Annotated in this window: 112 protein-coding genes, 1 tRNA gene and 1 pseudogene (2 of these 114 cut by a window edge); 61 read left to right on the top strand and 53 right to left on the bottom strand. The window is 33.8% G+C overall.

The window, feature by feature from the left end; all coding sequences use genetic code 11:
• Together porZ and VB798_RS16295 are read right to left on the bottom strand one after the other, a co-directional pair.
• Window positions 1-1,476, bottom strand: partial view of a type IX secretion system anionic LPS delivery protein PorZ gene (gene porZ, locus VB798_RS16300; RefSeq protein WP_323260215.1) — the 5' portion only. 408 nt of this gene lie to the left of the window's left edge; the window shows 1,476 of its 1,884 coding nt (coding positions 1-1,476); it begins with the start codon at window positions 1,474-1,476; the stop codon falls past the left edge of the window.
• Window positions 1,477-1,487: 11 nt separating this feature from the next.
• Window positions 1,488-2,066 (bottom strand): thymidine kinase, encoded by a 579-nt coding sequence (locus VB798_RS16295; protein WP_323260213.1) that lies wholly within the window; start codon window positions 2,064-2,066, stop codon window positions 1,488-1,490.
• Window positions 2,067-2,271: 205 nt separating this feature from the next.
• Between VB798_RS16295 and VB798_RS16290 the strand changes: the two genes are divergently transcribed.
• Both VB798_RS16290 and VB798_RS16285 read left to right on the top strand, forming a co-directional pair.
• Window positions 2,272-2,739 (top strand): Mpo1 family 2-hydroxy fatty acid dioxygenase, encoded by a 468-nt coding sequence (locus VB798_RS16290; protein WP_323260211.1) that lies wholly within the window; start codon window positions 2,272-2,274, stop codon window positions 2,737-2,739.
• Between the two features lie 174 nt (window positions 2,740-2,913).
• Window positions 2,914-3,819, top strand: a complete 906-nt coding sequence (locus tag VB798_RS16285; protein WP_323260209.1) for a prohibitin family protein — start codon at window positions 2,914-2,916, stop codon at window positions 3,817-3,819.
• Window positions 3,820-3,915: 96 nt separating this feature from the next.
• On the opposite strand, the gene VB798_RS16280 is transcribed toward VB798_RS16285, so the two are convergent.
• Window positions 3,916-4,815, bottom strand: a complete 900-nt coding sequence (locus VB798_RS16280) for an OmpA/MotB family protein (protein WP_323260207.1) — start codon at window positions 4,813-4,815, stop codon at window positions 3,916-3,918.
• 386 nt (window positions 4,816-5,201) lie between these two features.
• Here VB798_RS16280 and VB798_RS16275 point away from each other — a divergent pair, with 386 nt between their 5' ends.
• Window positions 5,202-6,479: a M20/M25/M40 family metallo-hydrolase gene (locus tag VB798_RS16275; protein WP_323260205.1), complete on the top strand. Its 1,278-nt coding sequence runs from the start codon at window positions 5,202-5,204 to the stop codon at window positions 6,477-6,479.
• Window positions 6,480-6,540: 61 nt separating this feature from the next.
• Here VB798_RS16275 and VB798_RS16270 read toward each other — a convergent pair whose 3' ends face one another.
• Window positions 6,541-7,635, bottom strand: coding sequence for a chorismate mutase (locus VB798_RS16270; protein ID WP_323260203.1), 1,095 nt, complete (start codon window positions 7,633-7,635; stop codon window positions 6,541-6,543).
• A 409-nt stretch (window positions 7,636-8,044) separates the two neighbouring features.
• Here VB798_RS16270 and VB798_RS16265 point away from each other — a divergent pair, with 409 nt between their 5' ends.
• From VB798_RS16265 to VB798_RS16255, 3 genes are all read left to right on the top strand, one after another.
• Entirely contained in the window at window positions 8,045-9,259 is a 1,215-nt protein-coding gene (locus VB798_RS16265; protein ID WP_323260202.1) for a proline dehydrogenase family protein, read from the top strand.
• Between the two features lie 167 nt (window positions 9,260-9,426).
• A complete protein-coding gene (locus VB798_RS16260) occupies window positions 9,427-10,146 on the top strand; it encodes a lipoprotein signal peptidase (RefSeq protein WP_323260199.1) in 720 nt (239 codons plus the stop codon).
• 26 nt (window positions 10,147-10,172) lie between these two features.
• Window positions 10,173-10,775 (top strand): methyltransferase family protein, encoded by a 603-nt coding sequence (locus tag VB798_RS16255; protein ID WP_323260197.1) that lies wholly within the window; start codon window positions 10,173-10,175, stop codon window positions 10,773-10,775.
• Between the two features lie 8 nt (window positions 10,776-10,783).
• Here the strand turns inward: VB798_RS16255 and gldA are convergent, their stop codons facing one another.
• The 3 genes from gldA to VB798_RS16240 all read right to left on the bottom strand — a co-directional run bounded on the left by gldA (window position 10,784) and on the right by VB798_RS16240 (window position 14,235).
• Window positions 10,784-11,494 carry a gliding motility-associated ABC transporter ATP-binding subunit GldA gene (gldA, locus tag VB798_RS16250; RefSeq protein WP_323260195.1) on the bottom strand — a complete coding sequence of 237 codons (711 nt, stop codon included), beginning with the start codon at window positions 11,492-11,494 and terminating at the stop codon, window positions 10,784-10,786.
• A gap of 75 nt (window positions 11,495-11,569) precedes the next feature.
• Window positions 11,570-11,908, bottom strand: coding sequence for a YbaB/EbfC family nucleoid-associated protein (locus VB798_RS16245; protein ID WP_323260193.1), 339 nt, complete (start codon window positions 11,906-11,908; stop codon window positions 11,570-11,572).
• Window positions 11,909-12,021: 113 nt separating this feature from the next.
• A complete protein-coding gene (locus VB798_RS16240; RefSeq protein ID WP_323260191.1) occupies window positions 12,022-14,235 on the bottom strand; it encodes a T9SS type B sorting domain-containing protein in 2,214 nt (737 codons plus the stop codon).
• A 364-nt stretch (window positions 14,236-14,599) separates the two neighbouring features.
• On the opposite strand from VB798_RS16240, the gene VB798_RS16235 reads away from it, so the two are divergent.
• The gene (locus tag VB798_RS16235; protein ID WP_323260188.1) at window positions 14,600-15,817 is read left to right on the top strand and encodes a bifunctional 3,4-dihydroxy-2-butanone-4-phosphate synthase/GTP cyclohydrolase II; all 1,218 of its coding nucleotides are present in this window, start codon (window positions 14,600-14,602) and stop codon (window positions 15,815-15,817) included.
• A 124-nt stretch (window positions 15,818-15,941) separates the two neighbouring features.
• Here VB798_RS16235 and VB798_RS16230 read toward each other — a convergent pair whose 3' ends face one another.
• The 5 genes from VB798_RS16230 to VB798_RS16210 form a co-directional block, all read right to left on the bottom strand.
• Complete coding sequence (locus VB798_RS16230) at window positions 15,942-16,778, bottom strand: hypothetical protein (protein WP_323260186.1); 837 nt, start codon at window positions 16,776-16,778, stop codon at window positions 15,942-15,944.
• Complete coding sequence (locus tag VB798_RS16225) at window positions 16,753-17,292, bottom strand: hypothetical protein (RefSeq protein WP_323260184.1); 540 nt, start codon at window positions 17,290-17,292, stop codon at window positions 16,753-16,755. Before VB798_RS16225 ends, VB798_RS16230 begins: the two co-directional genes overlap by 26 nt.
• 12 nt (window positions 17,293-17,304) lie before the next feature.
• Window positions 17,305-18,078 carry a hypothetical protein gene (locus VB798_RS16220; protein WP_323260182.1) on the bottom strand — a complete coding sequence of 258 codons (774 nt, stop codon included), beginning with the start codon at window positions 18,076-18,078 and terminating at the stop codon, window positions 17,305-17,307.
• A gap of 565 nt (window positions 18,079-18,643) precedes the next feature.
• Window positions 18,644-19,873, bottom strand: a complete 1,230-nt coding sequence (locus VB798_RS16215; protein ID WP_323260180.1) for a multidrug effflux MFS transporter — start codon at window positions 19,871-19,873, stop codon at window positions 18,644-18,646.
• 175 nt (window positions 19,874-20,048) lie between these two features.
• Window positions 20,049-21,461, bottom strand: coding sequence for an APC family permease (locus VB798_RS16210; RefSeq protein ID WP_323260178.1), 1,413 nt, complete (start codon window positions 21,459-21,461; stop codon window positions 20,049-20,051).
• Between the two features lie 235 nt (window positions 21,462-21,696).
• Between VB798_RS16210 and VB798_RS16205 the strand changes: the two genes are divergently transcribed.
• Both VB798_RS16205 and VB798_RS16200 read left to right on the top strand, forming a co-directional pair.
• Window positions 21,697-23,898 (top strand): DUF5916 domain-containing protein, encoded by a 2,202-nt coding sequence (locus VB798_RS16205; protein ID WP_323260176.1) that lies wholly within the window; start codon window positions 21,697-21,699, stop codon window positions 23,896-23,898.
• A 192-nt stretch (window positions 23,899-24,090) separates the two neighbouring features.
• Window positions 24,091-24,375 (top strand): SelT/SelW/SelH family protein, encoded by a 285-nt coding sequence (locus tag VB798_RS16200; RefSeq protein ID WP_323260174.1) that lies wholly within the window; start codon window positions 24,091-24,093, stop codon window positions 24,373-24,375.
• On the opposite strand, the gene VB798_RS16195 is transcribed toward VB798_RS16200, so the two are convergent.
• Entirely contained in the window at window positions 24,368-25,582 is a 1,215-nt protein-coding gene (locus VB798_RS16195; protein ID WP_323260172.1) for a Pycsar system effector family protein, read from the bottom strand. The two genes, VB798_RS16200 and VB798_RS16195, sit on opposite strands and share 8 nt — an antisense overlap.
• A gap of 31 nt (window positions 25,583-25,613) precedes the next feature.
• On the opposite strand from VB798_RS16195, the gene VB798_RS16190 reads away from it, so the two are divergent.
• Both VB798_RS16190 and VB798_RS16185 read left to right on the top strand, forming a co-directional pair.
• Window positions 25,614-26,465, top strand: coding sequence for an SdiA-regulated domain-containing protein (locus VB798_RS16190; protein ID WP_323260170.1), 852 nt, complete (start codon window positions 25,614-25,616; stop codon window positions 26,463-26,465).
• A 126-nt stretch (window positions 26,466-26,591) separates the two neighbouring features.
• Entirely contained in the window at window positions 26,592-30,227 is a 3,636-nt protein-coding gene (locus tag VB798_RS16185) for a BamA/TamA family outer membrane protein (RefSeq protein WP_323260168.1), read from the top strand.
• A 38-nt stretch (window positions 30,228-30,265) separates the two neighbouring features.
• Here the strand turns inward: VB798_RS16185 and VB798_RS16180 are convergent, their stop codons facing one another.
• A complete protein-coding gene (locus VB798_RS16180; protein WP_323260166.1) occupies window positions 30,266-31,582 on the bottom strand; it encodes an adenylate/guanylate cyclase domain-containing protein in 1,317 nt (438 codons plus the stop codon).
• 142 nt (window positions 31,583-31,724) lie between these two features.
• Between VB798_RS16180 and VB798_RS16175 the strand changes: the two genes are divergently transcribed.
• The 3 genes from VB798_RS16175 to VB798_RS16165 all read left to right on the top strand — a co-directional run bounded on the left by VB798_RS16175 (window position 31,725) and on the right by VB798_RS16165 (window position 33,747).
• A complete protein-coding gene (locus tag VB798_RS16175) occupies window positions 31,725-32,246 on the top strand; it encodes a DUF2911 domain-containing protein (RefSeq protein ID WP_323260164.1) in 522 nt (173 codons plus the stop codon).
• Between the two features lie 289 nt (window positions 32,247-32,535).
• A complete protein-coding gene (locus tag VB798_RS16170; protein WP_323260162.1) occupies window positions 32,536-32,904 on the top strand; it encodes a response regulator in 369 nt (122 codons plus the stop codon).
• An 81-nt stretch (window positions 32,905-32,985) separates the two neighbouring features.
• Entirely contained in the window at window positions 32,986-33,747 is a 762-nt protein-coding gene (locus tag VB798_RS16165; protein WP_323260160.1) for an MBL fold metallo-hydrolase, read from the top strand.
• A 1-nt stretch (window position 33,748) separates the two neighbouring features.
• Here VB798_RS16165 and VB798_RS16160 read toward each other — a convergent pair whose 3' ends face one another.
• Complete coding sequence (locus VB798_RS16160) at window positions 33,749-34,891, bottom strand: putative sensor domain DACNV-containing protein (protein WP_323260158.1); 1,143 nt, start codon at window positions 34,889-34,891, stop codon at window positions 33,749-33,751.
• Window positions 34,892-35,196: 305 nt separating this feature from the next.
• Between VB798_RS16160 and VB798_RS16155 the strand changes: the two genes are divergently transcribed.
• Window positions 35,197-35,703, top strand: a complete 507-nt coding sequence (locus VB798_RS16155; RefSeq protein WP_323260156.1) for an Lrp/AsnC family transcriptional regulator — start codon at window positions 35,197-35,199, stop codon at window positions 35,701-35,703.
• 56 nt (window positions 35,704-35,759) lie between these two features.
• Here VB798_RS16155 and VB798_RS16150 read toward each other — a convergent pair whose 3' ends face one another.
• The 5 genes from VB798_RS16150 to VB798_RS16130 all read right to left on the bottom strand — a co-directional run bounded on the left by VB798_RS16150 (window position 35,760) and on the right by VB798_RS16130 (window position 40,361).
• Window positions 35,760-37,085 (bottom strand): ABC transporter permease, encoded by a 1,326-nt coding sequence (locus tag VB798_RS16150; RefSeq protein WP_323260154.1) that lies wholly within the window; start codon window positions 37,083-37,085, stop codon window positions 35,760-35,762.
• 46 nt (window positions 37,086-37,131) lie between these two features.
• A complete protein-coding gene (locus tag VB798_RS16145) occupies window positions 37,132-38,055 on the bottom strand; it encodes an ABC transporter ATP-binding protein (RefSeq protein ID WP_323260152.1) in 924 nt (307 codons plus the stop codon).
• Between the two features lie 148 nt (window positions 38,056-38,203).
• Window positions 38,204-38,599, bottom strand: coding sequence for a hypothetical protein (locus VB798_RS16140; RefSeq protein ID WP_323260150.1), 396 nt, complete (start codon window positions 38,597-38,599; stop codon window positions 38,204-38,206).
• A gap of 107 nt (window positions 38,600-38,706) precedes the next feature.
• Window positions 38,707-39,249 carry an RNA methyltransferase gene (locus VB798_RS16135; protein WP_323260148.1) on the bottom strand — a complete coding sequence of 181 codons (543 nt, stop codon included), beginning with the start codon at window positions 39,247-39,249 and terminating at the stop codon, window positions 38,707-38,709.
• Between the two features lie 20 nt (window positions 39,250-39,269).
• Window positions 39,270-40,361, bottom strand: coding sequence for a hypothetical protein (locus VB798_RS16130; RefSeq protein WP_323260146.1), 1,092 nt, complete (start codon window positions 40,359-40,361; stop codon window positions 39,270-39,272).
• Window positions 40,362-40,400: 39 nt separating this feature from the next.
• Between VB798_RS16130 and VB798_RS16125 the strand changes: the two genes are divergently transcribed.
• Window positions 40,401-40,589, top strand: a complete 189-nt coding sequence (locus tag VB798_RS16125) for a hypothetical protein (RefSeq protein WP_323260144.1) — start codon at window positions 40,401-40,403, stop codon at window positions 40,587-40,589.
• Between the two features lie 81 nt (window positions 40,590-40,670).
• On the opposite strand, the gene VB798_RS16120 is transcribed toward VB798_RS16125, so the two are convergent.
• The 4 genes from VB798_RS16120 to VB798_RS16105 form a co-directional block, all read right to left on the bottom strand.
• Window positions 40,671-41,354 (bottom strand): AIR synthase-related protein, encoded by a 684-nt coding sequence (locus VB798_RS16120; protein WP_323260142.1) that lies wholly within the window; start codon window positions 41,352-41,354, stop codon window positions 40,671-40,673.
• Between the two features lie 153 nt (window positions 41,355-41,507).
• A complete protein-coding gene (locus tag VB798_RS16115; protein WP_323260140.1) occupies window positions 41,508-42,311 on the bottom strand; it encodes a response regulator transcription factor in 804 nt (267 codons plus the stop codon).
• A 367-nt stretch (window positions 42,312-42,678) separates the two neighbouring features.
• The gene (locus tag VB798_RS16110; protein ID WP_323260138.1) at window positions 42,679-43,272 is read right to left on the bottom strand and encodes a nucleotidyltransferase family protein; all 594 of its coding nucleotides are present in this window, start codon (window positions 43,270-43,272) and stop codon (window positions 42,679-42,681) included.
• 5 nt (window positions 43,273-43,277) lie between these two features.
• Entirely contained in the window at window positions 43,278-44,372 is a 1,095-nt protein-coding gene (locus tag VB798_RS16105) for a glycoside hydrolase family 130 protein (RefSeq protein ID WP_323260137.1), read from the bottom strand.
• 180 nt (window positions 44,373-44,552) lie between these two features.
• Here VB798_RS16105 and VB798_RS16100 point away from each other — a divergent pair, with 180 nt between their 5' ends.
• The 3 genes from VB798_RS16100 to VB798_RS16090 all read left to right on the top strand — a co-directional run bounded on the left by VB798_RS16100 (window position 44,553) and on the right by VB798_RS16090 (window position 46,938).
• Entirely contained in the window at window positions 44,553-45,230 is a 678-nt protein-coding gene (locus VB798_RS16100; RefSeq protein ID WP_323260135.1) for a hypothetical protein, read from the top strand.
• A 235-nt stretch (window positions 45,231-45,465) separates the two neighbouring features.
• A complete protein-coding gene (locus VB798_RS16095; protein ID WP_323260133.1) occupies window positions 45,466-45,900 on the top strand; it encodes a PspC domain-containing protein in 435 nt (144 codons plus the stop codon).
• Between the two features lie 75 nt (window positions 45,901-45,975).
• The gene (locus VB798_RS16090) at window positions 45,976-46,938 is read left to right on the top strand and encodes a LiaI-LiaF-like domain-containing protein (RefSeq protein WP_323260131.1); all 963 of its coding nucleotides are present in this window, start codon (window positions 45,976-45,978) and stop codon (window positions 46,936-46,938) included.
• Window positions 46,939-46,969: 31 nt separating this feature from the next.
• Here the strand turns inward: VB798_RS16090 and mce are convergent, their stop codons facing one another.
• From mce to VB798_RS16075, 3 genes are all read right to left on the bottom strand, one after another.
• Complete coding sequence (gene mce, locus VB798_RS16085; RefSeq protein WP_323260129.1) at window positions 46,970-47,380, bottom strand: methylmalonyl-CoA epimerase; 411 nt, start codon at window positions 47,378-47,380, stop codon at window positions 46,970-46,972.
• 93 nt (window positions 47,381-47,473) lie between these two features.
• Complete coding sequence (locus tag VB798_RS16080) at window positions 47,474-47,668, bottom strand: cold-shock protein (RefSeq protein WP_184132988.1); 195 nt, start codon at window positions 47,666-47,668, stop codon at window positions 47,474-47,476.
• Between the two features lie 349 nt (window positions 47,669-48,017).
• Entirely contained in the window at window positions 48,018-48,212 is a 195-nt protein-coding gene (locus VB798_RS16075; RefSeq protein ID WP_184132985.1) for a cold-shock protein, read from the bottom strand.
• Between the two features lie 448 nt (window positions 48,213-48,660).
• On the opposite strand from VB798_RS16075, the gene VB798_RS16070 reads away from it, so the two are divergent.
• Window positions 48,661-48,891 carry a PspC domain-containing protein gene (locus VB798_RS16070; protein WP_184132982.1) on the top strand — a complete coding sequence of 77 codons (231 nt, stop codon included), beginning with the start codon at window positions 48,661-48,663 and terminating at the stop codon, window positions 48,889-48,891.
• Between the two features lie 2 nt (window positions 48,892-48,893).
• On the opposite strand, the gene VB798_RS16065 is transcribed toward VB798_RS16070, so the two are convergent.
• Window positions 48,894-49,901: a glycosyltransferase family 2 protein gene (locus VB798_RS16065; protein WP_323260126.1), complete on the bottom strand. Its 1,008-nt coding sequence runs from the start codon at window positions 49,899-49,901 to the stop codon at window positions 48,894-48,896.
• Between the two features lie 257 nt (window positions 49,902-50,158).
• Here VB798_RS16065 and VB798_RS16060 point away from each other — a divergent pair, with 257 nt between their 5' ends.
• Complete coding sequence (locus VB798_RS16060; RefSeq protein ID WP_323260124.1) at window positions 50,159-51,811, top strand: APC family permease; 1,653 nt, start codon at window positions 50,159-50,161, stop codon at window positions 51,809-51,811.
• Between the two features lie 77 nt (window positions 51,812-51,888).
• Here the strand turns inward: VB798_RS16060 and VB798_RS16055 are convergent, their stop codons facing one another.
• From VB798_RS16055 to panC, 5 genes are all read right to left on the bottom strand, one after another.
• Entirely contained in the window at window positions 51,889-52,581 is a 693-nt protein-coding gene (locus VB798_RS16055) for a zinc metallopeptidase (protein ID WP_323260122.1), read from the bottom strand.
• Between the two features lie 5 nt (window positions 52,582-52,586).
• Window positions 52,587-53,063, bottom strand: a complete 477-nt coding sequence (rfaE2, locus tag VB798_RS16050) for a D-glycero-beta-D-manno-heptose 1-phosphate adenylyltransferase (protein ID WP_323260120.1) — start codon at window positions 53,061-53,063, stop codon at window positions 52,587-52,589.
• A complete protein-coding gene (locus VB798_RS16045) occupies window positions 53,056-54,027 on the bottom strand; it encodes a lysylphosphatidylglycerol synthase transmembrane domain-containing protein (RefSeq protein ID WP_323260118.1) in 972 nt (323 codons plus the stop codon). The genes rfaE2 and VB798_RS16045 overlap by 8 nt, the downstream gene beginning before the upstream one ends.
• Window positions 54,028-54,119: 92 nt before the next feature.
• Window positions 54,120-54,470, bottom strand: coding sequence for an aspartate 1-decarboxylase (gene panD / locus VB798_RS16040; RefSeq protein ID WP_323260116.1), 351 nt, complete (start codon window positions 54,468-54,470; stop codon window positions 54,120-54,122).
• Between the two features lie 104 nt (window positions 54,471-54,574).
• Window positions 54,575-55,411, bottom strand: a complete 837-nt coding sequence (gene panC, locus VB798_RS16035) for a pantoate--beta-alanine ligase (protein WP_323260114.1) — start codon at window positions 55,409-55,411, stop codon at window positions 54,575-54,577.
• Window positions 55,412-55,645: 234 nt separating this feature from the next.
• On the opposite strand from panC, the gene VB798_RS16030 reads away from it, so the two are divergent.
• The 3 genes from VB798_RS16030 (at window position 55,646) to glmS (ending at window position 59,926) form a co-directional block, all read left to right on the top strand.
• Window positions 55,646-56,455, top strand: coding sequence for a glycogen/starch synthase (locus VB798_RS16030; RefSeq protein ID WP_309919185.1), 810 nt, complete (start codon window positions 55,646-55,648; stop codon window positions 56,453-56,455).
• Window positions 56,448-57,929, top strand: coding sequence for a DUF4270 family protein (locus VB798_RS16025; RefSeq protein WP_323260111.1), 1,482 nt, complete (start codon window positions 56,448-56,450; stop codon window positions 57,927-57,929). Before VB798_RS16030 ends, VB798_RS16025 begins: the two co-directional genes overlap by 8 nt.
• A 161-nt stretch (window positions 57,930-58,090) precedes the next feature.
• Complete coding sequence (gene glmS, locus VB798_RS16020; RefSeq protein ID WP_323260109.1) at window positions 58,091-59,926, top strand: glutamine--fructose-6-phosphate transaminase (isomerizing); 1,836 nt, start codon at window positions 58,091-58,093, stop codon at window positions 59,924-59,926.
• A 159-nt stretch (window positions 59,927-60,085) separates the two neighbouring features.
• Here glmS and VB798_RS16015 read toward each other — a convergent pair whose 3' ends face one another.
• Entirely contained in the window at window positions 60,086-60,280 is a 195-nt protein-coding gene (locus VB798_RS16015) for a hypothetical protein (RefSeq protein ID WP_323260107.1), read from the bottom strand.
• Between the two features lie 299 nt (window positions 60,281-60,579).
• Between VB798_RS16015 and VB798_RS16010 the strand changes: the two genes are divergently transcribed.
• The 4 genes from VB798_RS16010 to VB798_RS15995 all read left to right on the top strand — a co-directional run bounded on the left by VB798_RS16010 (window position 60,580) and on the right by VB798_RS15995 (window position 63,319).
• On the top strand, window positions 60,580-61,413 hold the full coding sequence (locus tag VB798_RS16010; RefSeq protein WP_323260105.1) for an ABC transporter ATP-binding protein: 834 nt from the start codon (window positions 60,580-60,582) through the stop codon (window positions 61,411-61,413).
• 65 nt (window positions 61,414-61,478) lie between these two features.
• On the top strand, window positions 61,479-62,252 hold the full coding sequence (locus VB798_RS16005) for a hypothetical protein (RefSeq protein WP_323260103.1): 774 nt from the start codon (window positions 61,479-61,481) through the stop codon (window positions 62,250-62,252).
• Window position 62,253: 1 nt separating this feature from the next.
• Complete coding sequence (locus tag VB798_RS16000) at window positions 62,254-62,622, top strand: GntR family transcriptional regulator (RefSeq protein ID WP_323260101.1); 369 nt, start codon at window positions 62,254-62,256, stop codon at window positions 62,620-62,622.
• A gap of 13 nt (window positions 62,623-62,635) precedes the next feature.
• Window positions 62,636-63,319: a hypothetical protein gene (locus VB798_RS15995; protein WP_323260099.1), complete on the top strand. Its 684-nt coding sequence runs from the start codon at window positions 62,636-62,638 to the stop codon at window positions 63,317-63,319.
• Here the strand turns inward: VB798_RS15995 and VB798_RS15990 are convergent.
• The 6 genes from VB798_RS15990 to VB798_RS15965 all read right to left on the bottom strand — a co-directional run bounded on the left by VB798_RS15990 (window position 63,294) and on the right by VB798_RS15965 (window position 67,345).
• Window positions 63,294-64,376 carry a hypothetical protein gene (locus VB798_RS15990; protein WP_323260097.1) on the bottom strand — a complete coding sequence of 361 codons (1,083 nt, stop codon included), beginning with the start codon at window positions 64,374-64,376 and terminating at the stop codon, window positions 63,294-63,296. The genes VB798_RS15995 and VB798_RS15990 overlap by 26 nt on opposite strands.
• A 77-nt stretch (window positions 64,377-64,453) precedes the next feature.
• The gene (locus tag VB798_RS15985; RefSeq protein ID WP_323260095.1) at window positions 64,454-64,948 is read right to left on the bottom strand and encodes a GNAT family N-acetyltransferase; all 495 of its coding nucleotides are present in this window, start codon (window positions 64,946-64,948) and stop codon (window positions 64,454-64,456) included.
• A 1-nt stretch (window position 64,949) separates the two neighbouring features.
• Window positions 64,950-65,411: a GNAT family N-acetyltransferase gene (locus VB798_RS15980; RefSeq protein ID WP_323260093.1), complete on the bottom strand. Its 462-nt coding sequence runs from the start codon at window positions 65,409-65,411 to the stop codon at window positions 64,950-64,952.
• A 6-nt stretch (window positions 65,412-65,417) separates the two neighbouring features.
• A complete protein-coding gene (locus VB798_RS15975; RefSeq protein ID WP_323260091.1) occupies window positions 65,418-65,912 on the bottom strand; it encodes a GNAT family N-acetyltransferase in 495 nt (164 codons plus the stop codon).
• Between the two features lie 15 nt (window positions 65,913-65,927).
• Window positions 65,928-66,710, bottom strand: coding sequence for a PhzF family phenazine biosynthesis protein (locus VB798_RS15970; RefSeq protein WP_323260089.1), 783 nt, complete (start codon window positions 66,708-66,710; stop codon window positions 65,928-65,930).
• 152 nt (window positions 66,711-66,862) lie between these two features.
• Window positions 66,863-67,345 carry a MarR family winged helix-turn-helix transcriptional regulator gene (locus VB798_RS15965; protein ID WP_323260087.1) on the bottom strand — a complete coding sequence of 161 codons (483 nt, stop codon included), beginning with the start codon at window positions 67,343-67,345 and terminating at the stop codon, window positions 66,863-66,865.
• A gap of 151 nt (window positions 67,346-67,496) precedes the next feature.
• Between VB798_RS15965 and VB798_RS15960 the strand changes: the two genes are divergently transcribed.
• The 6 genes from VB798_RS15960 to VB798_RS15935 all read left to right on the top strand — a co-directional run bounded on the left by VB798_RS15960 (window position 67,497) and on the right by VB798_RS15935 (window position 72,733).
• Window positions 67,497-68,111 carry a TetR/AcrR family transcriptional regulator gene (locus tag VB798_RS15960; protein ID WP_323260086.1) on the top strand — a complete coding sequence of 205 codons (615 nt, stop codon included), beginning with the start codon at window positions 67,497-67,499 and terminating at the stop codon, window positions 68,109-68,111.
• 84 nt (window positions 68,112-68,195) lie between these two features.
• A complete protein-coding gene (locus tag VB798_RS15955) occupies window positions 68,196-69,032 on the top strand; it encodes an alpha/beta hydrolase (protein WP_323260084.1) in 837 nt (278 codons plus the stop codon).
• Between the two features lie 22 nt (window positions 69,033-69,054).
• Window positions 69,055-69,336 (top strand): antibiotic biosynthesis monooxygenase, encoded by a 282-nt coding sequence (locus VB798_RS15950; protein ID WP_323260082.1) that lies wholly within the window; start codon window positions 69,055-69,057, stop codon window positions 69,334-69,336.
• Between the two features lie 11 nt (window positions 69,337-69,347).
• Window positions 69,348-69,905, top strand: a complete 558-nt coding sequence (locus VB798_RS15945) for a DUF1572 family protein (protein WP_323260080.1) — start codon at window positions 69,348-69,350, stop codon at window positions 69,903-69,905.
• Between the two features lie 10 nt (window positions 69,906-69,915).
• Window positions 69,916-71,817 (top strand): CocE/NonD family hydrolase, encoded by a 1,902-nt coding sequence (locus tag VB798_RS15940; protein ID WP_323260078.1) that lies wholly within the window; start codon window positions 69,916-69,918, stop codon window positions 71,815-71,817.
• On the top strand, window positions 71,807-72,733 hold the full coding sequence (locus tag VB798_RS15935) for a ketopantoate reductase family protein (RefSeq protein ID WP_323260076.1): 927 nt from the start codon (window positions 71,807-71,809) through the stop codon (window positions 72,731-72,733). The genes VB798_RS15940 and VB798_RS15935 overlap by 11 nt, the downstream gene beginning before the upstream one ends.
• Before the next feature lie 167 nt (window positions 72,734-72,900).
• Here the strand turns inward: VB798_RS15935 and VB798_RS15930 are convergent, their stop codons facing one another.
• Window positions 72,901-73,791 (bottom strand): NADAR family protein, encoded by an 891-nt coding sequence (locus VB798_RS15930; protein WP_323260075.1) that lies wholly within the window; start codon window positions 73,789-73,791, stop codon window positions 72,901-72,903.
• Between the two features lie 171 nt (window positions 73,792-73,962).
• Window positions 73,963-74,985, bottom strand: a complete 1,023-nt coding sequence (locus VB798_RS15925) for an SPASM domain-containing protein (protein ID WP_323260073.1) — start codon at window positions 74,983-74,985, stop codon at window positions 73,963-73,965.
• 181 nt (window positions 74,986-75,166) lie between these two features.
• Here VB798_RS15925 and VB798_RS15920 point away from each other — a divergent pair, with 181 nt between their 5' ends.
• Entirely contained in the window at window positions 75,167-76,546 is a 1,380-nt protein-coding gene (locus VB798_RS15920; protein ID WP_323260071.1) for a Gfo/Idh/MocA family protein, read from the top strand.
• A gap of 409 nt (window positions 76,547-76,955) precedes the next feature.
• Here VB798_RS15920 and VB798_RS15915 read toward each other — a convergent pair whose 3' ends face one another.
• The 3 genes from VB798_RS15915 to rpoN form a co-directional block, all read right to left on the bottom strand.
• Window positions 76,956-77,735: an enoyl-CoA hydratase/isomerase family protein gene (locus tag VB798_RS15915; RefSeq protein WP_323260069.1), complete on the bottom strand. Its 780-nt coding sequence runs from the start codon at window positions 77,733-77,735 to the stop codon at window positions 76,956-76,958.
• A gap of 68 nt (window positions 77,736-77,803) precedes the next feature.
• On the bottom strand, window positions 77,804-78,454 hold the full coding sequence (locus tag VB798_RS15910) for a hypothetical protein (RefSeq protein WP_323260067.1): 651 nt from the start codon (window positions 78,452-78,454) through the stop codon (window positions 77,804-77,806).
• Between the two features lie 101 nt (window positions 78,455-78,555).
• Window positions 78,556-80,013 (bottom strand): RNA polymerase factor sigma-54, encoded by a 1,458-nt coding sequence (gene rpoN / locus VB798_RS15905; RefSeq protein ID WP_323260065.1) that lies wholly within the window; start codon window positions 80,011-80,013, stop codon window positions 78,556-78,558.
• Window positions 80,014-80,436: 423 nt separating this feature from the next.
• Here rpoN and asnS point away from each other — a divergent pair, with 423 nt between their 5' ends.
• The 10 genes and pseudogenes from asnS (at window position 80,437) to VB798_RS15855 (ending at window position 89,655) form a co-directional block, all read left to right on the top strand.
• Window positions 80,437-81,867, top strand: a complete 1,431-nt coding sequence (asnS, locus tag VB798_RS15900; RefSeq protein WP_323260063.1) for an asparagine--tRNA ligase — start codon at window positions 80,437-80,439, stop codon at window positions 81,865-81,867.
• 95 nt (window positions 81,868-81,962) lie between these two features.
• Window positions 81,963-82,427 carry a nuclear transport factor 2 family protein gene (locus tag VB798_RS15895; RefSeq protein WP_323260060.1) on the top strand — a complete coding sequence of 155 codons (465 nt, stop codon included), beginning with the start codon at window positions 81,963-81,965 and terminating at the stop codon, window positions 82,425-82,427.
• Between the two features lie 93 nt (window positions 82,428-82,520).
• Window positions 82,521-83,132, top strand: coding sequence for a hypothetical protein (locus VB798_RS15890; RefSeq protein ID WP_323260059.1), 612 nt, complete (start codon window positions 82,521-82,523; stop codon window positions 83,130-83,132).
• Window positions 83,133-83,182: 50 nt separating this feature from the next.
• A complete protein-coding gene (locus tag VB798_RS15885) occupies window positions 83,183-83,482 on the top strand; it encodes a winged helix-turn-helix domain-containing protein (RefSeq protein ID WP_323260057.1) in 300 nt (99 codons plus the stop codon).
• Between the two features lie 82 nt (window positions 83,483-83,564).
• On the top strand, window positions 83,565-85,055 hold the full coding sequence (locus tag VB798_RS15880; protein ID WP_323260055.1) for a DUF4153 domain-containing protein: 1,491 nt from the start codon (window positions 83,565-83,567) through the stop codon (window positions 85,053-85,055).
• A 381-nt stretch (window positions 85,056-85,436) separates the two neighbouring features.
• Entirely contained in the window at window positions 85,437-86,093 is a 657-nt protein-coding gene (locus tag VB798_RS15875; protein WP_323260053.1) for a DUF1361 domain-containing protein, read from the top strand.
• Window positions 86,094-86,114: 21 nt separating this feature from the next.
• On the top strand, window positions 86,115-86,474 hold the full coding sequence (locus tag VB798_RS15870) for a diacylglycerol kinase family protein (protein WP_323260051.1): 360 nt from the start codon (window positions 86,115-86,117) through the stop codon (window positions 86,472-86,474).
• Window positions 86,475-86,585: 111 nt separating this feature from the next.
• Window positions 86,586-87,350: pseudogene (locus VB798_RS15865) on the top strand (DUF4290 domain-containing protein); the annotation flags it as partial.
• 65 nt (window positions 87,351-87,415) lie between these two features.
• On the top strand, window positions 87,416-88,723 hold the full coding sequence (gene murA / locus VB798_RS15860) for a UDP-N-acetylglucosamine 1-carboxyvinyltransferase (RefSeq protein WP_323260049.1): 1,308 nt from the start codon (window positions 87,416-87,418) through the stop codon (window positions 88,721-88,723).
• A 140-nt stretch (window positions 88,724-88,863) separates the two neighbouring features.
• The gene (locus tag VB798_RS15855) at window positions 88,864-89,655 is read left to right on the top strand and encodes a sterol desaturase family protein (RefSeq protein WP_323260047.1); all 792 of its coding nucleotides are present in this window, start codon (window positions 88,864-88,866) and stop codon (window positions 89,653-89,655) included.
• Between the two features lie 129 nt (window positions 89,656-89,784).
• Here VB798_RS15855 and VB798_RS15850 read toward each other — a convergent pair whose 3' ends face one another.
• Window positions 89,785-90,420 (bottom strand): LolA family protein, encoded by a 636-nt coding sequence (locus VB798_RS15850; RefSeq protein ID WP_323260045.1) that lies wholly within the window; start codon window positions 90,418-90,420, stop codon window positions 89,785-89,787.
• Window positions 90,421-90,675: 255 nt separating this feature from the next.
• Between VB798_RS15850 and VB798_RS15845 the strand changes: the two genes are divergently transcribed.
• From VB798_RS15845 to VB798_RS15835, 3 genes are read left to right on the top strand one after another with little or no spacing between them, the layout of a single operon-like run.
• Window positions 90,676-93,120: a hypothetical protein gene (locus VB798_RS15845; protein ID WP_323260043.1), complete on the top strand. Its 2,445-nt coding sequence runs from the start codon at window positions 90,676-90,678 to the stop codon at window positions 93,118-93,120.
• 56 nt (window positions 93,121-93,176) lie between these two features.
• Window positions 93,177-93,980, top strand: a complete 804-nt coding sequence (locus tag VB798_RS15840; protein WP_323260041.1) for an inositol monophosphatase family protein — start codon at window positions 93,177-93,179, stop codon at window positions 93,978-93,980.
• Between the two features lie 18 nt (window positions 93,981-93,998).
• Window positions 93,999-94,169 carry a FeoB-associated Cys-rich membrane protein gene (locus tag VB798_RS15835; RefSeq protein ID WP_323260039.1) on the top strand — a complete coding sequence of 57 codons (171 nt, stop codon included), beginning with the start codon at window positions 93,999-94,001 and terminating at the stop codon, window positions 94,167-94,169.
• 71 nt (window positions 94,170-94,240) lie between these two features.
• On the opposite strand, the gene VB798_RS15830 is transcribed toward VB798_RS15835, so the two are convergent.
• Window positions 94,241-94,672 (bottom strand): FKBP-type peptidyl-prolyl cis-trans isomerase, encoded by a 432-nt coding sequence (locus tag VB798_RS15830; protein ID WP_323260037.1) that lies wholly within the window; start codon window positions 94,670-94,672, stop codon window positions 94,241-94,243.
• A 218-nt stretch (window positions 94,673-94,890) separates the two neighbouring features.
• Between VB798_RS15830 and VB798_RS15825 the strand changes: the two genes are divergently transcribed.
• Genes VB798_RS15825 through VB798_RS15810 form a run of 4 tightly spaced genes read left to right on the top strand, consistent with a single transcriptional unit; the run spans window position 94,891 to window position 97,547 of the window.
• Window positions 94,891-95,133 (top strand): CBU_0592 family membrane protein, encoded by a 243-nt coding sequence (locus VB798_RS15825; protein ID WP_323260034.1) that lies wholly within the window; start codon window positions 94,891-94,893, stop codon window positions 95,131-95,133.
• Entirely contained in the window at window positions 95,130-95,795 is a 666-nt protein-coding gene (locus VB798_RS15820) for a cyclase family protein (protein ID WP_323260032.1), read from the top strand. Before VB798_RS15825 ends, VB798_RS15820 begins: the two co-directional genes overlap by 4 nt.
• 6 nt (window positions 95,796-95,801) lie before the next feature.
• Window positions 95,802-96,980 (top strand): MFS transporter, encoded by a 1,179-nt coding sequence (locus VB798_RS15815; protein ID WP_323260030.1) that lies wholly within the window; start codon window positions 95,802-95,804, stop codon window positions 96,978-96,980.
• A 3-nt stretch (window positions 96,981-96,983) separates the two neighbouring features.
• Entirely contained in the window at window positions 96,984-97,547 is a 564-nt protein-coding gene (locus VB798_RS15810) for a DNA-3-methyladenine glycosylase (protein ID WP_323260027.1), read from the top strand.
• An 11-nt stretch (window positions 97,548-97,558) separates the two neighbouring features.
• Here the strand turns inward: VB798_RS15810 and VB798_RS15805 are convergent, their stop codons facing one another.
• The 5 genes from VB798_RS15805 to VB798_RS15785 form a co-directional block, all read right to left on the bottom strand.
• Window positions 97,559-98,365: an RpnC/YadD family protein gene (locus tag VB798_RS15805; protein WP_323260025.1), complete on the bottom strand. Its 807-nt coding sequence runs from the start codon at window positions 98,363-98,365 to the stop codon at window positions 97,559-97,561.
• Between the two features lie 33 nt (window positions 98,366-98,398).
• Window positions 98,399-99,292 carry an EamA/RhaT family transporter gene (locus tag VB798_RS15800; RefSeq protein ID WP_323260023.1) on the bottom strand — a complete coding sequence of 298 codons (894 nt, stop codon included), beginning with the start codon at window positions 99,290-99,292 and terminating at the stop codon, window positions 98,399-98,401.
• 161 nt (window positions 99,293-99,453) lie between these two features.
• Window positions 99,454-100,518, bottom strand: a complete 1,065-nt coding sequence (gene hemH, locus VB798_RS15795) for a ferrochelatase (RefSeq protein WP_323260021.1) — start codon at window positions 100,516-100,518, stop codon at window positions 99,454-99,456.
• A gap of 138 nt (window positions 100,519-100,656) precedes the next feature.
• Entirely contained in the window at window positions 100,657-101,793 is a 1,137-nt protein-coding gene (locus VB798_RS15790) for a DUF4249 domain-containing protein (protein ID WP_323260018.1), read from the bottom strand.
• 48 nt (window positions 101,794-101,841) lie between these two features.
• Window positions 101,842-104,205, bottom strand: a complete 2,364-nt coding sequence (locus VB798_RS15785) for a TonB-dependent receptor (RefSeq protein WP_323260016.1) — start codon at window positions 104,203-104,205, stop codon at window positions 101,842-101,844.
• Between the two features lie 735 nt (window positions 104,206-104,940).
• Here VB798_RS15785 and atpA point away from each other — a divergent pair.
• The 7 genes from atpA to VB798_RS15750 all read left to right on the top strand — a co-directional run bounded on the left by atpA (window position 104,941) and on the right by VB798_RS15750 (window position 112,683).
• Window positions 104,941-106,518, top strand: coding sequence for a F0F1 ATP synthase subunit alpha (gene atpA / locus VB798_RS15780; RefSeq protein WP_323260014.1), 1,578 nt, complete (start codon window positions 104,941-104,943; stop codon window positions 106,516-106,518).
• A gap of 102 nt (window positions 106,519-106,620) precedes the next feature.
• Window positions 106,621-107,505, top strand: a complete 885-nt coding sequence (gene atpG / locus VB798_RS15775) for an ATP synthase F1 subunit gamma (RefSeq protein WP_323260013.1) — start codon at window positions 106,621-106,623, stop codon at window positions 107,503-107,505.
• A 197-nt stretch (window positions 107,506-107,702) separates the two neighbouring features.
• On the top strand, window positions 107,703-108,539 hold the full coding sequence (locus tag VB798_RS15770; protein WP_323260011.1) for a DUF2911 domain-containing protein: 837 nt from the start codon (window positions 107,703-107,705) through the stop codon (window positions 108,537-108,539).
• Between the two features lie 537 nt (window positions 108,540-109,076).
• Entirely contained in the window at window positions 109,077-110,339 is a 1,263-nt protein-coding gene (gene hflX / locus VB798_RS15765; protein ID WP_323260009.1) for a GTPase HflX, read from the top strand.
• A 97-nt stretch (window positions 110,340-110,436) separates the two neighbouring features.
• Window positions 110,437-110,508 (top strand) — tRNA-Arg (locus tag VB798_RS15760).
• A 169-nt stretch (window positions 110,509-110,677) separates the two neighbouring features.
• Window positions 110,678-111,694: a glycosyltransferase family 2 protein gene (locus VB798_RS15755; protein ID WP_323260007.1), complete on the top strand. Its 1,017-nt coding sequence runs from the start codon at window positions 110,678-110,680 to the stop codon at window positions 111,692-111,694.
• A 14-nt stretch (window positions 111,695-111,708) separates the two neighbouring features.
• Window positions 111,709-112,683: a hypothetical protein gene (locus VB798_RS15750; RefSeq protein ID WP_323260005.1), complete on the top strand. Its 975-nt coding sequence runs from the start codon at window positions 111,709-111,711 to the stop codon at window positions 112,681-112,683.
• Window positions 112,684-113,113: 430 nt separating this feature from the next.
• On the opposite strand, the gene VB798_RS15745 is transcribed toward VB798_RS15750, so the two are convergent.
• The gene (locus tag VB798_RS15745; RefSeq protein WP_323260003.1) at window positions 113,114-113,578 is read right to left on the bottom strand and encodes a hypothetical protein; all 465 of its coding nucleotides are present in this window, start codon (window positions 113,576-113,578) and stop codon (window positions 113,114-113,116) included.
• Window positions 113,579-114,364: 786 nt separating this feature from the next.
• On the opposite strand from VB798_RS15745, the gene VB798_RS15740 reads away from it, so the two are divergent.
• Both VB798_RS15740 and VB798_RS15735 read left to right on the top strand, forming a co-directional pair.
• On the top strand, window positions 114,365-114,832 hold the full coding sequence (locus VB798_RS15740; protein ID WP_323260001.1) for a hypothetical protein: 468 nt from the start codon (window positions 114,365-114,367) through the stop codon (window positions 114,830-114,832).
• A 161-nt stretch (window positions 114,833-114,993) separates the two neighbouring features.
• Window positions 114,994-115,343: the 5' portion of a hypothetical protein gene (locus tag VB798_RS15735; RefSeq protein WP_323259999.1), read on the top strand. 106 nt of this gene lie beyond the right edge of the window; 350 of the gene's 456 nt are visible here — the first part of the coding sequence; it begins with the start codon at window positions 114,994-114,996; its stop codon lies beyond the right edge, outside the window.

Raw genomic sequence — 115,343 nt, 5'->3', positions numbered from 1 at the left:
GAAATTTGTGACTAATTCCGTTCCGTCGGCATTGAATAAAAAGATGCCGTTTAACGTTCCCATCCATTTTCTATTTCCTCCGTCTATGCCTATTGCTGTTACTGTTTCGTTTCCTAACAATCTTCTTCTTTCAAAAACGGGTGTATAAGCATCAAAATTTCTACCAGTAAAAACATTTGCAGGATTATCAAAAACAACTACACCTCTATCAGTACCAACCCACATTTGTCCGTCTTTATCCAATGCCAAAGTTTTCACAGTAGTACTTGGCAAATTGCCAAAACCTACGCCAGTGGTGATGTATTTTTGTTGATTACTGGTGTTTTTTACCATTATACCACCAAAATTATTACTCCTAATCCATGTATTTCCTTCTAAATCTACTACGACAGAATCTTTTCTTTTACTGAATAAAGTATCTAAACTATTCGGACTGTAGGTTTTATAATTTCCTTCGACGTTACTTAAAAGTCCATTTTTATGATCAGCAATCCAATATTTCCCTTGTGAATCTGTCCTTAAAAATTGTGGTGATTGAATTTTGGCATCTGATACTTTTGTAAAAGTCAGCAAATCCATATCCAAAATATTTAGCTGACCATTGGCAATAAGGAAGTATTTGTTGCCTGTAATATGGTTGATGGAGGTTATTTTATCAGAAAGTAATAATACACCAGATAATTTACCATTTTGATAAGAAGATACTCTTCCAGATTCTGCTGCGATAATAAGTCCATTCTGCCAATTTACCAAAGTACTTTGTTCTGCTGTCAGAGTACGCCAATTACCAAAAAATTGTAGATTGATATTACTGGCAAATTTAGCTTTGCGAATGCCGACAGAAGTAGCTAAAAAGATAGAATCACTTGCAAATTCTGTTTTATAAATCTTGATAGCATTACCATTTTCCCCTAAATTTTGATAGGTTTCTTTAATTTCCTCTTTTTCAAGGTCAAGAATTACTAAACCAAAATCATAAGCTAAATAAGCAAGGTTATCTTTGACTGAAATATGATTGACTACTTTACTGCCAAGAATTGAACTAGATTCTTTCAACAAAGAAATATTAGTAATTTTTGAAGGTTCTGCTTTTTCATCAAGTTGCATCAAATCAATATTTCCAGTTTGGTAAGTAAGAATTAGCGTATTTTGATTGACAGCATAAGCAATTTTCACAATGCCAATTTCTGATAAACCATCAATTTTAGAAAGTTTAACTGATTCATTTGCTTTTTTATCATAATAGAAAAAGCCATTTTCTGTTACGCAGTAAATCTTATCTTGAACAATGGCAATATCTTTTGCGCTAGTATAATTGAAGTAAGTTTGCCAAGTACCAATTGGGACTTGTGCTAAAATTTGAGAAGAAATACTGACATTCAATAAGCAAGAAAAAACGAGCAGATTTAAGATAAACCAATGAGAGTTTTTAGGTTTAAAAACTGTTTTGCTTCTTTTTGACACTTCAACAAGCATAAATTTTTATGTTATAAATGAAAACATTTTCTACATCTTGCTTCATAGCTATCGGTTTCGCCTAGCATTACTTGTTCTTTTCCAGCAGCTTTTCTGTATGAATAATTGGCAACGTCTCCACAAACCATACACACTGCATGAACTTTTGTAATGTATTCTGCAATAGCCATAAGCGCTGGCATTGGACCAAAAGGATTGCCTTGAAAATCCATATCCAAACCCGCAATAATTACTCTTTTTCCATTAAATGCCAAAGAGTTTGCTATTTCAACGATTCCTTCATCAAAAAATTGGGTCTCGTCGATACCAACAACATCACAATCACCAGAAAGTAAGAGGATTTCATGCGAAGATTGTATTGGTGTTGAACGAATTGAGGAAGAATTATGCGAAACAATATCTTCATGATGATATCGAACATCAATGGCAGGCTTAAAGATTTCTACTTTTTGTTTGGCTATTTTTGCTCTATTCAATCTACGAATTAACTCCTCTGTTTTACCAGAAAACATTGAGCCACAGACTACTTCTATCCAGCCTGTTTTTTTTCCATTTTGTTGATGTTGGTTATGATACGGTTCAATAAACACTTCGCTAATTATTTTTGGTTCTAAAAAATCTATCTTTTTACGAAGATAAAGAATTTAAAATGGATGATATGAAATTATCTTTTAAAGACAAAAAATTGTAAATTGATTAATAACAAAATAATACAAAAAAGGAGCAAATAAATTGTCTTATTTGAAGATTATTTAGTATTATTGTACTTACTTAACCATAAATCACTAATACAACATGAAAACGATTAATCAATGGCTCGACGAATACGGAGAAAGCCATCAAAACCCCACGAACAAAACTGTTCATTGGATTTGCGTTCCACTCATTTTTTTTAGTCTTTTAGGGCTACTCTATAGCATCAAACTCTCATTCTTTAGTCTCGGTAATATTCAAGGCAACGTTGCATTAATCGTGCTGACACTAACGCTTATTTATTACTTTAATTTATCTAAACCTTTATCCGCTGGAATGTTCCTATTCTCAGCACTTTGTTTATTCATTTGTTATTTAATTGAACATTCCGCTTTTGTGCCACTTTGGCAAGCATGCGTTACCATTTTTGTACTGGCTTGGATTGGGCAATTCTGGGGGCATAAAATTGAAGGAAAAAAACCTTCCTTCTTCAAAGATTTACTCTTTTTAATGATAGGCCCAGCTTGGTTGATGAGCTTTATTTACCAACGTCTGGGTATAAATTATTAAAAATAACAATTGGATAAATTAGACACATTCTAACAGCACTCCTTGTCCTTAAAACTTACCATCCATACTATTTCAGGATAAAACAGTATCAAGTAGTTAATATTTGATACTGTTTTCGTTTTCAGCCATTTAACTGAAAGCATCTCAAATTTCAAACTTAAATCAACCAAAACCATGTTTGTAATTATTTTAGGTATCATCGTTTTAGTAGTAGGCTTTGCTATTAATACTCCTTCTTTATCAATTGCACGTTTTTCTCGCCCAGTTAAAGTTGTTGGAAGTATTATTGTTGGAATCGGTTTTCTCAATGCTGGTGTTAAACAAATTGATGCAGGCGAAGTAGGCGTACAATCATTATTCGGAAATGTAAATCCTAATACTTTATCAAGTGGACTAAACTTTGTAAATCCTTTAGCTGAAGTACAAACCTTTGATACCAAAACGCAAAACTACACGATGTCGGCAATACACGATGAAGGAAGTAAGAACGGCGACGATGCAATCAGGGTACTAACCGCCGATGGTTTAGAAGTAATTATCGACCTAACAGTTTTGTACAGAATTGTTCCTGCCGATGCTCCAAAAATTCTAAAAGAAATTGGCTTAGATTATAACGACAAAGTTGTTCGACCAATCACAAGAACAAAAATCAGAGATAATGCCGTTTATTATGATGCAGTAGCACTTTATTCTACCAAAAGAGATGAATTTCAAACGAGAATCTTCAAATCTATTGAAAAAGATTTATCAAAAAGAGGTTTGTTGCTTGAACAATTATTAATCCGAAATATCAATTTACCAACTTCTGTAAAACAAACGATTGAATCCAAAATTAATGCAGAACAGGAAGCTCAAAAAATGCAATTTATACTCCAGAAAGAAAAACAAGAAGCCGAACGTAAACGAGTTGAAGCACAAGGTATAGCCGATTATCAGAAAATCCTTTCTACTGGTTTAAGTGATAAACAATTGCAATACGAAATGATAAAAGCGCAAAAAGAATTAGCGCTTTCACCCAATGCTAAAGTTATTGTTTTAGGTGGCAAAGGAAATACACCAATAATTCTAGGAGATAAATAAAACAAAAAGCCTGTTTCCGGATTGGAAACAGGCTTTTATTTGAATAGATTTGAAAAATTTCGTTTGATAATTCAAACAATTATTTTCTATCAAATCTTATTTTCCTTGACCATTCGCCAATAATTGGAAGAATTGATCCAATTTAGGAGTTACGATAATTTCAGTTCTACGGTTCAATTTACGTCCAGCAGAATTTTCGTTTGAATCTTTAGGAGCAAATTCAGAACGTCCACCAGCAGTCATACGCTCAGGAGCTACACTAAATTTAGTTTGTAACAAACGAACAACTGAAGTAGCACGCTTAGTACTTAAATCCCAGTTATCTTTCAAACAGTCAGTAGCGATAGGTACACTATCAGTATGACCTTCAACTAAAATATCTAACTCTTTGTGGTCATTCACAACTTTAGCCACTTTTTCTAAAACTGTTTCAGCTTTTGAATTGATAACTGCGCTACCCGATTGGAAAAGCATTTTATCAGAAATTGAGATATACACAACTCCTTTTTTCACTTCTACCGTTACATCATCATCATTTACATCAGCTAATGAACGTTTCAATGTCATTACTAAAGCTAAATTCAAAGAATCTTTACGTTGAACAGAAGAGTTCAAGTCTTTGATGTATTTACTTTGGTCGTTCAAAGTTTCCAAAGATTTTTTGATACTTTCAGCACCAGCTTTGCTCACGATAGAAAGATCCGACATTCTGTCTAACAAATTAGTGTTAGTTTTTTTCAAATAGTCGATTTGATCTTCTAAGCTTTTCAACTGTTTAATCTTAGCTTGCAAATCTCCATCTTTCGATTTCAAATCAGCTTCTAAACTTGCTCTTGTTTTATCACAGTCGTTTAAGTCCGCTTTAGCTTTGGCAAGAGAGCTTTCAGTGCTTGCTTTGAAGTTAGCATATTCCGCTTGAGCAGCTGTTAGTTTTTTCTTACTCACGCACGAAGACATGATTACTATTGATGAGGCAAACAAAATTAATTTTTTCATACTTTTTTAGTTTTAATGCTAATTGCTCTATTAAAATTTGAAACGAAAATACTATAAAAAAATTACATAATTGTCATGATTTGTCTTTAGTATAAGCATAAAAAAGGTCAAATCATGTCAATTTTCATGGATTAGTACGTATATCCCAAAATAAGTCAAAACAAGATTTGATAAGTTCAAAATATTTCCTCTATAAATCTTCAAAGAGTATTTATCCTGAAATTAGACAATCAGGAGAATCTAAAAGTACTAAGTAAAATTCTACGAAATAGGAAATTCTTGCTCAATTTCCCTGACAATTATTCCCTTTTGAGCCTTCTAAGTAACATTCATATTTTCGATTTTGTCAAAAAATTAATACTTTAGGATAAACAAAAATATTAATCATGAAAAAAATTGTACTAACAGCTAGTTTTCTAGCCCTGTTTGGAAACTTCACAAAAGCTCAAAAACTAAATGCAACTGAAAAGAAAATTGTTGACTACATCAATCAACAAATGCCACAAACTGAACAACTCCTCAAAAAGATTGTAAATATCAACAGTGGAACGATGAATACCGAAGGCGTTCGTGAAGTAGGCGGTATTCTCAGAAAAGAATTCGATGAAATTGGCTTTAAAACTGAATGGATTTCACTTCCAGATTCGCTCAACCGTGCGGGGCATTTAGTGGCAGAACGCAAAGGGAATCAAGGTAAAAGAGTATTTTTAATCGGTCATTTAGATACTGTTTTTGAAAAAGCAATGTCTTTCACTCCTTACACTTATCTAAATGATTCTACCGTTACAGGACAAGGAGTAAATGATATGAAAGGTGGCGACATTGTTTTATTAGCTGCCTTGAAAGCACTTCATCAAAATGGTTTACTTGAAAATACTTCACTTACTGCCTATTTCACTGGAGATGAAGAAAGTGCAGGCCGACCAACCAGTATTAGTAGAAAAGATTTTATAGAAAGAGCTCAGAAAAATGAAATTGCTTTAGCTTTTGAAACTGCCGTTAATTTGAATACCGTTGCAACAGCTAGAAGAGGCGCAAGTGGATGGAAATTAAATGTAAAAGGCGTGATGGGGCATTCTTCAACCATTTTTAGTCAACAAGCTGGTTATGGTGCAATTTATGAAGCAGCTAGAATTTTGAATGAATTCAGAGAAAAACTCAGTACTGAGAAATACTTGACTTTCAATCCGGGATTAATTATGGGCGGTTCTGAGATTAACAATAACAATGAGACGATTGGGAAAGATAATATTATTTCTCCAAGAGTAATGGTTTCAGGAGATTTGAGATTTCTTACTGAAACTCAGAAAGAAAATGCTAGAATAAAAATGAAAGAAATTGTTGCTCAAAGCTTGAATAAAACAAAAGCGGAAATTGTTTTCTCAGACGGTATTCCAGCGATGGAACCAACTCCTCAAAACGAACAATTACTGGCTGTTGTCAATAAAGTAAGTTTGGATTTAGGTTTTGGTGAAGTAAAAGCTGGTGACCCTGGTTCAAGAGGCGCAGGTGATATTTCGTACATTGCCAAATATGTTGCTTGTTTGGATGGTTTGGGTGCTTCTGGCAAAGGGGCTCATGCTCCCGGAGAAACTATGAACATTAAAGAATTTCCAAAATTAGTACAAAGAACAGCTTTGCTCATTTATAGATTAACCCGATAAAACAAAAGCGGTTGTTTCAGATTAGAAACAACCACTTTTTTATGATAAACTTTCAGAAAAATTAAGCTACTGTAGAGCTCATTACTTCTGTTTGTTTACGAATTGATTCTAAGTGAACCAATTTGAACAATTCTTCAACGAATTCTGGATACAAGCCTAAACCACTTGCTTGTTTAGCACGGTCAGCATGAACTTGTTTCCAACGATCTAATTGTAATACTGCAACGTTGTTATCACGTTTGTATTCACCTAATTTCTCAACGATAGCCATACGAGCTGCTAATACTTCCATTAATTCACGGTCGATATTATCAATTTTAGCACGCATTGCCGCTAATTCGTCAGTAAATTCAGCACCATAATTTGCTTGACGCACTTCTAATTCACGTAACATTGTTCCTAAAGCTTCAGGAGTCAATTGTTGTGAAGCATCAGACCAAGCAGCATCTGGATCACGGTGAGTTTCGATAATCATCCCGTCATAATTCAAATCAAGAATTCTTTGAGACAATTCCATCAACAACGAACGCTTTCCAGCCATGTGAGATGGGTCACCGATGATAGGTAATTGAGGAAACAAACGTTTCATCTCAACAGCCATTTGCCACATTGGTGAGTTACGATACTTTACTTCTTGAGCATTAGAAAAACCACGGTGAATAGCACCTAATTTTTTAATGCCTGATCCTTGCAAACGTTCAAAAGCACCAACCCAAAGTGCTAAGTCTGGATTTACAGGGTTTTTAACTAATACAGGAATATCAACACCTTTAAGAGCGTCAGCTAAATCTTGTACGTTAAAAGGGTTCACTGTAGTTCTAGCACCAATCCATAATACATCTACTCCATATTTAAGAGCAAGTTCTATGTGTTCAGGAGTTGCTACTTCGATAGCTAATGGTAATCCAGTTTGTTTTTTTGCTTCAACAAGCCATTTTAAAGCTGGTTCTCCCATTCCTTCAAAACTTCCTGGACGTGTGCGTGGTTTCCACACACCTGCACGCATGATATGGGCATATCCTTCTGCTTTAATTCTATTAGCAGTTTCCAACACTTGTTCTTCCGTCTCGGCTGAACATGGACCTGCGATAATCAAGGGTTTGCCGTCAGTTTTTATCCATTCCTGCATCGGCACTACATCTAAATTTGCGTTCATTTGGCAAACAGTATTAAGTAAAATCAACTGCTATTATCTATACTCTATCAATTTCTCATTCTCTAAGATTCTAAAATCTTCAAAAAAATTAATTTTTTTTCAAACAACAGTTAACAAATTTTCAAAACATTATTTTGTAACAAACAGTATCAACCTCCATAATATTTCATTTAATATTGTAAAAGCTTTATTTAAATTTGATTAAGCTCTCCCTCTAAAATCTGAGTAAATACTAAACTAAAAAATTTAATCCGATAAAATTTGTTTTTGTATTATTCTAATATGCTATATTTGCACGTTTTAGTAAAACAACTGACGACGCTCTAAATCATATTAAACTGATTATCAATCAATAAATTATCATTCAGTTTTAATTTATATACGATTATTCGTCTGTAACATGACCAAAATGCCAGCCACATCAACCCTTAAGGAGTCCACAAAAGTTAGTTTTGAAGATACTTCAATCGCTTTTTCTTCAAAATCTAACTTACAATTGAAGAAGATTTATTTAATCTTCGCAAGTATGAACCAGAATTGGCTCGTAAAGTTAGGGACTTTTTTTATCAAACTCTTTATTTTTCTTCATTTTCCCATAAAAAAACTCATAAAAGTTACTGTGTTTGAACAGTTTTGTGGTGGAGAAACTTTGCACGAATGTAATAAGACAATAGAAAATTTGGACAAATCTCATATTGGCACAATATTAGACTATTCAGTAGAGGGCGAAGACAATGAAAAAAGTTTTGACAAAACTACTCAAGAAGTATTGTTAACGATTGAAAAAGCCAACGAGAACATTTCTATTCCTTTCGCAGTATTCAAAGTAACAGGTATTGCAAGTATGGATTTACTTGAAAAAATCCAGAATGAGGAAGAATTAGATAATGATGACAAAGCCGCTTTCGAAAGAGTAAGAGAAAGAATGAACATCCTTTGCGGAAGAGCTCATGCTTTGAAAGTAAGAATCTTTGTTGATGCTGAAGAATCTTGGATTCAAGATACTATCGACACCCTTACTTATGGAATGATGGAAAAATACAACCAAGAGGTTTGTATTGTTTATAATACTTTCCAGATGTATCGTAAAGATATGTTGCAAAATTTGAAAGATGCTACTCAACATGCTCGTGAAAGTAATTTCCTTTTAGGTGTAAAATTGGTAAGAGGCGCTTACATGGAAAAAGAACGTCAGCGTTCACACGAAGAAAATTATTGTGAACCTGTTCATGAAACAAAAGCTGCAACCGACCACGACTATAATTTAGGTGTTGATTTTTGCGTAGAAAACAGAAATATCATTTCGCTTTGTGTAGGTACTCATAACGAATTTAGTTGTAAACATTTGGTTGATTTGATGCAAAAAAATCAAATAGCTCCTGCCGACAAACACTTCTATTTCGCTCAACTTTTGGGGATGTCGGATAATATTTCGTACAACCTTTCAAAAGCTGGCTATAATGTAGCAAAATATGTTCCTTATGGTCCAGTAGAAGCTGTAATGCCATATTTGTTCCGTCGTGCAGATGAAAACACTTCTGTTTCTGGACAAGCAAGTAGAGAATTTACTTTAATTAAACGTGAAATTGTGAGAAGAAAAAGACTAGCTTTTCACAAAAAATAATATTATTTGAAGCTATTATACTTTTAGATTAAATATTTCGTCACAAAGACAGTTAACATAAGTGTTTCTGACTTTGTGACTTTTATTTTGTAACTTGCGAAGATTATCATTTTCATTAAAATCCAACAATTCATATCAGTTTTTCCAACCAATCGCTCAAATTCAATATGTTTCGTTCCCCATATAAATACTTTTGGCTTACCTTTTTGCTTATTGTTATTGACCAAATTATTAAAGTAGCTGTTCATAAATATTTGCAATATGAAGGTAATGAAGTACCAATTATTGGTAATTTATTCAAGTTGCATTATGTATTAAACAAAGGGATGGCATTTGGGATGACCCTCGAATTTATTCCTAAGCCATACGGCAAAATAGTTTTAAGTTTGTTTAGAATAGTGGCGATGTTTGGAATTGGCGCTTACTTGGTATCATTGGCACGTAAAAAAGCTCATGTAGGTTTGTTGTGGAGTATTGCTGCCATTTTAGGTGGAGCCATTGGGAATGTGGTTGATAGTACTTTTTATGGAATCATCTTCCATAATGCCCCTTTAGATTCTCCTACCCCTTGGTTTCATGGACAAGTAATTGATATGTTCTTTTTTGATATTTATCAAGGTTGGTTACCTGACTGGTTACCTATTTGGGGAGGAACTTGGTATTCAACACCAATTTTCAATTTTGCAGATGCTTCTATTTTTTGTGGTGTTGTAACTATTTTGATTTTCCAGAATAAATTCTTTGAAGAACCAAAAGTTAAAAACGAAACTGTAACATCTGAAAATGAAGTTAATGCAGATGATAATGAAGTAAGTACATTTGAAAATATTGACACTGATTTACAGGAAGAAACAACAGAAGAATCAGAAAGTAAACCTCAAGAATAACAAATAAAATTTTGTTTGAGTATAAAATGAAATCAGAAATTATATTATCAATACTTTGGATAGTTTATGGTGTTTTCCATAGTTTAACTGCCACTGAAAGTTTTAAAAATCTTCTTAAATCAATTTTGGGAAGATTTTCTATTTATTATCGACTGATTTATAACATCTTAGCAGTTATATTAATATTACCTATTATTAAATTTCAGCTTGATTCTCCAACAGAATTATTGTTAGAAAAATCAATCATGAATCAAATTTTGGGAGGTTTAATGATGGGCTCAGGAATATTTCTTGGCTTTTCAGCTTTAAAACAATATGATTTATCTGAGTTTTTAGGAACAGATGTTCTCAAAGATTCAAATAAAAAGAAACAGCCATTATTAATTAAAGATGAACTATCATCCATCGTTCGTCATCCACTTTATTTGGGGATATTGATTTTTTTGTGGGGAGCTTTTGGCTTTTTCGGAACATCCTTGCATTTAGTTACGGCAATCAGCTTAACTTTTTATATCAGGATTGGGATTCATTTTGAAGAAAAAAGATTAGTAAAGGAATTTGGGAAGCAATATGAAAAATATCAAAAAGAAGTACCGATGTTGATTCCTAAAATAAGTGATGGAAAATAAACCATCACTTAATGATTGGTAAGGTTTCTGAAAACTTCTTCCATTGTTTTTCCAGAAGTTTTCAAGACCGAAAGCGAACTATCATTTACGATTTTTCCGTGATTAATGATGACTACTCTATCACAAATCGCTTCTACTTCCTGCATGATATGCGTTGAAAAAACAACTGTTTTTTCTTTTCCAATATTTCTAATAACGCCTCTAATTTCAGCTAATTGATTTGGGTCAAGTCCAGTAGTAGGTTCATCTAAAATCAGCACTTTAGGGTCATGAATAAGTGCTTGCGCTAAGCCAACACGTTGACGATAGCCTTTTGATAATTGCCCGATTTTCTTTTTCTGCTCTAGTGTAAGTCCTACTAAATCAATTACTTCAGCAATTCTATTTTGCAGTTTTTGTCCTTTTATCTGATAAAGTCCGCCCACAAATTCCAGAAATTCCTTCACATACATTTCTAAATATAAAGGATTGTGTTCTGGTAAATAACCGATATTTTTTCGTACTTCCATCGCATCTTGCTTTACATCGTAGCCACAAACTTCAACTTTTCCTGAAGTAGCAGTAAGATAACAAGTAGCGATTTTCATCGTTGTGGATTTTCCAGCACCATTTGGGCCTAAAAAGCCAACGATTTCACCCTGATTTGCTTCGAAAGAAATATCATTTACGGCACTTTGCGTACCATAAATCTTCACTAAATTCTGAATTTTTAAAGACATAAATTGAAAGGTAAGAATATGATAAAATTCAGGAATGAATGAAAGTTTTATTCCTGAATTCTTTGTTTGCAACAATTATTGTCCAAACATACTTCCTAAATCCATTCCAGGAATATTTGGCATCAAACCTTGGGTAGCTTTTTGAAGATGGTCTTTGATTTTATCTTCAATATTTTCCATTGCATTATTGGTAGCGGCTACAATTAGATCTTGTAAAACTTCACGGTCAGAAGGTTTAAGTAAGTCTTCATCAATTTCAATTTTCAAGATTTGTTTTTTCCCATTTACCGTAGCAATTACCATCCCTGCTCCTGCTTCACCAGTTTCAACAATTGTAACTAATGATTCTTGAGCCTCTTTCATTTTCGCTTGGAGGTCTTTCACTTTTCCAAGCATTCCCATCATATCAAACATAATCTTCGTATTTTTTGGTAATAAATTTTCTTTGCAAGTTACAACACTATTCATTTAACACAAAAAAGAAAACTCATGTTGCGCATGAGTTTTCTTTTGAAAAAATTTAATTTCTAGTAAGTCAAAAATAATGTTCCTTCCTTAGTAATCATTTGTCCTGTAGCATCTTCTACTTCTAATTTATACACATACATTCCTTGCAATGCTTTTTCACCATTCTTCAAAGTACCATCCCAACCTAACTGAGAATTATTTGGATAATTATCGGTTTCTCCATAAAAAACAGGATTTCCCCAACGATCATAAATACTCATTTTTAGTTTTTGGACAAATCTACCATAAACAATAAATTGATCATTCACGCCATCATTATTAGGTGTAAAGGCATCAGGACTCAATAAAAGTGATGGTCGATAAATTCTTACAATGTTAGAATGAGTATTTTGACTAATACTTCCTGTAGTAGGTTTAGCTTCGATTTGAAGATAAATTACTTGCCCTTCGCTATCTGGCAAACCCTGTGCATTAAAAGCATAAGTATTTTTCAGGTTATTTGCCAAAGGTTTTATTACTAGTCGAGTGGCAGGGTCAATTTTATTAACCCGATAAAAATCAGTTGCAATCGAAAATGATGATTCTGGCGTCCAGTTAATAACAGAAACTGATGAGGATAAGAAAATACTACAAACTTTTTCAGATGGCACCGACTCTCTGTCACACAAATCTTTCCAAGTCATATAATAACAGAAAGATTGTTTATTTATATCAGCTGTGGCATCACCAATTGTATTGGTTGTCGGTACTGTTGCTTGCAAAAATTGATAAGAACCGTTATAAGAATCTGCCCGATAAAAACGGTATTCTAGCATTTCAGTTGGAGTGGGTTCATCAGTACCCGATTCAAAAAAACCCTTGACGTTGATTAAATTATTTGTTGCTTGAACATCAGCGAAAACATTGGCAATTTTAGCAAGCGGTTTTGTTGAAGTAGCTTTAATTCTCAAGAGTTGAGATGTAGATTTTTGTCCATAATTAGTAATAACTCTGTAGATATAATCTTTCCCACAAACAACATCATCGTCGGTAAGCGTAAGCGTTGAAATATTATTAATTGCTGGAAAAAATTTATCAATTGTTACTCCGTCAGTTAATAATCTTTCAACACGGTAGTCGTTATAGACTCCTCCAGTGACATTTGTTAAAGCTCTTAACCAAGAAACCTGAACCGCACTGTTGACCATCGCTAAATTTGCTGGTGTAGTACAAACCTCTTCACTGCTTAAATTAGCAAGGTTAACATTTGTTGTTATAGGACAATTGGCGTCAACAGCCTCAGTTCTAAAGCAATATTGTCTGTTAGCATTTGGTACAATTACTCTAACTTTATCAAATGTAGTCGTTGAAGTAGAAGTATAATTTGATACAGGATTTGTATAATCATAATTAACCGTTGTGAGTGGGTCTCTCATAAATACTTTTCGCTGAATATTATTTTGGGCAAAAACAGCCATTTCAAATTCACGCTGAGTAGCAGTACCAGTAATTGAAGAAATTAAAGGACGTGCAATCGTATTTCCAGTCATTGAAATTGAGGGAGAAGTATAAGTTGGAGCTGGGCAAGTTCCCGTTTTAGATTGTCCTACGATTGTAATTATTCTGTCAAAATTACCCGGAATTGGTCCACTAGATACAGTCTGTGGATACGATGTAGGTTTTACATTAAAAGTAGGGTTAAATAAACTTCCAACAGCCGAAAATGTCACATCATATTCATCGTAATTATTGTTTGGGTCAGCCTCCAATTTCAACCTAATTAAATTGCCTGCACAAACACTATAAGTAGCTACTGGAGTACTTGGCTTAATAATTTCAATAACTTGGCAAGCATGATGATAATCATTTATCGTTCCACTTCCAGAATTATCTCCTTGAGTAATTACATAAATTCCCGGGCCGGTGTACCAAGACGATGACGCATTTATTGTAACAGAAGCATCTCCACCAACGGTGCTATAACTAGCACTTGCAGTACTTGGCGTTGAAGGCGGAACAGACAGGGAATTGTACTGAGCTACTGGCATCAACCAGTAATTAACACCATTTGTACTGGTAGCATTAATTGTATTTTTTAAAGTTACAGTCTCTCCTTCACAAATTTTAACTGGGATATTATTAGAGGCTGTACTATTACCATCGCCATCACCTGTCACTTGTACTTTAATGCCGTTAATACTGAACTCTCCTTGTGCAGTTCCGGGTGGCTCAGCTTTATTTTTACATTGCGCATAAACATTAACAGACATCAGTATTATAACAAGCTGAGTCATCAATGTTTTTACAATTTTATTCAAAATCATATTCATTTATACAAAGTAAATTTCTTCAATACTATACGCAAAAATTGTGCTATAAACTTTTCAAGACTTTTGATTCAGGAATATTTTCTAGTTTATTCCAACAAATTACGACACAAAATCTATTAGAACTGTCAATAACAGATAGAAAGATGATGGATTAAGCTGTTGAAAATTGCCTTAACAAACAAATTTATTACATATTTTTGACTATCCGAGGCTTTAATCTTTAACGCAACGGAACAAAAAATCGTACCTTTGAGGTTATAAAAATACAAGTGAATTGTAATGATGCAGCAACCTCTGAGCCTAGATTCAAGATTTTACCAAGAAAACAATGTCAAAGATAAAATTAGATAGTATCGAAGAGGCGATTGAAGCAATTCGCCAAGGACAAATTATCATCGTTGCCGACGATGAAGATCGTGAAAACGAAGGAGATATGATTTGCGCTTCTGAAGCAATGACTCCTGAATTAGCCAATTTTATGATTCGTGAAGGACGTGGCTTGATGTGTGTTACACTCACCGAAGACCGTTGCAAAGAATTGGATTTAACCATGATGGTTGGTTCAAATACAGCTACTCACGAAACACCATTTACTGTTTCTGTAGATTTATTGGGAAATGGCTGTACAACAGGTATTTCAGCACATGATCGCTCTAAAACGATTCAGGCTTTGGTAGATGAAAAAACTAGACCTGAAGATTTAGGCAGACCAGGGCATATATTCCCCTTGAAAGCAAGAACAGAAGGTGTTCTTCGCAGAACTGGGCATACGGAAGCTGCCATGGATTTTGCTAAATTGGCAGGTTTCAAACCTTCTGGAGTATTGATTGAAGTATTGAACGAAGATGGAACGATGGCTCGTTTACCAGATTTAAGAGCGATTGCCGATAAATTTGATTTGAAATTAGTAACCATCAAAGATTTAGTAGAGTATCGTTTAAAGCATGAAAGTCTAATCAAACGTGAAATTGGCGTTGATTTACCAACTGAGTTTGGTCATTTTGATTTAATTGCTTTCAAACAAATTAACACTGGTGAAACACATTTAGCTTTAGTAAAAGGTACTTGGGAAAAAGATGAACCTGTTTTAGTACGTGTTCATAGTTCATGTATTACAGGTGATATTTTTGGTTCTTGTCGTTGTGACTGTGGAGAGCAATTACACCATGCGATGGAAATTGTAGAAAAAGAAGGCAAAGGAGTAATTTTATACATGTTCCAAGAAGGTAGAGGAATTGGTTTAATCAACAAACTAAAAGCCTACAAACTACAAGAAATGGGACGTGATACAGTGGAGGCTAATCTTGAATTAGGCTTTAAAATGGACCAAAGAGATTACGGAGTAGGTGCTTCTATTTTAAGAGATTTAGGTTTAAGTAAAATCCGTTTGATTTCGAATAATCCAAAGAAAAGAGCTGCTTTATTAGGTTATGGTTTAGAAATTGTGGAAACAGTACCTATTGAAATTGACTCAAATCCTCATAATGAAAGCTATCTTAAAACAAAAAGAGATAAAATGGGTCACACCATTATGGGACATAAGTAAAAAATTAGGGCTTAGTTTGATTCTCTAGAAAATTGAATTTGTCACTTTTATAATAAAATCCACTCAGATGATGAGTGGATTTTTCATTTTATTTGAACTAATTCATTTAAAACAACCCAACACCTCACTTAATAAGAATCTGTAAATCAAATACTTGAAGAGTAAATACAGCATGACCATGCAATAATAAGTAACTATGTATCAAAGGGAAGTAGCAACTAATAAAAGCGAGAAAAAAAGTATTTAATCCCATAATTATAGCATTTGTCAAATGAAACAATACCCCAATTACAATAAAACTAATAAATACCTCCTGATTACAAAAAATACTAACAAAGAAAAAAGCCTCCCAACAAAAAACAATCCATGATAGCAATCGAGATATTCTAATGTTTTTGGATAATAAATTGTACCCATAAGTATTCCCATAAATATCATTTCCCATAATTCCAAATAATGCCTCTCCATTCCTCCATACTTTGGCAGTCAGTTTGGCATAGCCTGAAATAAAATAACTAAACAATAATTGTAATGAAATAAATGAAAATACAATATCTCTTGTAATAATAGTATTATGGATATAAACCAATAATAAACAAGTAGCTATAATGAAAATTACTTGATCAGAGCCATCCATTCCATAAGCACTTCTTGCAGAAAAAATCAGTAAACTTAAGGCTATGCTAAAATAGCAAGGAATTATAATAAACGTAAGGTCAGTAATAATTGAAATTAAGGAGGCAATAAGGAAAATAACTGTTATTATTTTTATCCCATTGTCAGAACATAGCTTATCAAATATTGGGATTTTTATAAAAATAGGATGTCTTAATTGTAAAACATCCCAACTTAATAAATCATGCATCGGCTTTTTATAAAGCAATTTTTCAAGTGCATAAACAATACAACAAATGCCACAAATTAATTTTGTTGAGCTAAGTATTTCTAGTTGAATGTTCATCTTTGATTAAATGTACTTTAGATAAAAGTAATAATTCAGTGTTTTCACTTTTATTGATAGAACAGCTTGCCATTAAAGCGAACTGAATAAATGAGCATTCATTACTATTGATTTGGGAAATGTAATTAAGTACTGTTAAATACGAAACTGAGCCTATTATTACATTTTCATTATCCTTGTTCGTGGATGCTACGTTGGCTAATTCAATAGTTATATCTAAAAATGATTTTCGGGATTTTCGTCCTGGATTCCATATCGCATCAAGTAAACTTCTTGGAGGTAAAAGTTGTATTTCACGCCAAGGAGAAGTATCGCCGTTTTGCAAAAACTCACGATGTAAAATATGATAATTATGCTTAATTGGAGTTGGGCAAAAGAAACGCCAATCAGGAATAATACCAAAGGGGTCTTTTACTCTTAGCTTATAATTACCAGTCAAAGGAAAATGAAACACAACAGTTAATATAAGCCAAGATGAAAAGAACACAAGTATCGCATATTCGTATATATCCATTAAACAAATTTATTAATATTTATGAATTAGAAAGTTTCTACGAATTTTCAATATTTCAGAGGCAGCAGCAGACACACTGATTTGCTTTAAAACAGCATCAGGTAAATGAATATCATAAGGATCAAAAGCATAATTTGGAATCACAAAATCTTCATTCCGTTGAGGGCAGCATATACCAGTAGCAAGACTTACAGCAACAGCAATAGCAATTAAACCTGTAGCATAACCGAGTGGATTTGTACCAATGTTCAATTCAAATTGATTAACTGGTAGTTGTTTGAGAATATCGGCTTCAGCTTTCGTTAAATTAGGTTCGTGTAAAACAATAAACCCTTGAAGTTCTTCTTTTAAATTTTCTTTCTTGTAATGCTGGGTTAATTTAAAATCTTCTTCGGATATTCTCCCACCATTATAAGGAAAAGATGCACCAACTACTTTTATTTTTTCTGGAACAAAAAAACCTTCTAAAAGTGTTTTTCCTCCATATCGTACTGAAGCAAGTAAATTCTGTTTTTTTTGAAGCAACACAGCATCTTCTAATGCTATTTCTTTAATGCCGCTAAATTGCTTCATAAACTTTTCTATAATTATTTGCTCTGTTCCATTCCCCTCCTTTAGGTATTTGTACATTTCATCTAAGAGAGGTTCTCCTTTTTTGGCAATAAACAATGTAGCTGTTCCTTGTTGGGTTAATAGCATTTTACTTTTTTTAAGATCAGGTTGGTACTTTAAAACTTCTAAACCAGAAGACTTAAAAGACCTTGATTCTGTTTCAATCGTAGCCAATTTCAATAGTTCTAATGTTTCCATTTTTTTATGATTTAATTGTTAAAAGAATTATTCAATTCTAGCATGGAGTAATGCGCATTCTTGATGAATGATGCTAATATCCATTATTATAACTCATAATATAAATTGAAAAAAAGACGAGTTTGTATATAATGAAATCATTCAAACTCATTCAGGAAGTGGTTATGCTATTGAAGTGGTCGTTGAAACTTTATAAGGCATGATAATCTCAAGTAAATATATACTCATTCATCCTCATTTACCTGCGAACGTCAACTACTTGAGTCTATGAATAGACGTTACAAACATAAAAAAATAATATATTAATGTGCAAGAAATCAGTTAGAAAGTGAGTCAATTTTTATTAAGCGGTAGTTTATCTAAGATTTTTATTCTTAATGCAAGAATAACATGGATACAAAAGCTAGACTATCGTTAAAAAGGTGGTTAAAATTTCACAGAAAGTGCAACAATTAAAATAGGTGCTCAAAAAAAACAAGGATATAAACTCTAATAAATATTAAAGTTTATATCCTTTAATCTCAGTTAAGTCTTTTAAATATCAATGCACTAATCCAGCTTCTGCACTGTCTCCAATTTCAACTGTTTCAGTAATTGTTCTTTTCCCTAATAAATAAACTAGGTTAGCAATTAATGCCGAAACTGCCATTGCGGCAACCATTGGTAAAGTAGATGGTTCATCGAACATACTGATTACGACCGAAATCAAAGAACCCATTCCCATTTGTATTGCTCCCATCAAGGCTGAGGCTGTTCCTGCATTTTTTGAAAAAGGTGCTAAAGAAAGTGCTGCCATGTTTGGATTGGCAAAACCAATACAAGAAAGAAAAAGGAAAAGTAAGAAAAGCGTAATGCCAAGATTAAGCCAATCATTATAAGAAGCAATTAAGAAAATAAACCCAACCAATACTTGTGTTCTGAGTGCTATTTGAATAATTTGTTCACTCTTAAATCTACGAAGTACAATATTATTTAACTGACTTGCACCAATAAATCCAATTGATAAAAAGGCAAATATCCACCCATAAACTTGTTCGCTTACTTTAAAAACATTCATAAAAATCATTGGTGAACCTGAAACGTAAGCAAACAAACCTGCAAAAGAAATTGCTCCAGTTAGTGCATAAGTGTAAAATTGTGGTTCAACAATTACAGAAATAAAATCACGAATGATAGGTTCTGGCTTTAAAGAATGTGATGGGTCTGGTTTATAGCTATTTGGAAGCCAAAGTATTACCGATAAAAGTAATAAAGCACCAATTACAGTTAAAATGATAAAAACGGCTTGCCAACCAAAAGTAGCTGTAACAATTCCGCCAACTGTTGGGGCAATCATTGGAGAAACGCCCAAAACTAACATCAATAATGAAAATACTTTAGCACTGTCTTGTACAGGAAAAAGGTCACGTACCATCGCTACTGAGGCAACCGTAGCTGCACAAGCACCGATGGCTTCGATGAATCTGAGTACAATTAAGCTATCAATATTTTTCACCCAAATACAAGCAATTGAGGCTAATATATACAAGGAAAGACCGAAGTATAAAGGTTTTTTTCTGCCAAAATGGTCAAATAATGGACCATAAAGTAATTGTCCTGCTGAAATTCCAATAAAAAATCCAGATAATGTAAGCGATACTTTGGCAGCGCTTGTATTCAAATCTTCTGCAATGGCTGGAAAACCAGGCAAATACATATCAATTGAAAAAGGCGCTAAAGCCGTTAAGCTACCAAGTATTAGAATAAGGGAATAGTAAGTTTTTTTTGACATCTTAAATAAATTGGAATAATAAAATCGCTGTTTTTCAGGCTAATAGTTAATCGCTGTCCAGCCAATTAAGTTCCAAAATTACTAAGAAGATTTGGTTTGATAGGAATGTAATCTTATTGATGAGGGAATAAACTTGTTACCATCTCATTAATTAGATGGTAACAAGAACATATTTCTATTTCTTTTTCGTCCAATAATAATAAAAAGGTAAGCCTGTTGCCATCAAACCTAAACCGCTAAGTGCTTCTACTGGTTTTTCTATTAAAGTATTCACAATTAAAATAACACAGAAAAGTACAAAAATAGCTGGAACGATAGGATAACCAATTACTTTATAAGGGCGATGAGCTTCTGGCATTTTTTTACGTAAAACAAACACGCCAAAAGCTGTTGCGCCATAAAATATAAAGGCAGCGAAAATTAACATATCGGTCAATTGGTCGAATGTTCCAGACAACACCAATAATGAAGTCCAAATTGCTTGAATAAACAAAGCTCTGGATGGCGTATTATAATCTGGATGAATATAATCTACACTTTTGAAGAACATTTTATCATTCGCCATCGCATAAAAAAGTCTTGACGCCAACAAAATCGTTGTACTTGCACAGTTGAAAGTAGCCACTAAAATCAATCCTGAAATCAAAATTCCACCCCAAGAACCTAAGAAATGACTCACTACAGCCACTGCGGCTATCCCATTTTTTGATTCATAAATTTGAATAAAATCATCAATTGGTAAAATATAGAGATAAACAAAGTTCATCGACATGTACAAAGCCATGATGATTAATGTGCCGATAATTAAAGCCAAAGGTAAATTTCTCTGTGGATTTTTCATTTCTCCGCCAATAAAACCAACACTTGCCCAACCTTCATAACCCCAAAAAGCACTCAAACAAGCCAAAGCCAACGCTTTAAAAAGCGTAGCGCCCGACATTTCATCTGCATTGTAACGAACACTGTTGGTCGTAATATTTTCTAAACTTCCGTAGTTTGACAGTAAAGCTAAAATAACAATCAACAACATTACGGTAATCATCAAAGCCGTTAATACTCTACTGAGGTTTTCCCCTAATTTTAATCCTTTGTAATTGAAATAAGTTAAAAATATAATTAAAGCGATGGCTACTAATTTTACGCTGAGGTTATCTAAAGGATGTAATCCTATAAAATTTATTTCAGCCAATGAAGGAGCAGTAGTCGGAAATGGGAAAACACTGTTTAAAGATTGTGAAAATACATAAGCAATCGAAGCAATGGATGCTGTACGAATGACAGCGAAGTTGGTCCAACCAAAAAGAAATGCAAAAAAACGATTATAGATTTTACGGAAATATACAAATTCGCCTCCTGAATCTGCCAACATACTGGCTACTTCGGCATTCGAAAGTGTGCCTGCTAAACTAATCAATCCCGCCACAAGCCATGCAATTAATACTAAGGAAGGAGATTCTAATGCGGCTGACATCGGAGCTACTTTCTTGAATACTCCTGTACCAATAACAGAACTGATGATGAGTACTACGGCTGAGGTAAGTCCAATAGAGCGAACTAATTTTCCTTGATTAGGAGGGGTTGACTTCATTTGATGTGGTTTTAAAGGATTGACAATTCTATACAAATTAGTCAATGATTGCAAGAATTACAAAAAAGTAGACATTCGTCATTAAAAGATGCTGATAATGTACACAAAAAGTAATGAACCACAAGGTTTGTTTATCTGGTGAATCAGGACAGAAAAACCTACTCTTTCATTATTCAATGAATCGAAAAGATTATGGGTATCTTCGCACAAGAATCAATATGTTGAATCATTTGCTATGAAAAAACTTTTACTTTTATTATCCATAATCCTTATTTCTATTTCATCTTTTTCGCAAAAGATTAACGAATCCTTTCAGTTTAATATCAAAAAAACCGACACAAAAATCAAAATTGATGGTGTTCTTGATGATGAAGCTTGGAGTAAAACAGATATTGCTAAAGATTTCTGGATGATGACGCCAATGGATACTTCACAAAGTTTAACACCCACCGAAGTACGCCTTACTTATGATGATAACTTTTTATATATCAGTGCCATTTGTCACGAAAAAATTAAAAATAAAGGATTTGTCGTAGAATCTTTGAAGAGAGATTTCAACTTTGGAAATAATGATAATTTTTGGTTTATCCTTGAACCTTTCAATGATTTAACTAACGGTTTTGTCTTCGGTGTAAATGCTGCGGGTGCACAATTCGACGGCATCATTTCTGAAGGAACTAATTTGAATGCCAATTGGGACAATAAATGGTTTTCGGAAACCAAATACTTAGGCGACCGCTGGATTTTTGAAGCAGCCATTCCGTTTAAAACACTTCGATACAAAGCTGGCGTAACCAAATGGGGAATGAATTTTAGCAGATTAGATTTAAAATCTGGCGAGAAATCTACTTGGGCTAGAATTCCAAGACAGTATTTCAGTATCACGCTTGCTTATACGGGAACGATGAATTGGGAAACCCCTCCTCCTACTCCTAAAAGTAATATCTCAATCATTCCTTACGCTTTGGGTGGAACAAGTAAAAATTTTCAAGATGGCTCAGCCACAAGTATCAGAAGAGATGTTGGTTTAGATGCTAAAATCGCTGTTTCATCAGCCTTAAATTTAGATTTAACGGTTAATCCAGATTTTTCTCAAGTAGATGTCGATAAACAAGTAACCAATTTAAGTCGATTTGAATTATTCTTTCCTGAACGAAGACAGTTCTTTTTAGAAAATGCCGACCTCTTCAATAATTTTGGTTTGAGCAGTATTCGTCCTTTCTTTTCAAGAAGAATTGGCTTAGGAGTACCCATTAATTATGGCGCTAGATTGAGCGGAAAAATCAATAATAACCTCAGAATCGGTGTGATGAATATCCAAACTGGAACAAGTGATTTGGATAATCGTCCGGGACAAAATTTTTCGGCATTGGTACTTCAACAAAAAGTATTTAGTCGTTCGAATATCAGTATGATGCTTTTAAATAAGCAGTCGCTTAATTATGACGAAATTATCAATAAAGGCTATAATCAGTACAACAGAAACTTTGGTTTTGAATACAATTTAGCTTCAGCAAGTAATTTGTGGACGGGCAAAGCCATGTACTTAAAATCATACAGCCCAAACACAAAAGGCGATGATTTTGTAAGTGCTTTTAATGTGTATCATAATGGTTTGAATTTCTTTGGAAGTATTCAATACGAATATGTTGGAAGCAATTATAATCCTGAAATTGGCTATGTTCCTCGTGTTGGTTATCATAAAATTGCAATGCCATTACAATATAATTTTTATCCGAAACAGAAAGAAAGTATTGTTCAATATCATGCTCCCGCCTTTACTTCAAATACATATTGGAATACAGAAAAAGTGCTGACCGACTTTCAACGCCAATATTATTACTTGGTTACTATGAAAGATAGAAGTAGTTTGACTGCTTATTATGAAACCAATTATATCAAGCTTCCACGCCCTTTCGACCCAACTAATAAAGGAAGTGATGATAAATTAGCAGTAGGTAGCGAACATCGTTTTAGTTCTTTTAATCTTAATTATTTATCTACCCCAAGAAAAAGATATACTTTTGGTTTTACAGGAAGTTATGGAAGTTATTTTGGCGATGGAAAATTACTCAGTATTTCAAGTGATTTTGGTTATCGTTTCCAGCCTTATGTTAGTTTATCAGCCAATATCAATTATGTTGATATTAGTGATGTAAAAATTCCTGTGAAAGACCAAGCTGATAAAATTGTGAAATCAAATTTTTGGTTAGTTAGTCCAAAAATTGATATTACTTTTACCAATAAATTATTCTGGACAACCTTTATTCAGTACAACGAACAAGTACAAAATGTAAATATTAACAGTCGTGTGCAATGGCGTTACAAACCAGCCTCAGATATATTTTTGGTTTATACCGATAATTATATTCCCGGAAGTTTGAATATTAAAAACAGAGCAATCGTCTTGAAATTTACTTATTGGTGGAATTTGTGATAAGCTATCAGCTTTCGGTCATCGGCTATCAGATAAGTGAATCAAGAAATAAATTCACTCCTTTAACATATTTAAAAATGATTAGTGAAAGTTGATTTTACCCGCAGATTTTCGCAGATTAGTACGTAGATTTTAAAAATCCAAGTCCGTAAGCCTGAAAGCCGATGACTGAAAGCTGAAAGCCATAAAATCATGAAACCCAAAATCACCATAGAATACTGCCCGAAATGTAATTGGCTGATGCGTTCGGCTTGGATGGCACAAGAATTACTGACAACTTTTGTTGAAGAATTAGGCGAAGTAGGTTTACGCCCAAGTGAAGTGTCTGGGCGTTTTCAAGTTTTTTTAGAAAATGAAGTGATTTTTGATAGAAAAAGAGAAGGACATTTTCCAGAAGCAAAGGAACTCAAACAAATTGTTCGAGACCTTGTTTGTCCAGAAAAAAGCTTGGGACATTCCGATAAAAAATCTACTTAAAAAAATACATTGCAATGGCAAATGATAAAACCGATGCTGCAAAACCAAACATAAAAACAGTATAAGATACCCTCAAGTATTTATATTTTATGCCCAATACTTTGCCCAAATAATAAATATCACGAGTCATACTGGCATAAAGGAAATCTGAATCATTCATCATTTCACGCATTCCCCATTCATAATCGGTCAATTCCATTTGGTGAAAATTTCCAAAAAAGAGTAAGTTTGCCTTTTTCTCTTCAATATCTTCACGGGTAAATCTACCAGAAGTAACATTTGGACGAACAGCCAAAATCGCAAAAATAGTAGCGACTAAGCAAACAATTGTCAATAAAGCTGTTGGTAAAATCAAGTTTGGCCAATCCTCCAATTTTCTTGCCAATACACTGAGAACCAACGAAATAATAATTGAATTAACCGAAATCATTATGTTGGCTTTGTTATCAGCCATAGCAGAAAGTTGAAAGTGGTTTGTTGATGTTGTTCTAAACATCGTTTCTATTCCACGGTCTGGTTTTTTCAGTTTTTCGGTTTCTTTTCTGAGTTTCTTATCAAACTTACTTTCGTGAATTTCTGAAATAGCTGGAATGGGAATTTCAAAATTACCTTCTCCTTGAAATTCAGCCAATTTCAATATACCTTTTTTCAAATTTTCTTGTTTTGAGGCTTCAAAATGTTCACGAGCGTATTCTGTAAAATAATGATGATTTTGAATTAATTCTACTGTCGATTCCCACCATTTCTTTTCTCCGATACTTTGCAAAATCGCACAAAACTCCACCCGCAAAGCTTCAGAATAATTCATAAAATCAGGTGAACCCAAATGTGATAAATCGGCATCACAAAGAATCATTTCCTTTTCATTCTGTGGATTTTGAGGCATTTTTGTTGCTTCAATACAGCCCAAAACTTTGTTTATACGCTTTTCAGGAACTTCTAAGCCTTCCAAAAACGTTTTCGCCATAAGTTTACTTCTATCCTCATGTTTGATACATCCTTCTTGGTAACCGACATCATGTAGCCAAGCAGCAATCAGAATCGTTTCCAACGCTTTATCTGAAAGGTCAGAAGCTTTACCAATTTCCTCCGAAACTTTTACCACATGTTGGGTATGTCCCAAATTATGATAAATCAATTCCGAAGGTAATTTCTTTAAAATTCCTTCAGCATATTCTTGTACCTTTATGAGCAATTCCGTTTGCATAATATACTTAAAACATTAAAATAAAAGCATAATGATCTCTTCCAAAACTTTAATTCTACTAACTTTCGTTCCATTGTCGTTCTTTTCTTGTGAAAGTAAAAACAAACACCAAGAAAAAGACATCAAACAAGAAGATTCTGAGGCATTTAAGCTTCAGTATGATTTTGAAAATCCTACTGAAAAAATCGTTCTACCGAATAGTCTTCAAGAAATTTCTGGACTGTCATTTTATAAAAATAATCAATTGGCTTGCATTAATGACGAAGAAGGCAAAGTTTTTATTTTCGACTTTGTAAAAAAAGAAATTTCACAGACAATTCCCTTTGGCAAAAAAGGTGACTATGAAGGCGTTGAAGTAATTGGAAATGAAGTATTTATACTGAAAAGCAATGGCATGATTAAGAGCTTTAAAATTGGTGAAGCTTTTGAAAGAGAAATTGATTGTAGCGACCCAGACGTAATTGAATATGAAGGACTTGGCTATGACTCCAAAACTGGAAATTTACTATTAGCTGCCAAGCAAAGAGTAAAAGATGTTGATAACAAAAAGATGATTTATGCTTATGATTTCAACAGAAAAGTATTGTTTAAATCTATTGCCATTCCAGAGGAAAAATTAGTAGGAAAAGATGGAAAAAAAATGTTCAGACCTTCAGGAATTGCAGTGCATCCAATCACTCAGCAAGTTTTTATTATTGCTTCGCAAGGGAAAAAACTCTTGATTTTATCAAAAGACGGAGCCAAAGAAGCTTTAGTAGATTTGAGTCCTTCACTTTATAAACAACCAGAAGGCATTTGTTTTACTCCTGATGGAAATCTATTTATTTCATCAGAAGGCGATGGTGGAGATGGCTATATCTTGAAATTTGATTATAAAAAATAAATCGTAACAGTAAAACAAACGAGCCAATACAATCAAATCGCTGGACAACTCATAATTTATAATTCACAATTCATAACTATTAACAAGTCCATTACTAAGCCTCCATCTTTATCAACCAAAACATATATGAAGACAGCTTTCAAACAGAACATTGTTACAGGCTTTAGTCTATTACTTTCTATCTTGGGGAATGCAACATTGGGCTACAGTCAAACTACTCCCAATTACTCTATCTTTTTAATTGGTGACGCTGGTGAACCACCCAAAAATGGTGCAAACCAAGTACTAACGCCATTAAAAAGACAAATGCAGAAGGCTGGGAAAAATTCTTCTATTGTTTTTTTGGGAGATAATGTTTACCCAAAAGGTTTAAGTAATCTTGATGAACCCAATCGAAAAAATGATTCTACTCGTTTAGCAGAACAATTAGCGATTTTAAAAGATTACGAAGGAAAACCATTTATCATTCCGGGAAATCACGATTGGCAACAAGGTGGAAAAAAAGGTTGGGAATATATTAAAAATCAAGAAAAATTTGTTTCTGATTTTTTGAAAAGAGAAGATGTATTTTTTCCGAAAGGAGGCTGTCCGACACCACACGAAGTAGCTCTGAATGATCAAGTAACGGCTGTTATTTTAGATACACAATGGTGGCTTCATCCTTGGAAAAAACCAGAAGCAGAATCTGACTGTGAAGTAAAATCACTACAGGAAATGCTAGTGAGTGTGAATGATATTTTAGACAGAAATCGCCATAAAAAAGTGATTGTGATGGGGCATCATCCCATGTATTCGCACGGTTCTCATGGTGGATATTTCACTTTAGAAGACCATCTTTTGCCTTTTCATGAATTAAACGTACACATTCCATTACCTGTTCTGGGTTCAATTTATCCATTGTATAGAACATTAATTGGTGATATTCAGGATATTCCACACCCGAAATACAAGCAAATGCGTGATGGATTGGTCGGAATTTTTAAGCAGTACAAAAATGTAATTTATGCCAACGGTCACGAACATAATTTGCAATTGATTCAAAGAGATTCTATCAATTATATTACTTCTGGGGCTGGTTCAAAAAATACGCCTGTGAAAATGGGCAAAGATTCAAAATTTGCGAGTTCACAAATTGGTTTTGCTCGTTTAGATTTCTTCGATAATAAAACAATACTTACTTTTTTAGGAGGGGATGGAGAAAATGGCAAAGAACTTTACAGCACAGAAATATTACTCAATACCAATGCTGTTGACCCAAAAGATTTACAAACTGCCAAAATACAATCAGAAGGAATCGTCCCTAATCCAAGTTATAAAGCGGGAAAATTAAAAGCTTTTTTATTGGGTAAAAATTATCGTGACATTTGGACGACCGCCATCAAACCCAAAACGATAGATTTTGAGCAAGAGCAAGGTGGATTGAAAGTAGTTCAAAGAGGTGGCGGTTTTCAAACGCTTTCATTGCGTTACCAAAATCCAAAAGGGGAACAATTCGTTACTCGTTCCGTAGAAAAATATCCAGAAAGAGCCGTTCCAGAAGCTATTCGCAGTCAGTTTACGACCGATATTGTTTCAGACCAAATTTCTGCTTCCCATCCATTTGCGGCGTTGGTGGCATCGCATTTAGCTGAAGCGGCTGGTGTTTTACATACCAATCCTTCTTTGGTAATTATTCCTGAAAGTAATGTTTTAGGAAATTATAAACGACTTTTCACCAATCAATTAGCACTTTTTGAAGAAAGACCAGAAGGTAGTTTTGCTGGTTATAAAAAAATTCAGAGTACACAAAAAGTTGTTGAGAAACTCGCAGAGGATAATCATAACAATATTGACGAAAAAGAAGTAATCAGAGCCAGATTGTTAGACATGCTTATTGGCGACTGGGACCGCCACGAAGACCAATGGCGTTGGGCAGGTTTTGAAAACAAAAACGACAAAGGACTTACTTATAGACCGATTCCACGTGACCGTGACCAAGCTTTTTTTGTCAATCAAGGGCTTTTACCAACTATTATTTCCAGAAAATGGATTTTGCCTAAAATTCAAGGTTTCGATTATAAAATTCGTGATGTAGCGGGTTTGGCATTTAATGCTCGTTACTTCGACCGCTCGTTTTTGACACAATCTTCAGAAAAAGATTGGCTTTCGATGGCAACAGAATTACAACAAAAAATTAGTGATTCAGTCATTGATTCAGCAGTGGGTCATTTTCCAAATTTTCCAGAACATTCTGCCATTATTGCTAAAAAACTAAAACAACGTCGTGATGATTTAGCTACTTATTCGAAAGAGCTTTATGAATTTTTAAGTAAAGAAGTTGATATTTTAGGAAGTGATAAAGACGAGTATTTCTTTGTAAATCGTTTAGAAAATGGCGAAACCAAAGTAACCGTTTACGACCAAAAGAAAAATGGAGAAATTGGCAGAATACTGTATGAAAGGACATTTGAACCCAAAATCACTAAAGAAATCAGAATTTGGGGATTAGATGGTGAAGACAATTTCCAAGTGCTAGGCAAAGCCAACAAAGGCATCAAAGTACGCTTGATTGGAGGAAAAGGAAAAGATATTTTCAGTGATTCTTCGGCTGTGGCTGGCTTAGGAAAGAAAACTTTTATTTACGACAAAAAAGAAAATACAAGTTTATATTTAGGTTCAGAAGCCAAAGATTTAACAAGTAAGAAAAAAGCTGTAAATGATTATAACCGTGAAGCTTTTAAATACGACAGAATAGCTCCGCTTGGTTCTTTTGCCTTCAATGTTGACGATGGGATTTTTATCGGAACTGGTTTACAATGGACTCGTCAAGGTTTTAGAAAAGACCCATTCGCTTCACAGCACATTATTTCTGGAAATTATGCTTTCGGGACAAATTCATACAATATTTTCTATCAAGGAGAATTTATGGATGTAATCGGGAAAACAGATTTTGAACTAAAAGCCAATATTCAGCAAGGTGGTTTGGTTGATAACTTTTTTGGCTTGAGTAACGAATCTGAATTCAAACAAGAAAAAGGTATTGATTATTACAGAATTCAATATGAAAATGAAGAGATTACAGCACTTTTCAAAAGTCGATTTAATAAATTGACTTTATATTATGGAGCTATCAAAAACGAATGGCATATCAAAGAAAATCCAAAACGTTTTATTCATGAATTTGCACCAACAGGAAATGAAATATATCAAGACAAGTTTTTTATTGGTTTAAAAACAGGATTTGTACTTGATAATAGAGATAATATCATTTTTCCAACAAGAGGTATTTTATGGAATTTTGATGCTACTTTACAAAGAGGTGCAAACGACGTTACAGAAAATAAATATGCTAATTTAAAAACGGATTTATCGTTTTATTATACTTTTAAATTACCAGCAGTTGTTAGTTTGGCTACACGTTTCGGTGGTGGGATGAACCTTGCAGATTATGAATTGTATCAAGCTAATTCTTTAGGCGGTTTAAGTAATATCAGAGGTTACAGACGTACACGTTTTTCAGGAAAATCATCTTTTTACAACAATACAGAAATTCGTTTGAAAGTTATCAATATTAAATCATACTTATTTCCAGCTTATGCGGGCGTACTTGCATTCAATGATGTAGGTAGAGTATGGAATCCCAACGAAAATTCAGAGAAATGGCATCATGGCTACGGAGGAGGTATTTGGGTTGCTCCGTTCAACATGGTTGTGATTACGGGCATGTACGGAATAACTGAAGAAAGTAATTTATTTTCTGTAAAAGCTGGATTATTTTTCTAAAAACAAAAAGGAGGGAAATTCAAATCCCTCCTTTTTATTTATGCTAATTTCCATAAAAACATTTCATTTTCCATTCCTTTCAATTTTACAGAACCTACTTGAACAGTATCAATTGGAATCGCTGAAATTTCATCCATTACTTCTTGGCTAATCAATAATTGAGATTGGTATTTTTTATTCAATTGTTCAATTCTTGAAGCTTGTATTACCACATTTCCAGTAATATTATATTGTTGACGAGTATCTGTTCCGATATTTCCAACAACAGCATCTCCTGTATGAATTCCAATGCCTACACCAGTATTAGGAATCGTTCCCATTTCATTCATTTTACTGATTTTCTCAATGATGCTCAAACCAGCTTTGACGGCATTTTCAGAAGGATTTTCTAAAGGAATGGGCGCTCCAAAAGTAACCATACAGCCATCGCCTAAAAATTGGTTAACAATTCCATTATATTCATTGACGGTATTCGCCACAACTTCAAAAAAAACATTCTGATAATTCATTACTTCATCGGCAGTGTGCTTATCGGCATACACAGTGAAGTTTCGAATATCCAAAAACATAATACTTACTTTTTGATGTTTGGCTTTTAAAATACCGTTTTGTTCTAACATTACTTGCACGACTTCGGGCGAAACTTGCTGACCAAACATTTCTACAATATGCTCTTGCGTTTCCATTCTTTCTATCGAAAGTTGAATACTTTTACGGATTTGCATCGCCACATAACCAGCAGATAATCCTCCAAAAACCAACGAAAACGTTTTGAGCAAATACGAAAACATCTGTTTCGTGTAAATATCATGTTCGGAAACAATCGTCCCTGATTCTATCAAATGACTACTCAGAAAAAAGTATTCAACTCCCGCTAAAAGTCCAGTCCATAATGACACAGCAAAGCTTAAACGTAAAGTGGAAAGAATGATAAAAATAAAATAGATATACACCAATGGAGAAAGGACTATCAGAATTGGATGATTATACTCTTGACTCGCAAAATACATCACCAAAGTAAGCAAAGTAATTTCTAATGAAGCATTACCAAATTTTGCTACCAAAGGCATTTGGCTCATAACTTTCAAAAGATACTTCATTGATATCCAAACCGTAAGTTCGTAGAAGGTCATGAATGCCAAGTACAAAAATATAATTTGAGGAACATTTTCATGCCCATTCAAGTAATTTAATTGATAAACTGTTTTGGCAAACAAAGCATAAGAAAGAAAACTAATTGAAAAAAAAATCAATAAAACGCCCGCCCTTTGTCGTTCTCTACGAATATTTTCTTGCTCGAATTGTTTATCAAAATAGGTTAATACGGGGTTCTCTGAAAATAAAAATTTCTTCATCTACTAAATTATAATAATCGTTTAATAGAAATATAACAAATTTGCAGTAAAATAACTCCATTAAAATAAAACTTTATAAAATCTTTTGCGTTTGGTTAGATGGAGAACTCCTTTCAAAAATAACTTAAACTGATTTATCAAAATGAAAAAATTACTTTTATTAGCCTTTTTTACTGTTACAGCTTTTATCAGCAATGTTCAACATGAGGCAATGGCTGAAACCAAATCAAAACCGTCTCCACCAGCTTCCACTTCTGCGACAATCGGAGAAACTACTTTAACAATCAATTACAGTCAACCTGCGGTAAAAGGACGTAATGTTTGGGATGGAAACTTAGCGCCTTTTGGTAAAGTTTGGCGTACAGGAGCAAATGAGGCTACAACTTTTGAAGTAAGTAAAGATGTTACAGTACAAGGACAAACATTGAAAGCTGGGAAATATGGTTTATTTACAATTCCTGGAGAAAAAGAATGGACAATCATTTTCAATAAAGTTGCTAAACAATGGGGAGCTTTCAAATATAACGAAGCCGAAGATGTTTTAAGAGTAAAAGCAACGCCAAAAGCTAACGACATGATGGAACGTTTTACCATCAAAGCAGAAAACAACGGCGACGTAACGTTGATGTGGGATAAAGTTGCTGTTGCTTTCAAAGTGAAGTAATTATCTCTGTTAAAATTTACTCTGCTTGTTTGCCGTAGAACGCAAACAAGCTTTTTTTATGTAGAAACTTATCATTTTATTCACTCATAATAGCACATTATCGAATTTGATGATAATTTCATAAGCGATTTTTAATATTTTTGATTAGCTTTACAATGCTTATAGATGTAAATACTTACCTTTAAAAGTGAAGATTTAATTACAAAAAAAACGCTTAATTATTAATTGGTAATTGTTAATTGTTTCCTGTTACTTATCTTTACCACATTAATCAATCATTAACCTTAATATGAAGAAAGTCCTGATTGCCGAAGATAGCTCAGTTATCCAGAACCTTGCTAAGAAGATTTTAGAATTTCAAAATTTCGAAATTCACTCTGTTAAAAACGGGCAACAAGTGTTAGATGCTCTTGAAAAAGAAGATTTTGACATCATTTTGCTAGATATTAATATGCCCGTAATGGACGGCATGGAATGTGCTAAAGCAGTACGTAGTTTGAAAGATGAAGCAAAAGCAAAAATACCAATGATTGCTATTACTGGTAATGCTAGAAACTATTCAATGGAAGATTTCAAAGAAGCTGGTTTTGATGATATGCTTGCTAAGCCTCTTAATTTTGATGCTTTAGTAGCACAAGTAAAATCACTTACTGAATAGTTATGAAAATGAATTATGAGTTATGAAGCTGTAATTTCTATCATTATATTTCATAACTCATAATTGATACTTCATCATTTTATGAGAATTACCTTCCTAGGCACTGGAACATCGCAAGGAGTACCTGTCATTGCTTGTGGTTGTGAAGTTTGCCAATCTCTCGACTTCCGTGATAAACGTCTTAGGGTTTCTATTCACCTAGAAATAGCCGACAAAAGTTTTGTTATTGATACTGGTCCAGACTTTAGGCAACAAATGCTTCGTGAACGCATTCACAAGCTTGATGCCGTAATTTTCACCCACGAACACAAAGACCATACAGCAGGATTAGACGACGTTAGAGCCTACAATTTCTCTCAAAAAAGAGATATGCCTATTTATGCTCGCCCGTCAGTTTTAGAGCAAATCCAACAAGAATTTGCTTATGCTTTTACAGCAATAAAATATCCTGGCACTCCGCAAATTACACTCAACGAAATTCATAATACGCCATTTGAGGTAGAAGGGATTACCTTCACTCCTATTGAAGTATTGCATTTCAAGCTTCCAGTCTATGGATTCAGAATTGGCGATTTTACATACATCACAGATGTAAACTACATTTCTGACGAAGCTATCGAAAAAGTAAAAGGCTCTAAAATTGTAGTAATTGGGGCTTTGCGAAAAGAAAAACACTTATCACATTTTACTTTGTCGGAAGCGATTGAAGTACTTGATAAAATTCAACCAGAACAAGCTTACATTACTCATATCAGCCATCAAATGGGTTTACACCGTGATGTTGATGAAGAACTTCCTGCTTATATTAAATTAGCTTATGACGGGCTAAGTGTTACTTGTTAACTTATAATAACAAAGTATCTACACGATGCGCATGCACCATTCTTTCACAAGGCGACCATGAAAAAATTGTAAATCTTCCATCTTGCGAAGCCACCAAAGCAATAGCATCACGTTGGTCATATACAAATTGAGCGGCTGAAAGATGTCTCGTTCCTCCATTCTGTACTGGATGTACCACCTGAGGTTCATTTCCTAAAATTGGCTCAGTTACTAAAATTGCTTCAAGCGCTTTGCCAGAGGGTGAACGTCCTATTTTTGCTCCAAAAGCCAATACTTCAAATTTATCGTTAATAATTGTAGCTCCATCAACGGCAGTAAGCCCTGCAACTCCATTAATCGCTTGATTGAGTTTACTTTGAAAAGCATAATTTTGCAAATCAATTCCTTTGTGATTCAGCAACGAAAGCCCTGCAAAAACAGGTTGTACAGAATAAGTAATTGGATATATTATCGAAGAACGCCAATTATCATGCTGTGAAGGCACAATCAGTAATGCTCCTCCTCTTTGGTGCGCTCGCATCGCAACAGCCAATTGTACTAATACGTTCAGAGAGTCATTCCAAGAAGAAGGTGAAGCTACTCCTATCATCGAACCAATTAAAGCAGGACAATCAGGCAATGCGCTACTATTTTCATCAATGATTTTAATCTGATCGCCCTTCAAAACCGCCACATTGATAAATTTCCCAAAACCATCTGTTCTTCTATGTTTTACCACTAACAAACCCGGCTCAACTACTTCTAAAACAAAACATAAACCCGGAATACTGGTGGTTGTTCCCCAAATATATAATTCATCGTTTTCAATCCAAACACCAAGATGAATACCAGCATGTTCAACAGAAGGCGCTAATTTGGTTAACACATTAGGATTAAACGACAAGCTATTTTCAAAAATAAGTGGTTGTTCAGCTAAATGTGGTGGTAAAAAAGCGATGGAAATTTTAGGGAAACGTCCTTCTTCACGACGAAGACTTGCCCAAAAAGTAGTATCAATAATTGATTCTATTACCTGATTACTAGGAATGGGTGCAAGTACTTTCCCATCATGATTAATCGCTTTTTGATGATGAAATATAAAATGGCTTTCAACAGTTTCAGAAACCATTTGAGCTGCTTGGTAAGTAGTGGTGGTCGAAATCATAATTAATTTTTTGGCTCTCTGAAAATAGTTCTATACACAAATTGACACTTATCTCTTCAACTATTAATTTTTGGCTTAGGTTCAATGCTTTAAAATAATGTGATGAAATATCATTTTGTATCAAAAAAAAGCAAAATTATCGTCTAAGTAGATTCTATTATTTTTCTCTAAAATTCGTCTATTTTTCTAATTTTTAACCAAAAAACGCCTATTTTTTGATGAATTTTCAAAAACGAGCTAAAATTTAGTTTTTATTTTTCCCTAAAATTTCGGAAATTAATAATGAACTTACTTTTTTCTACTTTATGAGCCTTACACAACCAACCAATACAAACGAAAATGCTGTTGTTCTTGACGAATTAGATTTCGCTATTTTAGGTCAATTACAAGAAGACGGACGCCGTTCATTTACGGACATGGCCGAAAACTTAAAAACCTCTGCCAGTACCATCCGAAGCAGAGCAAGTAAACTCATTGAAGATAAAACCATCCAAATTGTTGGACGTGTAAATACTGCAAGAGTAGGATTTCATGCTTATGTGCATATTAAAATTTCTGTTCGTCCAGCCAACCTTATTGAGTCGGTGGCTGCTCAGCTTCAAGAATTTAGGGAAGTAAGTTTTTTAGCAGTTACCTCTGGAGATTTCGATATTCAGGTAGATGTGATGTGTAGAGACAATAATCACTTATTGGAAGTAATTAATCAACGTATTCCGAATATTGAAGGAGTGTATCAAACTAAAACGGATATGTATATCAAAATCCTAAAGTATTCACAGCCGGATTTAGGTTTATTGAACAAACCCAAATAAAAAACTCATGACAATAAAAATGCTTTCCAGTATTCTGAAAAGCATTTTTATTGATTTTATCCTTTGTAAAAAACCCATTTACTAATTTCTTTCCAAGAAGGCTTTTTCCCATACATCAAAATTCCTACTCGATATACTTTTCCTGCAAACCAAGTTGTTCCTAAAAAGCCAAAGACCAATAGTACAAAAGATAAGGCGATTTCCCAGTTTGGTACTCCAAAAGGTAATCTTACCATCATATCAATTGGTGAAGTCAGAGGAAAAATTGATGCCCAAAAAGCAATCGGACTATCGGGTTTTTGAATAATTACTTGTGCTAAAATAAACGATAAGATAATCGGAATCGTGACGGGAAACATGAATTGTTGTGCTTCCGATGAATTTTCAACAGCTGAGCCTATCGCCGCAAAAAGTGAACTGTACAATAAGTATCCTCCGATATAAAATAAAAAGAAACAGATAATGATTTTTGCAAGCGAAATATTTTCAATTGTTTGAGAAATACTAGAAAGCGGATTTGTATCTTTTACTGAGTCTTGATACTTCTTGATTTCGTCTGAGCCTGCTCCAGATTTTTTTAAGGTTTCCACTTTTTCCTGAATTTTACCCGACATAATCGCAGTTGTGGCTGTTGAAGCACCAAAAGTAAGTACGCCCCACAATAAAAACTGAGTAAGACCAACCAAACCAACTCCTACAATTTTGCCCATCATTAATTGAAAAGGACGCACCGAAGAAATCATTACTTCAATAATTCTATTACTTTTTTCTTCAATTACGCCATTCATTACTTGTGAACCATACAAGAATGCTGAAATGTACAATATCATTCCAAAAATACCTGCCAAAATCATTGCACCAGTCGAACTGCTGCTTTGTTCGCCACCATCTTCATCCAAAGTATAGGTTTTTGCATTTACATTTACCTTGTTTTCTTCCAGTACTTTTAAATCAATATTGGCTCTTTGTAATTTTATGTTACGTAATTCATTCTGGATTTTTCCTTGAATACTAAATTGAACTGATAAGCCAATGCTCTTTTTACCAACCATTTTTACACCATTAGGATTATCAAGAATATCTTTGGGAATATTCACAACAATGTCGGCATTGCTTTTATATAAGTTTTTCTTGGCTTGGTCAAAGGTAGTTTCAATGAATTTAAAAGTAATATCTTCTTCAGATTGCAATTTGCCTTTGAATAATTTACTTTCATCGACAACCTCAATCGTTTTGGTATCGTTTGAATTTAAAAATAAGTAAAGTGGAATAGCATAAACTGCGGCAATAAGAATTGGCACTAAAAGCGAAGCAATCCAAAAAGATTTTTTTCTTACTCTGGTGGTATATTCTCGCTGTATAATCAGTAAAATCTTATTCATCGTTTTGGGGATTTAAAAGGGAGTATAAAATTGGTTTAGGATTATTTCAAAGAATATCGTTAGCTTCGCCACCAACCACTTTGATAAAAATTTCATTAAATGAAGGAATATTTTCATTGAAAGAAATTAGTGTTACTTGTTCAAGCAAAACAGTAATCATTTGATTTACAGATACTCCTTCAACAAGTTTGATATGAGATTGGGTAATGCCATCATCCAAAGGCTTACTATCTAACACTTCAAAAAACAAAGGATTTTCATTGAGCGTACCAATAAATTCAATGGTATAAGAATTATCTCTGAAACGATTTTTCACTTCTTTTTTAGCTCCGTGAAGTACCACTTTCGATTTATTAATCAATGCAATGTGGTCGCATAATTCTTCAACGGACTCCATTCTGTGTGTAGAAAAAATAATGGTTGTTCCTCTTTCTTTTAATTCTAGGATTTCATCTTTCAATAAATTGGCATTGATGGGGTCGAAACCAGAGAAAGGTTCATCAAGAATAATCAATTTAGGTTCATGAACGATGGTTGCGATAAATTGTGTTTTTTGTTGCATTCCTTTTGAAAGGTCTTCAACATTTTTATTCCACCAATCTTTTATATCGAATTTTATAAACCAATGTTTTAGTTTTTCAGTGGCTTCGGCTTTACTCATTCCTTTTAATTGAGCAAGATAAAGTAGCTGTTCGCCCACTTTCATTTTTTTGTACAAACCACGTTCTTCGGGTAAATAACCGATTACCTCAATATGTTTGGGTTGTAATTTTTCGCCAAGAAGAATGATTTCACCTTCGTCGGGAGCAGTAATTTGATTAATAATTCGAATCAAAGAGGTTTTACCTGCTCCGTTTGGTCCTAGCAAACCAAAAATTGAACCTGCGGGTACTTCAATACTTACTTCGTCTAAGGCAGTGTGTCCTGCATAGCGTTTTACCACATGGTGGGCTTCTAAAATATTCGACATCAACGGTGTGGGTTTAGTTTGTTTTTAGTTTTGGAATGAGTCGCAGAAAGTCTAACAGAATTACAACGACGGTACAAAACAAAAAGAGTTTATCAAAAACTAATATCATTTTTGATAAACTCTCTCATTTGTTTGATAGTCGGCAATATTAAGCTCCTGCTTCTTCGCTAGCCTCAGTACTTGTTACTTCATCTGAAGCTTCAGCTGCTTTTTTCTTTGAAGACTTTTCTTTCTTTTCAACAACTACTTCATCTTCAGTAACAATAGCGATTTTAGCTGCTAATTCTGCTTTCGCTGCTGCTTTTGCTTTTTCTTTTTCAACTTTCTCTGCTTTTTCTTTCGCTTTCTTTGCTTCTTTTTTAGCTTCTTTCTCTTTTTCCTCAGTCTCTTCTTTCTGAAGTTTAGCGTACTTCTTTACAATTTCTTTAGCAGTTTCATCAACAGCCTTCACTAATTTTTTAGCACTTTTTGCATTTAACCCGTGGAGTTTTCCTAAAATAAGGGCTGAGATTTCGTTGGTAAGAGTCTTATTGTTTGATTTCATGATCAATATTAATTTAATATTAAATTATTATTATTTAATTGAAACGAAGGTATCAATAAGCTTGAAAGCAAAAAAGTTTTTTGTGTTAAGTTTTCGAATAACTGATATTAATTATTTTTTGCCGTTAAATATTTGCTTACAAAATCCCAGCAAATTACTCCTGTAGTTACCGAAATGTTCAAAGAATGCTTTGTGCCAAACTGTGGTACTTCTAAACAAAAATCTGCTTGTTCAACCACTTGCTGGCTCACACCAAAAACTTCGTTGCCAAATACAAAAGCATATTTTTTATCAAGTTCAGGTTCAAAACCTAATAAAGATACACTATTTTCAACTTGTTCTACTGCTGCTACAGTATAACCTTCAGCTTGTAATGTTTTGACTAATGCCAAAACATCTTCAACGTGTTCCCAAGTTACAGTTTCATCGGCTCCTAAAGCTGTTTTTTGAATTTCTCTGTGCGGAGGGGTTGCCGTAATTCCACCCAGAAATACTTTATCTACTTTAAAAGCATCTGCGGTTCTGAATACAGAACCAACATTATTCATACTTCTAATATCATCCAAAATTAAAACATAAGGAAATTTTTCTACCTGTTGAAACTCCTCCGCTGAAAGGCGGTTAAGATCATCCATTGACAATTTGCGCATTTTTAATTATAATTTTATGGTTATCGGATTACTCTCAATTCATCCGAAATGAGTGATTGCCATTTTTGTTGTCCTACAAAATTAATACTATGATTACTTTCTGCATCATATTCTTTTTGTAAACGATTCAATTCTCGATACATTTCAATAAATAAAAGTTGTAATTCGCTATCGTAATCATCAATAGTCAACATTTTTGAAGCTTTCTTTTTGTATCGTTCTGCAATCACTTTGGTAATATCAAAATGTAATTGTTCATGAGCAAGATGTTCTTCTGAAAGTGATAGCGAAGTCCAAGATGCACTTTTGAGCATATAAGCTTTTAATTGTAAATCAATATTTAAAACACCGTTTTTAAGATTCGTCAGTGCATTATATTCAAAATTGGTAAAAACTTGTGCAGCATATTTAGTACTCAAAGGTTTACTACCTTCAAAATCTTTCCATGAAAGTTTATACTTGTTTGACCAAAAAACGGTATCGCCACTTATGGGTTTGTCAATCCCGTAATCAGGTTTAATATTCAATTGAACAGCTTTTATTAACAATGGATTTTTATCAAAATTGACAGTCATCCATTGGTCAAAATAAAGAATTGATTTATCTAATAATCTTCCAATCAAATACTGATAACGGTCAGTTACATTAAAACTACGGGTAAAAGTAATTTTTGTTTGAAAGGGTGTTAAATCTATTAATGTGGAATCTCGCATGAAACCAAACTCTACTTTAATTTCGCTAGAACCATTCACAATTTTTGAGTTAACTATTTTTTCAACAACTTTCAGCTCTTTTATTTTAAGTACAATTGGGTAAGAAGCGTTATCTTTCTTAGAAAATCTCGTCAAAAATTCATTACTAGCTTTTACTGTTCCATTTAATAATTTCAAATAAACATCTTCTTTTTCTTCATTGTAAACAGTTCCAATTCTACGTTTATCAGGTCGCTCGTCGATAATTTTCAATAAGTAAAAATTATTGTTATTTAATTTAATAGCCGTATTTCCTAAATAAATGATTTTCTCTTGCGCATAAGTAGAAGTTTGCAACATTAACAGAAAAAAAATACAATTTAACACAAGAATTGGCTTGATTTTTTTATACTTTTTCATATCTTAGTAATAAATTATCTAAATTACAAAATGTTAACTATGTCAAATTCAACACAACATTCAGAAGAAAATGAACTTTCAACTGCTCAATTGATTGTTCTGTTTATTGTTTTTGCTACTTTACTTATTTGGCTTGGAGATACCTTCACGGCGACTGTAGGTATTATTGGCGAAGTAATCGTTTTTATTGTAGAATATAATAAAAAGCATAAACTCATTGACCCTTAATCATTTTTTTAACAAAAAAGAGGTTGTTGAAAACACAGAATAATAATTTGTTTTGCAACAACCTCTACTTTAAAAACTAAGTCATAAAATTGACAACGCTTTTGCCTCTGCTGTTGAAATAATTATTTCAGAATCAACCACGAAATTCTCTTTCTTTACTTTTCCTAAAAAGCTTGATTTCACATCAGTCTCTGTAATAATTGCTTCAAAAATATTATGTTTTTCAGGAGCGATTGATACTAAAAAACGGCTTTGTGTTTCCCCAAACAAAAAAGCATCCTTACGAAAAGCAGAATTTGTTTTAATACTAAAACCTAAACCACGTGGCATTGCCGACTCCGCCAATGCAACAAACAAACCACCCTTTGATAAACGATGAGCAGATTGAATCGCTTTATTTGAAACCAATTTAGTTATTACATCCAGAACTTCTTTTTCTTCGTCTAAATCAAAAGCTGATGATGGTGATGATTCTATTCCTCTGTAAGAATATAAGTATGCTGAAGAAGCAATGTCATTTGTAGAATTGCCTACCAAGTAAATCAAATCGCCATCATTTTTGAAATCAATCGTCATTATGCTGTCTTCACTTTCTATTTGATTTGAAGCTTGTTTATTGAAACACGTTCTTAAAAGATGTTTTACTACTAATATAAGTTCATCATCATTTACATCTTCCACAGCATCAATACTGAAATACTTTGTTTCTTTCATTTCCTCAACTGATTGGCTTACCAGTGTTTGACGAGACTCTTGTTGTTCCACTTTTAGTGTCTTTTAATGTTTATAAAAATATCTTATTGTACCTCGGAAAGCGTAATGGTTTATTTTGTTAAAGGTAAATATATTTCTGACAACGAATAAACAAAAATCGCTTCCTTTTCAGAAAGCGATTGCAATATTTTTATTTTGTGTTTTTTACTTCAAAATACCTAAAAGTTTTGCGAGTTGTACTAGAGCGGTGGTATCTCGTGCATCTAGTTTTCGAATCATATTTTTACGATGGTTATCAACCGTGTTCGAGCTAATAAATAGTTTTTCAGCAATTTGTTTAGAATCGTAACCTTTCAAAAGCATTTTAAGTACATCAATTTCTCTGTCTGAAAAAATATCTTGTTTCTTCATTTGCATTTCGCTCGAAGAAAACGTGGTTACAAAATCGCTATTTCTAAAACTTGTTCTTCCCAAATAATTATCCAACTTCTTTACTAAATGTTCAATATCTTGATTAATCAAAAAACATAAAGTTGGCAATCCTTCTTCATCAAATTCTAGTCCGATTAATTGCACCATCGAATGAAATGATTTTTTACTCGGTCTTAAATACTGAATACCATATCCATAAGCTACAAAATTCTCACGAACTTCACGAGGAGCTTCTTTAATAGAATTGTACATAAATTTCAGTAATTCAGGAATAGCCGAAACATTTTCCATTTTAGGAACCATCATACTCAGCACCATCGGTACTCCCTTCTCCAAAAAAGCATCTGGATGGATTCCCAACGCTAATTCAGTATTTGCTACAAATTTGTAGGTAAGCGTTCGCATATCCAGAATTTGATATACTGCATTGGGCAAAGTAGAGCTAAGACTAAAATATCCTAGTTCTTGTAAATATTTTTCAACCGTTTTTTCTGAAGCACTTCCTGCTACAAGACTCACTGCATCTAAACATTTACGAAACAATTGTTCAATAGAATTATTTGATAACGATTCCATAGTATTTGTAGAATTTACAAGGTTTTAGCAAATACATTTAAAATGAGTATTTTATACTAAAAAAAATCAAAGAAATGTGTAAAATAGACACTTTGGCTATTTAATGAAACTTTAAGATTGCATAACTTTGCATAAAAAATAGGTCTTGAAGTAATTTAATAAATAAAAACTGTCATTAGTCAATGTCAGCTACTTTTATTTACTGTAAAGAATCGTTTCAAAAATGCTTGACCACAACTTTAACTTGATCCATTAGTAAAAATAATCTGACTGCGCAGTACTTCCGCCAGTGTATTTGTTGTCATTAAGTAGATTATTTTTCAAAAAGTCGAAGCTAACCCTTCGGCTTTTTTGTTTTAAAAAGCTTCTAATTGAGCAATATTTTCACTAAATCTTCCTGTGTATCAATATCATAAATACCTTCTGGAAAATCAATACTCATAATTTCATCTCCGTGCTTTTTTAATAGAACTTTTGCCCCAACATCACCATTTAATTTCATTAGTTCTGAAAAATATTTTTTATCAAATAAAATAGGTACGCCTAGTTGATTCGCATACTTGCAGGCAATTATCGAATATTTTGCTTCTGCAAAAGCTTGCACCATTTCTTGCAAAAGTAAGTAGTTGACAAAAGGTTGGTCGCATAATAGTATCAAAGTAGCATCCGAAGTATCAAAAAGCTGTTTTACTCCAAAACTGATGGAGCTTCCAATTCCTTCATTCCAGTCAGTATGGACCATTATTTTTAATTTTTGCTGATTTTCTTGGACTAACTCTGTCAACTTTGGTTGTATGATATTTTCATTAGCACCCAAAACAACCAGTACATTATCAGTAATTGATAATGCTAATTGAGCAATTTTACTTACAAGTATTTCCCCTCTGTATTCAACAAGTTGTTTAGGACTTCCCAAGCGACTAGAACTGCCCGCAGCAAGGATTAAGGATGATATTTTCATACATTTTATAAAGAATTTTTAACAGCTACACCCACCATGCTATCGGCTGTACCATAATATAAAAACCATTTTTTCTTGAAATAGACCAAACCTTCTATAAAAGTTGTACCAGCTTTGTATTGTCCACGCATTTCGTGAGGTAAATCTGGCTTAATAAAACATTCATCCAATCTATTAATAATTTTTGTTGGGTCGTTTACATCAAAAAGCACCTGTCCACCAGAGTAAGTTTCAGCAGGAAGATGTTGGTCTCTAGTTTCTTCTTTAGCATTTTTACCATTGTACAATAACAAAACTCCTTTTGATGTCAATAAAGCTGGCGGACCCGGTTCCGTTAAATCACTATCAAATTTTCCAGTTCTAATGTTCATTACATATTTTAGTTCACCGTTTTCTTCAACTAATGGATTCCAATTAATTAAATCATCCGAAGTAGCAATATTTACTCCTTTTTCACCCCAATACATCCAGTACTTTCCTTTGATTTTGGCAGCTACAATTTTACCATTCACCATTTTAGTAATTATTGAACCTGATTTAGACCAAATATTCAAGAATTTTCCAGAATGTGCTTTGGCAAAAGCTGGTCCATGTTTTTTCCAATGAATCAAATCTTTTGAACTGGCAATACACAATCTAGCTACATCACGATTCCAAGCCGTGTAAGCTACTACATAAGTACCGTCGGCACGTTCAACAATTCGTGGGTCTTCACAACCACCAGGATTATCAAATTTAGCAAACTCATCTTTTGAAGGGTACAAAACAGGATTTTTTCTTCTTGTGAAATGTATGCCATCATTACTCACAGCCAAACCAATTCTGGAAGTACGAAAACCAATATTTGTTCCAGGAGTATCTTCTGCCCGAAATAAAACATAAACTTTCCCGTTTCTAACGATAGCCGCAGGATTAAAAACATCGGCTTTCTGCCATTTTACTGGAATATCTTTCATCGGGCAAGCAAATTCATAACTAGAATCTGCACTTAGAATAGGATTTTCCTTAGGTTTTGAAAAATCAGTTAAAGCCCAATTTGTATTTTGAGCTATAGTTATATTTCCGAGTAAACAGAAAAGGACGAGTAATTTTAATTTCATAATTATATTGTGATGATTGTTTTTGATAAAGCTATCTAAAATTAAACAATTTAACTACTGGCTAATCCGTATTAACGTTAATAATAATTTCTCATTAAACTTTGTCTTATTTTGCTGAAACAAATCAAGCAGTTTATCTTGCAAAGCATTTCCCAAAATCATTTAACATTATCTTTCTTTATGAAAAAGCTATTCATTATTTATATTCTATTGCTAAGTATTCAGAGTATTCGTGCACAGGTTTTTACAGGAACTCAGGAAATTGAAAGGGCTACAAAAGAAGGATTATATACAACAGTAGCAATTGAAGATAAGTACATCAAACCTATTTTGCAAAATGAACTAGCCAAATATGGTAGTGTAGAAGTAGGCAGAAGTAATGTTTTCAGAATTACAGGTGCAAGAATTTCAAGTATTTCATCAGACCCATTGATGGTTGTAAGTAAGATTAGTTCAGACAAAGGGAAAAATAAAATATTTCTTTCAATTGGTTTTGGTGATGAAGTTTATGTCAATAGCTCACATCCAAAATATTTGGCAGCAGAAAGAATACTTAATGATATTGTTGACCAGCTTAAACGACAAGGAGAAGTTAGGATGGAAGAAAAAAATTTGGATGACATTAAAACCAAACAAATCAAAGCTGTCACTGTAGCTGACCGCCTGACAAGAGCACTGGAAAATAATAAAAGAGAAAAAGACAGGCTTTTACTAAAAATAGAAGAAAATAGAATCGAACTTGAGCGCCTGCAAATGGAAGTAGAACAAAATAAAAAAGACCAACTACTAATGAACGAAGGATTGATTAATCAGCAAAAAAAAGTAGAAGAAGCAAAAATCAGGTCTAAGAAACAATAATCATTTAAACTAAGGTGAATCCTTTGGGTAAAAGCTCAAAGGATTTTTTTGTTTTAAAACTCGCCATCAAAAATATCCATTCATAAAGTCAAAAGTACCGTCTATTCATTTTCAGGTTGATAATCTTGAAGCTCGTGATAAATTTCACCCATCAAACGAAAAGAATTATTTAAAAGTATCATTTAAACCTATTTTTTTCAAAACTCTAAACAAGAAAACTAAACAAGCAACAACCATGAACGATTCACTTTATCGCATACCTTCAAAAGGACAATTAGGAGGTGTAGCAGCTGGATTATCAGAACGCTTCGGCATTGATGTTTCCATTATTCGAGTACTTTTATTTTTAGGTTTAGTGTTTACTCATGGTATTTTTTTCTGGATGTATATTATCTTGTGGATAGCATTGCCGGTAAAACATCAATGGGAAACAACGGCCACGCCAGATAACGCAACTTTCAACTCAACATTTACTAACATGAAAAAAGATTCAAGCAAAGTTTGGGGAATTATTTTAATAGTTTTAGGTACAATCTTCTTATTAGATGAATGGATTCCTGATTTCGACTTTGGTAAATTCTGGCCTCTTATTTTAATCGGTGTGGGTGGTTATATCATCTTTAAAGAAAAAGATAAGATTGACTTCAATAACGACAAAAATAACTTCTAAATCGACACGTTGAAATCCGTTATCAAATACAATACTAATTTTGATAGCGGATTTTAACCTTAAAGCTTTTTAACAATGAATTCTAAAAATATATTTACTGGAGGTTTTTTAATCTTAATTGGTTTTCTATTTCTTGGAAAAGAATTTGGCTGGTTTAATATCGATTGGCATGAAATTTCAAGGCTTTGGCCACTTTTATTAATCTATTTGGGGCTAGTTGCTTTTATTGGTAAAAGTAGTCGCTCGGCAACAGTTATAACAATCATTCTACTTTGTGTTGCTATTCCGATTGTCATTGTAAGAAGTTGTAAAGAAAAAGTAGAAACAGCATTCAATGACCATGACATTCATATTGATATGGATGACGATGACAATGATAATAACCATGATGATGAAGATTATCATTTCAAAGGAACCAAACAAAAGCTTGTAGAGTCCATGAATCCACTCGTGAAGAATGCTAAATTTGAGTTTTCAGGCGGTGCGGCTGAATTCATCATCAATGGCACTTCAAATGATTTAGTTGAAGCGGATGCTGATTTAGATTTCGGCAATATTTCACTTAAAAAAACAGGAGATTCAAGCAACCCTAATATTCATTTTGCCTTAAAAGGAAAGAAGAATAATATTCACTTTGGTGACGATAATCACAATAAAATCAATTTGAAACTTAATCCTAATGTAATTTGGGATATGAATTTTGAATTTGGTGCCGGTAAAGCAGATTTTGATTTAAGTGAGTACAAAATCAATAAACTATCAATTAAGACAGGCGTAACCGAAACAGACGTTAAATTAGGCGATAAAGTAGATAACCTAGATGTTCAAGTTGAATCAGGCTTAACTTCAATCGAATTTAATATTCCAGAATCAGTAGGCTGTAGAATTGATGTTGATGGCGGACTAAACTCCAAAGATTTTGATGGTTTTATTCAAAAAAATGGACATTGGGAAACTCCAAATTTTGAAAAATCTACCAAGAAAATTAACATCAGTTTTGATGGAGGTTTACAAGAATTAAAAGTAAAAAGATATTAAAATTATAGCTCAGTTTGATAAGTAGTTTTCGTCAAACTGGGCTATTTTTACTTTGGCAAAGCTCAATCAACACAGCATTAGTTTCTTTAGGATGTAAAAAGCAAACCAACTTATTATCTGCACCATCTTTTGGCACTTCATTTAAAAGGGTAAAACCCTCATTCTTTAGTCTATCCATTTCTTCATAAATATTGCCTACTTCAAAAGCAATATGATGAATCCCCTCTCCTTTCTTCTCGATAAACTTTGCAATCGGGCTATCAGCATGAGTACCCTCTAGCAATTCTATTTTCGTTAGTCCAACTTGAAAGAAAGAAGTAATAACACCTTCTGAAAGTACTTCTTCTTGCTTAAAAGGCACTACACCCAAAAGTTTCGTAAATAAATCATTAGAAATATTCAAATCTTTTACGGCAATACCAATGTGCTCAACTTGTTTCATCTTTATATTTAATTTTTAAAACCTAAATTAGCTAAAAAAGAAAAACCCCAACCTATAGGCCGGGGTTTTAAATGACTATCTATCTAAAAAAAATTAGATTCTCTTCACATTCACAGCATTTAAGCCACGCTTTCCTTCTTGTACGTCGAAAGAAACAGAGTCATTTTCACGAATCGTTGTTCCAGATAATCCTGTTACGTGTACAAAGATTTCTTCATTAGACTCGTCATCAACGATAAATCCAAAACCTTTAGATTCGTTGAAAAATTTAACTTTACCAGTTTGCATAAAAATTGATATAAAAAAATTAAAAAAAAAATAAAAATACTATCGGTTTGTTCTGATTATACTGCTATCAATATATGCAAAACTTATATGTTTAAATCTCGTAAAAGAATAAGATTTGTCAAGCTAACTCGGCTTTCGCCTTTTACTTCTTAACTTAAATGGTTTAAAAGTAATTAATAACCTTAAATAGAATTAGAATTTAATTCCAAACAACATAGCAATCAGGTCTAAAATAAGTTCTGCTACATTTGTAATGAAACCAAAACTTTAAATAATTCACAAAATACTTGTACTGAATTTCACTTTAGATTCATATTACTGAACCCCATTAAAACAATACTTACACTAACTACAATTTCTTAACATTTGCGGCGTTAAGACCTCTTTTACCTTCAACAATATCGAATGATACTTTGTCATCTTGGCGTAAATGTGTTCCGCCTAATGCTGTAACGTGAACGAAGATTTCTTGTCCACTTTCACTGTCAACGATAAAGCCAAAGCCTTTGCTTTCATTAAAAAATTTAACTGTTCCTGTTTGCATGACGTAAAAAAGAATGGTTGATAATGAGACAAAAGTTACCAAAAAACATTAATGTTTTTGATAAATTAATAGCCCTAAAAGTCTAAGATTGATATTCGAAGCATGTGATAATCAAGGAGAATGTGAATCTAAGGGAACCAACGGACTCTTGAAAACTAATTACTTTGTACTAAAAACTTGTCACTCTTTTTACTATTAATATCCAAATGTAAGTATAATTTTGTGTATTCCTATTTTTATATGAATATTTTTTAAAAAAAATAAACAAAAATATAACTATATTTATAAACACTTACACCATTTCAATACAAATTAGTATTAATATAATACATGCTCTGAAAATACGTTTTAGATTACTCTCTTTTTTTGATAAACCAGCAAAACAATGTAACTTTAATACAGTTTTTATACTGTAACCAATTAAAATTCAGAATTTTGCCCTAAAGCCATGCCAAACACATTAAGATTAAAATACTTTGTTGAACACCACGTTTTTGGTGTTTGTACAAAAATTGGTGAGAAATTAGGAATTTCTACCAGTAGTATTCGTCTGTATTTTGTTTATGTTTCATTTATTACTGTTGGCTCTCCTATTATCATTTATTTAGTATTGGCATTTTGGATGAATATCCGCCGTTATTTACGCCAATACAAAAGTCCCTCAGTTTGGGAATTATAAAATTACTTCTGTAATTTATTGTAAGTTTGTACATCATCTACGAAATGTTGCCAAACAACATTTCTTCTGTAAACAGTTGATATAACGTCTTTTCGTTGAATTTGTTTCCTTTTTTTATACCAGCTTAGGAAATGAGCATAAAAATCAAAATGTGCTCTGGCTACTGCCCAACAATCCTCCCAACTATCAAATAGAAGGAATTTAATTCCAGCCACTCCATCCAAAATTAATCTTGTAAAAATTGCTAGGGAAAAACCTTTGTCAGGATGATTTTTATACAACATGGCTAATCCATTTCTGAAATTCAAAAAAGTCTTATAAGGATTTGATTTATGCAAGGTTCCACCACCTACATGATATACTTCAGAACTTCCACAAGCATAAACTTTATAGCCAGCATGGTGGATTCGCCAACAAAGGTCAATCTCTTCCATGTGTGCAAAGAAATCGCCATCAAAACCTCCTACTTGATGAAATACTTCTGCTCTAACAAACATACAAGCACCAGTTGCCCAAAAAACTTCATGGTTATCGTCATACTGTTTTAAATCTTGTTCAATTTCTTGAAAGATTCTTCCACGACAAAAAGGATAACCGAGATGGTCGATAAATCCACCAGCCGCACCAGCATATTCAAAATGGCTTTTCTGATGAAATGCTTTTATTTTAGGTTGGCAGGCAGCAATTGTTTTATCATTATTCATCAATTCAATCACTGGCTCAATCCAATTAGGAGTTACCTCCACATCAGAATTCAGCAACACGTAATATTCAGCTTCGACGAATTCAAGTGCTTCGTTATATCCTTGGGCAAAACCGTGATTTTCTTTGAGCTCAATAATCTTAACGGAAGGGAATCCTGTTTTTAATAATTCCAGAGAACAATCGGTAGAAGCATTATCAGCAACATAAATAGTTGCATCAGAAGAGTATTGTATAACAGAGGGTAAAAAATCAGCTAAATGTTTTTGACCATTATAATTTAAAATGACTACTGCGATTTGATTCATAAAGGAATTTTAGCTATTTTAGGAAAAAGTGTATCATTAAATTGATGGTAATACTACTTCTTTCTTCAAGCTGATAACAGACTGGATTCATGAGATTTGAACATATTTCAATAATTATCGAAATATTAAAATGACTTATTGACAAAGATAATTTGATTTTTTGAAATACTAATCTATCTTAATTATTTATGGCTTTATCAATTTACTTGTTTAGATTTAAGGATATTTTCAATGACAAATACTTAACTTCAAACTAAATGTCAGACAATTCTATTTTCAGACGCAAATCAATTAATAACGTTTTACAACAAAGTGAAGACTCCCACGGTGGGGGTTTAGTGAAGATTCTTGGTGTTCGAGACCTTACTTCATTTGGGATTGCAGCCATTATTGGCGCAGGGATTTTTAGTACAATTGGTAGAGCAAGTTTTGAGGGCGGTCCAGCCGTTTCATTACTTTTCGTATTCGTTTCTATTGCTTGTATTTTCACAGCACTTTGTTATGCTCAATTTGCTTCAATGGTTCCAGTTTCTGGAAGTGCTTATACTTATGCTTATGTGTCTTTTGGTGAAATTTTCGCTTGGATTATTGGCTGGGCACTGATTCTTGAATATGCCGTTTCCAATATGGTAGTGGCTATTTCTTGGTCGGAGTACTTCGTTGGAATGTTACATGGTTTTGGCATTAACTTTCCCGATTATTTAACTATTGATTATGGGACAGCACATAAAGCATTTTTAGAAACCCAAGCTGGCGCTTCTAAATTTACTGACAGCACTTTATTCGCTGCCAAAGCTTATGAACACGCTCCTGTGTTAGGAAGCGTAAAATTACTTATTGACCTTCCTGCTGGAGTAATTACGATGCTTGTCACTTCTTTGGTATATGTTGGAATGAAAGAATCGAGAAGTGCGAGTAATTTCCTGGTTGTGCTAAAATTAGTGGTAATATTGATGGTAATTTCTGTGGGAGCTTTTTATGTTAAACCAGAAAATTGGTCACCATTTGCACCCAACGGAGCGCAAGGAGTGTTAGGAGGAGTTGCTTCAGTTTTCTTTGCTTTTATTGGTTTTGACTCTATCTCAACAACTGCGGAAGAATGTAAAAACCCACAAAGAGATTTACCAAGAGCGATGATTTATTGCTTAGTAATTTGTGCGGTACTTTATGTTTGTATCACTTTGGTATTGACAGGAATGGTAAACTATACTGAACTAAAAGTAGATGACCCATTGGCTTATGTTTTTCAGAAAATCAATTTCGATTTCATGGCTGGAATTATCTCGGTTTCTGCAGTAGTAGCCATTACAAGTGCTTTGTTAGTCTATCAGATGGGACAACCAAGAATCTGGATGGCAATGAGTAGAGATGGTTTACTTTGGAAACGTTTTTCAAAAATTCACCCAAAATTCAAAACCCCTAGTTTTGCAACGATTGTTACGGGTTTTGTAGTAGCAGTTCCTTCTCTTTTCTTAGATATGGGATTTTTCGTTGACTTAACAAGTGTTGGAACATTCTTTGCCTTTATTTTGGTTTGTGGTGGTGTTTTGTATTTAGATTATCAAGGTTTATCGAAAGATGCTAAATTTAAAATTCCTTATTTAAATGGGCAGTTTATTGTGGGTCCATTATTACTTGTTGCAATTAGTTTCGTCATTTATAACAATACTTTTTTCTCGGAACTTGAAGCCAAACCTCTTTTAGCAGTTTTCTGGTTAGTTTGGGGAATTTTATCAGTACTGGCTTATCAACATAAGTTTTCAATTCTTCCAGTTTTAGGTATTTTGACTAATCTTTACTTAATGACAGAATTGGGTGTAACTAACTGGACAATATTCTTAATTTGGCTCGCTATCGGTTTGGTAATCTATTTTATGTACGGTTACAAAAACAGTAAACTTGCTAAGTAATTTCGATAACCATAAATATAACAAAAGGCTTTCAGAACATTCTGAAAGCCTTTTGTTATGATACTCAATTTCAAAAATTAATCATTACTTCGTCTTCCTGAAAGTAAAGACATGTAATATAACAATTGTGCTAACATACCTAAAGCTGCGGCTACATAAGTCATCGCTGCCCACCATAAAGCGTCTTTTGCCATTTCATGTTCTGGTGGCGTTACTACATTACGCTGGCTCATCCAAGCCAATGCTCTTCTTGAAGCATCAAATTCTACTGGTAAAGTAATAAAACTGAAAAGTGTCGCCAAGGCAAACATTGCCACACCAATTGTCAATACCAATTTATTGCCTGTAGAATACAAAAGCATCATACCAATCATTAAAGCAATTGGCATAAAATTATTAGCAATACTTAATACTGGCACCATTGCACTACGAAATTGTAACATCGAATAAGCAGTAGCATGTTGCACAGCATGTCCGCATTCGTGTGCTGCTACAGCAGCAGCAGAGGCACTTCTTCCATAATATACATCTGGGCTTAAATTAACTGTTTTATCAGCTGGATTATAATGGTCTGTTAATTGTCCTTCAACAGAAATGATTCTCACATCAAAAATTCCATTATCTCTCAACATTTTGTCTGCAATTTCTCTTCCAGAAAGCCCATTCGCCAAACCAATTTCTGAATACTCTTGAAATTTACTTTTCAATCTCCATTGCACGAACATCCCGATTCCTGCAAAAACTAAAGTAATTAAATATATGCCTATCATAGCTATTAAATTTGTTTAATTTTCTCAATTAACGAAGTGGTTGAATAACCTTTTACCAAAGGAATTGTTTTTACTTCTCCACCTTTACCCATAACAAAATCAGCCCCAACAATAGTTTCAACTACGTAATCATCTCCTTTTACCAAAATATCTGGTTGAATTTCCTGAATTACTTCAAGCGGAGTTGGCTCGTCAAAAAGAATTACTGCATCTATAAATTCAAAAGCTGCCATCATTCTTGAACGAGCGTACTCATTCACAACTGGGCGAGTCTCTCCTTTCAATCTTTTTACGGAAGCATCGGTATTCAATCCTAAAATCAATTTGTCTCCTAAATTTCTAGCTTTTTCTAAATAATCAATGTGTCCTAGATGAACGATGTCAAAACAACCATTGGTAAAAACTATTTTCTTGCCTTCTTTTTGCCAGTCCTCAGCTCGCTTAATGGCTTCTTCAAGACTAACAATTTTATTTTCAGTCATTTGTTTTCGGTTTAATAAATAAAGTAATCAAAAAACTTACCGCTCCTAAAGCCAACAACGTAATCATCTGAGAACCGTGTATAAATGTTGCTAAGATAATTCCGTCCTTTTGTGGTAAACCATAAAGTACCAAGGCATTTCCTACCAAAAAATGGAAAGGACCGATTCCGCCTTGCGTTGGAGCCGCCATGCCAAAAGAACCCATTGTTAATACAGTAAGCCCTGCCAATAAACCTAAATGAGCAGTTTCTGGAATCGCAAAGAAAAGTACATAAGCCGAAAGCCAGTACATCACCCAAATTAGGATTGAAAAGAAGATAAAGGCAAATGGTTTTTCAAGATGTTTTACACTCATCAAACCATCCAACAATCCATTCAGAAAGCCTACTATTTTGCTCAAAATGGGTACTTCTGATAATTTTTCTTGGTACTTCCTGAAAAGATAAATACTTAAAACCCCAGCAATCGAAAGGAAAATCAAAAGACCAACAATCAGATATACTTTAGAAGCAAACTGTTCCATAAAGAAATGTTGAAGCTTATCATATTCTAAAATTAAGTTCAGCATTAATACAATCAATAAGGATACTACATCAAAAATTCTTTCCGTTAGTACTGTTCCAAATGATTTTTCGAAAGGAATATTATCTGTCTTTTTCAAGCTTCCGCAGCGAGAAACCTCTCCCATTCTTGGAATGATATAATTGGCAAAATATCCAATAAAAATTGCTAAAGTAGTATTGAAAGTAGAAGGTTGGTAGCCAAGTGGTTTCATCAAAATCCGCCATCTTGCCGCTCGACTAACGTGCGCTGTAATTGATAAAATTGCTGAAAGCATTAACCATTTATAATCCGCTTTCTTGAATTCATCAAGCATTTCAGACAAACTAATGTCTTTAAAAACAAACCAAAGTAAGCCTCCCGCTAAAACAAGCGATATGGTGTATTGAAGGATTTTTTTCATAATAGATTCAAAAAAAGGAATTGAGTATTGCTAAGAATCGTATTTTCTATCATCCTAACAATACTCAATTTGAACTACAAAGACACAATGTACTAATTTACCAATCTGTTATTATCGTCTGGAAAAACCAAACTTGGTTTGTAAGTACGAGCCTCCTCTTCAGTCATCATTGCATAAGCAATAATGATAACAATATCGCCTATTTGAGCTCTTCGTGCAGCTGCACCATTTAAACAAACCATTCCAGAACCACGCTCACCTTTTATAACATAAGTTTCAAAACGCTCGCCATTGTTATTGTTTACAATCTGTACTTTTTCATTTTCAATCAAATTGGCGGCATCCATTAAATCCTCGTCAATCGTGACACTTCCGACATAATTCAACTCCGCTTGAGTAATTTTTACCCTGTGGAGTTTTGATTTCATTATATGAAGAAACATAATAATTTTTTAATAAACGTGAATATCAAACAGTTTTACAACACCATTTGAAAATTATGTTGCAAAGATAGATTATTTTTAAGCTTATATAATAACTGGGCTTTTCAAATAATTATGTTATCAATCAAACGGGTTTTGCCCATGAAAGCTGCAATACACAAAGCAGTTTTACCAACTGAAAGTTCCTCAATTGGTAATAATGTATCAAAATCAGAAATTTCAAAATACTCTAATTCAATATCTTCAATCACCTCAAAATACTCCTTGACAAATTGTTTTACTGCCGTTGATGATTGATGTTTAAGTAATTCGGAGGCGGCAGTTAATGATTTATAGATTTCTGGAGCAATTACTCTTTGTTCTTCACTGAGGTTTCTATTTCTTGAAGACATCGCCAATCCATCTTTTTCTCGTTGAGTTGGACAAATCACTAAATCCAAAGAAAAACTTAAATCTTTCACCAAACAATTAATGACTGCGCATTGCTGTAAATCTTTTTGTCCGAAATAAGCTTTATTGGGTTGAACAATGTTAAATAATTTTGATACCACGATTCCTACACCATTAAAATGTCCCGGTCTAAATTTCCCTTCCATAACATTTTCTAATGTACCGAAATCAAACTTTAAAGTTGGTAAACTTGGGTACATTTCAGCGGCACTTGGTGCGAATACAATATCGCAATTAGCTTCTTCAAGCATTTGGCAGTCGGCTTCTAAAGTACGAGGATAAACCGCTAAATCGTGTGGATTATTAAACTGAGTAGGATTTACAAAAATGCTACAAACAACAATATCATTCTGATTTTTAGCGGTTTCAATCAAAGATAAATGTCCTTGGTGGAGTGCTCCCATGGTGGGTACAAAACCTACTGATTTACCTAATTTACGTTGATTTTGTAAATATTTCTGTAAAGTCTTTATCTCAAAAAATACTTGCATGATGTTCTATTCTTTAATTTCTTGAAGGTTGAATGAGTAAAATATGAATGGTATTTATATAACTCTGCAAGTGTTATTATTCGTTCCAAACAGATTCACGTTCAATTTTTTGTGGAATTTCCGTATTTTTTTTATATTTTTGCATAATTTTTATGTGAATCCTTCTTGCTTTGATTGTCTGTTTTAGTTGTTTAACACTTTTTAACAGCATCAAGGCTCCTAACAACGACAACAATGTCTAAATTGCGTATCCTTTACGTTGCCAGTGAAGTTGACCCTTTTCTCTCTACGACTCAAGTAGCTAATTTTGTTAGAAAACTCCCTGCTGCTATGCAGGAAAAAGGGTTTGAAATAAGAATCTTAGTACCTCGTTTTGGGTTAATCAATGAACGTAAAAACCGACTTCATGAAGTAGTAAGGTTATCTGGGTTTACGGTACCAGTTGGTGACGACGATAAGCCAGTAACAATTAAAGTAGCCTCTTTGCCATCAGCAAAATTACAGGTATATTTTATTGATAACGAAGACTATTTTCAAAGAAAGTACGTTTTTACAGACAAAGAAGATAGATTTTATGCCGATAACGACGAGCGTGCAATATTTTTCTGTAAAGGTGCGCTGGAAACTGTAAAGAAATTGGGATGGTCTCCTGATATTGTACATTGTAACGACTGGATGACAGCTTTAATACCTTTGTATTTAAAGACGACTTACAGAAACGATCCAATGTTTAAAGATTCTAAAACAGTATTTTCTGTTTTCAACAATGACTTTGCTCACAAATTTGCCTTTGAAGGACTGTACGACAAAGTAAAAATGTTAAATGTTGAAGATGATATGCTTGGTAGCTTAGAATCAGCAGATTATCAAGGTTTTGTTAAGATTGGCGTAGAATATGCCGACGTCGTAATTACGATGGAAGAAGAAGTATCTGAGAAATTTAACACTATTTTTAATGAATTACCCGCAAAAAAATTGGAATACGTTCCAGAAGAGAGTATTGACAGTTACTACAATATTTACACGGAGTTGGCAAGTGCGTAAAGCATTCATTTTTGGTGTTTTCTTTTCTTTTTTCGCAATTTTATCGGCTTGTGAAGACCCTAAAGAAATAGGTTCTGACGTGTTTGTACAAGACATTGGCTTACTCTATACTGATACGCTAAGTGTTGATGCTTCTACCGTTTTATTAGACTCTATCGCAACATATACTACTAGCAATCTTTTGGTGGGTCGTTTTACTGATCCAGTTTTTGGAGATGTAAACGCTGTAAGTTACTTTCAAATTTCAAACCTTACTGCAGATACTATCCGTTCGAATGTTGATACTGCTGGTAGAAGTAATGTAAAATGGATAACTTACCCAAGTAAAAATGACTCTATCCGTTTGATTTTACCTTATAGCTTTGTTCAAGGCGATACGCTTCAAAATCAATCGTTCAAATTATATCAATTAGCATCCACTGCAAGTCTTGACCCCACAGTTGTTTATTATAACAATAGCGCTGCTCCTGCTTTGAATCCTACTCCGATTGGACAATTGAACAATGTAAAAATTCGCCCAATCCGTGATAAAAGAGTAATTTCTGGAACAGCTGGTAAATTTGATTCATTAAGAATTCCAATTACGGAACCATCTTTTGTGAAGTTTTTAGAAAGTCAAAGAGACATTGCTAAAAGTGAAGCACTTGTTGGAACGGGTTTCAAAGGAGTAGTAAAAGGTTTAGCATTAGTTTCTGAAAGTAATAAAAATGCAGCTGTTGTCGGTTTTTCTGCTGGTGGTATTCAAATGCAATTATATTATCATTATAAATATACTTATACTGTTAGAAATACTGCTAATACGGCTGATAGTTTAATTACAGTAGATACTACAAAATCTAACAATTTCTATGTAGCTATTACCAATGCAGATGGTACAAACTTTAATGCTAGATTTAATAAAATTACAGCAGCACGTACTGGAGCATTAAGTAAATTGACTAAACCTGCTGATGTTTTAACAAGTAGCGAAGCGAATAACCAAGTTTTTCTTCAGTCTGGTACAGGTATTGCGATGAAAGTTAAATTCCCTAATTTGTTGAAATTAAAAGAACGTAACGACATTGCCATTAATAAAGCTGAATTAGTACTTGAACCAAAATCAAATACTGCTGGCTATACACTACCTAGCGATTTAATCTTAGTTGAAGCTACTCCAGCGAATCAACCATTAAGAACGACAACGACTGGTGAAGGTAATTTTGTTTTTGTAACAGGTGAAGGAACTACTTCTTCTTATGCAAGTCGAACTAATTTATTTACTTTTAACATAACAAGTTCTTTACAAAATATCATTGCAGGTAGAGGCAAAAATAATGGTTGGATTATTACACCAACGTTATTTACGACTAACTCTACAACTGGTACAAGAGGACCAGCACTTGGAAAAAGTGTACTAAATCCTGATATTACTCGTGCAATTTTCGACCATAGTAATATTAAACTTAAAGTCTATTATACTTACGTTGCAAGATAATATGTAATTTCTCGAAATAATTCTGGAGCGGAGAACCATAATATGGATTCTCCGCTCTATTTTTGTGGCAATATATTACTGACTATTTCTTCTATGATTTGATTATTAATTTAAATCATCTATTTAAAAGAAATAGTGCTAACCAAATAAACTATAAATATATGTGTGGCATTGTGGCTTATATTGGGCATCGTGAAGCCTATCCTTTAATTATCAAAGGATTAAAACGTTTAGAATACCGTGGATATGATAGTTCAGGTATTGCTTTGTTGAACGATGGACTAAACATTTATAAAAAGAAAGGAAAGGTTGTTGACCTAGAAGCGACTCTTATAAACGAAAATCTAACAAGTACTATAGGCATTGGTCACACTCGTTGGGCTACGCATGGCGAACCCAATGATGTAAATGCTCATCCACATTATTCAGCTTCTCAAAATTTAGCCATCATCCATAATGGTATCATAGAAAACTATTCTTCTATCAAGAAAAACCTACTAAAAAAAGGGCATGTTTTTTATTCTGATACAGATTCCGAAGTATTCATTCATTTCATTGAAGATATACAAGTAAATACTGGTTGTTTACTGGAAGAAGCCGTTCGTTTGGCGATGAAAGAAGTAGTGGGTGCTTATGCCATTGTTATTATGGATGCCACTAATCCTTCACAATTAATTGCAGCTCGTAAAGGTTCTCCATTAGTAATTGGTGTTGGCGATAATGAATTCTTTTTTGCTTCTGATGCTACGCCAATCATAGAATATACAAATGAAGTAATCTATTTAAATGATTATGAATTAGCGGTAGTTCGTGATGGAGCATTAACGGTAAAAAACGTTGACAATATTCTTCAATCGCCTTATATACAAACGGTAGAATTAGAACTTGAAGCGATAGAAAAAGGAGGCTACGAACACTTTATGCTTAAAGAAATCTATGAGCAACCTCGTTCTGTAGCAGATTGTATGCGTGGCCGTGTAAATGCTGATAGCGGACTTTTAGTATTAGGTGGCTTACGTGATTATGTTGATAAATTAGCAAAAACAAAACGTATCGTCATTGTAGCTTGTGGTACTTCATGGCATGCTGGTTTGGTGGCTGAATATATTTTTGAAGAACTTGCCCGAATTAACGTAGAAGTAGAATACGCTTCTGAATTCCGTTATCGTAATCCTATCATCAAAGAAGGCGATTTTGTAATTGCCATTTCGCAATCTGGTGAAACGGCAGATACTTTAGCGGCTATCGAATTGGCAAAATCAAAAGGAGCAACAATTATTGGAGTTTGTAATGTTGTTGGTTCATCAATTCCTAGAGCTACTCACGCAGGAGCTTACACACATGCTGGTCCAGAAATTGGTGTGGCTTCAACCAAAGCATTTACTGCACAAGTAACAGTATTGGCAATGATGGCAATTGCAGTTGCTCGCAAAAAAGGAACTTTGCATGAAGATACTTTCAGAAGATTGTTATTTGAATTAGAAAGAATTCCTTCTAAAATTGAAACTGTTCTGAAAACTGACGAAAAGATTAAAGAGATTGCAGCAAAATTCAAAGACTCAAGAAACTTCATTTATTTAGGTCGTGGATACAATTTCCCTGTAGCTTTAGAAGGTGCGCTTAAATTGAAAGAAATTTCATACATCCATGCAGAAGGCTATCCAGCGGCAGAAATGAAACACGGACCAATCGCCTTAATCGACGAAGAAATGCCTGTAGTTTTTATTGCTACCAAAGATAGTTCTTATGAAAAAGTAGTGTCAAATATTCAGGAAGTAAAAGCTAGAAAAGGAAAAGTAATTGCTATCGTAACCGAAGGCGATAAATTGATTCCAACAATGGCTGATTATACGATTGAAATTCCTGCAATGCACGAGGCTCTGATTCCATTAGTAGCAACGATTCCATTGCAATTACTTTCATATCATATTGCCGTATTGAGAGGTTGCAATGTTGACCAACCTAGAAACCTGGCTAAGTCAGTTACTGTAGAGTAATTTTAGGAGACTTTAAGATATAAGAAGCAAGAATTTTATATATTTTTTAAAGGTCGTCAGGAGATGTTTTTCCTGACGACCTTTTTTCAATGTCATTAAAAATTCATCTAATTACAACTCTTAATTTTCATTGCTAAAAAAGAGCTGATTTTTCTTTCCTTAATTATCATTATAAGCATCATAAACATTCCAAGCCCAAATGGCGAATGGGATAATCCATGTCCACCAAAAGAAGAAGGATGCCACCCCTCCAATTATCCAAATAAGGATTGCCTTGATGATTTGTCCTTTGATTAATTGTCCTAAACCCGGAATAAAGGCCGACAGTAATGCTGGTACTCCATGCTTTTGCATATTTTTCTAGTTTATGTTGGTAAGTAAAATGTTTTTAACCGAGTATTAACCGCAAACATCCTACAGTTAAAGGTTTACTAAAGATATTAATTTTTATCCTCCTTAATTATCTCTCGCTTAAAGAATTACAAAATTTAGTAAAGTTTTCTCTTCGAAAGATTATCTCGAAAGAATCTTTTCATGAGCCGTTTTCCATTCATCATAGTTAAAAACCACTCCTACTTTTCCTTTCTGTAACATTTGTTTTTTCAAAAGTCATTGTGCTATATTTGTAGTGTACTATTAAACTAATACAGTATATGATAACAATCAACAACCTCTCGTTTAATTATGGAAAACGAAAACCCGTATTCCGTCATTTAAACCTAAAACTATCAGCTGGAAATGTGTATGGATTATTGGGAAAGAATGGTGCGGGTAAATCTTCATTACTCAGAAACATGGCAGGTTTGCTTTTCCCAAGTGAAGGTACTTGCACGGTAAATGGATATAATGCACAAGATCGTTTGCCTAGTTTTTTACAGGAAATGTATTTCTTACCAGAAGAATTTTATACGCCACCTGTGAAGATTAAGGATTTTGTAAAGACTTATTCGCCATTTTATCCAAATTTCTCTTTGAAACAATTTTTGGAGTATTTGGAGGAATTTCAAATTTCTGATAACGAGAAGTTTACAGAGTTATCATTAGGACAAAAGAAGAAAGCTTTAATAGGTTTTGGTTTGGCAACAAATACGAAGGTATTGATTATGGACGAACCTACCAATGGTTTGGATATTCCTTCAAAAAGTCAGTTTCGTAAAATTATCGCTTCAGTTGCTACCGACGAACGTATCATCGTTATCTCAACGCACCAAGTTCGTGATTTAGATTCTCTGATTGACCCAATCATTATTTTGGATGGTTCAGAAGTATTATTACATGCTACCACAGAGGAAATTGCTGAAAAATTATCTTTTAAAACAGTTTCTGTCGTAACAGACCATGAAAAAGTATTGTACTCAGAACATTCTATTAGAGGTTTTTCAGTAGTAATGCCAAACAATGGACACGAAAACAATAAAGTAGATTTAGAATTATTATTCAATGCTGCTTTAACGAATCGTCAGGCAATTAAAGACATCTTTCAATAACCTTTATCTGTTTAAACCAATAGGCATTTTACGAAATGGCTATCAATTAATTAAACAACAATATTATGAACAACTTTTTTAGCTATGAGCGTTTCTCTTTACTTGTCAAGCGGCAGTGGACTGAAAACTATTTTATATTGATGATGGGCGTCGTTGTTTATGCAAGTATCGTCTCTGTCATTTATTCAATCAATTTTGATGTTGAGAGCAATTATACCTTAGAAAAAGGTAAGCAAACAGCGATGTTTATATTGGGTCTTTTTGCTGGAGGAACTCTTTTTACCAATTATATCTTCAAAGATTTTGGGAATAATATCCAAACAATGAGCTTCTTGATGACTCCAGCCTCACATTTTGAAAAACTCAGTGTAGGTCTTTTTTACGCACTGATTGCTTTCCCGATTACTCTCTTTTTTGTCTTCGGTGCAGTTGATTACACTTTCGTAGCACTGTCTGGAAACCAATCAAACGAAATACTTTACAAAGTCATCTTAGATACTTATCAAGAGTATTCATTTTTTGTAAACATCTGGGTTGCCTTACAAGTATTTGTATTATTAGGAGCTATTTACTTTGGTAAAATGTCGTATATCAAAACGGCTTTTTCAGGCTTTTTGATTGTAGCAACATTCATTTTATTTGAATATTTATTATTCAAAATCATCATTGGCGACGACTCTCAGCACAATCACAACATCAACTTGAGTATAGAAAACAGAGCAAATCTATCGCCTGCCTTCAAGTTCATTCTTGATGCTTCAAAATATGCTTTGTATTATGCACTTGCGCCATTTTTAGCTGTAGTAGCCTATTTTAAATTAAAAGAAAAGGAGGTTTAAAATGGAATTTAGAGATAACCAAGCGATTTACCTCCAAATAGCAGAATATATTTGTGAGCGTATCCTACTGAAACAGTGGAAGATTGGCGATAAAATCGCATCTGTCCGTGAACTAGCTGTTCAGCTAGAAGTAAACCCGAATACAGTGGTGAGAACCTACGAATTCTTACAGCAAAAAGAAATCATTTTTACGAAAAGAGGAATGGGTTTCTTTGTGTCAGATGAAGCAGAAGACAAAGTATTGGCATTTAGGAAAGATGAATTTCTAGGTAATGAATTACCAGTATTCTTTAAAAATGTTCATTTACTAGGACTAGATTTTGACTTTATTAAAGAGAAATACGAGGCATTTAAAACAGCTAATTTTTAAGCATATAAACCTTATGAAAACATCAAATAAATTATTAGCGGCTTTAGCCATTATTCTCATTATTGGAATGACCTCCTTCACGATTTTATTGAAGACTGAATATAAAAAAGCGGCTACCAAATCGGATATTTCTAAGCAAGAAATCAAATTAAAGGCTTTTGATAAATTGGAAGTATTGACAGAAGATGGCGTTGACATCAGTATTGAAGAAGGCACAACTTATAGTATCAAAAATGCTCCAAATGCCAAAGTAATTGGGTCAACGTTGAAGATTGATAGCCTAACGGATGTGTATGGAAAAGTAATTATTACGATGCCAAAACTTCCAGCTATTACTTTGAAGGGTTATGAAATTGCATTAAATATCAAAGGAAATGCAAGCAAGTTTGCAAATAATACTTTGCAAGTAAATAGCACTGCTACTGGAGATTTAAACCTAAATAATTGCGATTTGAAAAGTATCAATATCAATACTGAAAACGCAAAAATTATCAACAATAAATGGTGGGATTCTTGGCAAAAATATTATCATTTTCACTTAATTGATTCAAAAGTAGCAAGTACCGATATTACATTGAAAGGAAAAGCAAGTTTATCGTTGAAAAACACTTCACTTTTATCGCCAACTTTCAATTTAAGCGATTCGGCAAGTATAAGTATTGAAGGAAATGCTATGAATCCTTTTGTGAAGAAATAGTCATCCATTCTGCCAGCAAAGCCCAGCAATGCGCTTCGCAAGTCCAATTGATATGAAAGAGTTTTGAAGAAGCCATTTTATACAAAACAGGATTTTCGTAGGCCGTCAGAAAACCCGCAATAAAGAAGTGAAAATCATTAAATATCTCCTTTGAAAAATCAGTAAGTTTGGTTTTCTCAAAGGAGATATTCAATCGTGAAAGACTTGTTTCTATCAGTATTCTATCCATCAAAGCTAAGTCTGATTTCTTCAAATAGTTCAACATATCTTCTACAAATTTCTCCCTACAAATTTCCAAAGCTGGAATCGTAAATTTCCCCATCAATCTTGTCACATGATACATAATCAAAGGCGTGCGAGCGTATTGATGAGCTACTTTAAAAGGCTTATCTAAGTACTGATTTGAAAGAATAGTTTGTTGAATGTATTTCACAGAATCATTTCCGTGTTCATCCAATTTTAAATCATAAGCCAACAAACAGTAAAGCATATTCGACAAAGCACAAACATCAAATTCGATGTACATATTTTTGCCAAACCAAGTAGAATAAGCCTTTAAGTTTTTGTACTCCTGAAAAGTATTTTGAATGGTTTTTTGATAAGTATTCGAATGGACTATTAACTTGTTTTTCAACCAAATAGCTTCTTCTTGACTATGTTTTTTCGTAAGAAAAACCATAGCAGTATCATCAATATCATCAGGAATTTTGAAATGATTCAGTTTGTGAAGGATATTTCCATGCGGGAAATGCTGAGATGGCTTTGTTTGAAAGAAATTATAAGTATTTAAACCATCTTTATTCTGAAAAAGTGGATAGGTAGCAATAGCTTTCTCCGTGATTCTATCAACGAGTATTTGTGTAGAAAGAGGCAATTTTCCTTTAATGGAATTTAACGTAAAAACAGTAATTGCCGTAAAAAAAACATTTGTATCTGGACGATAATAATGCAAGGTTTTATTTCCCCGATATGACTCAAAAAGTCCATCGGGGAAATATTTTCTATTTGCAGTTTCTTGTAAATCTGCTATTTTTAAGATTACTTCATCAATTGTCAAAACGCCCTATATTTAAAATCTTTATCCATTAAAAATACCTTCATTTTCAAATCGGCATATTTTCAAATTTTCAAATTCTAAAGATATTTCACCATCGCATTTTCATCCACAAAAAGCTCTTCGCTCATCCGTATCGCATTTTTTTCAAAACTAAATACTTCAAAGCCTTCCGAAAGATACAAATTTTTAGCTCGATGATTATCCGCAATGAGCGTCAATACAATTTGTTTTAACCCTTCGCCCTGTCTGGCTCTTTCAATAGCCACTTGAAGTAATTTTCTGCCCAAACCCAAACCTTTAGCTTCTGGAGCAACATACATTCTGAAAATCAAACCTTTGTGTCGGAGTTTCAAAAAACTTTCTCTTTTAAAACCGACCGTTCCAATCAAATCACCATTTTCAGCAAAAGCTCCCAATGTAAAACTTTCAAAAGTATCTTCCGTTGGAAAAGCTTCACCAACAATATCCATCGGCGAAACTCTGAAAAACTGTGCTTCTTCCGTAATTGCTTTATGCAACAATTGGTAATAAGTTTTAATATCGTCTTCTTGCTTGATTACTCTTATTTCCATTTTATAGCGGATAATCCATTTTAATGTCGGTTCTTTCGTAAAAGGTCTTTTCAATGGGTACTTCAACAAAACCAATGCTTTTATAAATCGAAATAGCAGGTTTTAAAGCCGTATTCGATAATAAATATAATGATTTTGCTTTACGAGCTTTGGCTTCTTCGATGGTGATAATGCACAATTTTTTACCTAAACCTAAACCTTGAGCTTTGGGCGTAACGCCCATTTTAGCCAACTCGTACACGTCATCGCCATCATGGATTAAAGCAGAAGTACCTACAATTTCATCGCCCAATTTTGCTAGAAAAATCTGTCCGCCATTGGCGATAATCTCTTCAGGAGCTTCCAATTGCTCTAAATCGTGTGGTTCTACTTTAAAATATTTCTCAATCCATTCTACATTGATTCTTTTAAAATCTTCTTTATATGCTGAATTGTATTCAATGATTTGCAAATTATTGTCCATGATATTTTAAGAAATTGGATGAATGTTTTTTTCAAAAAAATGAGTATCTACAGGCATAAAAGGAAAAACAGAAGGAATATTTTGCTTTTCGATTGCCTCAAAGCCATTTCGGATATAAAAGCGAATGGCAGCTTGAAGGCGCTCTAAAGTTCCTAAATACAAGTTATTCATTCCTGCTTTTTGTGCTTCGCTGGTTAATAAATCCAGTAGTTTTTGGGCAATGCCAAACTCTTTTCCACGAAATTCTTTTTTGACAAACATCTTCCGAATTGCTCCTACATTTTCGCCACAATCAATCAAAGCGATACTTCCTACTACTTGATTTTCGTGTAATGCCACCCAAAAATCACCATGTTTTTGCTGGTAAAAATTCGGAATGTCTAATAAATCTTGTTGTTCATTAATGGTAATCGGAACTTGAAATTCTTTTTGCTGAATGGTTAAAATCAAATCGACCACTTGGTCAGTATATTGATTTTCAAAGGATTGTATATTAATCATTTTCTAACATCTTAATTAAACAAAAATTTCACCTTTTAAATACGAAGCAACTTTGCCCGCAATTTTTACTCTGTCGCCTACCAAAGTACAAGTTAGCTCGCCACCTCTGGCTGAAATTTGCTTGGCTGATAAAGTACTTTTACCGAGTCTTTCCACCCAAAATGGCGTTAGCGTTGTATGTGCTGAACCAGTCACGGGGTCTTCATCAATACCCGACTGCGGACCGAAAAATCTTGACACAAAATCTACTTCATCACCTTTGGCTGTTACGATAATTCCTCTACATTTAACTTGGGCTATCGTTCTGAAATCAGGTTCTAAAGCTTTTATTTGACTTTCGTTTTCAAAAACTAAGAAGTAATCAGAAATTCCCTTCAGCGTTTCTATGGGTGTTGCATCAAATCCAATGAGTAATTCTTCGGGAGTTTCTGCTGGTACTGGAACATCCACTGGAAAATCTAATTCTAATAAATCACCTTTTTTCTCTACTTTCAAAATGCCACTTCTTGAAGTAAATTCTATGATTGATTTTGGATATTTGGCGTATTCAAAAATGGTATAAGCCGTTGCCAAAGTTGCGTGTCCGCAAAGATTTACTTCTACTGTTGGCGTAAACCATCGTATATGAAATTGCTCTCCTTCGGCGACGTAAAATGCCGTTTCAGCTAGATTGTTCTCAGCAGCAATTTTTTGCATTAATTCATCCGAAATCCATTCAGTAAGTGGAACTACTGCGGCAGGATTTCCCGCAAATACAATACTTGTAAATGCGTCTAATTGATAGATTGTTAGGTTCATATTTAGCTATCAGCCTTCAGCCATGAGCTTTCGGCTTCTTTAAATGGTTTTTTAGCTATGAGCAGTGAGCTATTAGCTTTTTAAAATAAGAATCAATACACAAGATTTTAGAAGTATAAAAGCTCAAAGCTTATTGCTCATAGCTCACAGCTTCACCCTAATTTGTGAAATTCCTTAAAGCGTTCTAAGTAACTTTTCTCAGACCAAGCATCTTCAATTTCCTTTACAGCTATCAGTAAATTATGTTCTTGATTCTCGATGATTTCAGCATTCATTAATTTTATTTCCTCCCAAATTTTTTGGAGTGTCGGTAATAAAGTCTTGCCCTTTTTCGATAATTTCAAATTACGTTTACGAGCGTCCTCGTCAGACTTTTTTGAAATTATCAAACCTTTTTTCTCTAATTCCTTCGCCATCTGAATAATGGCAGGATGCGTAACATTCAGTCCTTCAGCGATTTCCATAATTCCTGCTTCGCTTTTTTGAGAAAGAAAGTAAAAAATTGGAAACCATTTTGGTTGAAAGTCAACTCCGTAAAAACGGTACACATCTTCACCACCACGCATGATGGTCTCGCTGAGTCGTTTGAGCCTACTTCCAAAAGCCAAAGGGCCTAATTCTGATATTAAATCCATTTTATGTAAACAATTACGTAAGTGATTACGCAAATTTTAAATGTTTTTTTGAATTAAACAAAAAAATTTTCTCCTTTTTGCAAAAGAGAAGATTTTCAGGGAGCTGTATTAATTCATAAAAACAAAAATACATTTGCATTTTACAAACCGATTGGTTTATATTTGTTCTATGTTTACGAAATCAGATATCACCAGACAAGCTATTATTGAAAAATCAGCTCCTATTTTCAATACTAAGGGTTATAGTGCTACTACTATGAACGATATTTTGTTGGCTACTGGATTAACCAAGGGAGGTGTATATGGGAATTTTGAAAGCAAAGACCAAATTGCTATTGAGGCATTTGAACATTCTATTGGAAAGCTTTTAGAAGCTTTACGTTTTAAAATCAAAAAAGAGAATACCGCCAAAGACAAACTCTTCGCTATTTTAAGTTTCTACAAAAATTATAGTATAAATCCCTTAACAGAAGGAGGTTGCCCACTACTTAACACAGCAATAGAATCTGATGACAATCTACCTTTTCTGAAAATAAAGGCACAAAAAGCATTGGATGAACTATTAGGAGGCTTAGCATTCATCATTCAAAAGGGTATCGAGTCAAAAGAATTTAGGGCTGACTTAGATGCTGAGAAAGAAGCCACATTGATATTTAGTATTATCCAAGGTGGTCTGATGATGAGTAAATTGGCAGATAACCCTAAAATATTAAATGGTTTATTAGAAAACCTAAAAACTAGTATTAATACACAATATTTGGTTTAATTTTTTTGCCGAAAAATAAACCGTTCGGTTTATTTTTATTCAAATTTATAAAAACTTTCATTTACTCATATTTGAAATTTCGGAATGGCAATCATCAAGAAAATATCAGCACGCTTTACAGGTTTTTATTTCAATCTGTTAGCTTTTGTGCTTCCTAAAAAGCTAAAAAAAGATGGCTTCAACCTTTTTTGTACACCATTTTCAAAAGGGCTCAAGCCACACCACCAAGCATTTTTGATTCCTGCCTTTGCTGAAGTTCTTGAAGTAGATGGAAACAAGATTCAAACTTACCAATGGGGTACTGGTTCTAAAAAAGTATTATTGGTACATGGATGGGCAAGTCATAGTTTCAGGTGGAAATCATATATTAAGGCTTTAGTCGAAAATGACTTTACTGTTTTGGCGCTAGATGCTCCAGCACATGGTAATTCTACAGGCAAAATCATGAATTTAGTTATCTATGAAAGAACTTTGTCTGCATTCTTAGCAAAGCATCCCGATTTACACACAATCATTGGGCATTCAATAGGTGGTTTTGCGACTACATATTATCTAAGTCGAAATCCACAGACATCCATTCAAAATGCAGTTATTTTGGCTGCTCCTGGAAAAGTAGAAGAATTTTTTGCATTTTATGTTCAATTCTTGGGACTTTCAAATAAAGCTATCAGGTTAATTTCCGAGCAATTTGAAAAAGAACTACATCGAAAACCATCGTACTTTTCAGCTATCAATTTTGCTCAACATATTAAAACAAAGGCCTTCATTGTTCATGATACAGGTGATAAATCTACAAATTATCTGGATTCAGAAAATCTAAGTCAAGCTTGGAAAGGCTCGAAACTAAAACTTACTAAAGGACTTGGGCATGAATTGAAAAGTGAAGAATTATTGCAAAAAGTTATCAATTTTATAAAATAAACATCTAAAACGCTCTCTTACAATGAAATACGTCTTAATCATACACGAAGTAAAAGATTATCTATTGTGGAAAAAAGTCTTTGACGAAGCCGCCACCATTAGGAAACTAGCAGGCGAAATTTCTTATCAGTTGCTTAAATATGAACAAAATGCTAACAACATCGTGCATTTCTCTGAATGGACTTCGCTCGAAAATGCAAGAAAATTCTTTGAGTCGCCCGAGTTAGTCCAAATTAGAATAAAAGCAGGCGTAAAAGCTCCTGAGTTTATTTACTTAGAAAAACTAGAAGAAGGAACACTATAAATATCAACGAGATGGATAACAATTATTTAGATAGTGCCATTAAGCAATTTGAGTATTACAAAATACTTGCAGAAAAGACCTTTAATCAAGTAAGCGATGATAAACTTTTCTGGCAATACAACGAAGAAAGTAATAGTATTGCTATGATTGTAAACCACCTTGCTGGAAATATGCTCTCGAGATGGTCAGATTTTTTAACTACAGATGGTGAAAAAGAATGGAGGAATAGGGATGCTGAATTTGAAAACATCATCCTCACCAAAAATGAATTAATAACTAAATGGAATGAAGGGTGGACTTGTCTATTCAATACCCTCAAAACATTAACTAATTCCGATTTAGACACTATCATTTATATCCGAAACCAAGGGCATACCGTACAGGAAGCCATCAATAGACAGCTTGCTCATTATCCATACCATGTTGGGCAAATTGTTTATATCGGTAAAATGGCTACTGATAACTGGCAATCTTTATCTATCCCAAAAGGTAATTCGGATACTTACAACAGTAACAAATTTTCTAAGCAAAAACAGAAAACTCATTTCACAGATGAGTACCTAAAATAATATTCAGCTCATGAAAACATTTCTATCTGCCATCTTACTTGTCCTTTTGCCTCTTATGTTAATGGGACAAAAGCTAACATTAGCTCAACAGGATTCAGCTTTTGTACGTGAAAATTTCACTAAACAAGAAGTGTATATCACTATGCGAGATGGCATTAGATTATTCACCTCTATTTATATTCCTAAAGACATTTCCAGTGAAAACCCCTACCCTTTCTTAATTCACCGTACTTGCTTTGGTTCTTCACCTTATGGACTTAATAATTACCCAAAGCTTCTATATTATTCAAACCACGTAATGCGTGAAAAATTCATTTTTATCAAGCAGGACGTAAGAGGAAGATATATGTCAGAGGGTATTTTTACAAATATGCGTCCTTTCATTCCATCCAAAAAAACTTCAAAAGACGTAGATGAATCTTCTGATACATACGATACCATAGAGTGGTTATTGAAAAACATACCGAACAACAATGGAAATGTAGGATTATATGGCATTTCCTATACTGGTTTTTATGCCATTTCGGGTGCTTTAAGCGGACATTCCGCTATCAAAGCTGTTTCTCCCCAAGCACCCATTTCAGATTTTTTCTTTGAAGACTTCCACCATAATGGAGCTTTTGTTTTGGCTGTTGGCAATGCTCTGCCAGTTTTTGGTATTCATACTCCAAAACCAACCGAAAGTCATTGGTTTCTAGCACATTTCCCTGAAATTAAAGCCAAAGATGGTTTCAATTGGTACAAGTCGATGACACCTCTACAAAATTTCGGGAAACTGTATTCAGATAATTTCTTTTGGAATGAAATAATCGAGCATCCTAACTATGATGATTTTTGGCAAAAGCGTAGTATAATTCCCCATTTGAATCCACATATAAAAATGCCTCCAATATTAAATGTAGGCGGTTGGTTCGATGCCGAAGACATGGTTGGTGTGTTAGATATTTATAAGCATATAGAAAAACACAACGCTGCTGTTTCAAATACTTTGATTATGGGGCCTTTTGGTCATGGAGATTGGTCAAGAGAACAAGGCCACCACATGCAAGGAAACATTTATTTTGGTGATAGTTTAGCAACATTTTTTCAACAAAACATCGAATTAGTATTTTATAAAAAACATTTAAAAAACGTAATAGATAAAGGCACAGTAGCTCCTAAAGCTTGCCTTTTTGATACAGGCAAAAAAGAATGGACAAATTTTGCGGAATATCCAGTTAAAGATGGTGTAGGCTTAGATTTATATCTTCATGCAGATAAAAAACTATCAACAGTTCCTCCAAAAAAAGGATTTCAGGAATATATATCCGACCCCAAGAATCCAGTTCCTTATGCAGAAGGAGTGTTTGAAACCCTTGATTTTTTACCTGATTACATGAGTGACGACCAAAGGTTTGTTACCCATAGAAAAGATGTGCTAACTTTCCAAACTGAAGAATTAAAAAACGATATTACCTTTATTGGAGAGATAAAGGTTAGTCTAAAATTTTCAACATCAGGAACTGACGCTGACTTTTTTGTTAAAGTTATCGACGGTTACCCTCAAAATGAACCTAATAGTCCTTATACTCCAGTAGGCATAAAATTGGCTGGCTACCAACAGATGGTTCGTAGTGAAATAATGAGAGCAAAATTCAGAAATTCATTCTCTAGTCCCGAGCCACTTGTTCCAAACCTTAAAACTAATCTGGATTTTCGACTTCAAGATGTTTACCACACCTTCAAAAAAGGTCATAGCATCATGATTCAAATTCAGTCGTCCGCCTTTCCGTTGTTTGATATTAATCCTCAAAAATTCGTAAACAATATTTATAAAGCCAATGAAAGAGATTTTCAGAAAGCAACCATAAAAATATTCAGCGAAAGTAAAATATCCGTAAACATTTTATCAAACAGAACAAATGGGAAATAAAATATACATTATCGGTGCAGGTGCTGTTGGTAAAGCATTAGCAGTTTTTTTGAAATTAGAAGGTAAAGACGTATATATCATTAGGGGAAGCGTGGACAATATCCCTACACAATACGAGACAATAGCTGTTCAAATAGACCAACAAACTATTTTGAAAGCCGAAATTGAAGTGAGTTCCCTTTCTAGCCATTCAGCATTCGATGGCATATTGGTCGTTACCAATAAATCTTTTGGAAATGAAAAACTAGCTGAAACCTTAAAGGTAAGTGCTAAATATTCGCCAATAGTTCTTCTTCAAAATGGACTAGGTGTAGAATCTCCATTTCTTGAAAAAGGGTTCACAGATATACATCGATGTGTGTTGTTTACCACCTGCCAAGTAGTAGCAGAAAACCTAGTAAGATTCAAACCCGTAGCAGTATCACAAATTGGGATAATTAATGGTAAAAAAGATACCCTACAACATATTGTAAGCCAGCTAAACAACCCAATCTTTCAATTTAGAGCAGAAGAAAACATTCAATATACTATCTGGAAAAAAGCCATTGCAAACTGTGTTTTCAATTCTATTTGTACGCTTTTAGATACTGATAATGGTATATTTATAAGAGATAAAAGTGTTATGGATTTAGCCAAAAATGTGATTAGCGAATGTGTTGCAATTGCCAATTTATCTGGCATTGAAATAACTGAACAGGAGGTAATTGAAAGTGTATTAATGATTAGTAAAATGAGCGATGGACAGCTTATCTCGACCTTACAAGACATTAATAATAAACGAAAAACGGAGATTGAAACACTAAATTTTGCCGTAGTAGCTATTGCTCAAAAATTAGGAAAAGAAAATAATGTAATACAAATAAAACTACTTGGCGAACTTACAAAAATAAAAGCTGACCTGAAATTTTGCCAATAAAACCCTACTCGTTCCCCTACTAGTTCAAGACTAAGTCTTGGACGTTTTTCTAAATTCAGTTAAAAACTGAATTTAGAAACTAGCACAAGTAATGCTTTGCTTGATACTTGCGCTAGTTAGGGAAGATTTTACCGTAGTACGAGTTTCAAACTCGTAGAGCAAAATAGTTAATATTCTCCCATCATTTCAAATCTAATGACAGTTAATAATTCTCCTAATAAATTTTTTCCTTGCCATGTTGCTCTTTTAAGAATCCTTGAGTCATTTTCTGTTAAGCCAACTCCCCATCTATTATCATTAACATCGGCTAATACAATGGTCTTTCCTTTTGTATTGAACAAAGCCGTTTTTAGCTCTTCATTTTGAGTGAATTTTGCTGTTAGGACTTTTTTTAAGGCATCACCAACTGCCATTTGCCAAACTGGATAGTTGCTATAATATTTAATCTGTTTGTTTAATAAAGGTAAATCTTGCAAATGTATTTTATCAGATATTAAGTAAGCTATATTGTCCCTATCCAAAAACAAACATGCTTTTTCATAAACCAAGTAGTGAAGAGCAGATTTAAATACTGTATCATGAGCTTTTATATCTACAGGAAAACATATAGAAAAAGGATGTGTTGACCCTGAAAAGAAGAAAAATACTTCTTCTTCTTTCATATAACTAAGCCTCATTTCTATTTCTTCGATGGTATAATTGATAGGGGAGCTATTCCTAATTTTATCAATTCCCCAATTTGCAAAACCTCCTGTATTGTTTACTACTTCATATACATCAAAGATGGTAGCAAACCAGTGGTCACGGGCATAAAATGAAGTACTTCCTCTTGTTATAATGTCTTTCTCTTCTTGAGTGGCATTGAATAACCATTCTTCATATTTTTGCCTTTCTATTTTTTGATTATAGTCTAATATTTGGATTCGTTGATCAATAGTTAATGAATCACACACTTTATTCCAAATAGCATTATTCTCATCATTAAGAAAAGCCATAAAATATTCAATTTGCTCCAACGTGAGTGTTTCTGGTAAGTTATTGTAATCTATATTTTCCATTTTGACGAATGGTTGTTAAACAGATTTATCCTTGATGTATTTTATTTCAGTCGTTTAGTCAGTCGTTTAGATTTAAGCATAACTTCCGTAACACGAGTTTCCAACTCATAAATTAACTGTTGCTTTACGAGTTGGAAACTCGTGCTACATTTGTGGATAGAAATCCGCCCCCTACGCCCAAACCTGCGTTCCCTCAGTACAATTCTTACACATTTCTATTTCTGAACGAGAGCGAATTAATGTTTGACGAAATTGTTTGTATGAAGCTCCATGCCATAGTTCGGTAAAGGTTTGGGTTTTCATATCACCCAAACGGTGGTGTGCATCTTTATCAAAACAACAAGGCACCACTAGACCGTCCCAAGTAATTACGCACGAATGCCACATTTTCCAACAATGGTTAATCAGTTCATTTTTAATACTATAGCTCCCGTCGCTTTGTTTTTTGTAGCGAGCATACTTATCAATAGTCGGAATTAGGTCAGAACCATTTTCATAATCATAGATCTGAGCTGTTTTTAAACCTACTTCGTCTACCCCCAATTCTTTAGCCAATTGCTTTACTTCATCAATTTGGTGTTCGTTTGGTCGTACAACCAAAAACTGAAAAACAATATGTGGCGTACTAGATTTCAGCTCTTTTTTCCACTTTACAATGTGCTTAGTGCCTTCTATTACCTTCGATAACTTTCCTCCTACACGATACTGTTCGTAGGTTTCTTGACTAGTGCCATCAATAGAAATAATCAATCTATCCAAGCCCGACTCAACCGTTTTTTTAGCATTAGCATCTGTTAAATAATGCGCATTGGTTGATGTTGCCGTATAAACCCCTTTTTTAGCAGCATAGCCCACCAAATCCAAAAATTGTGGATGTAGGTATGGTTCTCCCTGAAAATAAAAGATTAAATAGAGTAAAGTGCTTTCCAGTTCGTCGAGCGTTCTTTTGAATAAATCGCCTTCCAACATTCCCGTTGGACGAGTAAAAGAACGCAAGCCACTCGGACATTCAGGACAACGCAAATTGCATGAAGTAGTAGGTTCAAAAGAAATACTGATAGGCATTCCCCATTGCGTTGGCTTCCCTAAAAGTTTAGAATTATAAAAACTAGTGACCACTTTTAAACCATTCCAAATGCGTTTTGGAGTAAGTTTTGAAAGTAGGTTTAGTCCATCTTTAAGATTTCCGTTCATTTTTTGTTGTACAATTAATAATAATCCACGCCTACGTATAATGCAAGATACCTCCAAATAGATGAAAAGCCAAATTAGGCATCAGGACAAAGTAACATACGCTTGTTCAAATAAAGTAGTAATTTATTTAACGAAATTCCTCGCTTAAAAATATTCAATCAAACAAACATTCAATTTAACTATGTCACATTCAAGAAGAGATTTTATTAGAAAAATCAGTGGAACTTCAGCATTACTGGTCGGTGGAACAGCACTGAGTGATGCTTATGGAAAAACTTTCACCTTAGAATCAACTGCAAAAATTAGTGCCAATGATACTGTCAGAATCGCATTGATTGGTTCTGGAATTATTGGTCATTATGATGCTGATACGGCACTAAAAGTACCGGGCGTTGAAATCGTTGCAGTTTGTGATTTATACAGTGGGCGATTGGAAAGAGCGAAGGAAAAATGGGGAAAAGATATTTTCACGACAAAAGATTATCGAGAAATTCTCATTAGAAAAGATATAGATGCTGTTTTGGTTTGTACTTCTGACCATTGGCATGATAAAATTTCAATTGATGCCATGAATGCAGGTAAACATGTGTATTGTGAAAAACCAATGGTTCATCATATTGAAGAAGGAAAAGCGGTCATTGATGCACAGAAAAAAACAGGGAAAGTATTTCAAGTAGGTTCGCAAGTGGCGAGCAGTACTGTTACTTGGGAAGCCAAGAAAATCTACGAATCGGGTATTATTGGTGAATTGGTTTATGTAGAAGCTACCAACGACCGTACTTCTGCCAATGGTGCTTGGCAATATACCATTCCGACGGATGCTTCAACCCAAACAGTTGATTGGGATACTTATATCGGCGATGCACCCAAAATGCCTTTTGATGCCAAAAGGTTTTTCCGCTGGAGAAATTACAAAGATTATGGAACAGGTGTGGCGGGCGACTTATTTGTGCATTTATTAACCAATTTACATACGATTACAGGTTCTACTGGACCAAACAAAATATTTGCTTTGGGCGATTTGAACCTCTGGAAAGACGGTAGAGATGCTTACGACATCGTTACGGCTTTGATGAATTATCCAGCTTCTAAAACCAATCCTTCTTTTCAATTTTTTACCCGAGTTAATTTAGCTGACGGTGGAAGTGGTGGCTCGCCTACTCGTTTGATTGGAACAGAGGGGGTCATTGAGTTATCTTGGGGTGGTTTGAAAGTAAAGAATTTTAAACGTCCGAAAGCTCCAGAAATTGGAGGATATGATTCATTGGCTACTTTCTCGCAAGCTCAACAAGAAGAATCAATGAAAGCCTACAAAGCCATGTATTCTGAGGAAGATACCAAATGGCAATATGGTAAAGAAATTACATTTAAGGTAGCCGATGGCTATGATTCGAGATTAGATCATTTTATTAATTTCTTTGAATCAATCCGTTCAGGGAAAAAAGTGTGGGAAGATGCTACTTTTGGATTGAGAGCCGCAGCACCTGCTTTGGCTTGTAATAAAAGTGCAGAGATTGGAAAGCCTATAATTTGGAATCCTGAGACGATGAAATTAGGATAAAACAGAAAATACCTTTTCATGATTTTAAAACTCGAAAAGGTATTTTCTTATTAAATCAAAAATAATCTGCACTTATCTTGTTTTTATAAAAATTACTTTTCATCTTGTATTAGAATTAAATATCAGCAAAACATTCCGCCAAATGAATTGAAGATATGAATCAAATCGTATTTTTTGGAATACAATTCTTCATATTTAAGTATCAATCATAAAGATTGATTTATTCTTTTCCTTTGGCAAAATCAATCTTTTAATCGTTTTCTGGTTATTTATCTTGCTTATTTTTTAGAAATATTATATTGGCTGATTACATATTTTAGTTTTTTTACAGATTTTTTTATGGGTTAGGGTTATTGAAAAAGTCGTTGGTTATGCTAACGACTTTTTTACTTTTTTAGATAAGCTTTCATCAAAAACCTTTAAAGGATGGCTTTCTTTTTTGTAAAAAAGCCGTTACTCCTTCTTCAAAATCCTGAGTTTTTCCTGCTAAATCTTGGTTGATGGCTTCCAATTCCAACATCTCTTCTAAAGTAGAAAAAGACGATTGATTCAATACTTTTTTGATTAATCCTATGGCAGAAGTAGCCGCATTGGCATACTGATTCGCCATGTTAGAAACGGCTAAATCTAAGTTTTCTGGAGTAACAACCGAATTGACTAAACCCAAAGCTAAACATTCTTGGGCTTCCACTACTCTTCCTGTAGAACAAAGTTCAAAGGCTTTTTGTGAACCAACTAATTTGGGTAAAAAGAACGAAGAACCTGCATCCATAATTAAACCAATACTGACGAAAATTTGAGACATTTTAGCATTTTCTGCAGCGATAATCATATCACAAGCCAATGCCAAAGAACAGCCCGCTCCTACTGCTGTACCATTCAATCGACAAATGACAGGTTTTGGTAAATTCCTGATTGCCAAAATCATTGGGTTGTAATTTTTTCGAAGAGAATCTCCCAAACTTGTAGCATTAGTCATACCGCTTTTCAAATCTGCTCCTGAACAAAAAGCTTTTTCACCTGCTCCTGTCAATACAACTACTCTTACAAAATCATCTGCCTTTGCCACTTCAAAAGCCTGTGTAATTTCTTGAACAAGTAAAGTATTCAGTGCATTGTAAACTTCTGGTCGATTCAGCGTAATTGTACAAACGCCGTTTTGAACTTGATAAATGAGATGCTGATACATGAGATTTGCTTTTTGGGATTATCAGCACCAATTTGGGATTTTTTTATTTATTATGCAAGCATAACATTTTAAATAAATAAGATAACAACCGAGAGGCTAACAGCTAAACCGAGTGCGGTTCCAGCTATAATTTGCGCAGGCGTATGTGCATTGAGATGAAGCCTTGCCGCCATTAAATAACCAGCAACAAGAATTGCAATTAAGATAGGGAAAAACAGTTGTTCAATCCCAAATTTAGCTCCGATGCCCGCCAAAGCACCAACTGTTCCACTTACACCTACGGCATGAGCAGATATTTTCCAAAAAAGACTAATAAATGAAACTGCTGAAATAGAAAAAGCAATACTGGTAAGAATGAGTGAAACTTCTGGAAATTGACGAAGTTTGAAAGTAAAAAAAACTGCGACGAAAGTATAAATTGCCACCGTTACCAAATAGGGAACTCTCCTATCAGCCAAAGTTTCCATTTTTAAATCTTTGATGATTTTGAAACGATGAAGTGCATAAATACAGAACACTGGCAAGATAAAGGTTTGTAAAAAGATGAGTAATAAAAGCCCAAGTTTTAAGCTCATCATACCAACTCTGGAAGTACCATTAAATAATTCAAGATTATGAATTGATTCGGGACCAATGTAAAAAAGTACAGCAAAAATGATGGTTGGCATAGCCAATGGATGCAACAATGCTGATAATATTTGGGCAAAACGTGTGTTCAAGTGGTTTTTGTTTATTAGGCTTTCAGTCATCAGCTTTCAGCCAGTAAGTTTTTTTACAGAAAATATTGCCGAAAGCTGAAAGCTGACGGCTGAAAGCTCCCTCACAACTGCTTTCTAAGCCTAGCCACTGGTATATTTAATTGTTCACGGTATTTGGCAACGGTTCTTCTGGCAATATTATAGCCTTTTTCGTTCAAGAATTTCTCTAATTTATCGTCAGAAAGCGGATTCTTTTTAGATTCATTATCAATTAATTCTTTCAAAATATTTTTTACTTCACGGCTCGAAACATCTTCACCTGAATCTGTAGCAATACCTTCAGAAAAAAAGTATTTTAAAGGATACAAACCAAATTCTGTTTGAACCGATTTACTACTTGCCACTCTCGAAACCGTTGAAATATCCATATCAATTTGTGTGGCAATATCTTTCAAAATCATTGGCCGTAATTTAGACTCATCACCTGTCAAGAAAAACTCTTTTTGATAGTCCAAAATGGCTTTCATTGTTCTCAGCAAAGTATTTTGTCTTTGTTTGATGGCATCAATAAACCATTTTGCCGAATCCAATTTCTGTTTGATAAAAGTAACCGTCTCTTTAATAGCTTTGTTATTTTTATCTCCTTTGTCGTAAGTATCCAGCATTTCATGAAAAGAATGACTTACTCTGAGTTCTGGAGCATTTTTAGCATTTAAAAAAAGCTCTAATTTTCCATTTGAATTGGTTAAAATATAATCTGGCAATAAGAATTGAATTACGCCTCCATCTTCTTCAGCAGCGCCAGGTCTTGGGTTTAGTTTGGTGATGAGTTTGATAGTTTGTTTCAATTCTTCATCATCAATTCCTAAACGTTTTTGAATTTTATCATAGTGCTTTTTTGAAAATTCTTCAAAACTATCTTCAATAATTCTGATGGCATCTTGAACAAAAGGGTCATGAATATCTTTTCTATCTAATTGTAATAAAAGACATTCTTGTAAATCTCTAGCGGCAATACCTGCAGGGTCAAAAGTTTGAATTTGCTTTAAAACTACTTCAATTTCTTCGATGGTCGTATAAATTCCTTGTGTAAAAGCCAAGTCATTCACAACAGCTTGTAATGGTCGGCGAATATATCCATCAGATTCAATCGAACCAATCAATTGTTTTCCAATAATTTCTTGTTGTTCGTCTAATTTCAAATAACCCAATTGCGAGATAAGATGATCGTTCAAACTTGATGTCATGGCAATGGGCATTTCTCTATCTTCATCATCCGAATTTCCATCTCCTTGCATTTTATAGCCATTGTAATCATCACTCAAATACGACTCTACATCAATGTCTCTATCATCATATTCCTTAAATTCTTCGTCAGCATAATCATCAAAATCATCATCGTATTCATCACTTTCTTTTACTTCAATTTCAGCCCCTTCTTCTAAAGCAGGATTTATTTCTAACTCCTCCTCAATCCGAGCGGATAATTCAAAAGTCGGTATCTGTAACAGTTTGATAAACTGAATTTGTTGTGGAGATAACCTTTGTTGAAGACTTTGATTAAGACTAAGTTTTTGCATAAAGTATTAAAAGTGATTGGGCATCATAAAACAGTAAGGCATTAGTTGACAAAAACAAGAAGATGCTCTTAACAACTATCTTGCCAAAATTATTGAATTTAATGACAAATTGGTGCTAATTATTAATTTATTTCCTTCAAAAATACATAAAATATTAGCAATCATTTTTTTAGCCTTTTCATTCATGTAAAGAATCCGTCTTTGTTAAACTATTTTAGGGAAAAATAAAAAAAGGAAATCCTCCAAAATACTAACGTTCGAGAAGAAAATTTTAATCTCTTGAATTATTAAACCACGAAAAATACACTCTAATTCGGTAATTGTAAGAATTGTAAGTAATTTTGAATCTTAGAAAATGATTAGTACGAGTGATTTTTGTTTGTTGAAGAACGAATGTAAAATCCAAAATCCGAAATTATAGCAATGCAAATCAAGCAAATTTTAGCCGAAGCCCTTGTTGGCGAAGAAATAACTGTAAAAGGTTGGGTAAGAACAAAACGTGTACAACCTAATGTGATTTTTATTAATATCAATGATGGTTCTGTTATTCATAATATTCAAGCTGTTGCTGAACCGGGTGTAATTGATGAAGATACGCTTAAATTAATTACTACGGGTTCATGTGTTGCTGTTACAGGTACGCTTATTGAATCTAAAGGTTCTGGACAAAGAGTAGAATTACAAGTAAAAACGGCTCAGGTTTATGGCACTGCTGACCCAGAGAAATATCCATTACAGCCAAAAAAGCACTCTTTAGAATTCTTGCGTGAAATCGCTCACTTGCGTCCACGTACTAATACTTTTTCGGCAATTCTTCGTATTCGTCACTCATTGGCATTTGCGATTCATAAATATTTCAACGACAACGGATTCTTTTATTTACACACGCCAATCATTACTGGTTCGGATGCAGAAGGTGCTGGTGAAATGTTTCATGTAACAACATTAGACCCGAAAAATCCGCCATTGAACGAAGATGGTTCTGTAAATTATAAAGAAGATTTCTTCGGAAAAGAAACTAATTTAACGGTTTCTGGACAATTAGAAGGTGAATTGGGAGCGATGGCTTTATCGAAAGTTTATACTTTTGGACCTACTTTCCGTGCTGAAAACTCAAATACTGCTCGTCACTTGGCTGAGTTCTGGATGATTGAGCCAGAAGTTGCTTTCTATGAATTAGAAGACAATATGCGTTTGGCGGAAGATTTTACGAAGTATGTTATTAATTATGCTTTAGAAAACTGTGCTGACGATTTAGCTTTCCTTGAAAATCGTTTGAAAGATGAAGAAAAAACTAAAAAAGCCGAAGAACGTTCTGAGTTGGCTTTAGTTGACAAACTTCGTTTTGTAGTTGATAATGATTACGTAAAATTGACTTATACAGAAGCGATTCAGATTTTATTATCATCGAAACGTCATAAAGAAGGTAAATTCCAATATCCAGTTCAATGGGGAATTGACTTACAATCAGAACACGAGCGTTACTTGGTAGAAAAACACTTTAAAAAACCAGTGATTTTAACGAACTATCCAAAAGACATCAAAGCATTCTACATGAAGCTTGATGAAGATGGAAAAACGGTTCGTGCGATGGACGTATTATTCCCAGGCATTGGCGAAATCATTGGTGGTTCGCAACGTGAAGATAATTACGAAAAATTATTACAACGTACTAAAGATGTTGGTATCCATGAAGATACGATTTGGTGGTATTTGGAAACTCGTCAATTTGGAACAGCACCGCACTCAGGTTTCGGTATTGGATTCGAACGTTTAGTAATGTTTGTAACAGGAATGACCAACATCCGTGACGTAATTCCTTTCCCACGTACTCCGAAATCAGCAGAATTTTAAGTAATTGTGAGTGAGTGAATGAGTGATTTAGTGATTATTTTTCAGTAAATTAATCCCTAAATTACTTATTCACTTCAATGCTAAACGATACCACAATGCTAAAAAATTCTATTTTCTTTTTGCTTCTTTTCTTGGGCATTACTTTCGCCCTTACCGCTCAAAATTCTGAAGAAAAAGCTGTTCAAGCTGTCGTTGAACAATTGTTTACAGGCATGCAAAAACATGATTCAACGATGATTCGTGCTACTTTTCATCCTTCTATCAGAATGCAATCAATTGGCATCAATCGCAAAACCAATTTAATGACTTTGACCACAGAGGAAAATGCGGATGGTTTTATCAAACAAATTGGTTCTCTGCCAGCCAGCGTGCAAATTGAAGAAAGAGTATTAAGTTACGAAATCAGAATTGATGGAAATATGGCAACCGCTTGGACGCCCTACGAATTATATGTAAACGGCAAACGCCAACACTGCGGTGTAGATGCCTTTCAATTTTACAAAACTGAAAACGGTTGGAAAATTATCGCTTTGGCGGATACTCGTCGTAAATGTGAATAATCTGTTTCCAAATAAAATTCCAAAGAATAAAATAAATCATTTGGAATTTTATTTTTTTGCTACTTACTTTGCAATACAAAGTAATTTGAAAACATGAACCAACATCTACAAGATATTTCTGACATACGTTCAATGATGGAACGTTCAAGCCGATTTATTTCACTGAGTGGACTATCGGGAATATTCGCAGGCACTTTTGCCTTGATAGGTGCTTATTTAGCCTACCAAAGAATCCTTGATGAATACCCAAGTACTTATTTGAATTTACAAGACAATATCCCACTGATAAAATATATTGTCGTTGATGGAATCGTTGTTTTAATTCTTTCGCTTAGTTTTGCAATCTATTTTAGTCTAAGAAATGCCAAACGCAAAGGCTTAAAAATTTGGGATAATACTTCTAAAAGGCTTTTACTCAATATGGCTATTCCACTGGTTACGGGTGGTTTATTCTGCTTGATTTTACTTAAACATGCTCCACATTTAATTGATGCTGCTACGTTGGTATTCTATGGTTTAGCCGTTGTGAATGCTTCAAAATATACTTATGATGACATTCGATATTTAGGCTATATTGAAATCGTACTGGGCTTGATTTGCGGAGTTTTAGACCAATGGAAGCTTGGTTTGTTATTTTGGGCAATTGGCTTTGGCGCATTACACATTATTTATGGCATTGTGATGTACCGTAAATATGAATCTTGATTTGAAAATTTGATAATTGTTTTTACCTAAAAATTATCAGATTGAACATTATGCAAACTATTATTTCTAACATAAATAAATCCTTTGAAAACCGTGTAAGGCTTGGCGTGATGTCTATCTTAATGGTGAACGATTGGGTAGATTTTAATGAATTCAAAGAAACACTCAATGTTACTGATGGTAATTTAGCATCGCATATTACTGCTTTGGAAAAAGAAAAATACATCCAAGTACGCAAAGCTTTTATTGGCAAAAAACCCAATACTTCCTTTCAAGCAACTGCCGAAGGAAAACAGGCTTTTCAGGAACATCTTAATGCTTTGGAAATACTTATCAAAGGTACTTTATAATCAATTCAACGAATCTTTTTGCATTCGTTTTTTTAATCATTAATTACTTTGAAATTCAAAGTAATTTGCAAAATACACTACTATGAATAATAGAAAAACATTATTAGCCTTTACTGCAATAGCTTTTAGCTATTTGTTTTATCAACAATCGGCAGGAATTAATTTCTTGATTTTTACGATTATCGTCATCGTTGGCATGTTAATTACCCAACCAAATTTAATCAAGAACAACGCTTGGCAAATTGTAGCTTTGGGAAGTGTTTTGTCAGCAGGAATGATTGTTTTTCATCATTCTAACCTTTCAATGATAGCTAATTTCTGTTCTTTAACTTTATTGATTGGAGTAAGTAATCATCAAAATAGCAGTGTTTATATTGGCTTCTTGAAAGGTTTTGTTTCGATTGCTTTTTCATCATTTAAAATCATATTTGAAAGCTTTGACGAGTACTTCTTAAATAAAACAAAGCAAGAAAAGAAAGGTATTTCTATCCAGAAAACTACGGCATTTTATATTATTCCTTTATTAATCACTTTTGTATTTTATTTATTATATGCCTCTGCAAATCCTGAATTTGGCAGTTATTTCCAATTGCCAAAAGATATTATTTCTTTGCAGTTTTGCTTATTTTTTCTGGTTGGTTCGATGATGAGTGTTGGTATTTATTATCAATTTTTCGGTCAACAACTAACGGAATGGGATATTGCATTACCCAATACTTTAATCAGAAATAAACAAAAAGAGAAAAAGATTTTCCAATTGACGATTCTAAAAATTGAAAATACAAAAGGTATTATCGTATTTTCAATGCTGAATTTACTCTTACTTTTTTTCAATTTTATTGATTTTTCTGTCATTTTTTCAGACCAAAAATTACCTCAAGGACTTCATCATTCGGCTTATGTGCATCAAGGAGTAAATACTTTGATTTTTAGTGTTATTCTCGCCATCAGCATTATTTTATATTATTTCAGAGCGAATCAGAATTTTTACTCAAGAAATCAGTGGTTAAAAAGACTTGCTTATATCTGGGTTTTCCAAAATACGCTTTTGCTTATTGGGGTCATTTTCAAAAACCAATTGTATATCAACGAATTTGGATTAACCTATAAAAGAATCGGCGTATTTGTTTTCTTGATATTAACGATGGCAGGACTTATCAGTACTTTCTGGAAAGTACTTCATCAAAAAACGATTTGGTTTTTATTAAGAAAGAATTCTTGGTTTGCTTACTTCCTGTTAATTGTCAGCAGTTTCACAAATTGGGATAGCTTCATTGCTTCTTATAATATCAGCAAAGCAAATCAATTAGACGTAACTTATTTATTGAATCTCAGCGACAATACTTTGCCAGCTTTAAAAACATTATTGGTACATCCAAAAGTAAATCTTGATACCAAAGTGTTCAATTACACCTATTTAAAAGAAGATGAATACTATAAATCTGCACCTATTATTACACAAAGAGTATTTATTTTGAAGCAAATTGAAGCCTTTGAAAAACAATACAAAGCCAAACAATGGCAATCTTGGAGTTATGCAGATGAGCAGATTTTTAAACAATTGAATAAATAATGAAAGTAAAAGCATTTGTTCTATCGCCTATTTTATCAGGCTTGGTATATTTTATTATTTACTTTGTTTTTAACGGTGGATTCAATTTTGATACAGAGCTGACTTTGGCAGTTTATTTTTTCGTCCTCATCCCACTTTTTGTTCAGTTATTATTTGTTGAACCATGCCTGTTTTTAATTAGCTATTTAAAAAAGGTCGATTTAAAAACCTATTATTATTTTGCAATATGCTGTTGTTATTTTTTAACATTTTTTATGGTGGATATTACTTTTACAAAGGTTTCCATCTTTGAATCAATCAAAGATTTTGTTTCTATTTTATCACTTTTCTTTTTTTATTCAATTGTCAACATTTGTTTTTACAATCTATTTTATTTCAAACATGAAGATTTACAAAGAGAGTAATCGCCAACAAGTACTTTTCAATTTGGGGCTGATGTCGGCTTTAGGAGTTGTTTTATTTCTTTTTGAAGCCATCGTACTTCATAATATTTATTTGATAGGAATTAATTGGAATTTATTTCTAGCTTGGATTCCCCTTTTCATTGTTTTGTACATGAATAAACAAATCAAAGAGAAGTCTCTTTCAAAAAACAAAATATTGATTTTTAGTCTTTTATGGCTATTATTTTTTCCAAACGCACCTTATATCATTACCGATTTGGTTCATTTGCATCCATATAATGGCAATTCGTATTGGCATCATCAAATCATGATTTATACTTATGCTTTTGTAAGTTTAATTTGTGGTTTGCTTTCTTTGTACTGGATTCAGAAAATTTGGGAAACTACATTTTCGAAGTATTGGAGTATGTTTTTTGTAATCGCATCCGTAATACTTTCAGGATATGGAGTATTTTTAGGAAGAATTCAACGTTTTAATTCTTGGGATTTATTTACTCATCCTATGGCATTATTAAAATATGTTTTACATTCGTTCAGTAATCCAACTGCTATTTTAATGACCTTTGAATTCTCTGTTTTTATAGGTTTGGCTTATTGTATGCTCCACAGTTTGATTCATTTGAATGACCAATAATTTTAACGCAATAATTAAAAGATGATTGATTTTCAGAAATTCATAAAAAGTACTTCATTTGCCATTAAAGGAATACGCTCGATGGTAATTTCTGAAAACAATGCAAGGATTCATCTTTTAGCAAGTATTGTGGTTATTTCAACAGGAATTTATGTTGAACTTTCTGCTCAGGAATGGCTTTGGATTGCATTGGCAATCGCTTTAGTTTGGATTTTGGAAGCCATCAATACCGCCATTGAAGCTTTGGTAGATTTGGTTTCTCCGGATTTTCACCCATTGGCAGGCAAAGCCAAAGATATTGCGGCGGCGGCGGTTTTAATTGCTTCAATCTTTGCTGTAATCGTAGGAATTATCATCTTTTTCCCTAAACTTTCGTTATAAATATTCATCTTGCTGAAAGTTTTATGGCTTTCAGAAATTCATTGAATAAATATTCCTATTTTTGCCTTTTAGCAATAGCCATTCACGACGAATACCGCAAATCGTCCTTATTATATCATGAAAGAATACGGAACCAACGTCCAGAAATTAGTGAACCATATTCTAACGGTTCAAGATAGAGAAAAGCGTACTAAATATGCTTATTTATTGGTTGAATTGATGCGTCAGGTTCACCCAAATATGCGTGATACGCAAGATTATACCAACAAACTTTGGGATGATTTATACATCATGTCAAACTTTAAGTTGGATGTTGATAGTCCCTTCCCTCCACCATCACCAGATGCTGTTGGTAAACTTCCAAAAACTGTTCCTTACAACACGCATCATTTACGTTACCGTTATTATGGTCGTAACGTAGAATTGTTGATTGCTAGAGCAATTGCAGAAACAGACGATAATGAAAAACGCATTTTGGTTGCTCATATCGCTCGTTTGATGAAAACATTCTATCAAAACTGGAATCGTGAAGTAGTTGATGATGAAGTAATTTGGGGACATATTCTTGAAATTTCTAACAATACGCTCGCTCCTATCGTTCATGCTATTTCAGGACATTCATCGTTAGGAAATTTACGTAATGCCAACAATCGCCCTACTCCGCCAAACACACACGGAAGTAGCAATGGTGGTAGAAACGACAACAGAAATAACAATAGTGGCGGTCGTCAGAATTTTGGAGGAAGAAACGACGGTAATCGTGGTGGAGATACCCGAAATAGCGGTGGAAGAAACGATAATCGTAATAACAATAATGGTGGAAGAAACGATAATCGTAACAACAATAATAATAGCAATAATCGCAATAGAAGATAGTTTTTGATTTAGGTAAATCCAAAATACTTATCTCAAATTACAGATAGACAATTTAAGGTTTAAACATGGCATCATTCAAAGTAACTGGTAGTCGCCAAATGAAAGGCGAAATTATTCCGCAAGGAGCAAAAAACGAAGCATTACAAATTTTGTGTGCAGTAGTATTAACAAAAGAACCCGTAACGATTCATAACATTCCGAACATCAGAGATGTGAATCAATTAATCGACCTACTTGGCGATATGGGCGTTCGTTGTACACGCATTGCAGAATCTTCGGTAAAATTTGATGCCTCAGAAGTAAACTTAGATTATTTAAATTCAGAAACTTACAAGAAAAAAGCGGCGGCTCTTCGTGGTTCGGTCATGTTATTAGGACCAACCTTAGCACGCTTTAAAAAAGGAAGAATTCCTTCACCAGGAGGTGATAAAATTGGTCGCCGTCGTTTGGATACGCACTTTTATGGTTTTATGAAATTGGGTGCAAAATTCAATTACAGCCAAGAAGAAGGTGGAATTTATGAAGTAGATGCTTCTCATTTAAAAGGAGCTTACATGCTTTTAGACGAAGCTTCTGTAACTGGTACAGCTAACATCGTAATGGCGGCAGTTTTAGCAGAAGGAACAACGACGATTTACAATGCAGCATGCGAGCCATACTTACAACAACTTTGTAAAATGTTGAATAGAATGGGCGCTAAAATTACAGGCGTTGGTTCAAACTTATTGACGATTGAAGGCGTTGAATCATTGAATGGAACAGAACATACCATGCTTCCTGATATGATTGAAATTGGTTCGTTTATCGGTATGGCGGCAATGACTCAATCTGAAATCACGATTAAAAATTGTTCTATTCCAGATTTAGGCATTATTCCTTTAGTATTCCAAAAATTGGGTATTAAATTAGAAATCAGAGGTGACGATATTTATGTGCCTTCACAAGAACATTACGAATTAGAAACATTTATTGATGGTTCAATGCTTACTGTTTCTGATCATCCTTGGCCAGGTTTCACACCAGATTTGCTAAGTATCGTTTTGGTTACTGCTATTCAAGCGAAAGGAACTGTATTGATTCACCAAAAAATGTTTGAAAGCCGTTTATTCTTTGTGGATAAATTGATTGAAATGGGTGCTCAAATCATTCTTTGCGACCCACACCGTGCAACAGTAGTTGGTTTAAATCGTCAACAACAATTAAGAGGAATCAGAATGACTTCACCAGATATTCGTGCTGGGGTTTCATTATTAATCGCTGCAATGTCGGCAAAAGGTACTTCAATCATCGAAAACATTGAGCAAATTGACAGAGGTTATCAAAATATTGATACTCGTTTAAATGCCATTGGCGCTGAGATTGTGAGACTTTAATAGTTTTCGGTGAGTGAGTGATTTAGTGAGTTGTGAATTAGTGATTACTTGTACTCTCATTCATCTGCCGAAAACAGACAGCTTATAACTTACAACATCATTTTTTAAAACATTTTTCGGTTCAATAAAGTTGAAAAGATATGATACCAAACGTATTTAATTTCGACTTTACTGAACCGATTGTTTTTTTCTGGCTGTGCATTGTCATATTTGTCATTGTTATTTTTCGCTACTTTTTATTAGCAAGTATTTTCCATGTTTACTTTTATCTCTGGAAAACTGAAAAATGGCAAATTAGAAAACTCAATAAAAAACAATATCCTCCAAAACAATTTCGGAAAGAAATGTTTTGGTCATTAATCACAGCTTTGATTTTTTCAATTATCGGAGCATTTTCAGCAGTACTCTGGCAAAAAGGATTTACTGCTATCTATCTTGACATCAACGACTATCCACTCATTTGGTTCCCAATAAGTATTTTGCTTTCAATGTTTATTCATGAAACCTATTATTATTGGTTACATCGTTGGATGCACCAACCGAAGGTTTACAAAATTGTACATTATGTGCATCATGAAAGTAAAATCACTTCTGCTTGGACAGCATTTTCTTTTCATCCTATAGAAGGTATTTTAGAAGCCTTGATTATGCCCGCCATTGTGATTTTTCTACCGATACACATTTACGCCATTGTGATTCATCTCACCATCATGACGATTACGGCTGCCATTAACCATTTAGATATAGAAATTTATCCAAGAAATTTGTTCGGAAATTTATTAGGGAAGTACATGATTGGCGCAACACATCATAGCCATCATCACAAATATTATCGTTATAATTACGGATTATACTTTACTTTTTGGGATAAATTAGGCAAAACCGAAAGCCCTAATTTCACGAAGGAATTTGAAGAAAGGGAAGAAATGTAAACAAAAATAGTGAAGGGTTAAATTTGAGACAATTATTTGTTCAAATTTAACCCTTCACTATTTGCTAGAGGAACAAGATGAAGATCTCAGTCTTTTATCTTGTTTCTTATGTCTTTTTTCTCTACAAACCTATCTTAAATCATTCACCTCAACACCTGGAAATTTACTTTTATCAAACACAAAGTATTTATCATCTACAGGAACGTTAGGTACAAAATTGCTTACTTTAAAAGTTTGACGCTTACCACTTTTATCAGTAACAGTCCAGCTTTTTACAGATTTGTCTTTTTTGTTCAATTTAATTTTTACTTTCGAAACTTGCGTACCTTTTTTCTCAGGTGAAAGTTCAATTACTTCATAAGACTCTCCACCTTCTTTTACTTCTTGAATAAACACATAACGAAATCCTTTTTTATCAAATGAATAAATTTTTGAAGGATTTAAATCATTATCAGATGGTTCATAGTCAGAAATATTCACTTCATTTGTTTCTTTAATATAAGTAGAAACTTCTTTGCCGTTATTATAAATCTCCTGTCCACTCGTTTTTAAACGATATTTCTGTCCTTTTACCGTAATATTTCCTTGTAATACTTGTGTTGAGCCATCAGCACCATACGAAAACGAAGCACTAAATGCTTTCATTGATTTGTACTTTTTCTGCATTGCATCGATAATCACTCCAGCCTTTGAATCTTGAGCTTTTACCCCTACTACATTCATTATTAGGCAAATGGCAAGTAAAAAAATGTTTTTGTTCATCATTTTGTAATATATTTTATTTTGCTTTCGTTTGGACAAAACAAGTAAGGTTTGGTTTAACACAACCATAATAAAAACACAAAGGTGCTTAAAAAGTTCATAATTTCCATGAATCCAAGTATTGATTTAATGATTTCACAACCTTATTTTTTAATACTATCGAATTTAAAGCGGTGTACGTCGCTTTCATGCAAAATTTCAAATTAGAAACTTTATCTTTGCATACAAGGTAATCTAAGTCCAAATCTTAAGAAAAATATGCAGTTTTCATTCAAGAAATTCCTCCCACATTTGTATGCAGTAATTGCTTTAGTTGTGCTTGCAGGAATTTACGCCTCTCCAGCCTTACAAGGCAAAAAATTAAAGCAACACGACATTACGATGTCTTTGGCTTCTTCTCACGAATCTACCGAATTTACAAAAGCAACTGGCATTGTGCCTTGGTGGACAAACTCAATGTTTGGCGGTATGCCTGCTTATATGATTCACGGAGCTTACCCAAACAGTATTGGTTCTACCGTTGGCGGTGAAATTATGGGATTTTTACCCTCACCAATCAACGTTATTTTCTTAGAAATGCTCGGAATGTACATCCTCTTAATTGTACTGGGAGCAAATATTTGGCAATCAATCATTGGTGCCATCGGCTATGCCTTCTGTACACTCAATATGGTGATACTTCCAGCAGGGCATACTTCTAAAGCCATTGCCTTGGCTTATGCACCAATGGTTGCCGCTGGTGCTGTTTTGTGTTTTAGAGGCAAATATTTACTGGGTGGCGCATTAACGGCTCTTTTTATGAGCTTAGAAATCTATGCCAACCACGTTCAAATTACTTATTACTTTGGTTTGATGCTATTTGGCTATGTAATTGTAGAAATTATTAACCATGTAAAATCTGGTAAAATCAAATCTTTGGTTTTTGCGCTGTTGGCATTGGGGCTAGGTTCATTCGTTGGTGTTGCGAACCACACTATGAGGCTTTGGAATAATTATGAATACTCTAAAGAAACCATTCGTGGTAAATCTGAATTAACGACTAATACACAATCTAAAGGTGGTTTAGACCGTGACTACGCTTTCAGTTATAGCTACGGAATTGGTGAAACAGGTACTTTATTGATTCCTAATTTTTATGGCGGAACAATGGGTGGAAGTTTAGGTGGTAAAAAATCTGAAACTTTAAAAGCGATGGTAAATGCAGGTATTCCTGAAGAAAATGCCTTGCCATACACCGAAAGAGGCCCTGCTTATTGGGGCGACCAACCTGCTGTTGGTGGACCAGTTTACGCTGGTGCTATCATTTGTTTCCTTTTCGTTTTAGGAGCATTTTTAGTAAGGGGCTCGCTAAAATGGTGGCTGGTTAGTACAGCAGTATTTTTTACAATGCTAGCTTGGGGTAAAAATTTCCCTATTTTAAATTACCCAATGTTCGATTACTTCCCAATGTTTAATAAATTCAGAGCAATCACGATGATATTTTCGCTTACTCAATTAGCGATGGTAATATTAGGCGTATTGGCTTTGAAACAGATTAGCGATAATAAACCAACATTTGTAGAACTTAAAAAACCTTTAATATACAGTTTGGCATTCACTGCTGGCTTATGTGTTATTTTTGCACTTGTTCCAAGTTTGTTTTTCAATTTCAAATCTGTGAATGATGAAGCGATGCAAATTACGGGTGATAAAGGTGTTGATGCTCAGATTTTAAGAGCAATTGTACTTGACCGTGAATCGTTAATGCGTTCTGATGCTTTTCGTTCTTTAGCATTTATTTTATTAGCGGCTGGGCTACTTTGGGCTTGGGTTACTGGTAAAATTAAAGAATCTTTATTCTATCCAGTTTTGATATTACTTATCCTGATTGACTTATTCGGAGCTGATAAACGCTATTTCAACAATGATAATTTCGTTTCAAAATCAGAATACGAAGAAATATTTACACCAACTGCTGCCGATGAGCAAATTTTGAAAGATAAAAGTATTTATAGAGTATTCGATGCTGCTGCCGCAGGTGGTTTCAGTAGCGATGCTACTGCTTCATATTATCATCAGTCAATTGGTGGTTATCACGGAGCAAAATTGCGTCGTTATTCAGAGATTATTGAAAACCAAATTGCAAAAAACAATATGCAGGTTTTGAATATGTTGAATACGAAATACTTTATTATTCCAAATCAGCAAACGGGTCAGCCAGTTGCACAACAAAACCCAGAAGCTTGTGGAAATGCTTGGTTTGTAAACTCATTTAAAATAGTAGCGAATGCAGATGAAGAAATGAAATCTTTAGACAAGTTTGACCCTAAAAGCATTGCATTTATCGACAAACGTTTCGCTGACCAAGTAGCTAATTTAAAAATTCAACCTGACAGTATTTCAAATAAAATTGCATTGACTTCTTACAAGCCAAACGCTTTGACTTACCAATCAGACACTAAAACGGAACAATTAGCTATTTTCTCTGAAATATTCTATAGAGGAAATCAAGATTGGAAAGCTTATGTAGATGGACAATACAAACCACATTTAAGAGCAAACTATATCTTGAGAGCAATGGTTATTCCAGCTGGAAAACATAAGATTGAATTCAAATTTGAACCAGAATCAGTAAGTAAAGGAAACAAAGTTGACCTTATTATGTCTGTAATTTTGGTGGGAGTATTAGGATTAGCCATCTTTTTTGAAGTAAAGAAAAAATAGCTTTTGGATTTCGGGTATCGGAATTCAGATTTTATATACATATTAATTATCACATTTTGAATTTAGAAAATTTAACCTCAGAAGTAAGCAAATTAGCTCGTCAGACGGGAGAGTTTGTTAGAAAAGCAGCCTCAGAGTTCAGTAAAGACAGTATTGAATATAAAGGCTTAAATGATTTGGTTTCGTATGTTGATAAACAAACTGAGGAACTTTTAGTAGCTGGACTTTCTAAAATACTTCCTGAAGCTGGATTTATTGCCGAAGAAGGAACAGCTGAACAAGCTAAAAATCATGACTTAGCTTGGATTATCGACCCAGTTGATGGTACAACTAATTATATTCATGGAGTACCCGTTTTTGCGATTTCAATTGCTTTAATCAAAGAAAGTAAAATTGTGTTGGGTGTTGTCTATGAAATCAATAGAGATGAATGTTTCTCTGCTTGGCTTGGTGGTGGTGCCTATTTGAATGGTAGTCCAATAAAAGTATCGTCTGCCAAAACTTTAGGAGAAAGCTTAATTGCAACTGGTTTTCCATATTATGACTTTGAGTTGATGGAAAACTACATCGGTATTTTGAAAGAATTAATGCAAAAATCACATGGTTTACGTCGTTTTGGTGCGGCAGCTGTAGATTTAGTTTATACAGCTTGCGGACGATTTGATGGATTTTTTGAGTACAATTTAAAACCTTGGGATGTAGCCGCTGGTACTTTAATTGTGCAAGAAGCAGGCGGATTTGTAAAAGACTTCAAAGGTGGAGATGATTTCGTATTCGGACGTGAACTAATTGCGGGTTGTGCAATGTTTCCAGAATTAGAGGAAGTGATTGTTCGTAATTGGAATATCACAAAGTCTTAAATTAAAATAAAGACTGTCATGGAAAATATCATCATTGGTATTATATTTTTATCTGCTGTAGCTTATTTAGGCAACATCGTTTTAAAAAACTTTAGCCTAAAAAACAAAGCAGGTTGTTCAAAAGGCTGTGGCTCTTGTGGAGCAATTGATTTTGATAAAATTGCGGCTGAGATGGAAAGTAAAAACTAGCAGCATTCGCATAAAAAAAACCTCTAAGGAAAATTCCTTAGAGGTTTTTTTTATGCGAATGAAAAACGAAATTAACCAATCGCTACTAATTCAATATCAAAAATCAAATCTTTTCCAGCTAAAGGATGGTTCGCATCTAAAGTAATCGTTGTTTCAGTTACTTCAGTTACGGTTACTGGCATTACTTGACCTGAACCATCTTGGTGCATATTTAATTGCATACCTACTTCATAAGGAATATCCGCAGGAATTTCAGCTTTAGGAAATACTGCTAAATAATCAGGATTCACTGGTCCATAAGCTTCTTCAGCAGGGATATGAACAGTCTTTTTCTCACCAATAATCATTCCGGCAATGCCATCATCAAAACCTTTGATAACCATTCCAGTACCTAATTCAAACTCTAAAGTTTCACGTCCTGCCGAACTATCAAATACAGTTCCGTCCGTTAATCTTCCTGTGTAATGGACGTTTACTTTATCGCCCGCCTTTGCTTGTGCCATTTTATCAATTATTTTTAAAAATTTCGGTAAAGGTCGTAATTTTTATGGAAAAACTGGACTTTGTTCAAACGAAATATTAACAATCAAGTAAAGATATAAAGCTAACTTGGTCAAATAAATAGCAAAGTATTTTAAAAAATTTATTTGTGATAGACATTATAATTCAGCCAATCGCTCAATTGCTGAAATCAATGTATCTTTGTTAAAAGCTTAATTGAATGTATTTACTCTTTGTTGAAATTATCGGTTGGATTGGCTCAGTACTTATCGTTGGAGCATTTGCTTTAAATGCTTTGAATAAGATTTCATCCACCTCTATCAATTACCAATTAGCCAACCTTTTTGGCGGGATTTGTTTTATCGTCAATACGCTTGAACATAAAGCATATCCTTCTGTTTTTGTAAACGTTGTGTGGGTCGTAATTGCAGTTACTGCCATTTTAAAAGCTAGAAAACAATGAAATTTATTGATTTAAGTCATGTTATTGAAGAAGGAGTCGTTACTTATAAAGGACTCCCGGCTCCTGTTATTTGTGATTTTTGGACACGTGAAGAATCCAAACAATGGTATGAAGAAGGTACTTCGTTTCAAATGGGAAAAATCGAAATGGTTTCTAATACAGGAACCTACTTAGATACACCTTTTCATCGCTATGAAGATGGAAAAGATTTATCGGAAATCCTGATTGAACAAACTGCTATGTTGGATGCCGTTTTAGTAAGTATTTCTTATAAAGAGCAGCTAAGTATTGATAAATCATATTTTGAAGGATTAGACTTGAAAGGCAAAGCTTTACTCGTTCATACAAGTTGGGATGAAAATTGGAAAAGTGATGCCTATTACTCAGGAAACCCTTTTTTAACAGCCGATGCTGCTGAATATTTAGTTGCGCAAGGAGTGAAATTAGTCGGTATTGATTCTCATAATATTGATGATGTTTCAGGAAAATCCAGACCAGTTCATACGATTTTGTTGAAAAATGAAATATTAATTGTAGAACATTTATGCAATTTGAATGAAATTCCTGTGAATACTCCATTCAAATTTTCAGCAACTCCACCCAAAGTAAAAGGCATGGGAACTTTCCCAGTGAGAGCTTATGCGGTGATTGAAAACCTTTAATTCTCCTTGAAACCAAGATATTTACTTCCAGTTGTTATTTTTGCTCAATTTGCAGGTACTTCTTTATGGTTTGCACTCAATGCAGTTCTGAAAGATTTGCAAGTATTATATCCCAATACATCCAATTTTCTGGGAAATATGACCTCCGCAGTTCAGTTTGGTTTTGTAGTTGGCACAGCTATTTATTCAATTTTCACGCTGAGTGATAGATTTTCTCCTGTAAAAGTATTTGTCATTTCAACACTCATCGCTGCAGTTTTCAACCTTTTAATTGTTTGGATTAAGCTTGATTTTAAAACACTTTTAATCATCCGCTTTTTAGTTGGTTTTTTCTTGGCTGGAGTTTATCCTGTCGGCATGAAAATCATGGCAGATTGGTATGAAAAGGGTTTGGGCAGAGCTTTAGGTTATTTAGTGGGTGCTTTGGTTTTGGGTACTTCTTTCCCACATTTTATCGCTTATTTTTCATTAAAGATTCATTGGGAATCTGTTATTATTGCTACGTCAATCATTGCTTCAAGTGGTGCTTTAATGATGTTTTTATTGATTAAAGATGGACCATTTCGGAAAAAAGCTGGTAAATTCAACCCTAAAAGTATTGTAACATCCTTTAAAAATCCTTCGTTTAGAACATTCTCATTTGGCTATTTCGGACACATGTTTGAAGTATATACTTTTTGGGCTTATGTACCAATCATGATTCAGCAATACAACCAGCATGCTAATTTTCACTTCAATACTTCTCTGTGGTCATTCTTAATTATTGCTTCTGGGCTTATAGCTTGTGTACTCACAGGAGAATTTTCTGCAAAATTCGGAAGTGCAAAATTGGCATTTTTATGCTTATCACTTTCTTTAATCTGTTGTCTTCTTTCTATTAGTTTTTCTCAAGTCAATCCTTTTATATTCATTACAATCATGTTGATTTGGGGAATGAGTGTAGCTGGCGACTCCCCACAATTCTCAACCTTAATTTCACAAAATACTAATCCTGAATATCGAGCTTCGTCAATCACAATCGTAAATTGTATTGGTTTTGCCGTCACGATAATTAGTTTACAAATTTTACAATTCGCAAGCCAATACATCCCAAGTAATTATATTTATTTGATTCTAAGTTTTGGTCCAGCAATCGGTTTGATAAGTACTTTTAATCGTACATTTCTTGCAAAAAATAATGCTTAAAATATGGATTTATTAACATCAGACACACTAACTATCGCCAAAAACCTGTTGGGTTATCGTTTGGTTCATGAAAGCGATGAAGGAATTACTGCTGGAATCATTGTTGAAACCGAAGCTTATTTACAAGACGACCCAGCCTGTCATGCTTATCGAAAAAAGAGTACTAGAAATGCGCCAATGTTTGGCATAGCAGGTACAATTTATGTGTATCAAATCTATGGAATGCACTTTTGTGTAAACATTGCGACCAATCAAAAAGATATTGGTGAAGCCGTTTTGATAAGAGCTTTAGAACCAATTGAAGGAATTGACTTGATGGAGAAAAGGCGGAAAAGTAATGTTTTGAAAAATCTGTGTTCTGGTCCGGGGAAATTAGTACAAGCAATGGGCATTCATAAAGGAATGAACGATTGGCATATTTTAGAAGGTAATTTAAAAATGCTTCCTCCACTTTCAGATTATTCCCAAGCCTCAATCGTAACAACTACCCGAATTGGTATTACACAAGGAGCAGAATTACCTTATCGGTTTTACTTCAAAGGAAATTCGTTTATTAGTAAGAAGTGATTTAACATTCACTATTTTTCTGCTGATAGCTTTTGTTGAATATTGATAACAAAGTCAATTGAAACATTGGCAATATCAGCTATTTGCTCAAGTGTGTGACTTGTTTTTGTTAAAAGGTTTTCAACTATTTGTTTTTTAGCTTTAACAACAAAATAGTCAGTTTCTTCATTAATATATTTTGCTATACTTTCCATAATTTCATCAATTTTCAAATCTAATCTACGAAGTTCTGCTAGAATACGCAACTGTTGTAAATACTTCTTTAACGTTAATTCCGTATTTGTTGTTTCTTCAAGTCTTTGAATAATATTTTCAATAACGTACTCAGGCTTTTCAATACCAAAATCACTTAATACCGCAAATACAATTTCTTCTGGTTTATCTGATTTTATAAAAATCTTATAGTGAATATTTTTTATTGAACGTAGTTGGTACTTAAAACTCAAATCTTCTGAAATTAATATATCAGACATTTTAGGATTCTCTTTTCCTAGAAAAATCACAAACTGACGAACAGGAATTCGATACTTCCGCAATAGCATTGATTTATATTCAAGCATTCGGTAAATCATTTCAGGTTCATCAACTACTTGAAATTCGATTTGAAGTACAAAAACGTTTCCATTTGCATCTGTAATTTTCTTCAGAACGTCTGGTTTCCTTTCTTTAGTATGTTGAACATCATCAGGCAATTCCTCAAAAGAAAGAATAGCGATTTCAAGAACATTCTGCATTAAACTAGGTATAACGGCTTCAATATTTTCCTTAAAAATTTTATCATATTGATTCGCCTGTCTTTTTTTCAGATTGGTTTTCATAGAATAAATAAACAAAAGGTATAAACATATTTGTTAAAACAATCCTTGATACGAAATCAAACCAATGGCGATTACGGCTAAGATTAAACCTATTTTATTAAGTAAGGTAAATTTCTCTTGAAAGAAAATAAAGGCCACCAATGCCGAACCTACAATTACACCAATGTTATAAATCGGTAAGACGAATGCACCATTATTTTGATAAGCATCCAATGCTTTTAACAAGTAATAGAAAGATAAAAAGTTAGGAATACCTAAAGGAACAGCCGCTACCAAACTCTTAAACACCAATTTTTCTTTTCCTTGAATTATTCTAATTCCTAAAACGATTCCTCCAATCAAAACAGAACCCACTAAAATGGTCAACGTAAAAGGAATTGTCGTTCCTGATGCCGTTACGTACTTGGCATTCAAATAATTGAAAGTTGTATTCGTAATGCCGTACATTACAAATACTGCAATTGGTAATAGCCAATCTATATTTTCTTTTTTGTTACTGCTATCACTTTCGCTCTTTTTAAAAGTACTCAGCACTACAGCTACGATGGCTAATATCAATCCTAAATAATTTAAAGTATCAAAACTGCTACTCATTTTCAAAACAACTAAACTGAAAATGACTGGAACTACCAACGACATATTGTTTGCCAAAGAGGTCATCGCCATACCAATACGTTGCGTAGAAATACCTGAAAGCATAAAAGTAATGACAAAACCTACTCCCAAAAGCATCGCTAAAAGTGTTGAGGTTTCAGATAAGTCTAAACTAAAATGCTGATTTTCTGGCAAGAACAACAATCCTGTAATGATACAAATTGGATAATTGAGAATGATAGTCTGAAAAGTATTGACGCCAAATCGTGGATGTAGTCGAAAATTGATTAACAATAAAACCGAGAAGATGATACTGAGTAATAAATCTATCATATCGAAGAATGGTTAAATGCTTTTAAAGTTGATGAGTTCTTAATCCTAATTATTCAAATTTAAGCATTGTAATATTATGTTTAAACAAATATTCCCGAATTCAGGGATGAAAACTATCATTTCCTAAATTCGGGAATACAAATTATTCAAATAAGCTATTATTAAGCTTTTTTAACCAAGTCTTCTAATAAATCAACCCACATCGGTGAGTTATTTAAGCTTTCTACTAATTGCCAATGTTGTCCGCCAAATTCTTCAAACATTTCACGGTACTCTTCACCGATTTCGATAGTTGTTTCTAAACAATCTGCTACAAAAGCTGGTGAGAAAACTAAAATTTTCTTTTTGCCCTGCGCTGCCAATTCTTTAATCACAACATCAGTATAAGGCTGAACCCAAGGGTCGCTTCCTAATCTTGACTGAAAAGTAGTCGTATAAGTACCTTCTTTCAAGCCCAATTCTTTTACTAATAATCGAGTCGTTTCATGACATTGCGCTCTGTAACAATGTTGATTCATTGAGTGAATAGTATCGCAACATGAACCGAACTTACAAGTATTTCCAGTACAATCTCCTTTGGTAATTTGGCGCTGTGGTAAGCCATGATAACTAAACATGAAGTAATCGTAATCTTGTTTAGCCATATAATTACGAGCCGCCGTTGCGAAGTACTCTATAAATTTAGGATGATCGTAAAAAGTATTAACAAAACTTATTTCAGGAATAATTTGCCATTCTTTTACAATGCGCATGGTTTTTTCATAGACCGAACCTGTACTTGCAGAAGCATATTGTGGAAAAAACGGTACTACAATAATTTTCTTATAGCCCGATTTTTTAAAGAATTCTAATCCAGCATCCATACTTGGACTTTGATAACGCATTGCCAACTTCACATCATAGTCTTCGCCCAATTGTGCTTGCAACATTTTCTCAATGTCTTCCCCGTAAAACTTCAATGGCGAGCCTCTTTCTGTCCAAAGTTCTTTATATACTTTAGCCGATTTAGGTGCTCTGAATGGCGCAATGATAAGATTCACTAACATCCATCTAAAAGCATAAGGAATATCGATTACTCTTCCATCCATTAAAAATTCACGTAAATATTTACGGACATCTGGCGTATTTGGCGAATCTGGAGTACCCAAATTAACAATTAATACACCTGTTTTAAGTTTCGTTGCTACTGGTTTTTCAGACAACACTTGTGGTTCTTGTACTTGCATTGTAATAATTTATGTTTCTATTATTTACGCAAAAAATCGCTAAAGAGATTGTTTAAAGACAACATTCAAAGTGCAAATTTGTTTGATTTTAATGTTTCTACCGCTTTTTTGTGAATTTTATTTTAAGAAACATCTAGTTTAATCCTTCCAACCTACTGGTTTGGAAGGTGTTCTGTATAAATTATCTAAACACTCTACGTACTCATTACATACTCTTGTACCTGCTGGACATGAATATACTTCTCCTTGAAGTTTCACATAGGCTGGTCGTTCTCCTTCTGGAATTCCAACAGATCGGTCGATATAAAACACTTTTTTTCTTACTGAATGTACATCAAAAACGCCAAGGATTTTTTCGCTAGGATTGGTTACAGATTTAATATTATAGCTAAAACGTGTTTCCGCAGGAACATCAAATAATGTCCCGTTATTTTGTGTCTGTGCAACAAGTCCTTGATAATAATTATAAACACTTTTAGTAATAGAACGCTGTTCAAATTGAAGATAATAAGGTGTTGTATCATCAAAAGGTACTCTCGCTACTTGTTTGCCAGTTATTCTTTGTCCATTTAAGTATGAATCAGAAAAAATGTTAAGTGCCGTTGAAAAAGTAATATCCCAACAGGTTCTATCGCATTTATAATTCAGCGTCACATCGGTAGGTTGTGGCGGGAACATACACGTTTTTTTAGCAAAATCATAATATCCATTGGTGCATGTTTCACAAATAAAAGCTTTTTGGTAATGTTTCCAGAACCATTGGTAATTATCTCCAAGATTGGGTGAATCCTGAAAATCTACATAAATATTAAAACCTCCACGACGAGCATCGCCTTTTACATAATTATCCATTATTTCAAATTTTGTAATCAGGTTTTCAATTTCAGGTACTGGTCGCATGGTTTCGGGCGAAGAAACATACTTTTTTCCATCGCTGGTTTCAATTGTTAGCTTGTAAGTACCACCTACTCTTCCTGCAAATGTTTCAGACGTTTGATAATTGCCCGTTCCTTTTGGGTCAGTTAAGTTTTCTATTAAGCCTTTTTCGTCTGTAAAATATACTTTCGCTTTCAATATTGGCTGAAAACTTCCTCCTGTAAGTTTGTTGGACGACATATACAATTTCACTTTATGCAAACCAGGTTGGTCTGATAAAGTTGCTTCAACCGAGAAAAAACTGTTAGTTGATACTTGTTCAAAATCAGTGATTGGTGTGATGCACGAAATCACCAAAGCACATATTAATAAGGTTAATATCGGAAATCTAGTTTTCATGATAAATCTATTTTCAGCCTTTCTGACGGAAAGGAATGGAAGTCTTATTTATAAAAATTTAAAATTGTAGGTCAATGATACCAATGGATTGGCAAATACACTTAATTCATAAGGTTTTAAACCATTCCCTACAGGTTTGAAGAAAACGGAGTAAGGATTTTTTCTTCCATAAAGATTATAAATCGTAAAAGTCCAACTTCCCTCCCATCGCTTTTCTTTTAAACTAGGATTGGTAATCGTCCAAGAAAAATCTAAGCGATGATAATCAGCCATTCTATCATTATTACGAGCTTCATACACAGGATATTTCTTGTTGTCTAACTGAAAAAAACCAGAAGGTGACGAAAACGGGCGACCAGTATTATAAGCAAACGTAAATGAAAAACTATGGTGAATAGTTGGCTGAATATTCATCATGATATTCAAACTATGTGGTTTATCATAATTTGAAGCATACCAATTTCCATCTGAAATTTGTTGAAGTTCAGGAAAATCACCTCTTACTTGTTGCAAAGAACGAGCATAAGTATAACTCATCCAGCCACTCAGTTCTCCTCTTTTTTTAGTAACCATCAATTCTAAACCGTAAGCTCTTCCTTTTCCAGCAATCAATTGCGTTTCTATGGCTTTACTTAATTGCAAGTTGGCACCAGAAATATAATCTACTACGTTTTGAGTAGAGCGAAAATAAGTTTCAGCCGACAACTCCCAAATATTATCTTTAAAAGTTTTGAACACTCCTAGCGAAGCAAAATCACTTACTTGAGGTTTGATATATTCATCTGAAGTTTTCCAACGAGCCGTCGGTAAAGGCGTAGTATTATTCGATAACAACTGTATAAATTGTTGCATTCTGTTATACCCTAATTTCAAGGTACTGTTTTCACCCAAAGAGTATTTTATGGCTAAACGAGGCTCAAAACCACCATAGGTTTTTTCGACAGCACCACTTGAAATGGTTTCTTCACCAATTTGCGAAGAAATCGTTCTAGGTTCATTATCCAAGTATTTTCTTACTGTTGTTGGTCCAAAACTCAAATATTGTGCATAACGAATACCAGCCTGAATGGTTAGTTTTTCATTGGCTTTGTATTCATCATCCACAAACAACCCTAATTCTAACGATTGTTCTCTTGGTAAAAGCACCGTCGAAATTCTTGAACTTATATTCTCGTTCAGCTTTCCGGGCGAAATCTGATAATTAATTCCACTTACACCGAAGTTAATTTTATGTTTTTCGTCTGGATTATAATCAAAATTGACCTTCAAACTTTTGTAGTCTATATTATTTCGTAAATCAATTCTGTTCACACTATCTGGTGCATACGTTTTAGTTTTATAATTACTCAAAACTCCGACCACATCCAAACTCATTTTAGTATTAAAATAATGACTCCATCTTGATGAAAAATTCAAATGTCCGTAATCAAACTGTGTTTGTTTGGCTACCACATTTTCTAAACTAAATAATGAATCTACTTGATAAAAATCCTTGCTTACATAAGTTGAAAACGAAAAGGTATTATTCTTATTCGGTCTGAAAAATACTTTAGTGGCTAAATCATAGAAATTCGCACGAGTGTTCCGCATGTTATCAGGACCAATCCATTTAAACCAAAAGTCATTAAACGATAATCTTCCAGCAACCACGACCGATAGTTTTTCTTTAATAATAGGAATCTCGGCCATTGCTCTGTTAGAAACAAAACCTATCCCGCCCGAAAGTTTAAATTTCTCTAAACTTGGGTCAGTCATTTTTATATCTAAAATAGAAGCCGTTCTACCCCCAAATCTTGAAGGAATACTTCCTTTATAAAGTTCTAATTCACGAATAGCATCCGAAGCAAAAACTGAAAATAAACCAAACAAATGAGTTGGGTTAAAAATAGGAGCATCATCAATATAAATTAAATTTTGGTCGATATTTCCACCTCGCACATTGACACCATTTGACCCCTCACCAACTGACGACACCCCTGGCAAAGTTTGTAAAGAACGCATAATATCTACTTCACCCATCATTGCGGGCAATTTTTTAATACCTTTAATACTTAACAGCGTTACGCCTAAGGACGGTGTTTGGATACTTTTTCGAGTAGCTTGGCTAGAAACAATTACTTCCTCCAAGGTTTTTGACACATCGTCGAGTGCTAGGTCAAAGGTCATATTTCCTTTTAGCGCTACTTTGGTTCGATAAGGTTTATAGCCGACATGACTAAACTTAATCACATAATCGCCTTTGGGCAAGTAAACATTATACCTCCCCGTTGTATCTGTAATAATGCCTGATTTCCTAAAATCTAAGAAAATCGTTACTCCGACGATAGGCTCACCTGTTTTGGAATCTGTTATTTTCCCGGTTAAAAGAGGCAGTTTAAATTCTGCATTTTGGGCAACAATTTGTGTAGGCAATGTTATGTAAGTGCAACAAAAAAGTAAACACTTCATTGAAAGTATTCGTAAAAATTGTTTCATAGTTTAGTTTAAAAATAGTCTGAGTTCAAAAGGGTTAGCCCATTTTACAAAGAACGGCATTTTAACGCTAATCTATGGCATGTCCTACCTAAATAACTATCAATATAGTACTATAAAAAAGACGAAATGTATAAAAATCAAGATAAAACATCGAAATAATAGCGTCGAAATCAAATCCTGCCCGACTTGTTTCAACGCTATATTAATCAATCTGTACTCTATCTTGATTAATTATACTTGAACCGTTAAGCTGATAATTTATTTAGATGCTGCAAACTTAGAAAAATTAAAACCATCAATCAAATCAATAAATATTATTTAGAAATAGATAAAAACTATTAATAAGCCCAATTACTAAGTGAAAAAAGGATTTTTTTAAGAAGAAAGCACAAAAAGACCGAGATTTTATAGAAGCGAAGAATAGTGAATCCCCAAAAAGTATAACATTTAAGCACTAAATGTTAAGCATTTCATGGAATTGTGAAATTTGTTCCCTAATTTTGCACCTGAAAAATAAGTAATTTATTAATCAAAGAAATCTGTAAACAACGCTAGAGTATTTATTAATATTGTAAGCCTTTAATAATTAATCTCTAATAGTCATTTAACTAATTCTTTCTTAGTAGATTAAATACTATTCCAAATTCAAAATCACAAAACAAACTTATTATAATGGCATCAGTCAGACCAGATGAAGTATCAGCCATTTTGAGAGAACAACTCTCAGGAGCAAAATCAGAGGCTGAACTTCAAGAAGTAGGTACCGTATTACAAATCGGTGATGGTGTAGCCCGTATTTACGGACTATCGAAAGTACAGGCGGGTGAATTACTCGTTTTTGATAACGGCTTAAAAGCCCTAGCGCTGAACCTTGAAGAAGATAACGTAGGTGCGGTATTATTAGGGGATTCATCTGAAATCAAAGAAGGAGATACTGTAAAACGTACGGACGAAATCGCATCTATTAAAGTGGGCGACGGTATCTGCGGTCGTGTTGTAAACACACTTGGCGAGCCTATTGATGGTAATGGACCAATCACAGGTGATTTGTACGATATGCCTTTGGAACGTAAAGCTCCGGGTGTAATCTTCCGTCAACCTGTAACTGAACCCCTTCAAACAGGTATCAAAGCGATTGATGCGATGATTCCAGTAGGTCGTGGACAACGTGAATTGGTAATCGGTGACCGTCAGACAGGTAAAACTACTGTTTGTATCGACACTATCATTAACCAAAAAGAGTATTTTGACGCAGGAAATCCAGTTTACTGTATTTATGTTGCTTGTGGTCAGAAAGCTTCTACTATCAAACAAATCGAACAAACTCTTCGCAAAGCGGGTGCGATGGACTATACTGTGATTGTTGCCGCTGGTTCTTCTGACCCAGCTCCAATGCAGTTCTTTGCTCCATTTACTGGTGCTGCTATCGGTGAATTCTTCCGTGATACTGGTCGTGCAGCTTTAGTTATCTATGATGACTTATCTAAACAAGCAGTTTCTTACCGTGAAGTTTCATTGTTACTTCGTCGTCCTCCAGGACGTGAAGCATACCCTGGTGACGTTTTCTATCTTCACTCTCGTTTATTAGAGCGTGCTGCTAAGATTAACTCATCTGATGAAATTGCTCGTAGCATGAACGATTTACCTGAATCTATCAAGCATTTGGTAAAAGGTGGTGGTTCATTAACAGCTCTTCCAATCATCGAAACACAAGCGGGTGACGTTTCTGCCTATATTCCTACAAACGTAATCTCTATTACGGATGGACAGATTTTCTTGGAATCTAACCTTTTCAACGCAGGTATTCGTCCAGCTATCAACGTAGGTATTTCGGTATCACGTGTGGGTGGTAACGCTCAAATCAAGTCGATGAAAAAAGTAGCAGGTACTTTAAAGCTTGACCAAGCGCAATTCCGTGAATTGGAAGCATTTGCTAAATTTGGTTCTGACTTAGATGCTGCAACGAAATTGACTATCGAACGTGGTCGTCGTAACCTTGAAATGTTGAAGCAACCAAACGGTGCTCCTCAACGTGTTGAAGAACAAATCGCTATGATTTTCCTTTCAACTAAAGGTCTTCTTGATACTGTAGCTGTAAGTAAAGTTCGTGAATTCGAAAAAGATTTCATCAACGTAATGAACGCTACTCAAAAATCAACGATGGATGCTTTGAAAGCAGGAAAATATGATGATTCTTTGACAGATGTCTTGACTAAAGTATCGAAAGAAGTAGCGCCGAAATATGCGTAAAAAATAATTTTCAATTTTGAATGATAGAATGATAGTGATTTTACAATTTCAATTAACTCACTATCATTCATTCATTCTATCATTCATTTATTAGAAAAGAGAATGGCTTCATTAAAAGAAGTAAGAAACCGAATAGTATCGGTAAACTCAACTCAGCAGATTACCAAAGCCATGAAAATGGTGTCGGCGGCAAAACTTCGCCGTGCGACAGACGCAATCACTCAGATGCGTCCCTATTCAAAAAAATTAACTGAAATGATTGCTACCGTTTCTGCAAATGCAGAAGGTGCAAAAGAAAACCCATACACTATCGTTCGTAATATCAATAAAGTATTAGTTATTGTTGTTACTTCAGACCGTGGTTTATGTGGTGCTTTCAATGCCAATGTTGGTAAAGCAGCAGTAAGCTTAATCGCTGAAAAATATGCTGAACAACAAGCGGCTGGAAATGTTGAAATTATGGCACTTGGCAAAAAAGGTGGTGAATACCTTTCTCGCCGTGGATATAACGTAAACACTCAATATGCTGATATTTTCACAAAATTAAGCTTTGCTAATGTTCGTATTGCTGCAGAAGCAGCTATGAAAGGTTTTGAAGAAGGTAAATACGATGTTGTTGAATTGGTTTATAACGAATTCAAAAACGTTGCTACTCAAATCTTAAAAACAGAACAAGTAATGCCTATCGTTGAGAAAAAAGACGAAAAAGTAAAAGCATCTTCTGTTGATTATATTTTTGAACCTTCTGAAGAAGAAATTATCAATGAATTGATTCCTAAAGCATTGAAATTGCAAATCTTCAAAGCAGTTCTTGAATCAAATGCTTCTGAGCATGGTGCTAGAATGACAGCAATGGATAAAGCAACAGACAATGCTGGTGAATTATTGAAAGAATTGAAATTACAATACAACCGTTCACGTCAGGCAGCTATTACTAACGAAATCCTTGAAATCGTTGGTGGTGCAGAAGCTTTGGCAGCGGCATAATATTATATGTTTCTTCAAAAAACTCATTCTCAAAAGGAATGAGTTTTTTGTTTTTATACCAATCCACGATAAAGTATTTTATTGAGCTATCAATATTTACTGTTTATCGAAATTTTATGTACTTAACAAAAAGCTAAAGTATTCTTGAAAAAACTCTACTTATATTTGTAGCTTACATCATAACAAATTTTCTTCTCATGAAAAATTTTATTATTTCAATTCTAGCAATTTTTACTTTAAATACTTCATTAAATGCTCAGGGAATTAAAACCCCAGCACCAAGTCCAACGCAAACGATTAAACAAGATTTTGCTTTATCAAGTATCGAGATTACCTATTCAAGACCAAACATTAAAGGCAGAGTAGTTTTCGGAGATTTAGCCCCTTTTGGCAAACTTTGGAGAACTGGTGCTAATGCTGCAACAAGAGTAACTTTTGGCGAAGATGTAAAAGTAGGTGGCGTAGCGTTAAAAGCTGGTACTTATGTTTTATACACTATTCCAAACAAAGAAGAATGGGAAGTTATCTTTAACAAAGGCATTAATAACTGGGGAATTGATGGTTACAAAGCTGAAGAAGACCTTGCTAAATTCAAAGTAAAACCTAATGCTTTAGCGAAATCTGTTGAAACATTTACTATCGAAATTGCGAATGTTAACCCTTCATCAGCAGAGATTGAAATCAGTTGGGAAAAAACATCAGTTTCTATTCCTGTAACGGCTGATATTGATGGTAAAATCTCGAAAGCTATCGAAACTGCTATGACAGTTGATAGCCGTCCGTACTTTCAAGCAGCAAGTTATTATTTTGAAACAGGTAAAGATTTGAACAAAGCTTTAGCTTGGGCTGATAAAGCGATTGAACAAACGCCTAAAGCATTTTGGATTATGCACTTAAAAGCAAAAATTCAAGCAAAATTAGGGAATAAGACTGTAGCCATTGAAACTGCAAAAAAATCTATCGAATTAGCAAAAGAAGCCAATAATATGGATTATGTAGCGTTAAATGAAAAGTTAATTGCTTCAATGAAGTAATTCTCATTGAATTCTTTTTTAAACCTGTAAGTGTATCTGGCACTTACAGGTTTTTTTGTTTATAATGTTATAGAAATCAGAAAATAATGATACCTTTGCAGGACTAATTTTAAACGATTCTTTCAGAATCCAGTAAACATGAAGCTAAGACAAATTTTCTGCTAATTCCCTTTCTCGGCTCTGCAAAATCCAGTCTTCATGGATATTGCCCTCCGAAAGGGCAGTAATTTCAAATCATTCATTTCCTGTTTAGATGTTTTAATTTCTGGAAGATAAAATCAATTGTGTATCTTTAAAATACTCAATCAGATTAATCTTAGCCTTAGAAATCCTAACAAAGCAAGCAAGATAAACGTCCTATAAAACAATGTCAATTTAAGATAAGGCTCGCAACATTTCTTATGAATATTTTACCCTTACCAACAGATGAGTCTGTGAAAGAGTAAAGAACCTATCTTGTGTTCTTTAATATTCATGAAAAAGTCTGAATTTATTTAGACTTCTGAATAACATTCCAATATTGATTATCAAGATATTATGCATACTACAGAAGAAGTAAAAGAGACAGCCGTATTGGTGGCTGTACAAACACAAAAACAAACAGCAGAACAAACCAAAGAATATTTAGATGAATTAGCTTTCTTGGCTGATACTTCACAAATCAATACGCTATATACTTTCACACAAAAATTAGAAAAACCTGATACTCGTACTTACGTTGGAAAAGGTAAAATGCAAGACATCATCGCTTATGTAGTAGATAATGATGTTGACATGGTGATTTTTGATGATGATCTTTCGCCCGTTCAAATCAGAAATATTGAAACGGAATTTGCGAAGTTCCAACATGAAGTAAAAATCCTAGATCGTAGTTTATTGATTCTGAATATTTTTGCGATGCGTGCTAAAACCGTTCAAGCAAAAACTCAAGTTGAATTGGCACAACAACAATATATTTTGCCAAGATTAACTAGAATGTGGACCCACCTTTCTAAACAACGTGGTGGTGTGGGTATGCGTGGACCCGGTGAAAAAGAATTAGAAACTGACCGTCGTATTGCCAACGATAGAATTGTTTTCTTGAAAGAAAAGCTCAAGCAAATCGATAAACAAGCTTTTACTCAACGTAAAAACCGTGATAGAATGGTGCGTGTTTCCTTAGTAGGTTATACAAACGTTGGTAAATCTACTTTGATGCGTAGATTAGCAAAAGCAGAAGTATTTGCTGAAAACAAACTCTTCGCAACGGTTGATGCTACAGTAAGAAAAGTAACTTTTGATACGATTCCGTTCTTACTTTCAGATACGGTAGGCTTCATCAGAAAATTACCAACGATGTTGATTGAATCGTTCAAATCGACCTTAGATGAAGTTCGTGAAGCAGATATTTTATTACACGTCGTTGATATTTCGCATCCAAATTATGAAGAGCATATCGAAGTAGTAAACTCGACGCTTACAGAAATTGGTGCTTCCGACAAGCCAACGATTTTAGTCTTCAATAAAATTGATTTATTCTCTTCAGAAGAAATCGTGATTAATGACTGGGAAATTGGTTCTGGTAATGAACCCGAAAATCAACAAAGTAGGATTGAAAAAGTAACCGCTTTCTTGAAGAATTCTTACATGAATAATCCTCAGCCTCAAACGGTTTTCATTTCTGCTGAACAAAAAGAAAATATCGAAGAACTCAGAGAAACAATTGTAAAGGCTGTCAAGGAAAAACATATTCTTATTTTCCCAAATTGGTTGAATGAAGTACATTATCCAACCGAAGAACTTGAAGAGGAAGAAGAGTAAAGCGAATATTAATCGCTTACCTTGATTATTAAAGAGTTTTTAGAGAAATTTGTAATGACGGAGCTTTCAAGAAATAAATTCTTGGAAGCTCAACAAAGACGCCATAGTTCAACGGATAGAATAGACGTTTCCTAAACGTTTGATGCGGGTTCGATTCCCACTGGTGTCACTAGAGTGATGAGTTGTGAATGATGAATTGTGAATTTAATAGATATTTTAATTAGGTATCATAAAAGTATTCTAGCAATATTTAAAACAGCGACCTAGGTTTACTCAGCATTCATTCTAAACTCAAAACTCATTCACGTACAAAGTTTTACCGACTAATTTCATACAATTTGAAAACCATTTCAATCGCTCTGTGTACATACAATGGATCTAAATTTTTAAGAGAACAACTCCAAAGTATTGTCAATCAAAAGCTTCTGCCGAATGAAATTATTATCACGGACGATTGCTCTACTGATAACACAGAAAGTATTGTGAATGAATTTAAAAGCTCTCTCAATATTACTTTTATCAGGAATATTGAACCGCTGAAAGTTGCTAAAAACTTCGAAAAAGCCATTTCTCTTTGTACTAGCGATATCATTACTCCTTGCGACCAAGATGATATTTGGCATCCTGACAAATTATCGACTATCCACAATTTTTTTGAAGAAAACCCCACAAAACTTGCTGTTTTCTCTGATGCAACATTGGTTGATAAACATGGAAAAGATTTAGGACAACGCTTTTGGCAAAAAGTGCGTCTTGCTACTCCACAAATTGAAGCTTGGAAACAAGATAAAGCTTTAGATATTACGCTTCATGGCAACAGAGTAGCTGGTTGTATGTTAGCTTTTAGAAAAGAATTACTCTCATTTACGCAACCTTTTCCTACTTTTCGTCCACCAATGATTCATGACGGTTGGCTTACTTTGGTTGCTTGTATGTTTAATGGTATTGGGTTAATTGAAAAACCTTTAATTTCCTATCGTCAGCACGAAGCACAGCAAGTAGGAACAAGAGCTGTTGAAGGTGGAAAGGTTTTGACCTTGAAAGAACGATTGGCTCGTCCAAGAGCTGAGAAAATTGCGCCTTTTCTTCAAAAACGAGATGAATATATTTATTTAAAAACCATATTATCAACCTATTTAAAAGCAACTAATAATCCAATCATCCATAATAATTTCAAAAAAATTGATGCAATTATTGCTTTTTATGAAACTAGGGCTCAACTTTCGGTTTTTCATCTAGCTAGACTTTTTCCTGTGATGAAATTATTGTTTGCTGGTGCTTATCATCGTTATAAAGATCAAGAAGCTTCTTGGAAAGCACCTTATATTGCTGCTTTAGGAGATGTATTGGAGTAAAGAAAAATTCTTTTATGAAATTAATATATACCGTTTGTACTGCTAGTTATTTATATCAAGCTTTTTCGCTGGGTGATTCTATCAAAAAGACAAATCCTGATTATGAATTAATCATTTGTCTTACCGATAAAATGCCTGAGGTTAATTTCCCAATTCCATACAAAATACTTCCTGTAGAAAGTATCAACTTTCCTGCTTTAGAAGAGTATAGTCAAAAATTTAGCATCATCGAATTGGCTTGTGCTTTCAAACCTATTTTTGCCTTTTATTTGCTAAAAAGTTATCCTTCTTTAGAAAAATTGATTTATCTGGATACAGATATTTATCTATATGATTCACTTGTTGGCATTGAAAAAAATCTTGACGAACATGATATTATTTTAACACCACATATCACGAAAGCCATTCCTCTTTCTGAACGTTGGAACGAAAAACAATACTTAAATGCAGGTTTGTACAATGCGGGTTTCATAGCTTTCAAGCGTACTGAAAATTCTTTGAAGTTTTTAGATTGGTGGCAAACGCATTTAAACAAATATGGTTATCTCGACTATTGTAAAGGCATGGGAGCCGACCAACTTTGTTTGAATTTTGTACCTGTCTTTTACGAAAAAGTATTGGTAGATTATAATCCTTCGCTCAATATAGCTTATTGGAATTTACAGGAGCGTGAATTAAGTTTCGTTGATGGAAAGTACTTCGTGAACCAAAATACGCCATTGGTTTTCTTTCATTTTAGTGGTTACAATCCAGATAAACCAACATTAATTTCTAAGCATTTTAAATTACCAAAAAATAGAAGCCAGAAGGCTTTGAAGCAAATTATTAAAGAATATAGAACGGAATTAATCAAAAATCATTTTATCGATTTAAAAGGGATTATTCCAGCTTATGGCATTTATACTATTCCTCCAAAAGAAAAACATCCCATCGTAAAATTCATTGAAAAGTCTGCTTGGAAGGTGATTAATTATGTAGAAAACTATTAAGGTTTTCTACATAATTAATATTTAGATAGCTACTTTTATTTAGTTTTTTCGCCCTCTTTGATATTATCTACAACTTGACAAGCAGCAACAACAAATCAACAGAATAGTATAACGAGTTGATAAGCTTAGTCCTATAACTCATTGTCTTGAAGACTGTTAATAATGAGTTATTGATGTAAAAGCTTGGTAACAAAAAACAAAACAATGCTCATAAAAAACTCAGTGTCTCTAATCATAAAAAGAAACACTGAGTAAGCACTTTCAACCTTTAACATTTATTGAGCAAACCTATATAATACATCTGAAAATACCTTTTTAGGGTTAGAACCTACGCCTGCTACTTTGATGGCATATTGTGTACCCGCTACTAAATCTTCAAACAAAAACGTTTTGGCAGTTGATGACTCTACTTGCCATATACTATCTTCCGTTACAGGAGCTTTGGTAATCTCAAAAAGATACGACTTCGCCCTTCTATTTTATCAACACTTGCATACAAACTAGCGGCTAATGGTCCGTTTTCAACCTTAAAATTACTTGGCTTAGCCAAGATACCAATCGGAGTTCTGCTTTTTTGAATTTCAAAACCTGAACCCAGTGCAATTAATTCACTACCATTACAATTGGCTTGTACGTACAAACCCAATAAACCCAGTTGTTTTTCCAAGTCTTTACGAGCAAGGTTTTTTCTGAGTGTTGCTTGCTTACCTCCTAATTCATTTGCCGACAATGCTTCTACGTAAGCATTTCTGCTTGCTGTAATTTCCGCTAAAGTTGGAATGGGATTAGGAAAATCTGCGTTTCCTGTTAAACTGTCGATAATCGCTTGGCTCTTGGTGTCGATATCATCATCTCTGAGCCGTGAAAAACTAATAATCACTTTTACAGTGGACATATTGGTGGGGATTAAATAGTTGTAAATTCTTAATCTTATAATAGGAATACTTGCACAAATCATCAAAAAAGATGAGTCTCTCTCAGCTTTCTAAAATTAATAAATTTTCTTTTTCAAAAACAAGTAGGCTTTATATTTTTTTCAAAAAACTTATTATACGGTAAAATTTGAATTATTTGAAGCCATTTTGATGTAACTCAACAAGTATTTTTTGTTGACTACCAAAAGAAATTTAACACTAATAATCTATTAATGACCACATTAATAGATTCATAACAACACTGCATCAGACTTTTGTAAGTCAACAAAACAATTTTGTAAGCTTACAATGAAATTTTGTAAGTCAACAAAAAAGTTTTGTAAGCTTACAATAGAATTTTGTAAGTCAACAAAAAAGTTTTGTAAGCTTACAATGAAATTTTGTAAGTCAACAAAAAAGCTTTGTAAGCTTACAATGAAATTTTGTAAGTCAACAAAAAAGTTTTGTAAGCTTACAATAGAATTTTGTAAGTCAACAAAAAAGTTTTGTAAACAAACAAAATTGCTATGTAGCTCAGCTCAAAAAGTTTTGAAACTTAAGAAAAAGCCTCAAAAATTGCTTTTTTTGCCTTATAGGAAGGAATATATTATTTAAAGGATAACTTAGGAATTTATCTACCTTTATTTTAATTTGGACTTATCTTTAAAAAGATGAGCATGAGAAATATGAGAGTTTAATAGAACTACTAATTGATGAGGTTGTTAAGTTAAGATTATAGATAAACAAATACTAACTAGGGGAGATATATGAAAAAAAATAAATATAAAATGGATAAAGATAACTTTAGATTATTTTATCAAATCCAGTATGACAGAATAGATAAGCTTGAAACTAAAAGGGAAAACTTCTGCAATTTTGTATTGACATTGAGTTCTGTAATTATAGTATTTTCTTTAAATGAAGATAATAGATTACCGAAGTACACTAATTATTTAATTGTTCTTATTTGTATTATAAATTTAGCAGCAATCATCTTTATAAATAAAACCCGTCCATTTATTAAAATGCATCAAAAACGTGCAGATTTAGCTAGTAAAAGCAATGAAAATTCATTCAACAAAATAAAAAATAAAATTGGTAAGGCAAATAGTAATCAAGATTACCTAAATAGAAATAACATTTACACTTGCATTCATATTTGTTTACTCTTATTTATGATTACTCTTTTAGCATTAGAAAACAATTGGTTTTGTTCATTGATGATAAAAAGTTAACCGTTTTAACTGTGATTGTTATTTCCTATTAGATAAGTGTCATTTTAGTAACAAATGATACTTAAAAGTTAACTAATTGATAAATTTAGTTTTACAACTCAATATCTATAGTTTATTAATCAAGAATAGCTAACTTAAATCACACCATAATAAACTTAAAAATGAAAAATACACTTATACTCTTCAACCTATGTTTTATTACATTATTATTCTCAAATAATGTTCTATCACAAAAAGGAGACACTATCAGAATCATAGATATTAAATCATTTATGGAATCTTTAAAAGACGTAAATCCAGATACGCTAGTGTATATGGCTAGTCAATATCCTGCTACATTTCATGAAGGGATGGATTCTCTGAATAGGTATGTAAAACAACATGTATTTAAACATTTTGTAGGCTCTGTTAGCAAAGATGTAATGATACTTTGTTCTGTTATTATCGAAAAAAATGGATGTATCTCAGCAATACAGATTTTGCCAAATAATAATGCTGATAAGAGTTTAGA

Origin of the sequence: Arcicella lustrica (assembly GCF_034930985.1) — a bacterium.
GTDB classification, from domain to species: Bacteria; Bacteroidota; Bacteroidia; order Cytophagales; family Spirosomataceae; genus Arcicella; species Arcicella lustrica.
The sequence above is the reverse complement of the archived record's forward strand: the minus strand, read 5'-3'. Positions and strand labels throughout refer to the sequence as shown.

What these genes read in the sequence shown, in the direction of transcription:
- VB798_RS16055 (WP_323260122.1), bottom strand. Translation starts at nt 52,581, where the DNA reads ATGATAGGCATATATTTAATTACTTTAGTTTTTGCAGGAATCGGGATG.
- VB798_RS16000 (WP_323260101.1), top strand. Translation starts at nt 62,254, where the DNA reads ATGGAATTTAGAGATAACCAAGCGATTTACCTCCAAATAGCAGAATAT.
- VB798_RS15945 (WP_323260080.1), top strand. Translation starts at nt 69,348, where the DNA reads ATGGATAACAATTATTTAGATAGTGCCATTAAGCAATTTGAGTATTAC.
- VB798_RS16065 (WP_323260126.1), bottom strand. Translation starts at nt 49,901, where the DNA reads ATGAATCAAATCGCAGTAGTCATTTTAAATTATAATGGTCAAAAACAT.
- VB798_RS15970 (WP_323260089.1), bottom strand. Translation starts at nt 66,710, where the DNA reads ATGAACCTAACAATCTATCAATTAGACGCATTTACAAGTATTGTATTT.
- hflX (WP_323260009.1), top strand. Translation starts at nt 109,077, where the DNA reads ATGCATACTACAGAAGAAGTAAAAGAGACAGCCGTATTGGTGGCTGTA.
- VB798_RS16015 (WP_323260107.1), bottom strand. Translation starts at nt 60,280, where the DNA reads ATGCAAAAGCATGGAGTACCAGCATTACTGTCGGCCTTTATTCCGGGT.
- rfaE2 (WP_323260120.1), bottom strand. Translation starts at nt 53,063, where the DNA reads ATGACTGAAAATAAAATTGTTAGTCTTGAAGAAGCCATTAAGCGAGCT.
- VB798_RS16045 (WP_323260118.1), bottom strand. Translation starts at nt 54,027, where the DNA reads ATGAAAAAAATCCTTCAATACACCATATCGCTTGTTTTAGCGGGAGGC.
- VB798_RS15975 (WP_323260091.1), bottom strand. Translation starts at nt 65,912, where the DNA reads ATGATTAATATACAATCCTTTGAAAATCAATATACTGACCAAGTGGTC.
- glmS (WP_323260109.1), top strand. Translation starts at nt 58,091, where the DNA reads ATGTGTGGCATTGTGGCTTATATTGGGCATCGTGAAGCCTATCCTTTA.
- VB798_RS16245 (WP_323260193.1), bottom strand. Translation starts at nt 11,908, where the DNA reads ATGTTTGATATGATGGGAATGCTTGGAAAAGTGAAAGACCTCCAAGCG.
- VB798_RS15995 (WP_323260099.1), top strand. Translation starts at nt 62,636, where the DNA reads ATGAAAACATCAAATAAATTATTAGCGGCTTTAGCCATTATTCTCATT.
- VB798_RS15985 (WP_323260095.1), bottom strand. Translation starts at nt 64,948, where the DNA reads ATGGAAATAAGAGTAATCAAGCAAGAAGACGATATTAAAACTTATTAC.
- atpG (WP_323260013.1), top strand. Translation starts at nt 106,621, where the DNA reads ATGGCTTCATTAAAAGAAGTAAGAAACCGAATAGTATCGGTAAACTCA.
- VB798_RS16280 (WP_323260207.1), bottom strand. Translation starts at nt 4,815, where the DNA reads ATGAAAAAATTAATTTTGTTTGCCTCATCAATAGTAATCATGTCTTCG.
- VB798_RS15890 (WP_323260059.1), top strand. Translation starts at nt 82,521, where the DNA reads ATGAACCAACATCTACAAGATATTTCTGACATACGTTCAATGATGGAA.
- VB798_RS16225 (WP_323260184.1), bottom strand. Translation starts at nt 17,292, where the DNA reads ATGGATATATACGAATATGCGATACTTGTGTTCTTTTCATCTTGGCTT.
- mce (WP_323260129.1), bottom strand. Translation starts at nt 47,380, where the DNA reads ATGAAACAAGTTGAGCACATTGGTATTGCCGTAAAAGATTTGAATATT.
- VB798_RS16195 (WP_323260172.1), bottom strand. Translation starts at nt 25,582, where the DNA reads ATGCAAACGGAATTGCTCATAAAGGTACAAGAATATGCTGAAGGAATT.
- VB798_RS15830 (WP_323260037.1), bottom strand. Translation starts at nt 94,672, where the DNA reads ATGGCACAAGCAAAGGCGGGCGATAAAGTAAACGTCCATTACACAGGA.
- VB798_RS15750 (WP_323260005.1), top strand. Translation starts at nt 111,709, where the DNA reads ATGAAATTAATATATACCGTTTGTACTGCTAGTTATTTATATCAAGCT.
- VB798_RS16270 (WP_323260203.1), bottom strand. Translation starts at nt 7,635, where the DNA reads ATGAACGCAAATTTAGATGTAGTGCCGATGCAGGAATGGATAAAAACT.
- VB798_RS16110 (WP_323260138.1), bottom strand. Translation starts at nt 43,272, where the DNA reads ATGAAAATATCATCCTTAATCCTTGCTGCGGGCAGTTCTAGTCGCTTG.
- VB798_RS15745 (WP_323260003.1), bottom strand. Translation starts at nt 113,578, where the DNA reads ATGTCCACTGTAAAAGTGATTATTAGTTTTTCACGGCTCAGAGATGAT.
- VB798_RS15895 (WP_323260060.1), top strand. Translation starts at nt 81,963, where the DNA reads ATGCTAAAAAATTCTATTTTCTTTTTGCTTCTTTTCTTGGGCATTACT.
- VB798_RS16185 (WP_323260168.1), top strand. Translation starts at nt 26,592, where the DNA reads ATGAAGACAGCTTTCAAACAGAACATTGTTACAGGCTTTAGTCTATTA.
- VB798_RS16210 (WP_323260178.1), bottom strand. Translation starts at nt 21,461, where the DNA reads ATGAAGTCAACCCCTCCTAATCAAGGAAAATTAGTTCGCTCTATTGGA.
- VB798_RS15935 (WP_323260076.1), top strand. Translation starts at nt 71,807, where the DNA reads ATGGGAAATAAAATATACATTATCGGTGCAGGTGCTGTTGGTAAAGCA.
- atpA (WP_323260014.1), top strand. Translation starts at nt 104,941, where the DNA reads ATGGCATCAGTCAGACCAGATGAAGTATCAGCCATTTTGAGAGAACAA.
- VB798_RS16275 (WP_323260205.1), top strand. Translation starts at nt 5,202, where the DNA reads ATGAAAAAAATTGTACTAACAGCTAGTTTTCTAGCCCTGTTTGGAAAC.
- VB798_RS15875 (WP_323260053.1), top strand. Translation starts at nt 85,437, where the DNA reads ATGAAGATTTACAAAGAGAGTAATCGCCAACAAGTACTTTTCAATTTG.
- VB798_RS15790 (WP_323260018.1), bottom strand. Translation starts at nt 101,793, where the DNA reads ATGAAAACTAGATTTCCGATATTAACCTTATTAATATGTGCTTTGGTG.
- VB798_RS15930 (WP_323260075.1), bottom strand. Translation starts at nt 73,791, where the DNA reads ATGGAAAATATAGATTACAATAACTTACCAGAAACACTCACGTTGGAG.
- VB798_RS16170 (WP_323260162.1), top strand. Translation starts at nt 32,536, where the DNA reads ATGAAGAAAGTCCTGATTGCCGAAGATAGCTCAGTTATCCAGAACCTT.
- VB798_RS16215 (WP_323260180.1), bottom strand. Translation starts at nt 19,873, where the DNA reads ATGTCAAAAAAAACTTACTATTCCCTTATTCTAATACTTGGTAGCTTA.
- VB798_RS16100 (WP_323260135.1), top strand. Translation starts at nt 44,553, where the DNA reads ATGAAAAAGCTATTCATTATTTATATTCTATTGCTAAGTATTCAGAGT.
- VB798_RS16265 (WP_323260202.1), top strand. Translation starts at nt 8,045, where the DNA reads ATGCCAGCCACATCAACCCTTAAGGAGTCCACAAAAGTTAGTTTTGAA.
- panD (WP_323260116.1), bottom strand. Translation starts at nt 54,470, where the DNA reads ATGTTTCTTCATATAATGAAATCAAAACTCCACAGGGTAAAAATTACT.
- VB798_RS15885 (WP_323260057.1), top strand. Translation starts at nt 83,183, where the DNA reads ATGCAAACTATTATTTCTAACATAAATAAATCCTTTGAAAACCGTGTA.
- VB798_RS16070 (WP_184132982.1), top strand. Translation starts at nt 48,661, where the DNA reads ATGCCAAACACATTAAGATTAAAATACTTTGTTGAACACCACGTTTTT.
- VB798_RS16230 (WP_323260186.1), bottom strand. Translation starts at nt 16,778, where the DNA reads ATGAACATTCAACTAGAAATACTTAGCTCAACAAAATTAATTTGTGGC.
- VB798_RS15925 (WP_323260073.1), bottom strand. Translation starts at nt 74,985, where the DNA reads ATGAACGGAAATCTTAAAGATGGACTAAACCTACTTTCAAAACTTACT.
- VB798_RS16150 (WP_323260154.1), bottom strand. Translation starts at nt 37,085, where the DNA reads ATGAATAAGATTTTACTGATTATACAGCGAGAATATACCACCAGAGTA.
- VB798_RS16165 (WP_323260160.1), top strand. Translation starts at nt 32,986, where the DNA reads ATGAGAATTACCTTCCTAGGCACTGGAACATCGCAAGGAGTACCTGTC.
- VB798_RS16140 (WP_323260150.1), bottom strand. Translation starts at nt 38,599, where the DNA reads ATGAAATCAAACAATAAGACTCTTACCAACGAAATCTCAGCCCTTATT.
- VB798_RS15880 (WP_323260055.1), top strand. Translation starts at nt 83,565, where the DNA reads ATGAATAATAGAAAAACATTATTAGCCTTTACTGCAATAGCTTTTAGC.
- asnS (WP_323260063.1), top strand. Translation starts at nt 80,437, where the DNA reads ATGCAAATCAAGCAAATTTTAGCCGAAGCCCTTGTTGGCGAAGAAATA.
- VB798_RS15855 (WP_323260047.1), top strand. Translation starts at nt 88,864, where the DNA reads ATGATACCAAACGTATTTAATTTCGACTTTACTGAACCGATTGTTTTT.
- gldA (WP_323260195.1), bottom strand. Translation starts at nt 11,494, where the DNA reads ATGTCTTTAAAAATTCAGAATTTAGTGAAGATTTATGGTACGCAAAGT.
- hemH (WP_323260021.1), bottom strand. Translation starts at nt 100,518, where the DNA reads ATGCAAGTACAAGAACCACAAGTGTTGTCTGAAAAACCAGTAGCAACG.
- VB798_RS16155 (WP_323260156.1), top strand. Translation starts at nt 35,197, where the DNA reads ATGAGCCTTACACAACCAACCAATACAAACGAAAATGCTGTTGTTCTT.
- VB798_RS16190 (WP_323260170.1), top strand. Translation starts at nt 25,614, where the DNA reads ATGATCTCTTCCAAAACTTTAATTCTACTAACTTTCGTTCCATTGTCG.
- VB798_RS15770 (WP_323260011.1), top strand. Translation starts at nt 107,703, where the DNA reads ATGAAAAATTTTATTATTTCAATTCTAGCAATTTTTACTTTAAATACT.
- VB798_RS16125 (WP_323260144.1), top strand. Translation starts at nt 40,401, where the DNA reads ATGTCAAATTCAACACAACATTCAGAAGAAAATGAACTTTCAACTGCT.
- VB798_RS16115 (WP_323260140.1), bottom strand. Translation starts at nt 42,311, where the DNA reads ATGGAATCGTTATCAAATAATTCTATTGAACAATTGTTTCGTAAATGT.
- VB798_RS16175 (WP_323260164.1), top strand. Translation starts at nt 31,725, where the DNA reads ATGAAAAAATTACTTTTATTAGCCTTTTTTACTGTTACAGCTTTTATC.
- VB798_RS16060 (WP_323260124.1), top strand. Translation starts at nt 50,159, where the DNA reads ATGTCAGACAATTCTATTTTCAGACGCAAATCAATTAATAACGTTTTA.
- rpoN (WP_323260065.1), bottom strand. Translation starts at nt 80,013, where the DNA reads ATGCAAAAACTTAGTCTTAATCAAAGTCTTCAACAAAGGTTATCTCCA.
- VB798_RS15955 (WP_323260084.1), top strand. Translation starts at nt 68,196, where the DNA reads ATGGCAATCATCAAGAAAATATCAGCACGCTTTACAGGTTTTTATTTC.
- VB798_RS16180 (WP_323260166.1), bottom strand. Translation starts at nt 31,582, where the DNA reads ATGAAGAAATTTTTATTTTCAGAGAACCCCGTATTAACCTATTTTGAT.
- VB798_RS16030 (WP_309919185.1), top strand. Translation starts at nt 55,646, where the DNA reads ATGTCTAAATTGCGTATCCTTTACGTTGCCAGTGAAGTTGACCCTTTT.
- VB798_RS16200 (WP_323260174.1), top strand. Translation starts at nt 24,091, where the DNA reads ATGAAACCCAAAATCACCATAGAATACTGCCCGAAATGTAATTGGCTG.
- VB798_RS16130 (WP_323260146.1), bottom strand. Translation starts at nt 40,361, where the DNA reads ATGAAAAAGTATAAAAAAATCAAGCCAATTCTTGTGTTAAATTGTATT.
- VB798_RS16075 (WP_184132985.1), bottom strand. Translation starts at nt 48,212, where the DNA reads ATGCAAACAGGAACAGTTAAATTTTTTAATGAAAGCAAAGGCTTTGGC.
- VB798_RS16135 (WP_323260148.1), bottom strand. Translation starts at nt 39,249, where the DNA reads ATGCGCAAATTGTCAATGGATGATCTTAACCGCCTTTCAGCGGAGGAG.
- VB798_RS15845 (WP_323260043.1), top strand. Translation starts at nt 90,676, where the DNA reads ATGCAGTTTTCATTCAAGAAATTCCTCCCACATTTGTATGCAGTAATT.
- VB798_RS16010 (WP_323260105.1), top strand. Translation starts at nt 60,580, where the DNA reads ATGATAACAATCAACAACCTCTCGTTTAATTATGGAAAACGAAAACCC.
- VB798_RS16240 (WP_323260191.1), bottom strand. Translation starts at nt 14,235, where the DNA reads ATGACTCAGCTTGTTATAATACTGATGTCTGTTAATGTTTATGCGCAA.
- VB798_RS15950 (WP_323260082.1), top strand. Translation starts at nt 69,055, where the DNA reads ATGAAATACGTCTTAATCATACACGAAGTAAAAGATTATCTATTGTGG.
- VB798_RS15870 (WP_323260051.1), top strand. Translation starts at nt 86,115, where the DNA reads ATGATTGATTTTCAGAAATTCATAAAAAGTACTTCATTTGCCATTAAA.
- VB798_RS16105 (WP_323260137.1), bottom strand. Translation starts at nt 44,372, where the DNA reads ATGAAATTAAAATTACTCGTCCTTTTCTGTTTACTCGGAAATATAACT.
- VB798_RS15850 (WP_323260045.1), bottom strand. Translation starts at nt 90,420, where the DNA reads ATGATGAACAAAAACATTTTTTTACTTGCCATTTGCCTAATAATGAAT.
- VB798_RS16095 (WP_323260133.1), top strand. Translation starts at nt 45,466, where the DNA reads ATGAACGATTCACTTTATCGCATACCTTCAAAAGGACAATTAGGAGGT.
- VB798_RS16285 (WP_323260209.1), top strand. Translation starts at nt 2,914, where the DNA reads ATGTTTGTAATTATTTTAGGTATCATCGTTTTAGTAGTAGGCTTTGCT.
- VB798_RS16080 (WP_184132988.1), bottom strand. Translation starts at nt 47,668, where the DNA reads ATGCAAACTGGTAAAGTTAAATTTTTCAACGAATCTAAAGGTTTTGGA.
- VB798_RS15940 (WP_323260078.1), top strand. Translation starts at nt 69,916, where the DNA reads ATGAAAACATTTCTATCTGCCATCTTACTTGTCCTTTTGCCTCTTATG.
- VB798_RS15805 (WP_323260025.1), bottom strand. Translation starts at nt 98,365, where the DNA reads ATGAAAACCAATCTGAAAAAAAGACAGGCGAATCAATATGATAAAATT.
- VB798_RS15920 (WP_323260071.1), top strand. Translation starts at nt 75,167, where the DNA reads ATGTCACATTCAAGAAGAGATTTTATTAGAAAAATCAGTGGAACTTCA.
- VB798_RS15825 (WP_323260034.1), top strand. Translation starts at nt 94,891, where the DNA reads ATGTATTTACTCTTTGTTGAAATTATCGGTTGGATTGGCTCAGTACTT.
- VB798_RS16255 (WP_323260197.1), top strand. Translation starts at nt 10,173, where the DNA reads ATGAAATCAGAAATTATATTATCAATACTTTGGATAGTTTATGGTGTT.
- VB798_RS16090 (WP_323260131.1), top strand. Translation starts at nt 45,976, where the DNA reads ATGAATTCTAAAAATATATTTACTGGAGGTTTTTTAATCTTAATTGGT.
- VB798_RS15980 (WP_323260093.1), bottom strand. Translation starts at nt 65,411, where the DNA reads ATGGACAATAATTTGCAAATCATTGAATACAATTCAGCATATAAAGAA.
- VB798_RS16205 (WP_323260176.1), top strand. Translation starts at nt 21,697, where the DNA reads ATGAAAAAACTTTTACTTTTATTATCCATAATCCTTATTTCTATTTCA.
- VB798_RS15835 (WP_323260039.1), top strand. Translation starts at nt 93,999, where the DNA reads ATGGAAAATATCATCATTGGTATTATATTTTTATCTGCTGTAGCTTAT.
- VB798_RS15800 (WP_323260023.1), bottom strand. Translation starts at nt 99,292, where the DNA reads ATGATAGATTTATTACTCAGTATCATCTTCTCGGTTTTATTGTTAATC.
- VB798_RS16160 (WP_323260158.1), bottom strand. Translation starts at nt 34,891, where the DNA reads ATGATTTCGACCACCACTACTTACCAAGCAGCTCAAATGGTTTCTGAA.
- VB798_RS15820 (WP_323260032.1), top strand. Translation starts at nt 95,130, where the DNA reads ATGAAATTTATTGATTTAAGTCATGTTATTGAAGAAGGAGTCGTTACT.
- murA (WP_323260049.1), top strand. Translation starts at nt 87,416, where the DNA reads ATGGCATCATTCAAAGTAACTGGTAGTCGCCAAATGAAAGGCGAAATT.
- VB798_RS16235 (WP_323260188.1), top strand. Translation starts at nt 14,600, where the DNA reads ATGTCAAAGATAAAATTAGATAGTATCGAAGAGGCGATTGAAGCAATT.
- VB798_RS15965 (WP_323260087.1), bottom strand. Translation starts at nt 67,345, where the DNA reads ATGGATTTAATATCAGAATTAGGCCCTTTGGCTTTTGGAAGTAGGCTC.
- VB798_RS16145 (WP_323260152.1), bottom strand. Translation starts at nt 38,055, where the DNA reads ATGTCGAATATTTTAGAAGCCCACCATGTGGTAAAACGCTATGCAGGA.
- VB798_RS16260 (WP_323260199.1), top strand. Translation starts at nt 9,427, where the DNA reads ATGTTTCGTTCCCCATATAAATACTTTTGGCTTACCTTTTTGCTTATT.
- VB798_RS15915 (WP_323260069.1), bottom strand. Translation starts at nt 77,735, where the DNA reads ATGTATCAGCATCTCATTTATCAAGTTCAAAACGGCGTTTGTACAATT.
- VB798_RS16005 (WP_323260103.1), top strand. Translation starts at nt 61,479, where the DNA reads ATGAACAACTTTTTTAGCTATGAGCGTTTCTCTTTACTTGTCAAGCGG.
- VB798_RS15810 (WP_323260027.1), top strand. Translation starts at nt 96,984, where the DNA reads ATGGATTTATTAACATCAGACACACTAACTATCGCCAAAAACCTGTTG.
- panC (WP_323260114.1), bottom strand. Translation starts at nt 55,411, where the DNA reads ATGCAAGTATTTTTTGAGATAAAGACTTTACAGAAATATTTACAAAAT.
- VB798_RS16290 (WP_323260211.1), top strand. Translation starts at nt 2,272, where the DNA reads ATGAAAACGATTAATCAATGGCTCGACGAATACGGAGAAAGCCATCAA.
- VB798_RS15740 (WP_323260001.1), top strand. Translation starts at nt 114,365, where the DNA reads ATGAAAAAAAATAAATATAAAATGGATAAAGATAACTTTAGATTATTT.